97 protein-coding genes and 2 other RNA genes (2 of these 99 running past the window's edge) are annotated in these 115,343 nt (G+C 44.0%); 65 read left to right on the top strand and 34 right to left on the bottom strand.

What is annotated here, in order from left to right; genetic code table 11:
• Both EYW48_RS01545 and ilvN read left to right on the top strand, forming a co-directional pair.
• A protein-coding gene (locus EYW48_RS01545; RefSeq protein WP_277431783.1) for an acetolactate synthase 3 large subunit crosses the window boundary here: on the top strand, positions 1–572 show its 3' end. 1,168 nt of this gene lie to the left of the window's left edge; the window shows 572 of its 1,740 coding nt (coding positions 1,169–1,740); its start codon lies off the left edge, out of view; it ends in the stop codon at positions 570–572.
• A gap of 1 nt (position 573) precedes the next feature.
• On the top strand, positions 574–1,068 hold the full coding sequence (gene ilvN, locus EYW48_RS01540) for an acetolactate synthase small subunit (protein ID WP_053310713.1): 495 nt from the start codon (positions 574–576) through the stop codon (positions 1,066–1,068).
• A gap of 103 nt (positions 1,069–1,171) precedes the next feature.
• Here the strand turns inward: ilvN and serA are convergent, their stop codons facing one another.
• From serA to EYW48_RS01515, 5 genes are all read right to left on the bottom strand, one after another.
• A complete protein-coding gene (gene serA / locus EYW48_RS01535; protein ID WP_053310714.1) occupies positions 1,172–2,401 on the bottom strand; it encodes a phosphoglycerate dehydrogenase in 1,230 nt (409 codons plus the stop codon).
• 260 nt (positions 2,402–2,661) lie between these two features.
• A complete protein-coding gene (rpiA, locus tag EYW48_RS01530) occupies positions 2,662–3,318 on the bottom strand; it encodes a ribose-5-phosphate isomerase RpiA (protein WP_261917364.1) in 657 nt (218 codons plus the stop codon).
• 66 nt (positions 3,319–3,384) lie between these two features.
• Complete coding sequence (locus EYW48_RS01525) at positions 3,385–3,975, bottom strand: 5-formyltetrahydrofolate cyclo-ligase (RefSeq protein ID WP_261917365.1); 591 nt, start codon at positions 3,973–3,975, stop codon at positions 3,385–3,387.
• 2 nt (positions 3,976–3,977) lie between these two features.
• Positions 3,978–4,162, bottom strand: a non-coding RNA gene (gene ssrS / locus EYW48_RS01520) — 6S RNA.
• Between the two features lie 19 nt (positions 4,163–4,181).
• Positions 4,182–4,490 carry a cell division protein ZapA gene (locus EYW48_RS01515; RefSeq protein ID WP_053310717.1) on the bottom strand — a complete coding sequence of 103 codons (309 nt, stop codon included), beginning with the start codon at positions 4,488–4,490 and terminating at the stop codon, positions 4,182–4,184.
• Between the two features lie 243 nt (positions 4,491–4,733).
• Between EYW48_RS01515 and EYW48_RS01510 the strand changes: the two genes are divergently transcribed.
• The 3 genes from EYW48_RS01510 to EYW48_RS01500 are packed head-to-tail and all read left to right on the top strand — an operon-like array spanning position 4,734 to position 7,742.
• Positions 4,734–5,309, top strand: a complete 576-nt coding sequence (locus EYW48_RS01510; RefSeq protein WP_176245425.1) for a YecA family protein — start codon at positions 4,734–4,736, stop codon at positions 5,307–5,309.
• 12 nt (positions 5,310–5,321) lie between these two features.
• The gene (ubiH, locus tag EYW48_RS01505) at positions 5,322–6,500 is read left to right on the top strand and encodes a 2-octaprenyl-6-methoxyphenyl hydroxylase (RefSeq protein ID WP_274673954.1); all 1,179 of its coding nucleotides are present in this window, start codon (positions 5,322–5,324) and stop codon (positions 6,498–6,500) included.
• A gap of 12 nt (positions 6,501–6,512) precedes the next feature.
• Entirely contained in the window at positions 6,513–7,742 is a 1,230-nt protein-coding gene (locus EYW48_RS01500; RefSeq protein ID WP_053310720.1) for an FAD-dependent 2-octaprenylphenol hydroxylase, read from the top strand.
• Positions 7,743–7,814: 72 nt separating this feature from the next.
• Here EYW48_RS01500 and EYW48_RS01495 read toward each other — a convergent pair whose 3' ends face one another.
• The 3 genes from EYW48_RS01495 to ygfZ all read right to left on the bottom strand — a co-directional run bounded on the left by EYW48_RS01495 (position 7,815) and on the right by ygfZ (position 10,023).
• The gene (locus EYW48_RS01495) at positions 7,815–8,021 is read right to left on the bottom strand and encodes a DUF1107 domain-containing protein (RefSeq protein ID WP_053310721.1); all 207 of its coding nucleotides are present in this window, start codon (positions 8,019–8,021) and stop codon (positions 7,815–7,817) included.
• Between the two features lie 564 nt (positions 8,022–8,585).
• On the bottom strand, positions 8,586–9,059 hold the full coding sequence (locus tag EYW48_RS01490; RefSeq protein ID WP_171979746.1) for a YbaK/EbsC family protein: 474 nt from the start codon (positions 9,057–9,059) through the stop codon (positions 8,586–8,588).
• On the bottom strand, positions 9,052–10,023 hold the full coding sequence (gene ygfZ, locus EYW48_RS01485; RefSeq protein ID WP_261917369.1) for a tRNA-modifying protein YgfZ: 972 nt from the start codon (positions 10,021–10,023) through the stop codon (positions 9,052–9,054). Before ygfZ ends, EYW48_RS01490 begins: the two co-directional genes overlap by 8 nt.
• A gap of 150 nt (positions 10,024–10,173) precedes the next feature.
• Here ygfZ and EYW48_RS01480 point away from each other — a divergent pair, with 150 nt between their 5' ends.
• Together EYW48_RS01480 and EYW48_RS01475 are read left to right on the top strand one after the other, a co-directional pair.
• Positions 10,174–10,434, top strand: coding sequence for a succinate dehydrogenase assembly factor 2 (locus EYW48_RS01480; protein WP_168521031.1), 261 nt, complete (start codon positions 10,174–10,176; stop codon positions 10,432–10,434).
• Positions 10,403–10,819, top strand: a complete 417-nt coding sequence (locus EYW48_RS01475) for a protein YgfX (RefSeq protein WP_277431782.1) — start codon at positions 10,403–10,405, stop codon at positions 10,817–10,819. Before EYW48_RS01480 ends, EYW48_RS01475 begins: the two co-directional genes overlap by 32 nt.
• Positions 10,820–10,850: 31 nt before the next feature.
• On the opposite strand, the gene nadB is transcribed toward EYW48_RS01475, so the two are convergent.
• A complete protein-coding gene (gene nadB, locus EYW48_RS01470) occupies positions 10,851–12,458 on the bottom strand; it encodes an L-aspartate oxidase (RefSeq protein ID WP_053310726.1) in 1,608 nt (535 codons plus the stop codon).
• Between the two features lie 545 nt (positions 12,459–13,003).
• Between nadB and rpoE the strand changes: the two genes are divergently transcribed.
• From rpoE to acpS, 11 genes are all read left to right on the top strand, one after another.
• Complete coding sequence (gene rpoE, locus EYW48_RS01465; protein ID WP_053310727.1) at positions 13,004–13,576, top strand: RNA polymerase sigma factor RpoE; 573 nt, start codon at positions 13,004–13,006, stop codon at positions 13,574–13,576.
• Positions 13,577–13,610: 34 nt separating this feature from the next.
• Positions 13,611–14,234: a sigma-E factor negative regulatory protein gene (locus EYW48_RS01460; RefSeq protein ID WP_053310728.1), complete on the top strand. Its 624-nt coding sequence runs from the start codon at positions 13,611–13,613 to the stop codon at positions 14,232–14,234.
• Positions 14,231–15,208 (top strand): sigma-E factor regulatory protein RseB, encoded by a 978-nt coding sequence (gene rseB, locus EYW48_RS01455; RefSeq protein ID WP_053310729.1) that lies wholly within the window; start codon positions 14,231–14,233, stop codon positions 15,206–15,208. Before EYW48_RS01460 ends, rseB begins: the two co-directional genes overlap by 4 nt.
• Positions 15,205–15,675, top strand: coding sequence for a SoxR reducing system RseC family protein (locus EYW48_RS01450; protein WP_053310730.1), 471 nt, complete (start codon positions 15,205–15,207; stop codon positions 15,673–15,675). Before rseB ends, EYW48_RS01450 begins: the two co-directional genes overlap by 4 nt.
• A 112-nt stretch (positions 15,676–15,787) precedes the next feature.
• The gene (gene lepA / locus EYW48_RS01445) at positions 15,788–17,581 is read left to right on the top strand and encodes a translation elongation factor 4 (protein ID WP_053310991.1); all 1,794 of its coding nucleotides are present in this window, start codon (positions 15,788–15,790) and stop codon (positions 17,579–17,581) included.
• A 92-nt stretch (positions 17,582–17,673) separates the two neighbouring features.
• Entirely contained in the window at positions 17,674–18,570 is an 897-nt protein-coding gene (gene lepB / locus EYW48_RS01440; RefSeq protein WP_171979744.1) for a signal peptidase I, read from the top strand.
• 36 nt (positions 18,571–18,606) lie between these two features.
• A complete protein-coding gene (rnc, locus tag EYW48_RS01435) occupies positions 18,607–19,284 on the top strand; it encodes a ribonuclease III (protein WP_053310732.1) in 678 nt (225 codons plus the stop codon).
• Positions 19,277–20,248, top strand: a complete 972-nt coding sequence (gene era / locus EYW48_RS01430) for a GTPase Era (RefSeq protein WP_053310733.1) — start codon at positions 19,277–19,279, stop codon at positions 20,246–20,248. Before rnc ends, era begins: the two co-directional genes overlap by 8 nt.
• A 50-nt stretch (positions 20,249–20,298) precedes the next feature.
• Positions 20,299–21,027: a DNA repair protein RecO gene (recO, locus tag EYW48_RS01425; protein ID WP_053310734.1), complete on the top strand. Its 729-nt coding sequence runs from the start codon at positions 20,299–20,301 to the stop codon at positions 21,025–21,027.
• On the top strand, positions 21,024–21,755 hold the full coding sequence (pdxJ, locus tag EYW48_RS01420; protein ID WP_053310735.1) for a pyridoxine 5'-phosphate synthase: 732 nt from the start codon (positions 21,024–21,026) through the stop codon (positions 21,753–21,755). Before recO ends, pdxJ begins: the two co-directional genes overlap by 4 nt.
• 9 nt (positions 21,756–21,764) lie before the next feature.
• Positions 21,765–22,145 carry a holo-ACP synthase gene (gene acpS / locus EYW48_RS01415; protein ID WP_171979743.1) on the top strand — a complete coding sequence of 127 codons (381 nt, stop codon included), beginning with the start codon at positions 21,765–21,767 and terminating at the stop codon, positions 22,143–22,145.
• Positions 22,146–22,220: 75 nt separating this feature from the next.
• Here acpS and barA read toward each other — a convergent pair whose 3' ends face one another.
• Positions 22,221–24,998 carry a two-component sensor histidine kinase BarA gene (barA, locus tag EYW48_RS01410; RefSeq protein ID WP_277431781.1) on the bottom strand — a complete coding sequence of 926 codons (2,778 nt, stop codon included), beginning with the start codon at positions 24,996–24,998 and terminating at the stop codon, positions 22,221–22,223.
• A gap of 185 nt (positions 24,999–25,183) precedes the next feature.
• Here barA and rlmD point away from each other — a divergent pair, with 185 nt between their 5' ends.
• From rlmD to eno, 5 genes are all read left to right on the top strand, one after another.
• Complete coding sequence (rlmD, locus tag EYW48_RS01405; protein ID WP_277431780.1) at positions 25,184–26,506, top strand: 23S rRNA (uracil(1939)-C(5))-methyltransferase RlmD; 1,323 nt, start codon at positions 25,184–25,186, stop codon at positions 26,504–26,506.
• A 63-nt stretch (positions 26,507–26,569) separates the two neighbouring features.
• Positions 26,570–28,792 (top strand): GTP diphosphokinase, encoded by a 2,223-nt coding sequence (gene relA, locus EYW48_RS01400; RefSeq protein WP_053310739.1) that lies wholly within the window; start codon positions 26,570–26,572, stop codon positions 28,790–28,792.
• 88 nt (positions 28,793–28,880) lie between these two features.
• Positions 28,881–29,690 (top strand): nucleoside triphosphate pyrophosphohydrolase, encoded by an 810-nt coding sequence (gene mazG / locus EYW48_RS01395; protein WP_053310740.1) that lies wholly within the window; start codon positions 28,881–28,883, stop codon positions 29,688–29,690.
• Positions 29,691–29,893: 203 nt separating this feature from the next.
• Entirely contained in the window at positions 29,894–31,534 is a 1,641-nt protein-coding gene (locus EYW48_RS01390) for a CTP synthase (protein WP_053310741.1), read from the top strand.
• A 79-nt stretch (positions 31,535–31,613) separates the two neighbouring features.
• On the top strand, positions 31,614–32,915 hold the full coding sequence (eno, locus tag EYW48_RS01385) for a phosphopyruvate hydratase (RefSeq protein WP_053310742.1): 1,302 nt from the start codon (positions 31,614–31,616) through the stop codon (positions 32,913–32,915).
• A 76-nt stretch (positions 32,916–32,991) separates the two neighbouring features.
• Here the strand turns inward: eno and EYW48_RS01380 are convergent, their stop codons facing one another.
• Positions 32,992–34,218, bottom strand: a complete 1,227-nt coding sequence (locus EYW48_RS01380) for a multifunctional CCA addition/repair protein (RefSeq protein ID WP_277431779.1) — start codon at positions 34,216–34,218, stop codon at positions 32,992–32,994.
• A gap of 88 nt (positions 34,219–34,306) precedes the next feature.
• Here EYW48_RS01380 and EYW48_RS01375 point away from each other — a divergent pair, with 88 nt between their 5' ends.
• Positions 34,307–35,905 carry an ExeA family protein gene (locus EYW48_RS01375; RefSeq protein ID WP_176245434.1) on the top strand — a complete coding sequence of 533 codons (1,599 nt, stop codon included), beginning with the start codon at positions 34,307–34,309 and terminating at the stop codon, positions 35,903–35,905.
• Positions 35,905–36,684, top strand: coding sequence for a general secretion pathway protein GspB (locus EYW48_RS01370; RefSeq protein ID WP_176245435.1), 780 nt, complete (start codon positions 35,905–35,907; stop codon positions 36,682–36,684). The genes EYW48_RS01375 and EYW48_RS01370 overlap by 1 nt, the downstream gene beginning before the upstream one ends.
• Positions 36,685–36,725: 41 nt before the next feature.
• Here the strand turns inward: EYW48_RS01370 and EYW48_RS01365 are convergent, their stop codons facing one another.
• The 3 genes from EYW48_RS01365 to EYW48_RS01355 all read right to left on the bottom strand — a co-directional run bounded on the left by EYW48_RS01365 (position 36,726) and on the right by EYW48_RS01355 (position 39,576).
• Positions 36,726–37,334 carry a TIGR04211 family SH3 domain-containing protein gene (locus EYW48_RS01365; RefSeq protein ID WP_053310745.1) on the bottom strand — a complete coding sequence of 203 codons (609 nt, stop codon included), beginning with the start codon at positions 37,332–37,334 and terminating at the stop codon, positions 36,726–36,728.
• A gap of 159 nt (positions 37,335–37,493) precedes the next feature.
• The gene (locus EYW48_RS01360; protein ID WP_053310746.1) at positions 37,494–38,753 is read right to left on the bottom strand and encodes an inorganic phosphate transporter; all 1,260 of its coding nucleotides are present in this window, start codon (positions 38,751–38,753) and stop codon (positions 37,494–37,496) included.
• A gap of 142 nt (positions 38,754–38,895) precedes the next feature.
• Positions 38,896–39,576: a TIGR00153 family protein gene (locus tag EYW48_RS01355; RefSeq protein ID WP_053310747.1), complete on the bottom strand. Its 681-nt coding sequence runs from the start codon at positions 39,574–39,576 to the stop codon at positions 38,896–38,898.
• 204 nt (positions 39,577–39,780) lie between these two features.
• Between EYW48_RS01355 and EYW48_RS01350 the strand changes: the two genes are divergently transcribed.
• Entirely contained in the window at positions 39,781–41,304 is a 1,524-nt protein-coding gene (locus tag EYW48_RS01350; protein ID WP_277431778.1) for an inorganic triphosphatase, read from the top strand.
• 31 nt (positions 41,305–41,335) lie between these two features.
• Here EYW48_RS01350 and EYW48_RS01345 read toward each other — a convergent pair whose 3' ends face one another.
• Positions 41,336–42,127, bottom strand: coding sequence for a potassium channel family protein (locus tag EYW48_RS01345; protein WP_274671572.1), 792 nt, complete (start codon positions 42,125–42,127; stop codon positions 41,336–41,338).
• Between the two features lie 89 nt (positions 42,128–42,216).
• Between EYW48_RS01345 and EYW48_RS01340 the strand changes: the two genes are divergently transcribed.
• The 3 genes from EYW48_RS01340 (at position 42,217) to hldE (ending at position 48,008) form a co-directional block, all read left to right on the top strand.
• Complete coding sequence (locus EYW48_RS01340) at positions 42,217–43,473, top strand: methyl-accepting chemotaxis protein (RefSeq protein WP_053310750.1); 1,257 nt, start codon at positions 42,217–42,219, stop codon at positions 43,471–43,473.
• Between the two features lie 161 nt (positions 43,474–43,634).
• Positions 43,635–46,514 (top strand): bifunctional [glutamate--ammonia ligase]-adenylyl-L-tyrosine phosphorylase/[glutamate--ammonia-ligase] adenylyltransferase, encoded by a 2,880-nt coding sequence (gene glnE, locus EYW48_RS01335; protein WP_277431777.1) that lies wholly within the window; start codon positions 43,635–43,637, stop codon positions 46,512–46,514.
• Positions 46,515–46,577: 63 nt separating this feature from the next.
• Positions 46,578–48,008, top strand: coding sequence for a bifunctional D-glycero-beta-D-manno-heptose-7-phosphate kinase/D-glycero-beta-D-manno-heptose 1-phosphate adenylyltransferase HldE (gene hldE, locus EYW48_RS01330; RefSeq protein WP_171979732.1), 1,431 nt, complete (start codon positions 46,578–46,580; stop codon positions 48,006–48,008).
• 112 nt (positions 48,009–48,120) lie between these two features.
• On the opposite strand, the gene tolC is transcribed toward hldE, so the two are convergent.
• Complete coding sequence (tolC, locus tag EYW48_RS01325; protein WP_172532220.1) at positions 48,121–49,434, bottom strand: outer membrane channel protein TolC; 1,314 nt, start codon at positions 49,432–49,434, stop codon at positions 48,121–48,123.
• A gap of 235 nt (positions 49,435–49,669) precedes the next feature.
• Here tolC and nudF point away from each other — a divergent pair, with 235 nt between their 5' ends.
• From nudF to parC, 6 genes are all read left to right on the top strand, one after another.
• Complete coding sequence (nudF, locus tag EYW48_RS01320) at positions 49,670–50,299, top strand: ADP-ribose diphosphatase (protein ID WP_053310754.1); 630 nt, start codon at positions 49,670–49,672, stop codon at positions 50,297–50,299.
• Positions 50,287–50,736 carry a DUF1249 family protein gene (locus tag EYW48_RS01315; protein WP_053310755.1) on the top strand — a complete coding sequence of 150 codons (450 nt, stop codon included), beginning with the start codon at positions 50,287–50,289 and terminating at the stop codon, positions 50,734–50,736. The genes nudF and EYW48_RS01315 overlap by 13 nt, the downstream gene beginning before the upstream one ends.
• A 70-nt stretch (positions 50,737–50,806) precedes the next feature.
• Complete coding sequence (gene cpdA / locus EYW48_RS01310) at positions 50,807–51,628, top strand: 3',5'-cyclic-AMP phosphodiesterase (RefSeq protein ID WP_171979729.1); 822 nt, start codon at positions 50,807–50,809, stop codon at positions 51,626–51,628.
• A gap of 1 nt (position 51,629) precedes the next feature.
• Positions 51,630–52,214, top strand: a complete 585-nt coding sequence (yqiA, locus tag EYW48_RS01305; protein WP_053310757.1) for an esterase YqiA — start codon at positions 51,630–51,632, stop codon at positions 52,212–52,214.
• A 212-nt stretch (positions 52,215–52,426) separates the two neighbouring features.
• Complete coding sequence (gene parE / locus EYW48_RS01300) at positions 52,427–54,307, top strand: DNA topoisomerase IV subunit B (RefSeq protein ID WP_053310758.1); 1,881 nt, start codon at positions 52,427–52,429, stop codon at positions 54,305–54,307.
• 3 nt (positions 54,308–54,310) lie between these two features.
• Positions 54,311–56,587, top strand: a complete 2,277-nt coding sequence (parC, locus tag EYW48_RS01295; RefSeq protein ID WP_277431776.1) for a DNA topoisomerase IV subunit A — start codon at positions 54,311–54,313, stop codon at positions 56,585–56,587.
• Between the two features lie 94 nt (positions 56,588–56,681).
• Here parC and degS read toward each other — a convergent pair whose 3' ends face one another.
• From degS to zapG, 3 genes are all read right to left on the bottom strand, one after another.
• The gene (gene degS / locus EYW48_RS01290; protein WP_168786540.1) at positions 56,682–57,746 is read right to left on the bottom strand and encodes an outer membrane-stress sensor serine endopeptidase DegS; all 1,065 of its coding nucleotides are present in this window, start codon (positions 57,744–57,746) and stop codon (positions 56,682–56,684) included.
• Between the two features lie 141 nt (positions 57,747–57,887).
• Positions 57,888–59,252, bottom strand: coding sequence for a DegQ family serine endoprotease (locus tag EYW48_RS01285; RefSeq protein ID WP_053310761.1), 1,365 nt, complete (start codon positions 59,250–59,252; stop codon positions 57,888–57,890).
• A 116-nt stretch (positions 59,253–59,368) separates the two neighbouring features.
• Positions 59,369–59,812, bottom strand: a complete 444-nt coding sequence (gene zapG / locus EYW48_RS01280) for a Z-ring associated protein ZapG (RefSeq protein ID WP_053310762.1) — start codon at positions 59,810–59,812, stop codon at positions 59,369–59,371.
• Positions 59,813–59,956: 144 nt separating this feature from the next.
• Here zapG and zapE point away from each other — a divergent pair, with 144 nt between their 5' ends.
• The 8 genes from zapE to sspB all read left to right on the top strand — a co-directional run bounded on the left by zapE (position 59,957) and on the right by sspB (position 66,278).
• Entirely contained in the window at positions 59,957–61,060 is a 1,104-nt protein-coding gene (gene zapE / locus EYW48_RS01275) for a cell division protein ZapE (RefSeq protein WP_168521076.1), read from the top strand.
• A gap of 234 nt (positions 61,061–61,294) precedes the next feature.
• Positions 61,295–61,723, top strand: coding sequence for a 50S ribosomal protein L13 (gene rplM, locus EYW48_RS01270; protein WP_053310764.1), 429 nt, complete (start codon positions 61,295–61,297; stop codon positions 61,721–61,723).
• A 15-nt stretch (positions 61,724–61,738) separates the two neighbouring features.
• Positions 61,739–62,131 carry a 30S ribosomal protein S9 gene (rpsI, locus tag EYW48_RS01265; RefSeq protein WP_010318040.1) on the top strand — a complete coding sequence of 131 codons (393 nt, stop codon included), beginning with the start codon at positions 61,739–61,741 and terminating at the stop codon, positions 62,129–62,131.
• A 333-nt stretch (positions 62,132–62,464) separates the two neighbouring features.
• The gene (gene petA, locus EYW48_RS01260) at positions 62,465–63,058 is read left to right on the top strand and encodes a ubiquinol-cytochrome c reductase iron-sulfur subunit (RefSeq protein WP_053310765.1); all 594 of its coding nucleotides are present in this window, start codon (positions 62,465–62,467) and stop codon (positions 63,056–63,058) included.
• Positions 63,059–63,060: 2 nt separating this feature from the next.
• Positions 63,061–64,326, top strand: coding sequence for a cytochrome bc complex cytochrome b subunit (locus tag EYW48_RS01255; protein WP_053310766.1), 1,266 nt, complete (start codon positions 63,061–63,063; stop codon positions 64,324–64,326).
• Positions 64,323–65,060 carry a cytochrome c1 gene (locus EYW48_RS01250; RefSeq protein WP_053310767.1) on the top strand — a complete coding sequence of 246 codons (738 nt, stop codon included), beginning with the start codon at positions 64,323–64,325 and terminating at the stop codon, positions 65,058–65,060. Before EYW48_RS01255 ends, EYW48_RS01250 begins: the two co-directional genes overlap by 4 nt.
• A gap of 99 nt (positions 65,061–65,159) precedes the next feature.
• Positions 65,160–65,795, top strand: coding sequence for a stringent starvation protein SspA (sspA, locus tag EYW48_RS01245; RefSeq protein WP_053310768.1), 636 nt, complete (start codon positions 65,160–65,162; stop codon positions 65,793–65,795).
• A gap of 9 nt (positions 65,796–65,804) precedes the next feature.
• Positions 65,805–66,278 carry a ClpXP protease specificity-enhancing factor gene (gene sspB, locus EYW48_RS01240; RefSeq protein WP_053310769.1) on the top strand — a complete coding sequence of 158 codons (474 nt, stop codon included), beginning with the start codon at positions 65,805–65,807 and terminating at the stop codon, positions 66,276–66,278.
• Between the two features lie 80 nt (positions 66,279–66,358).
• Here the strand turns inward: sspB and EYW48_RS01235 are convergent, their stop codons facing one another.
• Genes EYW48_RS01235 through EYW48_RS01220 form a run of 4 tightly spaced genes read right to left on the bottom strand, consistent with a single transcriptional unit; the run spans position 66,359 to position 69,686 of the window.
• On the bottom strand, positions 66,359–66,928 hold the full coding sequence (locus EYW48_RS01235; RefSeq protein WP_168521080.1) for a BON domain-containing protein: 570 nt from the start codon (positions 66,926–66,928) through the stop codon (positions 66,359–66,361).
• A gap of 3 nt (positions 66,929–66,931) precedes the next feature.
• Complete coding sequence (locus EYW48_RS01230; protein WP_053310771.1) at positions 66,932–67,522, bottom strand: phosphoheptose isomerase; 591 nt, start codon at positions 67,520–67,522, stop codon at positions 66,932–66,934.
• 3 nt (positions 67,523–67,525) lie between these two features.
• Positions 67,526–67,936 (bottom strand): YraN family protein, encoded by a 411-nt coding sequence (locus tag EYW48_RS01225; RefSeq protein WP_053310772.1) that lies wholly within the window; start codon positions 67,934–67,936, stop codon positions 67,526–67,528.
• The gene (locus EYW48_RS01220) at positions 67,881–69,686 is read right to left on the bottom strand and encodes a penicillin-binding protein activator (RefSeq protein WP_277431795.1); all 1,806 of its coding nucleotides are present in this window, start codon (positions 69,684–69,686) and stop codon (positions 67,881–67,883) included. The genes EYW48_RS01225 and EYW48_RS01220 overlap by 56 nt, the downstream gene beginning before the upstream one ends.
• A gap of 69 nt (positions 69,687–69,755) precedes the next feature.
• On the opposite strand from EYW48_RS01220, the gene rsmI reads away from it, so the two are divergent.
• From rsmI to lpxC, 16 genes are all read left to right on the top strand, one after another.
• Positions 69,756–70,622 carry a 16S rRNA (cytidine(1402)-2'-O)-methyltransferase gene (gene rsmI, locus EYW48_RS01215; protein WP_053310773.1) on the top strand — a complete coding sequence of 289 codons (867 nt, stop codon included), beginning with the start codon at positions 69,756–69,758 and terminating at the stop codon, positions 70,620–70,622.
• Between the two features lie 106 nt (positions 70,623–70,728).
• An RNA gene (gene rnpB, locus EYW48_RS01210) (RNase P RNA component class A) lies at positions 70,729–71,132 on the top strand.
• 251 nt (positions 71,133–71,383) lie between these two features.
• Positions 71,384–72,334, top strand: coding sequence for a 16S rRNA (cytosine(1402)-N(4))-methyltransferase RsmH (rsmH, locus tag EYW48_RS01205; protein WP_053310774.1), 951 nt, complete (start codon positions 71,384–71,386; stop codon positions 72,332–72,334).
• A gap of 3 nt (positions 72,335–72,337) precedes the next feature.
• Positions 72,338–72,655, top strand: coding sequence for a cell division protein FtsL (ftsL, locus tag EYW48_RS01200; RefSeq protein ID WP_053310775.1), 318 nt, complete (start codon positions 72,338–72,340; stop codon positions 72,653–72,655).
• A complete protein-coding gene (locus tag EYW48_RS01195) occupies positions 72,652–74,382 on the top strand; it encodes a penicillin-binding transpeptidase domain-containing protein (RefSeq protein ID WP_168521084.1) in 1,731 nt (576 codons plus the stop codon). Before ftsL ends, EYW48_RS01195 begins: the two co-directional genes overlap by 4 nt.
• 15 nt (positions 74,383–74,397) lie before the next feature.
• The gene (murE, locus tag EYW48_RS01190) at positions 74,398–75,885 is read left to right on the top strand and encodes a UDP-N-acetylmuramoyl-L-alanyl-D-glutamate--2,6-diaminopimelate ligase (protein WP_277431775.1); all 1,488 of its coding nucleotides are present in this window, start codon (positions 74,398–74,400) and stop codon (positions 75,883–75,885) included.
• Positions 75,882–77,243 (top strand): UDP-N-acetylmuramoyl-tripeptide--D-alanyl-D-alanine ligase, encoded by a 1,362-nt coding sequence (murF, locus tag EYW48_RS01185; RefSeq protein ID WP_171979723.1) that lies wholly within the window; start codon positions 75,882–75,884, stop codon positions 77,241–77,243. The genes murE and murF overlap by 4 nt, the downstream gene beginning before the upstream one ends.
• Positions 77,240–78,322 (top strand): phospho-N-acetylmuramoyl-pentapeptide-transferase, encoded by a 1,083-nt coding sequence (gene mraY, locus EYW48_RS01180; protein WP_053310779.1) that lies wholly within the window; start codon positions 77,240–77,242, stop codon positions 78,320–78,322. Before murF ends, mraY begins: the two co-directional genes overlap by 4 nt.
• Positions 78,323–78,357: 35 nt before the next feature.
• Positions 78,358–79,677 carry a UDP-N-acetylmuramoyl-L-alanine--D-glutamate ligase gene (gene murD, locus EYW48_RS01175; RefSeq protein WP_171979722.1) on the top strand — a complete coding sequence of 440 codons (1,320 nt, stop codon included), beginning with the start codon at positions 78,358–78,360 and terminating at the stop codon, positions 79,675–79,677.
• Between the two features lie 30 nt (positions 79,678–79,707).
• Positions 79,708–80,892: a cell division protein FtsW gene (ftsW, locus tag EYW48_RS01170; RefSeq protein ID WP_168523931.1), complete on the top strand. Its 1,185-nt coding sequence runs from the start codon at positions 79,708–79,710 to the stop codon at positions 80,890–80,892.
• Positions 80,879–81,940, top strand: coding sequence for an undecaprenyldiphospho-muramoylpentapeptide beta-N-acetylglucosaminyltransferase (gene murG / locus EYW48_RS01165; protein WP_277431774.1), 1,062 nt, complete (start codon positions 80,879–80,881; stop codon positions 81,938–81,940). The genes ftsW and murG overlap by 14 nt, the downstream gene beginning before the upstream one ends.
• A 12-nt stretch (positions 81,941–81,952) precedes the next feature.
• On the top strand, positions 81,953–83,413 hold the full coding sequence (gene murC / locus EYW48_RS01160) for a UDP-N-acetylmuramate--L-alanine ligase (protein WP_277431773.1): 1,461 nt from the start codon (positions 81,953–81,955) through the stop codon (positions 83,411–83,413).
• A 183-nt stretch (positions 83,414–83,596) separates the two neighbouring features.
• Positions 83,597–84,379, top strand: a complete 783-nt coding sequence (locus EYW48_RS01155; protein WP_053310783.1) for a cell division protein FtsQ/DivIB — start codon at positions 83,597–83,599, stop codon at positions 84,377–84,379.
• Entirely contained in the window at positions 84,372–85,634 is a 1,263-nt protein-coding gene (ftsA, locus tag EYW48_RS01150) for a cell division protein FtsA (protein WP_053310784.1), read from the top strand. The genes EYW48_RS01155 and ftsA overlap by 8 nt, the downstream gene beginning before the upstream one ends.
• A 30-nt stretch (positions 85,635–85,664) precedes the next feature.
• A complete protein-coding gene (gene ftsZ, locus EYW48_RS01145; protein ID WP_053310785.1) occupies positions 85,665–86,888 on the top strand; it encodes a cell division protein FtsZ in 1,224 nt (407 codons plus the stop codon).
• 97 nt (positions 86,889–86,985) lie between these two features.
• Entirely contained in the window at positions 86,986–87,903 is a 918-nt protein-coding gene (gene lpxC / locus EYW48_RS01140) for a UDP-3-O-acyl-N-acetylglucosamine deacetylase (RefSeq protein ID WP_171979717.1), read from the top strand.
• A gap of 57 nt (positions 87,904–87,960) precedes the next feature.
• Here the strand turns inward: lpxC and EYW48_RS01135 are convergent, their stop codons facing one another.
• Positions 87,961–88,425 (bottom strand): DciA family protein, encoded by a 465-nt coding sequence (locus tag EYW48_RS01135; RefSeq protein WP_053310787.1) that lies wholly within the window; start codon positions 88,423–88,425, stop codon positions 87,961–87,963.
• A gap of 324 nt (positions 88,426–88,749) precedes the next feature.
• Here EYW48_RS01135 and secA point away from each other — a divergent pair, with 324 nt between their 5' ends.
• The 6 genes from secA (at position 88,750) to EYW48_RS01105 (ending at position 98,846) form a co-directional block, all read left to right on the top strand.
• Positions 88,750–91,482 carry a preprotein translocase subunit SecA gene (gene secA / locus EYW48_RS01130; RefSeq protein WP_277431772.1) on the top strand — a complete coding sequence of 911 codons (2,733 nt, stop codon included), beginning with the start codon at positions 88,750–88,752 and terminating at the stop codon, positions 91,480–91,482.
• Positions 91,483–91,577: 95 nt separating this feature from the next.
• The gene (mutT, locus tag EYW48_RS01125; protein ID WP_168521099.1) at positions 91,578–91,976 is read left to right on the top strand and encodes an 8-oxo-dGTP diphosphatase MutT; all 399 of its coding nucleotides are present in this window, start codon (positions 91,578–91,580) and stop codon (positions 91,974–91,976) included.
• A 124-nt stretch (positions 91,977–92,100) separates the two neighbouring features.
• Positions 92,101–92,925 (top strand): 4-hydroxy-tetrahydrodipicolinate reductase, encoded by an 825-nt coding sequence (gene dapB / locus EYW48_RS01120; protein ID WP_171375415.1) that lies wholly within the window; start codon positions 92,101–92,103, stop codon positions 92,923–92,925.
• Between the two features lie 483 nt (positions 92,926–93,408).
• Positions 93,409–94,548 carry a glutamine-hydrolyzing carbamoyl-phosphate synthase small subunit gene (gene carA, locus EYW48_RS01115; protein ID WP_168521101.1) on the top strand — a complete coding sequence of 380 codons (1,140 nt, stop codon included), beginning with the start codon at positions 93,409–93,411 and terminating at the stop codon, positions 94,546–94,548.
• Positions 94,549–94,565: 17 nt separating this feature from the next.
• A complete protein-coding gene (gene carB / locus EYW48_RS01110) occupies positions 94,566–97,796 on the top strand; it encodes a carbamoyl-phosphate synthase large subunit (protein WP_053310792.1) in 3,231 nt (1,076 codons plus the stop codon).
• A 270-nt stretch (positions 97,797–98,066) separates the two neighbouring features.
• Positions 98,067–98,846: a TSUP family transporter gene (locus tag EYW48_RS01105; RefSeq protein ID WP_171979519.1), complete on the top strand. Its 780-nt coding sequence runs from the start codon at positions 98,067–98,069 to the stop codon at positions 98,844–98,846.
• Here EYW48_RS01105 and EYW48_RS01100 read toward each other — a convergent pair.
• The 10 genes from EYW48_RS01100 to gltB (EYW48_RS01055) form a co-directional block, all read right to left on the bottom strand.
• Positions 98,776–99,642 (bottom strand): LysR family transcriptional regulator, encoded by an 867-nt coding sequence (locus tag EYW48_RS01100; RefSeq protein ID WP_168521105.1) that lies wholly within the window; start codon positions 99,640–99,642, stop codon positions 98,776–98,778. The genes EYW48_RS01105 and EYW48_RS01100 overlap by 71 nt on opposite strands.
• 57 nt (positions 99,643–99,699) lie before the next feature.
• Positions 99,700–100,320, bottom strand: a complete 621-nt coding sequence (locus EYW48_RS01095) for a TRIC cation channel family protein (RefSeq protein WP_277431771.1) — start codon at positions 100,318–100,320, stop codon at positions 99,700–99,702.
• Positions 100,321–100,393: 73 nt separating this feature from the next.
• Complete coding sequence (gene btuF, locus EYW48_RS01090; RefSeq protein ID WP_274671654.1) at positions 100,394–101,212, bottom strand: vitamin B12 ABC transporter substrate-binding protein BtuF; 819 nt, start codon at positions 101,210–101,212, stop codon at positions 100,394–100,396.
• Positions 101,213–101,219: 7 nt separating this feature from the next.
• Positions 101,220–102,173 (bottom strand): cobalamin biosynthesis family protein, encoded by a 954-nt coding sequence (locus EYW48_RS01085; protein WP_053310796.1) that lies wholly within the window; start codon positions 102,171–102,173, stop codon positions 101,220–101,222.
• A 17-nt stretch (positions 102,174–102,190) separates the two neighbouring features.
• Positions 102,191–102,886 (bottom strand): 5'-methylthioadenosine/S-adenosylhomocysteine nucleosidase, encoded by a 696-nt coding sequence (mtnN, locus tag EYW48_RS01080; RefSeq protein WP_176312796.1) that lies wholly within the window; start codon positions 102,884–102,886, stop codon positions 102,191–102,193.
• Positions 102,887–102,966: 80 nt separating this feature from the next.
• Positions 102,967–103,392: a DUF1499 domain-containing protein gene (locus EYW48_RS01075; protein ID WP_080996360.1), complete on the bottom strand. Its 426-nt coding sequence runs from the start codon at positions 103,390–103,392 to the stop codon at positions 102,967–102,969.
• 128 nt (positions 103,393–103,520) lie between these two features.
• Entirely contained in the window at positions 103,521–104,933 is a 1,413-nt protein-coding gene (locus EYW48_RS01070; protein ID WP_053310799.1) for an FAD-dependent oxidoreductase, read from the bottom strand.
• Between the two features lie 18 nt (positions 104,934–104,951).
• Complete coding sequence (gltB, locus tag EYW48_RS01065; RefSeq protein ID WP_171979515.1) at positions 104,952–109,415, bottom strand: glutamate synthase large subunit; 4,464 nt, start codon at positions 109,413–109,415, stop codon at positions 104,952–104,954.
• A 408-nt stretch (positions 109,416–109,823) separates the two neighbouring features.
• Entirely contained in the window at positions 109,824–111,293 is a 1,470-nt protein-coding gene (locus EYW48_RS01060) for a glutamate synthase subunit beta (RefSeq protein WP_176245463.1), read from the bottom strand.
• Positions 111,293–115,343, bottom strand: partial view of a glutamate synthase large subunit gene (gltB, locus tag EYW48_RS01055; protein ID WP_277431770.1) — the 3' portion only. It continues 497 nt past the right edge of the window; 4,051 of the gene's 4,548 nt are visible here — the last part of the coding sequence; its start codon lies off the right edge, out of view; its stop codon occupies positions 111,293–111,295. Before gltB (EYW48_RS01055) ends, EYW48_RS01060 begins: the two co-directional genes overlap by 1 nt.

Below are 115,343 nucleotides of genomic sequence, written 5' to 3'. Positions count from 1 at the left end.
AACTAACTAATGGTGATGCGTATGTCGCATCGGATGTCGGTCAGCACCAGATGTTTGCGGCACTGTATTATCCATTCAATAAGCCGCGCCGATGGATAAATTCTGGTGGTTTAGGCACGATGGGTTTTGGTTTACCTGCGGGCATGGGTGTTAAATTCGCTATGCCAGAGGAAGAGGTCGTTGTTGTTACCGGTGATGGCAGTATTCAGATGAACATTCAAGAGCTGTCGACAGCATTGCAATACGATATCCCAGTTAAAATTATCAACCTCAACAACCGTTTTCTTGGCATGGTAAAACAGTGGCAAGACATCATTTATCAAGGCCGTCACTCTAATTCTTATATGAGTTCTGTACCGGATTTTGCTGCCATTGCGGAAGCCTATGGACACGTCGGAATTCGCATTTCAACACCAGATGAACTGGAAGCGGGCCTCAAAAAAGCGCTCGATATGAAAGATCGATTGGTGTTTGTTGATATCAATGTGGATGAAACTGAGCACGTGTACCCAATGCAAATTAAAGGCGAAGGGATGGATAAAATGTGGTTAAGCAAAACGGAGAGAACCTAATATGAGACATATTATTTCACTATTATTGGAAAACCAACCAGGAGCGTTGTCTCGTGTTGTTGGTCTATTCTCTCAACGTGGCTATAACATTGAATCACTTACCGTATCGCCAACGGATGATGAAACGCTATCGCGCTTAAATATCACAACCAAGAGCACTGAAATGCAACTTGAGCAGATCCAAAAGCAACTGCATAAGTTGATTGATGTGCTTAAAGTGCAAGAGGTTTCTGAGCTCGAGCATATTGAACGTGAGTTAATGATGGTTAAAGTGAAAGCGAGTGGTTTTGCTCGTGCCGAAGTGAAACGTACCGCTGATATTTTCCGTGGTCAGATTATTGATGTCACAGCATCACAATATACCGTTCAATTGACTGGAACGAGCGAGAAATTAGACGCTTTTATTCAGGCCTTATCTGAAGTAACTGATGTTATCGAAGTAGCGCGTAGTGGCGTGGTTGGCATTGCTCGCGGAGAGCGAGCACTTAAAGCGTGATTGATTAACAATCGGCAATGAAAGAGGCCACAATTGTGGCCTCTTTACTTTTACCCACATTCGCCATCCTCTTTAAAGGTAGCGAATGTTGTCAACGTGCGGATTAGTGAAGAATACGCGCGCGAATTGTTCCTGCAATGCTTTTTAGTTTCGCTAATGCTTCTTCTGAGCGTGCCGTTTCTACATCGATAACCACATAACCGATCTCTGCAGATGTTTGTAGATATTGACCAGCAATGTTAATCCCTTCTTCGGCAAAGATGGTGTTAATTTGTGTCAGAATACCAGGGCGGTTTTCATGGATGTGCAGTAAGCGTGAACTGTTACGATGAATTGGCAATGATACTTCAGGGAAGTTAACGCTCGACAGTGTTGAACCGTTATCTGAATATTTCGCTAACTTGCCAGCAACTTCAATACCGATGTTTTCTTGTGCTTCTTGTGTTGAGCCACCAACATGAGGAGTCAGAATAACATTATCAAATTTCATCAATGGTGTTTCAAACGGATCTGAATTGGTTCCCGGCTCTTCTGGGAATACGTCAACCGCCGCACCAGACAAATGACCAGACTCTAAAGATTCGCATAATGCTGGAATATCAACCACAGTTCCACGAGCCGCATTGATAAAAATGGCTCCAGGCTTCATGCGTGCAAACTCCTCTTTGCCCATCATGTTTTTGGTGTCCGGAGTCTCTGGTACATGCAATGAAATGACATCACATTTATTCAATAGCTCACTCATGGTGTGAACTTGTGTCGCATTGCCGAGTGATAGCTTATTTTCGATGTCGTAGAAATAGACTCGCATCCCCAAGTTCTCAGCAATGATACCCAGTTGGGTACCGATATGGCCGTAACCGATGATGCCCAAGCGTTTACCACGTGCTTCGTAAGAATTATCGGCACTTTTTTTCCAGATACCACGGTGAGCCAGCGCATTTTTTTCAGGAATGCCACGCAACAGAAGTAATACTTGGCCGAGAACAAGTTCTGCGACACTGCGCGTGTTTGAGAATGGTGCGTTGAATACTGGAATACCGCGTTTTGCTGCTGCGTCAAGATTTACTTGGTTAGTACCAATACAAAAACAGCCAATAGCCACCAATTTCTCTGCGGCATTAATGACTTTTTCCGTCAAATTTGTGCGGGAACGAATACCGATGAAATGCGCATCTTTTACCGCTTCCAGCAGTTCAGCATCATCCAGAGAGCCTTTATGGTATTCGATATTGGTGTAGCCGGCTGATTGCAGTACTTCAACTGAAGAAGGGTGAAGTCCTTCAAGAAGTAGAATCTTAATTTTTTCTTTTTCCAGTGAAACTTTGGCCATTATTCTCGTCCTTAAAATGGAAAGGTGGGCAAATGCGGCGCACATAGAGCAAAAAAGTTAAATAAAGAGGATGATTAACCATTTTGTTGGAAGACAAACGTTTCCCTGTGCGTCTTCTGAACAATAAAGTAACAAACTTTTTTTGTTTTGGGTAAGAAAATTACGGAATAAGGAATAATTTTCTGCAAGATAGCCACGAAAAACGGCACCTAATGGTGCCGTTTGTAATCAAATAACGGAAAGTTTCGCTATTATGTGCGTTACTCCTCGATTTTTGCACCTTCTGCAGTACCGGTAATGACCACATCTGCACCTCGGTGAGCAAATAAACCAACGGTGACTACTCCAGCAATGCCGTTGATTTTATCTTCCAGTGCTTTTGCATCAGTAATTTTTAGGCCATGCACATCTAAAATAACGTTGCCGTTATCGGTGACGACACCGTGGCGATATTCTGGGTCACCACCAAGCTTGACGAGCTCACGAGCAACATAAGAACGAGCCATTGGGATCACTTCGACAGGTAATGGAAATTTGCCTAAGAAATCGACCGCTTTTGTACCATCAACAATACAAATGAATTTATCGGCAATTGCCGCAACGATTTTTTCACGAGTCAGTGCTGCGCCACCACCTTTGATCATATCGCGGGTTGGGTTGATTTCATCAGCACCATCGACATAAACATCAAGTTTAATTACATCATTGCAGTCAAATACTTCAATACCTAAGCCTTTCAGTTTTTCTGTTGAGGCGATAGAGCTTGATACGGCACCTTTAATATTATCTTTAATTGAGCCTAATGCATCGATGAAGTGATTCACAGTTGAGCCTGTACCGACACCAACAATGCTGCCTTTTTCTACGTATTTTAGAGCAGCCCAGCCGGCGGCTTTTTTCATTTCATCTTGAGTCATGCCAATCTCCTGATATCGATTAATGGGGTAACGTGTCTTAGCGGGCGCGATTATAGCCTCAATAATTTACGATTCCCATTGCCAGATTCGGCTCGGGGTCACTATTTTAGGTAAAGGGATATCCCACGCTTGGCTTGGGAGGCTTTCAACATATTGACAATCGTGGGCCAGTCCAATCGGTTGTGCTCCTATTCCAGTTTTAAACCACGTCTCTAGAGTTCGATCATAATATCCACCGCCCATACCGAGTCGCTGACCTTGTTTATCAAAAGCGACCAGTGGTGTACAGATGATATCGAGTTGATTTACTGGAAGGACCAAAGTCTGATTGAGTCTGGGTTCGGCGATACCGTACTTATTGGTTGCCATTGGTGTATTGGCGTCATAATGAAGAAACAGTAAGTGGCCGGCAGAGAACGGGTGTAAAACGGGAAGGTAAGTGTATTTGCCTTGTTGCCATAGCCATTCTATGAGTGGTTGAGTGTCTAACTCACCATCGCTTGCTAGATATAAGGCAATATGTTGGCTAGTCGATAGTTCATCTAACGCAGAAAATTGAGTAACAAGATCAAGCCCAGCGTTATGCTGTTGAGTCGATGATAATTGGTTACGTTGTTGGCGAATGTTTTTTCTAATGGTTTGACGAGAAAGTTGCATAGGAATACCCCGGAGTGCCGTTGAGGATTTTGGCCCTTGAACCAGCTGGTTCAAGGCGGATCAGCAATGATAACCGTAGGCTTCTCGGTACGAGCCGAGCTTGCTCAATAGTTACCAAATACTAACCCTTTGGTGTTGCTTATCGGCTCAGGGACTTAAATCCGCCTGACGAACACTCTAGGGTAAATTTGGTTTTTACTGTAATGCTACTGCTGTCCGTGCTTTACTTTACTAAGTACATCATCTAATGATGCGGCGAGCTTTTCCATACGCTCGGTTAATTGATTCTGTTTGCCTGCACTTTCATTTTGCTTGGTTTGTAGCTCATAGCAAATATTCAATGCAGCAATGGTCAGTAGTTTTACTTCATTAGTAACCTTAGTACGCTCTGCCATCTCTTTCAATCGATTATCAAGATCTTGAGCCGCTTGGATCAATGACTGCTCTTGTCCTGATGGACAATTAACACGAGTCAATTTTCCTAAAATTTCTACGTCTACCGCTTGATTACTCATGATGGATGAACTCTTTTCGCGCTGTCTAAGATGGTGCTACTCACATGACCATCGAGGTGGAAACTATAGGTAAAGCGTCACTAAGATTCAAGCTTTTCAGACAAGAGCGATAAAAATGAGGGACTAAAAACACAGTAATTGGACAAATTGAACAAAAGCTACTCACAATTGGTGCTTTGAGCATTTTCGCAGTTGGAGCGAAGTGGTAGGATCAAGTTTATTTGATTTTAGAATGAGTCACTCATGAGCGAAAAAACACTGCCAACTTATCTTTCCTTTGCCACTGAACTTCAATCGGCGGCACTTGCAGTAAACCCAGCTGAATTACACGGGTTACTCGCTGGTATGCTTGCGGGTGGCTTAAGCCTCAGTGACAAAAGCTGGCAGCCTTTGATTTTTGATTATACCAATGATGGTATGGGTTGGCCGGATCGCGCATTGACACTTGCTGAGCAAACGCTTGAAATCACCAAAAATGAAATCACAGGTTCAGATATCGAACTCTCTTTGTTGCTACCAGATGATGAGGCAGGGGCTAGCTTATTTGATTTAGCCGATGGCGTCGCAGATTGGGTGAACCACTTCATCTCTGGGTTAGGATTGGTGGGCACGGCGTTAAAAAAAGCATCTGTAGAATCTAAAGAAGCATTAGCGGATTTAGAAGAAATCGCCAAGTTGGGCATTGATGAAGATGACGATTTAAATGAGCAAGCCCAGCTATTGGAACAAGTGATCGAACACATCAAAGCTTGCGTACTGATCATTCATGCGGAATTTGGCATTAAACCAGTACAAGAAACTAAGCCAACTATTCATTAATGTGAGGTTGTTGTGAAGCAATTTGATGTGATTATTGCGGGTGGCGCAATGGCTGGTGCAACACTTGCTTTGGCGCTAGATCGCCTGTCTCAAGGTCAGTTAACCATTGCTGTAGTTGAAGCGTATCAAGCCGATAGTGAAGCTCACCCAGGCTTTGATTCTCGTTGCATTGCTTTGTCGTATGGTACGGTGCAAATTCTACAGCGCCTAAGTTTATGGAATTCGCTACAAAAGGTAGCAACCGCCATTGAACACATTCACGTGTCAGATCGTACTCATGCGGGAATGACGGATATAACTCATCATCAATTGGGTTTAGATGCGTTGGGTTATGTGGTTGAATTAGCTGATGTCGGGCTGATTTATGCCCAGCAAATAGCGCAATGTTCAAACATTGAATTGTTTTGTCCCCAATCAGTTCTGCAAGTTGAACGCAGTGAGAAAAGCGTAGTAGTAACATTGTCTGATGGGCAAAACATAGCGGCGAAATTACTGGTTGCGGCAGACGGCGCTATTTCCACTTGTTGTGAACAGGTGGGGGTAGCTCTACGTGAGCATGATTTTGAGCAAGTTGCTGTTATTGCCAATGTACTGACTCAGCAACCGCATCAGGGACGAGCTTTCGAACGTTTTACAGCAGATGGCCCTGTTGCACTGTTACCCATGAGTGATAATCGCCTCTCTTTAGTGTGGTGTTTACCACCAGAAAAAGCACAACAGATACTCAGCTTAAGCGATGACGCTTTTTTATTGCAGCTTCAACAAGCGTTTGGTTGGCGTTTAGGTAAAATGAATAAAGTGGGTGCTCGTGCCAGTTACCCATTAATATTACGCTACCGAGAGCAAAATATATCGCATCGTTTTGCTATTGTTGGTAATGCGGCTCAAACCTTACATCCTATCGCAGGGCAAGGTTTTAATTTAGGCATTCGAGATGTAGTCAGTTTGGCCGATGAACTGGTCAAGCAATTGAGTGATGTGGGGGAGTATAGTGGTTTACATGCTTTTAAACAGCGCCGCGAGCAAGACAGATTAGTGACGATTACCTTGACCTCATCACTGGTGCATCTGTTTTCTAATGATTGGTTAGCGACTCGCATTGGTCGAAATGTAGGACTGGCGCTGATGGATAATTTACCGTGGCTAAAAATGCCTCTGCTGCGTCGTACACTCGGCGTGGTTAATCGATAAAAAGGTTTGAATATGATGCAAAGCGTTGATATTGCGATTGTTGGTGGTGGAATGGTCGGCTTAGCATTAGCGGCCGCCTTTAAGCATAGCGATCTTCGTATTGCCGTGATCGAGGGTAATGTCCCCAATGGTGAGCTTAACGAACTACCCGATGTACGAGTGTCAGCTTTAAGTCGTTCTAGCGAAATGATTTTGCGTAATCTTGATGCATGGTCGGGTATTTTGCAGCGCCGTGCTGCTCCTTATTCTGCGATGGAAGTATGGGAGCGTGACAGTTTTGCACGCATTGAATTTAGTGCTAACCAACTGACTCAACCAGACTTAGGACATATTGTCGAAAACAGAGTGATTCAGTTAGCGCTGCTAGAGCAAGTGAAAAAGCAGGCTAATGTGACGCTATACATGCCAACAAAATGTCAATCTTTGGCTGTCGGTGAAAGTGAGGCTTGGTTGACATTAGATAATGGGCAATCATTGACGGCGAAGCTGGTTGTCGGAGCTGATGGTGCGAATTCTTGGGTTCGTCAGCAGCAGGATATTCCTCTGACTCACTGGGATTATGGGCATAGTGCGGTTGTTGCTAACATTCGCACAAGTGAGCCTCACCAATCAACGGCAAGACAAATCTTTACACCGCAAGGTCCTTTGGCATTCTTACCGATGAATGATCCTCACATGAGCTCTATTGTTTGGTCAACGGAACCAAGTCGCGCAGAACGCTTGGTACATCTGTCGGAGCATGAGTTCAATAAGATGCTAACTGCAGAGTTTGATCACCGTTTAGGTCTATGTGAAGTGGTTGGAGAGCGAGCGGCGTTCCCACTAAAAATGCGTTATGCAAGAGACTTTGCTCTTGAGCGTATTGCGTTGGTTGGTGATGCTGCACATACCATTCACCCACTTGCGGGGCAGGGCGTTAACCTCGGATTATTAGATGCCGCCAGTTTAGCTCAAGAAGTGCTTGCACTTTGGTCTAAAGGTGAAGATGTGGGGACTAAGAGTAATCTACGTAGCTATGAGCGTTGGCGTAAAGCGGAAGCGGCGAAAATGATAGCAGCGATGCAAGGTTTTAAAGATTTGTTCGAAGGTGACAACCCAGCGAAGAAATTGATTCGAGGTATTGGGATGCGTTTAGCTGGCCAACTTCCCGGAGCAAAAGACGAGATTATGAAGAGAGCATTAGGCTTAAAAGGCCACCTACCTGATTTGGCAAAAAGCAAAATGGTGTTGTTGGAACCTTAAAGTTATTACTTGCTACAAAGCAAAAGGGTTGGCAAATCGCCAACCCTTGTAAATTCTGTCGTTAAAACTGCATCAAGCGTAAGCGCAACGTAATCTCATTATTTCCTGATTCACTTCTTTTACTGTTTGGAAATGGCGTTTCTCTGCACGCTCAGGCAAGACTAATTTGCCATTATTAAATTCAAATTTCCCCACACCGTAAATGTAAATTCTTCCTTTAAAAAGACGACTTACGTGTTTTGCAATCATCCCCGGTGTATAGCGCTTAAACAGTCTCATACTACGATCCTTCTATTGTTCTTGCACTGCAAATTATATTAAACCCCCGTTAAAAATAGTGTGATATTAATAGGGGATTATGCAGTAAAGCCTAACCTGTTTGGATATTTGTGCTGCTGTTGGCAAAATGTTGGATAAATATCCAAGTTCGTGTGATGCTTTCCTCAAAACAGGGTTTGCTAATGAACTTGCCCTTGTTTTACTCGGTGCTTATTAAGCCCGAACAATATGACATTTTTAATAATAGTTGCATTTTATTTAAATGTGATAATTTTTGGTGAATTTTCTGACAAAAAAATGCCCGCTAAATGTGCGGGCGAATAGTCACAGATGCATTACACAAAAAGTGGATGTCCTGAAACAATCAGTGGATTCACTTTTTTGTTGGTGAAGGATACAAAAGAATGTTCATTCTGATTATGCTTTAACCAACGTCTGCAAGAGTACGTTAAAAAAGTCGCAATGACTATTTATGTTTTACTTTTGACTAAAAATTCACCGTCGATTTTGGTGTATTTCAGAGTTGCTCACGAAATAATGTAATGGATTACATTGTTTCATTGTTCAACGGACGATGTCTGCGATAATTGGATGGCAAAGCGCGACTAAATCTTGACAGCGAAGTGCGATTCCTGCCATTTGGGTACCACTACTGATAGTCACTTGTTGCTCATTCAGTAGTTGCCTATCAAATATGATAGGCATTGATGTGAGTAGCAGTAATGGTGTGACAGTGCCTACTTGGTAGCCTGTAATGAGTGCAACGTCTTCGATATTCACACAGGTCATACGACGTCCCTGAAATATGGCGCGTACTTTTTTGGGATCAACAGCTTTATTTCCCGGAACGCAGGCGAGCGCATATCGGCCACCTAACTCTTTTAAAACTATCGACTTTACCATCTGCTTTGGGTGAATGCCGCGCTGCTTGGCGGCATCTTCAATCGTTTTCGCTGGAGTTTGATGGGGCATTAGGCGATAAGAGACCCCTTGCTCCGTTAAATAACGAGTGATGTGTGTATCGAATTCGTTATTCATCTTCAAGAGAATAAGGTAACGTTTGGATCAACCAACGAGTGCCAGGTTGATTAGCTAGACGAAATTGAGTGTCGGCCTCTAAATTATTAGGTAGCACAATCAAGCCAATTGCTGTTTGATCGGCAAAAGTATAATGAGCGAGTAAGTGTCCAACACTACGCCAATTTTCACCGACCGAACGCTCCAATACAATGAGTTCATCACTGACCAATACTTGTTCGCTATTGCCTTTCACAAGGTACATAGCCCGTTTGTTGATACCACGGTATTTAGCGCGAGCTACTGTTTCTTGACCAGTATAACAACCTTTACTAAAGCTAATTCCATTCAGCGCTTGCAAGTTCAACGCTTGAGGAATATGTTCTCTTTGATCGACTTGAGTGATAAGCGGAATACCTTCTTCGATATCAAAACGTGTCCAAAGTGCTTCGCTGACTTTAGTGGCATCACTGCTGCTGATGAGCTTTTGTGCGATAGGTTCAGTTATCAGTAATAGCCAACGTTGTGGTGATATTTTTACAGCGCTACCACCTTCAATACTGCGAACATCACCTCTGTCTTCTGTTAATGCATCAATGTATTGTTCAGCGTTGTCACCGAATACACCTAAAGCAACATCCTGACTTTGGCTTATCTCTACTTTTGAAAAAATCGCGTACTTTTTCAGTTCGTTGAGCTCTGCTTCTATCGCTGATAATGGCTGGAACATCGCATAACCATTATTGTGGTGAAAAAGGCGAAACACTGACCAAACCTTACCTTTGGCGTCACAATGCGCACCGAATGTGGATTGTGTCTTCTCAAGGCTAACAACGTTACAGGTCACTTGACCTTGCAAATAAGCTTTTTTGTCATCTCCATCCATAGTGATTGCTCCCCATGAATCGAGATGAGCCATCATTAAAGGGGGAAGCGTGTCATTGGCGGTCACTGAGAGAGGTGTAAATGCGTTTTGCCAGTCCATGTTTGTCTACCTAAAAAGTAAAATGTAGACACTATGTTAGTCTGGTTCAGTTTTTTTGTCAGCTTGAACAGGGACTGTGACTCATCTACTAGTTGAATTACCATCCGCTTGATACACTCTGCGCAAATAAACATAAGGTGAGGAAAACCGATGTACACCACTGAAGAAAAAGCAAGAATTAAGTGGGCCTGCCGTCGAGGAATGCTAGAGCTAGATGTGGTTGTAATGCCATTTTTTGAAGAATGCTTCGACTCGCTTGGTGAAACTGAACAACGAGATTTTGTTTCCCTACTGGAGTGTGATGATCCAGATCTATTCACGTGGATTATGGGGCACGGTCGCAGTGAAAATTTAGGGCATGCCGCTATGGTGGACAAGATTGTCGCTCATAACCTCAGCAAAGTACGTTAAGTTTACACTTCAAGCTTCTTATTTCGCCTGTTTGGCTCATATCATATTGTTGATGTTGGTCATATGGGCGTTGTTGATTTCTCCTCTTCCTCTTGTTTCGACCCTCTTCTTTATCATCTTCTTATTGTCGGCGGGTTACCAATTCGATCTATTGCCTCCATGTGTTAGTGGAGATGTTACCTTGCATAAGGATGGCGGATGTCAATGGCTTGAAGAGACATTTATTATTAAAAAAGTCTCATTGCAATTTTCGTTTATGGTGCTTATTTTGTACTCAGAATGTGGGCAGCGCTACCTATTGTGGCGAGACAATTGTAGTGATGAACTGTATCGGCAGCTATTGGTTCGATTAGCGCAAATCAATAAACAACAAAAGGAGCCATAAAGACTCCTTTTGTTTAACTACATATTTATTCCTAGCCTTGCGGTGTCAGAATTGTAGGCCCGCTATCTTCGGCCAATTGTGGGTAGTCCAATGTGTAATGCAAACCACGGCTTTCTTTGCGTTGCATTGCACAGCGAACCATCAGCTCGGCGACTTGCAATAAATTTCGCAGTTCCAATAAATTGTTCGAAACACGGAAATGACTGTAGTACTCATGAGTTTCTTGTTGCAGCAATTGGATGCGACGTAATGCACGCTCCAAACGCTTGTCAGTACGTACGATGCCCATGTAATCCCACATGAATAGACGCAGCTCGTGCCAGTTATGTTGAATAACAACTTCTTCATCTGAGTTATTCACTTTACTTTCATCCCAAGCTGGTAAACTTGGAGGAAGTTGTGCTTCAGGCAGTGCTTTCAGAATATGTTGTGCCGCAGACCATGCATAGACAACACACTCAAGTAACGAGTTTGAAGCCATACGGTTAGCACCATGTAGCCCGGTATAGCTGACTTCACCGATTGCATAAAGGTGTTTGATGTCGGTCTGACCTTGCTTGTTGACCATTACCCCCCCGCAAGTATAGTGCGCAGCAGGTACTATCGGGATCGGCTCTTTGGTCATATCAATCCCCAATTCCATTAGACGAGAATGGATGGTGGGGAAGTGTTTTTCGATAAAATCGGCAGGCTTATGGCTGATGTCTAGGTACATACAATCAGCACCTAGGCGTTTCATCTCAAAATCTATCGCTCGGGCAACCACATCACGCGGTGCCAGTTCTCCACGTTCATCAAAATCAGGCATAAAGCGTGATCCATCAGGGCGTCTTAAAAATGCTCCTTCACCACGTAATGCTTCTGTCAAAAGAAAGTTACGAGCCTCAGGATGGAACAAGCAGGTTGGGTGGAATTGATTAAACTCCAAATTTGCAACGCGGCATCCTGCGCGCCAAGCCATGGCAATGCCATCACCAGAAGAGACATCGGGATTGGATGTATATTGATATACCTTCGATGCGCCCCCTGTGGCTAAGACCACGAATTTTGCACGAATAGTTTCAACGTGTTCTTGATTACGGTTCCAAACATAAGCGCCAATGACTTTTTGTTTGTCACCACCAACTTTGTCTTCAGTGATCAAATCTAATGCATTATGACGTTCAAGAATGGTGATGTTTGGGTGGTTATGAACATTATCTTGAAGGGAGGTTTGCATCGCCATGCCAGTTGCATCGGCAGCATGAAGGATACGTCGATGGCTATGACCACCCTCGCGAGTTAAATGATAACGAGGAGCTTCATCACTGTCATTTTCTTCTCTGTCGAAAGGAACACCGCCATCAATTAGCCACTGAACACTCTCTTTCGCGTGTTCTGCGATAAAGCGCACGGTATCTTCTTCACAAATACCAGCCCCTGCGATTTGTGTATCTTCAACGTGTGATTCAATACTGTCTGATTCGTCAAAAACAGCCGCAATTCCTCCTTGAGCGTAATAGGTGGCCCCCTCACTGCGAGGTCCTTTGCTTAGAACAATGACTTTTCCATGTTTTGCTACACGCAGAGCTAACGACAAGCCTGCTGCACCACTACCTACCACTAATACATCACATTGATGTTCACGGTTTGCGTTCATAAAACTTTTAAATTCCCGAACTATAGTAGAGTTATCCAACTCTTATTTAAAAAAATGTACTGCATGTATCTATACTCTTGAAGTGCTTAAGTCGCAAGGTTTTATCCCTTCCTACTTGAAGATGCTGCGGTGTTGGCGGCGTTCGTTTACCCCAATCACATAGCCTGTCTATGCTTATGGGGTAAACTCACTTGCCGCCTACCTGTAACTCCAAGTCGTTTTTGGTATATCCATTAGCTGCGTAAGCGTGACTTCGATCATCTAGATAAAATAAAGGTAAATTATCTCGTTAAAATGCAATACTTTGGTCAATGCCATTGTCTTTCGTATTATCGACCCTCACTATGTTGTAAGGTTTGTCGAATTGAAGTTACGTCACACTTATCGATTGTGAATGGCAAATATTTTTAGACAGAATGGAACTTCCCATTCTTCCTTGAGTCACAATAGTGCTCATGTAAGCGGTGGTGTCAATACTACACTTTGCATAATGAATGCCCATATCTGAGAAGGTAAGGGGAATAACAATAGGAGTACACGCTCGAATGAACGAGCAGTTGACCGATCAGGTATTGATTGAGCGAGTTCAGAGTGGGGATAAGCAAGCGTTTAACCTTTTGGTCTTAAGATACCAAAATAAAGTCTGCAACCTTATTTCTCGGTATGTGAGCAATTCTGGAGATGTAGCGGATGTCGCCCAAGAGGCATTCATCAAGGCGTATCGTGCTATCCCAACTTTTCGTGGAGAAAGCGCGTTTTACACTTGGCTATACCGTATTGCTGTCAATACTGCTAAAAATCACATTGTTGCGCAGAGCCGCAGGCCACCCGCAAATGATGTTGATGCTGAAGATGCTGAATATTATGAAAATGGTAATGCGCTAAAAGAAATATCGAACCCTGAGAACATTACGTTGTCCAAAGAATTGCAACAGGTAGTGTTCAGTGCGATAGAAGCGTTACCTGAAGATTTAAAAACGGCGATGACGTTGCGTGAGCTTGAAGGCTTAAGTTACGAGGAAATCGCAGAAGTTATGGATTGTCCTGTAGGAACGGTGCGTTCGCGTATCTTCCGTGCTCGTGAAGCGGTAGAAAAGAAGATAAAACCTCTTTTATAGCGCTCAAACCAGTAATGAATATGGTGAATAAATAATGGCTGACAAAGAAAAACTTTCAGCACTCATGGATGGGGAAATGGTCGATAAGGCACTAATCCAAGAATTAGAGCTTGACCAAGAAAGTTTACAAACGTGGAAAAATTACCATGTAATTGGTGATGTGATGCGTGGTGATGCCCCAGTGCGAGCTGAATGGAATATTGCAGAAAGTGTGGCGTTAGCATTGGAAAGTGAGCCTACGCACAGTCGTTTACATTCGGCCTCTGTTGTTGATATTCAGCATGGAAATCGTGAGTCTCAACCTACGCCATCGCAAGCCCGTAGACAATTACCAGCATGGCTTTCTCAGTTTGGACAAGTCGCTGTGGCTGCTTGTGTCTCGCTTGTGGTTGTTTTGGGTGTGCAGCAATACAGTGGTAGTGATCCAACCTCCACTCAAGGTGATCAATTACCTGTATTACAAACAGTACCGTTCACTGGTAGTGTTGAACCGGTTAGCTTGACTCGTGATTCTGTCGAGCGACACAACAATGACACTAATATGCAAGAGCAACGCCGCCGCGTTAACGCGCTATTACAAGATTACGAGCTGCAACTTCGCTTAAATAGCGAAAGTGCTAGCTTGCACAACGATGTACATCAATCGGTAGCTGAATGAATAAATACCTGATCAGTGCGTTGGCGCTGTTCAGTTTGAACTCTACATTAGCCTTTGCAGATGACCAACCTGCAGAGGCTTTGTTGCTTCAAATGAACGAAGCCAGTCAGCACTTAAATTATGAGCTGTCTTACATTCTTATTAAGAAAAGCAGTATCGAACCTTTACTGTATCGTCATGCGAGTAAAAGTGACCAACAATTTGCTCATCTCGTCTATCTCAGTGGGCCGGTCAGAGAAGTTATTCGTCGTGGTGATGAAGTCAGTTACATTGAGCCAGGCGTAGATCCGTTCACCATCGAATCTAGCTCTATGGTCGCACCAACGATTCCTATGCTCGATAGCGATGTTGGCGCATTAAGCCAATATTACGACTTTGTTAAAGTCGGTCGTGCTCGTGAAGCGGGTACTGCCTGTCAGGTTGTGCGTATTGTGCCTAAAGATGGGTTGCGTTATTCCTATGTTTTATGGGTTGATGAAGCCAGTCATTTGCCACTACGAGCAGATTTAGTTGATAGAGATGGTGAAGTATTAGAGCAATATCGCACCATATCTTATGCGATCAGCGACAAACTCGCCGATGCGATGGAGGGGCTCAATGCCGTCAAACTTCCAGAAGTATTGTCTTTACCAAAGGGTAACCTTAACGAAAGTTTTTGGAATGTAGGTTGGACTCCTGATGGTTTCGAGCCCAAAGAACTGAACCGTTACCGTATGGCCATTACTGAACGTTTAGTTGAAAGCCAAATGTTTAGCGATGGTTTGTTCAGTTTCTCTGTGTACATTTCAGATAGCGACAATCATTCGTTAAAAGGTCAATTGGTTCGCCAAGGTCGCCGTACTTTACATAGTTTTGTGAAAGGCAATAATGAGATCTCGGTGGTGGGTGATATTCCACCAGAAACCGCCAAGCGTATTGCTCAGTCAATTACGTTTAAAGCGATGAACAAAACCAATGAGGTGACGGCACCATGATGACGGCGTTGGCGACAGTGACTTCTGTTCAATTAAAGCAACAAGGGTTTCATGTTGAACTCAGTTGTGAACAGCAGACCAGTTGCAGCAGTTGTTCTTCATCAAAAAGTTGTGGGACGGGGATTGTTTCTAAAGCTGTGGGCAACAAAACACTGCACTGGCAACTCAATACGGACAAAACAGTCAAGCCTGGCCAGGTGATTGAAATTGGTTTTCCTGAAAAAAGCTTACTTCAATCGGCGGCTTTGGTTTACCTAGTGCCGTTATTTATGATGATGCTTGGAGCTTGGCTCGGTGATGCTGTTATTGCCCCTATGTTTAATGGTGGCGAAGGTTTGGTGATTATGAGCGCGGCACTTTTTATCGCCGTTGGGATCATCATTGCCAAACGATTCTCCACCGTTCTTGAAAAACGTTCACAGCTTGAGGTGGTTTTGGTTCGAGTCCTCGGTGAGCCCATTGCCTAATTTATGATGCGATCCCTATCGAAATTGGGTAGAATCTGCCAACTTTATGGAAACGCCACTTGATGTCGCGTTCTTATGTTCCTTTTTGCAAGAGTTTAGTCATCCCAAACCTATGAAGCACATTCGTAACTTTTCGATTATCGCCCACATCGACCATGGTAAGTCGACCCTCTCTGACCGTTTAATCCAAGTTTGTGGTGGATTGAGTAATCGTGAAATGGCAGCTCAAGTCCTCGATTCTATGGATCTTGAACGTGAGCGTGGCATCACCATCAAAGCGCAGAGTGTGACGCTCGACTACCAAGCAAAAGATGGCGAGACATACCAGCTCAACTTTATCGATACTCCTGGACACGTTGACTTCTCTTATGAAGTTTCCCGTTCTCTTGCCGCCTGTGAAGGTGCATTATTAGTAGTGGATGCAGGTCAAGGTGTTGAAGCTCAAACCTTGGCTAACTGTTACACTGCGATTGAAATGGAACTGGAAGTTGTTCCTATCCTTAACAAAATCGATTTGCCAGCCGCAGAACCAGAGCGTGTAGCGGAAGAGATTGAAGATATCGTTGGTATTGATGCGATTGATGCTGTCCGTTGTTCGGCTAAAACTGGTCTTGGGGTTGATGATGTACTCGAAAAGATCGTTTCTGGTATTCCGGCGCCAGAAGGTGATCCTGACGCGCCACTGCAAGCTTTGATCATTGACTCTTGGTTTGATAACTACTTAGGTGTGGTTTCTCTTGTACGCGTGAAAAACGGCGTATTGAAGAAGAATGACAAGATTAAAGTGATGAGTACCGGGCAAATTTGGGGGGTTGATCGTTTGGGGATTTTTACGCCAAAACAAGTCGACCAAACTGAATTAAATACTGGTGAAGTTGGCTGGGTTGTTTGTGGTATTAAAGACATCCTTGGCGCGCCAGTTGGCGATACGTTGACTTCAGCAAAAACACCATGTGAAAAAGCGTTACCAGGATTTAAAAAGGTGAAACCTCAGGTTTATGCTGGTCTTTTCCCGGTTTCTTCTGATGATTATGAAAATTTCCGCGATGCATTAGGTAAACTTAGTCTTAACGATGCGTCACTGTTTTATGAGCCAGAAAGCTCGGCAGCACTAGGTTTTGGTTTCCGTTGTGGCTTCTTGGGTATGCTCCATATGGAGATTATTCAAGAACGTCTAGAGCGTGAATACGACCTTGATCTTATCACCACCGCACCAACGGTAGTGTATGAAGTTGAAAAAACTGACGGTACGGTACTTTATGTTGATAGCCCTGCTAAATTGCCAGCGGTTAATGATATTGAAGAGATTCGTGAGCCGATTGCTCGTTGTAACATTCTGGTACCGTCTGAATACCTAGGTAATGTGATTACCTTGTGTATTGAAAAGCGTGGTGTGCAGGTTGATATGGTTTACCACGGCAACCAAGTAGCACTGACTTACGACGTTCCTATGGCTGAAGTGGTACTCGATTTCTTTGACCGTTTGAAGTCGACATCACGTGGTTACGCATCATTGGATTACGGTTTCCAACGTTTTGAAGCATCAAGCATGGTTCGTGTTGATATTTTGCTTAATGGTGACAAAGTGGATGCTTTGGCTATCATCACGCATAAAGACAACTCGCAAACACGTGGTCGTCAAGTTGTTGAGAAGATGAAAGAATTCATCCCTCGTCAAATGTTTGATATTGCGATTCAAGCCGCGATTGGCAACCATATTATTGCTCGTTCAACCGTCAAACAGCTACGTAAAAACGTACTAGCAAAATGTTACGGTGGTGATGTGAGTCGTAAGAAGAAACTGTTGAAGAAACAGAAAGAAGGTAAGAAACGCATGAAGCAAATTGGTAACGTAGAGTTACCACAAGAAGCGTTCCTTGCGATTCTTCATGTTGGTAAAGATTAACCATTGCGTTGAATGTACCGTTCATCATGCAGTAATCATAAGTGAAAGAGTTTCGGCTCTTTCACTTTCGTATTTTTAGATAAGGGAAGTCCATGGCAAATACATTCTCACTCATCTTGGTGATCGTGACCTTAGTGACCGGAGTGGTCTGGGTGCTAGAAAAGTTGGTTTGGGCAAAGAAACGCCAGCACAAAGTGGCCGGTATTGAAGCGCAAACCAACGGATTAGATGCCAGTGTGACGGCTAAAGTCGCCGCTCAACCATGGTGGGTAGAAAATAGTGTCTCTATTTTCCCTGTGATTGCTTTGGTGCTGGTGCTGCGTTCTTTTATCTATGAACCGTTTCAAATTCCATCAGGTTCGATGATGCCAACATTATTGGTTGGTGATTTTATCCTGGTTGAGAAATATGCTTATGGTTTGAAAGACCCAGTATGGCGTACTCAATTGGTTGAAACGGGTAAGCCTGAGCGTGGAGATATTGTAGTTTTTAAATATCCACCACAGCCAAGTATTGACTACATCAAGCGTGTAGTGGGTATGCCAGGCGATACGGTTCGCTATAGTAGTAACAAGGAAGTTTGTATCCAAGCTCAAGGTTCAACAGAATGTAAACAGGTCAAACTGTCCAATGTTGAAGAGAGTGAATTCAACCAAAATGGCATTCCCTTAATCCAAGTGAATGAAAAGCTAGGCCAGGTTGAACACCAGATTTTGATCAATCCATTGCGTCGTGATCGCGTTGATGCGTATCAACCTCGTCATGGTGTTAACGAGTGGGTTGTTCCACAAGGTCAGTATTTTGTGATGGGTGATAACCGTGACAACAGTGCTGATAGTCGCTACTGGGGTTTTGTCCCAGAAGCAAACTTAGTCGGTAAAGCCGTTGCTATTTGGATCAGCTTCGAATTTGAGCGTGATGCCGATAGCGCTTTACCTTCATGGATTCCAACTGGTGTGCGTTTTAACCGCATTGGTGGTATTAACTAGGCTAGCCTTGGCTAGCCATCATTACATCGAGAGAGCATGAATTCTCCAATTAGCAAATTAGAAACTAAACTCGGCTATCAATTTAATGATCCCGAGTTTATTTCCTTAGCACTGACACATCGCAGTGCAAATGGTAAGCACAATGAACGTCTTGAGTTTCTGGGCGATTCAATTTTAAGTTTTGTCATCGCCGATGAGCTATACCATCGTTTCCCTAAAGTGAATGAAGGGGATATGAGTCGTATGCGCGCTACGTTAGTTCGTGGTCATACTCTGGCGGAACTAGGTCGAGAATTTTGCCTAGGAGATTACTTAAAATTAGGTCCAGGTGAGTTGAAAAGTGGCGGTTTTCGTCGTGATTCAATCCTTGCTGATGCCGTAGAAGCCATCATTGGTGCTATTTACTTAGACAGCGATGTTGAAGTGATACGCGGTATTATTTTGAGTTGGTATCAAGATCGTTTAGATGCCATCGAGCCCGGCGTTTCACAAAAAGATCCAAAAACTCGCCTTCAAGAGTTTCTGCAAGGCAGAAGAAAACAGCTGCCAATCTATACAGTGACTAATATTAAAGGTGAAGCACACAACCAAGAGTTTACGGTGTCGTGTGATGTCGCAGGAGTAGGAACCCCTGTAATTGGTAAAGGCACTAGCCGTCGCAAAGCTGAACAAGCGGCTGCTGAAATTGCACTAGAGCAACTAACAAATGGCTGATAACGAATTCGACTTGGATGCATACTTTGCATCAAATACTAGCGCTAATGAAGCAACGGCACCCGATGATCAACACTGTGGTTTTGTCGCCATTGTTGGTCGTCCTAATGTTGGTAAATCAACGTTGCTAAATAACCTACTTGGGCAAAAAATTTCGATCACATCGCGCAAGCCGCAAACTACTCGCCATCGTATTATGGGCGTGGAAACTGACGGTCAATACCAAGCGATTTATGTCGACACTCCAGGGCTACACATTGAAGAAAAACGTGCCATCAACCGCTTAATGAACCGAGCGGCGAGCAGTTCTTTAAGTGATGTCAACTTGGTGCTGTTTCTTGTCGATGGCACTCAGTGGACTGCTGATGATGAAATGGTGCTTAACAAACTACGTAACGCTAATTTCCCTGTTGTTCTGTGTGTGAATAAAGTTGATAACGTGAAAGATCGTAATGACGTTATGCTGCACATGTCTGAACTATCTAAGAAAATGGAGTTTGTCGATATCGTACCGATTGCCGCTAAACACGGTAAAAATGTCGATGTATTACGTAAACACGTGCGTGAGCATTTGCCGAAAGCGACACACCATTTCCCTGAAGAGTATGTGACTGACCGTTCTCAGCGTTTTATGGCATCTGAAATTGTACGTGAAAAATTGATGCGCTTTACCGGTGAAGAACTACCTTATTCTGTTACGGTTGAAATTGAACGCTTCGACTACAATCCTGAAACGGATGGTTTTCATATCAATGCGTTGATCCTAGTCGAACGCAGTGGTCAGAAGAAAATGGTGATTGGTAAAGGTGGTGAGAAAATTAAAACCATCGGTCGCGAAGCCCGTTTAGATATGGAAGAGCTGTTTGGTCGCAAGGTTTACCTCGAAACTTGGGTGAAAGTGAAGTCAGGGTGGGCAGATGATGAACGCGCCCTTCGTAGCCTAGGTTATATTGACGATCTATAACCCATATTAGAGATGAGTAGTCATAGTGCTGCTCATCTCTGAGTTACTTTATGTCTGAAGGTTTACAACGTTGTTTTGTCCTCCATCGACGTCCTTATAGCGAGTCGAGTTTGATCCTTGATGTTTTTAGCGAGGAGTATGGTCGTGTTACTTTGATGTCTAAAGGTGCGCGCAGCAAACGTTCGAATCTCAAAGGTGCTTTACAACCTTTTACCCCCTTATTACTCAAATGGTCGGGCAATAGCTCGATGAAAACCCTTCGCCAAGCAGAACCAATCAGTTTAGGGTTACCTCTTTATGGTATTACTCTCTACTCTGCGATGTACGTGAATGAATTGATTGGGCGAGTGTTAGCACAAGAAGTGCCTGCTCCCGGTCTGTTTCATGACTACTTGCATGCCCTTACCGAACTTGCTCAATGTGATAATCCAGAGCCTGCACTGAGACGTTTTGAACTCGCCCTGCTCGCAGCAATGGGTTATGGCGTCGATTTTTTACATTGCGCAGGAACAGGCGAAGCGATTGACCCAGAGATGACGTATCGTTATCGCGAACAGAAAGGCTTTATTGCGTCAGTGCGCCGAGATAACTTAACCTTTATGGGGAATGAGTTGATCGCAATTAGTGAACGTCGCTTCGTGACCAAAGAGCAACTTCAAGCGGCAAAACGCTTTACACGTATAGCCTTAAAGCCGTATCTTGGCGGTAAACCTTTAAAGAGCAGGGAACTTTTCCTGCCAATGACCAGTTTTTCCAAAGTACGGAGTATAGGAAAATGAGCGCAATTTATTTAGGCGTTAATATCGATCATATCGCAACTTTACGTAATGCACGTGGTACCAAATATCCAGACCCAGTTCACGCTGCTGAAATCGCTGAACGCGCGGGTGCTGATGGCATCACAATCCATTTGCGTGAAGACCGACGCCATATTAAAGATCGAGATGTTCGTATTTTGCGTGAAACGCTGCAAACTCGTATGAACCTTGAAATGGCCGTGACTGATGAAATGGTCGATATTGCTCTAAAAACACAGCCTGAATTTGTTTGTTTAGTGCCTGAAAAGCGTGAAGAACTGACCACTGAAGGTGGTTTGGACGTTCTTGGTCAGCTTGAAAAAGTCAAAGCTGCAACCGAAAAGCTGACGGAGGCAGGGATTAAAGTCTCGCTCTTTATTGATGCTGACCGTGAACAAATTGACGCCGCTAAAGCATGCGGTGCACCATTTATCGAGCTGCATACTGGTCATTACGCTGACGCTGAAACGGAAACTGATCAACAAGATGAGTTGAAGAAAATTGCAGCAGCTGCAAGTTATGCCAGTGACCTTGGCATCACCGTTAACGCTGGTCATGGTTTGACTTACCATAACGTAGCGGCTATCGCGGCATTGCCTGAAATCTATGAATTGAATATTGGCCACTCTATCATTGGTCGCGCCGTGTTTGACGGTTTAGATAAAGCTGTTGCTGACATGAGAGCAATCATGCAAGCGGCGCGTAAATAAGGTTAACGAGTGGCTATTGTTGGTCTGGGTAGTGATATCGCAGAAATCGAACGTATAGAAAAAGCATTATCACGCAGTGGTGATGCTTTTGCCGAGCGTATTTTGACACCGCAAGAGCTCGCTGTATTTACTTCATTGAAGCAAAAGGGCCGCTATCTTGCTAAGCGCTTTGCAGCCAAAGAAGCAGCATCGAAAGCATTGGGTACTGGTATCGCACATGGCGTCAGTTTTCAAGACTTCACAATTAGCAATGATCAAAATGGTAAACCACTGCTGACGCTCTCTGGCAAGGCGGCGCAATTGGCTGAAGTTGCTGGTGTGCAACATATCCACTTAACGATATCGGATGAACGTCACTATGCGGTCGCAACGGTGATATTCGAATCGTAGTTAGTAGTTATGCTCATTGGAGTTGCGGCATATATGGCGCAACTCCAACCTATTCTTATTGTTCAGGTTTAATGGCTAAACCAGATAAGGTTTTGCCGTTACGACTACTTTTTCCATCTCATCTTGCAGCTCAAATAGCTCTGGCTCAATATCACTGATCAATTGTCCTGCTCGTAGAGCTTGCTCAATAGTGGCACACACTTTTTTCAAGCGCGGAACGCCACTGTACGAGCAGCTACCATGCAGTTTGTGTACATGATGGAGCAGATCTTGCGTTGAATATTCATCATCTTCTAATGCCATTGCAACGACTTGATTAATTTCAGGGATCGACTCTACCAACATTTTCAGTAGATCTTTTGCTAAGTCTTCCTTGTTGGCTGACTGTTTGAGGGCCGTTTGCCAGTCAATGATGATGGTGTCGGCATGTGCGACTTCTTGAGCCTCTATTATCGGTTCCAAGTGCTCAGTGAGCTCTAGCTTTTCAACTTCATGGCTAGTCGTGTGCGGATTCCAGTGAACCAATACCTGCTGCAAAATATGTTCTTCGATAGGTTTGGTTAGGTAATCGTCCATACCAGCTTTCAAGAGACGATCTCGCTCCCCAACCATGGCATGAGCGGTAACAGCGATAACGGGGGTTTGAGCATTAAGCTGGGTCTTTTTGATTTCCTGGCATGCGGTAACGCCATCCATATGCGGCATTTGGATGTCCATCAAAATAATATCGAACTTATGATCTTTCGCCTGTTCGATGGCATCTTGGCCATTGGTACAAGAAACAATGGTTTCTACGCGCTCTTGCAGCAGTGCCATGATCAATTTTAGGTTGGCTGGGTTATCATCAACCGCCATGACTTTCAGTGGTAGTTTATCAAACTCGCTAGGTGATTCAGGTACCTCTTGAATGGCGGGTTGGTGGGCAATCAATATTTGCAGCAGTTTTTTCCGCGATAGCGGCTTGGTGATGCACTGTACTGGATATTGCTGCATCAGATGATCGGATAGCGCAAGCTCAGTACTTGGCGTACCAATAATGACATTATCTGCCATATTAACGGCGTTGTTGACCCATTGTTCGACCAAGTTAATGTCAGTTTCTTTACTCGGCGCTAAATTAAGTAGCACATAATCAAAATGTTCTGACTCTTCAGGCATCACTGAACGATAAGTAACATGTAGCCCCGCCTGAACCAACATCTGCTGTGTAATCGAGGCTGCTTGCATATTGGGCTCAATTAGTAACAATTGTTTACTGCTGAGTATCTGAGGGTCCAGCCAATCACTCATTGGCATTTCTGTGATGTGCAATCTCAGAGTAAACCAGAAGGTTGAACCTTGGTGTAGGCGGCTGGTTAAGCTGATTTCTCCCCCCATTTGGCTGACCAGTTTCTGAGTAATAACCAGTCCCAAGCCTGTGCCACCATAGCGACGCGAAATACTAGCGTCGGCTTGACTAAATGCTTGAAATAGTTGAGCTTGTTGTCGCTCGGAAATGCCGATCCCCGTATCGCGAACCATGAACTGTAGCTCTACCACATCATCGCGCTGCGAGCGCATTTCGACACTAATATCGATATTGCCGCGTTCAGTAAATTTAATCGAGTTACCCACAAGGTTGGTCAGTACTTGCTGAATTCGTAGTGGGTCGCCAACTAATCCTGCTGGGATTTTTTGGTCAACTTTAAGCGTGATTTCCAGCCCTTTTTCATGAGCGCTGGTGGCTTGCAAATTCACCACTTCTTCGAGGCTTTCTTGGAACTCAAATGGAATGTTTTCTAATGCCAATTTACCTGCTTCAAGCTTAGAGAAATCTAAGATGTCATTGATGATATTCAATAAGTTGTTTGCTGATTTTTCGATGGTTTGGAGGTAATCCATTTGACTGTTGCTGAGCTGTGTTTTCAGCATTTGACGGGTAAAACCGATCACACCGTTAAGTGGGGTGCGCAGTTCATGTGACATATTGGCAAGAAACTCTGATTTCACGCGTGCTGCTTCTTGGGCGCGTTTTTTAGCAATATCGAGTTCGACGTTTTGAATCTCTAATTGTTCTAAGGTTTCACGTAAGTCAGAGGTCGCTTGATCAATGCTGTGCTGCATCTCAACATGATATTCCGATAGCGAAACTGCCATCGCATTGATGCCTTTTTTGAGCGAATCCAATTCGCCGTGCATTTTACCTTCAATGCGCACATCCAAATGACCACGGCGAATTCTGTCCACCATATTTTTCATATGGGTAATAGGACGTGTGACGTCGTGCAATAGTCGAAATGCAAAGGCTCCTGATAACCCTAACCCAAGCGCTAGCACTAAAAAGGCTGAAAAAATTTCTTGATACTGCTGTAAGCGCAAAGATGAAAGATCCAACTCTATCGCAATATAACCTAACGCTGGCGTAGTGGCTTCAGAGCCCCCACCTTCAATTAGACGACTTTCTTCGAGGATGGGAGTACGTAAAATTAGCGTATTCTCGGTCAGGTGTGAGCTACTAAGGATCGGTATCGGTTTATCTTTTGGGTAAGTCAGGCTTTCAAAATTGGGGTGAAAGTTAGACGTTACAAATAATTCGTGGTTGGCGTCAAATACAGCAATACTGCGAACTAACTTCGAATTTTTGCGGTGTGCATAACTGATAATACGTCGTACTGATTCACGGCTTTGATTCTTTAACGCCTCTTCGCTAGCAATCGCTAAGGGTTCAATGATGCTCGCCCCTGCATTAATCACCTGATTTTCAAGATCGTGGTAGCGATTAAAGGAAAAAAAAGCACTCAGCAATAAGCCGATAATCAAGGTTGGAGCTAGGGTTAAGGTAATAACGCGCGCGCGTAAGCCATATCTGGTCATTATTGTCTAAACATCGTGGTGTGGATATGGGAAAATAGCCCGCAGTTTGACAAGCGAAGCTAGTACGAAAATCGTTTAATTAGCGGTTAGCTTAATCAAGTCGAGTAAATTCGACAATCATCCCCGCACTAAATAGTGACGCTAGGGCAGAAAAACACCGATTAAATCTTACGTAGGCATAAAGCATGGCACGTTTTTTCCAACCGAAAAAGAAAACGCAACTAGAGACCAAACATCAAACGGTATTGATTGAGCGGCTTGATCACCAAGGGGCAGGCATTGCTTATCAGCAAAAGAAACCGATCTTTATCGATGGTGCTCTGCCGGGCGAACAAGTGCTTATACAGCTTAGTGAGAGTAAAAGTAAATTTTCTCGTGGCCAATTGATCAAAGTGTTAAAGCCAAGTGAGCAGCGTATTGATGCGTTTTGTCCGCATTACTCACAATGTGGCGGCTGTGATCTACAGCATCTGACCCATGAGGCTCAAATCGAGCATAAACAGCAAACGCTCAGTCAATTAATGGCCAAATTTGCAGGCCAAACGTTGACATTGTCTGAACCGGTTTCAGGCCCCGATAAAGGTTATCGTCGTCGGGCACGTATCAGTTTACTGTGGGATAAAAAACAGCAGCAGCTGCTATTTGGTTTTCGAAAAAAACAGAGCAAGCAGATAGTTAACATCACAGACTGCTCGGTATTAGAGCCGCAGTTAAACCAGTTACTTGCCCCTTTAAAGGCGTTATTAACCACGTTTAAACAGCAAGAACAGCTCGGCCATGTAGAACTGGTGTTAGGTGAACAAGGTGCAGTTATTGTGCTAAGGCACCTCAAAGCATTAGCTCCAGAAGATAAACAAGCCTTACTTGAATTCGCTGCGCAGCATCAGGCAACGCTGTACGTTGTCCCGCAAAGTGAGCAACTTGAAATTCTCTCAGGAAAAGAAGCCACTTACAGTGAGGGTGGGGTGATAATTCCATTTTTGCCGTCGAACTTCATTCAGGTCAATCGGTACGTGAACCAGAAAATGGTTGAGCAAGCGATGGACTGGTTACAGATTTCTCCAGAGGATCGGGTACTCGATTTATTCTGCGGTTTGGGTAATTTTAGTTTGCCGATAGCTAAGCGTGCACAATTTGTGGTTGGTGTTGAAGGCGTTGACGAGATGGTCACACAAGCACAACAGAATGCAACGCACAACAATATAAACAATATCGCGTTCTACCAAGCAAATTTGGAACAAGATTTGTCGAGCCAAGAGTGGGCAAAGGAAAAATTTGCTAAAGTATTGCTCGACCCAGCACGTGCAGGAGCTGTTGGTATTGTTGATCAACTTTCTCGTTTAGGCGCAAAAAGTGTCGTTTATGTCTCTTGTAACCCAGCGACGCTTGCTCGAGATAGTCAAAGCTTGATAAGCCAAGGTTATAAATTAGCAAAATTAGGCATGTTGGATATGTTTCCGCATACGAGTCATTTAGAATCTATGGCGCTATTTGTAAAAAATCGGTAAAGAGAGAACTAATCCTTAGACGGTTAGTCGAATAACACAAACTATAAAACTAGGACGAATTAGATGGTTGCGGTTCGAAGCGCACACTTAAATCCAGACGAACAGTTTGAGCTAGAAAAATGGATTACGAGCTTAAAGCAAGAGAAAAATACCTCCGCTAAACTGACGGAAGTATACCGCCAATGCGAAACCTTATTGGCTGGTCACTCAAAATCGACCCTATTGCTTTGGCGTGGCAGAGAGATGATCGAAATACTGGTCACGCTTTCTATGGACCGAGCCACCTTGGTTGCCGCCCAACTGTTTCCTATTGCGACCAGCGGTATTGTTGAGCGTGAAGTGCTAGAAGAAACCTACGGCAAAGAGGTCGTTAAACTGATTGATGGCGTGGAAGAAATGGCCGCGATTGGTCAGCTTAATGTGACGATGCAAGGTAGTGAAGCATCAGAACAAGTCGACAATGTACGTCGTATGTTACTGGCGATGGTTGATGATTTTCGCAGCGTGGTGATTAAACTGGCTGAACGTATTTGTAATTTACGTGAAGTGAAAGATGAGCCAGATGAAGTGCGTCGCCTCGCCGCTAAAGAGTGCGCTAATATTTACGCGCCATTAGCTAACCGTTTAGGCATTGGTCAACTTAAATGGGAAATTGAAGATTACGCGTTTCGTTATCAGCAGTCAGAGACCTACAAACAGATAGCAAAACAACTGTCAGAACGGCGTATTGTCCGGGAACATTACATTCGCGATTTTGTCGATGATTTACGCTCTGAAATGAAAGTATGTAATATCAATGCTGAAGTGAGTGGTCGTCCTAAGCACATCTACAGTATCTGGCGAAAAATGCAAAAGAAAAACCTCGCTTTTGATGAGCTATTTGATGTGCGTGCCGTACGGATTATTGCTGATAAACTGCAAGACTGCTATGCCGCATTAGGGGTTGTACATACTAAATATAAACATCTTCCTAGCGAGTTTGATGACTATGTCGCTAACCCTAAACCCAACGGTTATCAATCCATCCATACTGTGATTTTAGGGCCGGAAGGCAAAACCATCGAGATCCAAATTCGAACCAAACAGATGCACGAAGAATCTGAACTTGGGGTTGCTGCGCACTGGAAATACAAAGAAGGTGCATCAAACGCCCGAAGTGGCTATGACGAGAAAATTACGTGGTTACGTAAGCTACTGGATTGGCAAGAAGAGATGTCTGATTCTGGCGAAATGTTAGATGAACTTCGAAGCCAAGTATTTGATGACCGCGTATATGCGTTTACCCCTCGTGGTGATGTCGTCGATTTGCCAATGGGCGCGACACCACTCGACTTTGCTTACCATATTCACTCTGAAGTTGGGCACCGTTGTATCGGGGCTAAAGTGGCTGGACGTATCGTGCCTTTTACCCATAAATTATCAATGGGTGATCAAGTTGAAATTATCACACAGAAAGAGCCCAACCCATCGCGTGATTGGCTAAACCCATCGACAGGTTTTGTTCATTCTGGTCGTGCGCGCGCGAAGATTAACGCATGGTTCCGTAAGCAGAGTCGTGAAAAGAACCTAGAAGCTGGGCGTGAAATTCTCGACGATGAATTAGCTAAAATTGGCGCGACATTAAAAGATGCCGAAAAATACGCTCTAAAACGCTTTAACGTAAATACACCGGATGAGCTATTTGTCGGTATTGGTAGCGGTGATTTACGCATTAACCAAATCGTTAATCACATTAATGCCTTAGTCAATAAGCCAACGGCTGAACAAGAAGATCGACAGGCGCTCGAAAAGCTTCAAGAGTCAGAAGCTCGAACACCACAACAAAGCAGGCCACATAAAGATGCAGTTGTAGTGGAAGGGGTTGACAACTTAATGACCCATTTAGCGCGTTGCTGTCAGCCCATTCCTGGTGATCTCATCAAGGGCTACATTACTCAAGGGCGAGGTATTTCAGTGCATCGCAGTGATTGTGAGCAGCTCGAAGAACTTAGTCATCATGCTCCAGAGCGTATCATTGATACCGTATGGGGCGGGGGTTCTGTTGGTTTGTACATTCTAACGCTGCGCATTGAGGCAATGGAACGTAGTGGATTAATCAAAGACATTACCACCTTGTTAGCCAACGAAAAAATCAAAGTGCCGAGTATGAAAAGCCGAGTGGATTACAAGCGCCAATTGTTGATCATGGACTTTGATCTTGAACTCAATAATATTGAAGTATTATCACGAGTGATTAAACGACTTGAACAGTTGAAAGATGTGATGTTAGTGAAACGTCTTGGCTGATTTAATTAGTGAATACAAAATGCGATTAAAAGGTGAGTGGCTTTAGCTGCTCACCTTTTTCTTTAAAAATTGATGTTAAGGACAAAAAATGAGTCATCCAATTGAACAACTTGAACAGATCATGGCGCAATTGCGTGACCCAGAAAATGGTTGCCCTTGGGATAATAAGCAGACTTTTGAAAGTGTGGTTCCTTATACTATTGAAGAAACCTACGAAGTGGTCGATGCCATTCATAATCAAGACTGGCCAAACCTAAAAGAAGAATTAGGTGACTTACTTTTCCAAGTGATTTTTTATAGCCAAATGGCCAAAGAACAAGGTTTGTTTGATTTTTCAGAAGTTGTGGCTGCGGTCAATGAAAAGCTAACGCGCCGCCATCCGCATGTTTTTTCTGATACTAAGTTTGAGAATGAAGCCCAAATAAACGCCAACTGGGAAGCAGAAAAAGCCAAAGAGAAAGCGCAAGCAGGCAAAAAACAACAAAGTATTCTAGACTCAATACCACAATCATTCCCTTCACTTTTACGTGCTACAAAAATCCAAAAAAAGTGTGCTAAATATGGTTTTGATTGGAATTCACTTGGGCCTGTTGTTGATAAGGTTCATGAGGAAATCGACGAGGTCATGGAAGAAGCTTTGCAAGTCAATCCTGACTTTGCACGAGTGGAAGACGAAATGGGGGATTTGCTATTCGCTACGGTTAATTTGGCTAGGCATTTAAAAACCGACCCAGAAGTGGCGTTGAATAAAGCAAATCGCAAGTTTTCTCGCCGATTTCAAGCGATTGAAGCTATGGTGGCAGAAAATGAAAAACAGCTAACGGACTTTTCATTGGATGAGTTAGATGCGATGTGGAATGAAGTGAAAAGATTAGAAACAGCAAAAAATAAATATTGAAGGCTATGTTGGCTTTTTGAGGCTAATTTTCTGCTTTTGCGTGGTGCAATAAGTCATATCGAGTGGTGCACTTTGATTTGAAGCAAAAAATAAAAAACAACAGTGTGATAGATTTCACGTTGTAGCGGATAAGGGCTTCTGGTATATTTTCATCCCGTCCAGAAGAAATCCATTTCCCTCATTCAACCAATTTCAGGTTAAACATGACGACAAATTACATTTTTGTTACTGGCGGGGTTGTATCCTCTCTAGGTAAAGGTATTGCGGCAGCATCTCTTGCGGCGATTTTAGAAGCTCGTGGTCTTAAAGTGACTATGATGAAGCTTGACCCTTACATCAACGTTGACCCGGGCACAATGAGCCCAACTCAACATGGTGAAGTGTTTGTCACGGAAGATGGCGCTGAAACTGACCTTGACCTTGGTCACTACGAACGTTTCATTCGTACCAAAATGACTAAGCGCAATAACTTTACTGCTGGTCGTGTTTATGCCGATGTATTGCGTAAAGAGCGCCGTGGTGATTACCTAGGTGCAACGATTCAGGTTATCCCTCATATTACTAACGCTATCAAAGACCGCGTTATCGCAGGCTCCGAAGGTCACGATGTGGCTATCGTTGAGGTTGGCGGTACAGTGGGTGATATCGAATCACTACCGTTCATGGAAGCTATTCGTCAGCTAGCGATTGAAGTTGGCCGCGAACACGCAATGTTCATGCACCTTACTTTAGTGCCTTATCTTGCTGCTGCTGGTGAAGTGAAAACTAAACCAACACAACACTCAGTGAAAGAACTGCTTTCTATTGGTATTCAACCTGATATTCTGGTTTGCCGTAGCGATCGTATGATCCCAGCGAACGAGCGTAAGAAAATTGCCCTGTTCTGTAACGTGCCAGAAAAAGCAGTTATCTCAATGAAGGATGTGGATTCAATCTACAAAATCCCTCAGTTGATCAAAGCTCAAGGTCTTGATGATATTGTTTGTAACCGTTTTGGTATTAACGCGCCAGAAGCGAACCTTGCTGAATGGGAACAAGTGATTTACGAAGAAGCGAACCCTACTGCTGAAGTCGTTATCGGTATGGTTGGTAAATACATTGAATTACCAGATGCCTATAAATCAGTTAACGAAGCATTGAAACATGCAGGCCTGAAGAATCGTCTAAGTGTTAAAATCAAATATATTGATTCACAAGATGTTGAGACGAAAGGTACGGAAGTGCTCGCTGACTTGGACGCTATTTTAGTTCCTGGTGGTTTCGGTGACCGTGGTATTGAAGGCAAAATCCTTGCCGCACAGTATGCACGTGAAAATAAAGTACCTTACTTAGGTATTTGTCTTGGTATGCAAGTAGCGCTAATTGAATTCGCGCGTAATGTTGCGGGCCTAAAAGGTGCACATTCAACAGAATTTAACAAAGAAACAAAATACCCTGTGGTAGGCTTAATTACCGAATGGGTAGATGGTGAAGGTAACGTAGAAGAACGTACTGAAAAATCTGATCTTGGTGGTACTATGCGTTTAGGTTCGCAGCTTTGCCACTTAGAAAAAGGCACCAAAGCGTACGAGCTTTACGGGAGTGCGACAATTCATGAACGCCACCGTCACCGTTATGAAGTCAACAATAATCTTCGTCCGCAGATCGAGAAAGCTGGCCTAAAAGTATCAGGTCTGTCTGCTGACAAGAAATTGGTTGAAGTGATAGAGAACCCTGCTCACCCATGGTTTGTAGCAGCTCAGTTCCACCCAGAATTCACATCAACCCCTCGTGATGGTCACCCACTATTTGCAGGCTTTATTAAAGCAGCAGGTGAGTTCCAACGCGGTGAATCAGAGAAGTAACAAGGATACGGGCAGTTGCAATTGTTGTGCTGCTGCCCTTTATAGTTTTGACATTTAAATTCAACGAGAGGAAACATTAATGTCTAAGATCGTTAAAGTTCTAGGTCGCGAAATCATCGACTCACGTGGTAACCCAACAGTAGAAGCTGAAGTTCACCTAGAAGGCGGTTTCGTAGGTATGGCTGCTGCTCCATCTGGCGCATCTACAGGTTCTCGCGAAGCTCTTGAGCTACGTGACGGTGACAAATCACGTTTCCTAGGTAAAGGTGTTCTTAAAGCTATTGCTGCTGTAAACGGCCCAATCGCTGACGCTCTAGTTGGTAAAGATGCTAAAGATCAAGCGGCTATCGACCAAGTGATGATCGACCTAGATGGTACTGAGAACAAATCTAACTTCGGTGCTAACGCAATTCTTGCTGTTTCTCTAGCAAACGCTAAAGCAGCAGCTGCAGCTAAAGGCATGCCTCTATACGAGCACATCGCTGAGCTAAACGGTACTGCTGGTCAGTTCTCTATGCCTCTACCAATGATGAACATCATCAACGGTGGTGAGCACGCAGACAACAACGTAGATATTCAAGAGTTCATGATCCAACCAGTTGGCGCTAAGACTCTTAAAGAAGCTCTACGTATCGGTGCAGAAGTATTCCACAACCTAGCTAAAGTTCTTAAAGCTAAAGGCCTAAGCACTGCAGTTGGTGATGAAGGTGGTTTCGCTCCTAACCTAGAATCTAACGCTGCTGCACTAGCTGCAATCAAAGAAGCGGTAGAATCTGCAGGTTACGTACTAGGTAAAGACGTTACTCTAGCGATGGACTGTGCTGCATCTGAGTTCTACGACAAAGAAGCTGGCAACTACAACATGAAAGGCGAAGGTAAAATCTTCACTTCTGAAGAGTTCAACCACTACCTAGCTGACCTAGCTAACCAATACCCAATCGTATCTATCGAAGACGGTCTTGACGAATCAGATTGGGATGGCTTCAAGCACCAAACTGAACTACTAGGTGACAAACTTCAACTAGTAGGTGACGATCTATTCGTTACTAACACTAAGATTCTTGCTCAAGGTATCGAGAAAGGCGTAGCTAACTCTATCCTTATCAAGTTCAACCAAATCGGTTCTCTAACTGAGACTCTAGCTGCAATCAAGATGGCTAAAGACGCAGGTTACACAGCAGTAATCTCTCACCGTTCTGGCGAAACTGAAGATGCAACTATCGCTGACCTAGCGGTAGGTACAGCTGCAGGTCAAATCAAGACTGGTTCTATGAGCCGTTCTGACCGTGTTGCTAAGTACAACCAACTAATCCGTATCGAGGAAGCTCTAGGTGAGCGCGCTCCTTTCAACGGCCTTAAAGAAGTGAAAGGTCAAGCTTAATTCCCCTTGTGGAAATTAACTTAGCTTTACTACTTTAGAGAACGCCCTGCATTGCAGGGCGTTTTTTTATGCCGGGCTAAGCTTTTCTTGCATTCAAAGCTGCAATAGCGGCGATACGTCTTTTTTCCATCTCTTCTCTGATCGCTTTTCCTTGTAACCCGCTGGCAACGATATCTTTCACCGCGACTGATTGAGTCGCTTGATATGCCGCCTCAAAGATTGCTTTTTGAGGATAGGGGGTATTCTCGCACCCTAATCGCCCGGCGTGATCGGCTTGGCAACAGAGTAATACGTCGTTCAAACGCTCTGGTTTACGCCATACATCGAGTTTATCGAGTATTTTGAGCTTGGTGCTTGCTTTCAGCTCGGCCGCTCTGTGTATATTTGAGTGCTGCTCACACACTAATAGTGCTAATTCTTTGAATTCATTTGGAACACGTATGCGTTCGCACAATTTTTTAATTATTTTCACCCCAGTATGACAGTGCATTTTATGGCTTGGCCATTCACTTTCTGGCGTTACACCTTTACCTAAGTCGTGGACTTGGGCTGCGAAACGGATTGTAAGAGAAGACGAGAGCCTAGCCGCTTGTGCGGCCACTAACAGCGTGTGAATACCACTATCAATTTCAGGGTGCCATTTTTCCGGCTGTGGGACACCAAATAGACGATCTAACTCTGGTAGAATCACTTTTAATGCCCCACATTCATGCAAAACAGAAAGAAAGATTTCGGGATTGTGTGTGGAGAGAGACTTGTGCCATTCTTGCCAGACGCGCTCTGGAGTTAAATGTGCCAGTTCCCCTGATAGCGCAATGGTTTGCATCAGTTGCTTGGTTTCATCGGCGATGGTAAAACCCAAATGGTTCAACTTGGCTGCAAAACGAGCAACGCGTAAAACCCGCAAAGGATCTTCAACAAACGCGTCGGATACATGACGCAAAATACGTAATTGAAGATCGCGCTGCCCACCATAAGGGTCGATAATGTGCCCATGTGGATCTTGCGCCATGGCATTGATGGTCAAATCACGCCTCATAAGATCTTCTTCGAGGCTAACATCTGGTGCGTAATAGCAGGCAAAACCAGTATATCCAGAGCCGGTTTTACGCTCTGTTCGTGCCAGAGCATGTTCCTGTTTGGTTTTGGGATGCAGAAATACAGGAAAATCTTTACCAACGGGAGTGAAGCCAGCCTCCAACATTTGCTCTGGGCTGGCGCCAACCACGACCCAATCTTGGTCATAGACATTAATATTGAGTAACTGATCGCGCACCGCGCCCCCAACTAAGTATACTTGCACCGGATTACCTCGAATATACAGAAATGCCATTGGCGATTGATGTTAGCAATGGTACTTTTCCTAACACTGAAATGATAGAGACGAGAGAATGTATAAGGAATATTTTGCTTTCAATGAGCACCCGTTTTCAATTGTGCCGAGCTCTCGTTACCTGTTTTTGAGTCAGCGTCATCGTGAAGCGATACAGCATTTACAGGCAGGGCTGGGTGAGGGGGGAGGCTTTGCTTTATTAACTGGTGAAGTGGGCACGGGGAAAACGACGGTGGCTCGCGCCATGTTGGCGGCTTTAGATGACAAGACGCGGGCTGGGTGTATTTTAAATCCGACATTTTCAGATATTGAGTTGCTCGAAGCGATATGTGATGAGTTTGCGATTCAATATCAGCAGCCTGCGAGTTTAAAACAGTTAAGCCAGGCTATTTATCAATTTCTGCTAAACAACCATGCACAAGGTGTGAATACACTGCTTGTGATTGATGAAGCACAGCATCTCGCGGCGGATGTGCTAGAGCAACTACGGCTATTGACTAACCTTGAGACAGACAGTCGAAAATTATTCAAAGTGTTGCTGATTGGACAGCCTGAATTGCAGCAAAAACTGCAATTACCGCAACTACGCCAGTTGGCACAACGTATCACTGGGCGTTACCACTTACTGCCATTAAATGAAGAAGAAACCGCGCACTATATTCATTTTCGCCTGCAATTAGCCGGTGGTAATCCGGAGCTGTTTAATCTCAAGAGTAGCAAATGGATTGCCGCGCAAACTCACGGTATCCCTAGGCTTATCAATTTAGTCTGTGATGCGTGCTTAAAATTGGCTTACCAGCAGGGAGTGCGCGAAATCTCTTTCGATATCGTCCGTTCTGCTTGCCAAGATATTATGAAATTTCAGTCATCGGTTTATCAACCTCCTCAAAGCATTGCGACCAAGAAACCCTATCTAAACTTAACCGTTATTGCTGCTGGAGCGTTAATTGCTATCGCAGCCGGCTGGTTTAGCCCACATTTAATTGATCGTGTTATCGCTCAACAGATTCCATTGCCTGCATTACCCAAGCCGATCACTATGCAGGTCACTAGCCCTCAGTTAGAAAGTGATGTACGGGCTTCAAGCCAGCTAGAGGACGCGGTTAGTGATTTGTATAAGGTTTGGGGATACCAAGCTGCTTTAGTTGATAGCTTTTGCAGTAACGAAATCGAGAGCCTTTTCCGTTGTCAACGAGAGCTTGGCAACCTTGATGATATTGAAAAAATTGGCCTACCGGTTGTACTGACGTTGAATATCGGTCAGACAACTGGCTATGCGGTGTTATACGGTCTGGTGGCAGACCAAGTGCAGCTCATTTTAGCGGATAAGAGAGTTCAAATAGATAGAGCGCAGCTTCTCGATTTGTGGTCTGGAGAATATCGTTATATTTGGCAGCGTCAATTGACTCGCACGCTGAAGCTAGGTATGCAGGGGAGAGATGTGCAAATACTGAATCAAAAATTATCTCAGGTGTTGGGTGAGCCAGTTTCTGAGTCAGTTCAGTTTAATGGTTCATTAAAGCGTCAGGTAGAGCTTTTCCAACGTTGGCAGAATATGGATGTCGATGGCATTGCCGGGAGCCGTACTTTAAGGCAGCTTGAGCTACTGACTCAGCAAGATGCGCCAGCGTTAATGATGACAGAGGAGAAAATATAATGTCGCAAGTTCTTAAAGCATTGGAACAATCAGAAATCAGTCATCAGCAAAATGCACCTGTAGTGTTTACCTCGACTTCTCCGAAAATGGCGATTCGACCACATAAATTAGTGTCGTTGAAAAATTCGCTGCTACTGTGTATGCCGACGCTAGTTTGTCTTGGCTACTTGTTGTATCAAAGCTATCAAGCTCGATTATATGAAATAGATCAACTTATTCAAAATGGTCCCAGTGTGGTGACTGAAAGTGCGCCCTACCAGTTATTAGACTATCCTGACTTTGTTGAGTTAAAAGCGATTCCTCGTTTGACTTCACAACCATCGGATAGCGTTCTGCTTTCTAATCAGAGCGAGCAGAAGGCTGTAGATCTAACCATAGTTTCACAGAACAGTTCGGCAGCAGTTTCAAGTAGTGAAAAATCCGAATTTGGTCTTGGGGATGTGGATCTCAGTCAGTTATCACCACTGTTGGTGCAAAGAGTTGAACTTGCCTTACAAGACAAGGGGCAGCAACCCACATCAAAGTCATCGGGTGAAAATGTGTTATTAACAGAGCACGCCGACGAGTTTTCCGGGCGTTTGCCGGCATTGAACTTTCAGACACATGTTTATTCTAGCCGTGCAGATAAGCGCTGGGTCAAGATTAATGGCGTCGAAAGGGTAGAAGGGGATGTGGTGACTAGTGATGTTAATTTGGTTGCGATAGAGCCTCAATCAACCGTCATACTATTTAACAACCAACGGATTGAAATTCCCGCATTGTATGATTGGCAGGGATAAAAAATGGTCACTGAAGAGTGACCATTTTTACATCGAATCGATTAAGCCCAGCCAGAAGGGTGCTTTTTACGACGCGGAATAATATGTGGCAAAATTAAGCCAAGCAAAAGACCAATACCGGCAACACCACCACCATAAGTGAAATATTTAAGCAGTAAGTCTTCTTTTTGAGTATCTAGTCTTGCGCGAAGCTCACGAGTTTCTGTTTGAGCTGCAGTGAGCTGTTTACTGATGTCACTGTAGTTTTGTTCTAGTTCAGCAATTTGTTGATTACGAACCTCGAGTGAATCAACAAGACCTGCTTTTTCACTGTCTGCATTTTTTTGTGCATTAGCCAATTTACCTTTGACTTCTGCAAGTTCGCTTTCCAGTTTAGGAAGACGCATTGCCATGCTTTCTTGGCGAGTAACGAAACGGCTTTCAACCCAACCGGTACGACCTTTCTCATCGACAATTTGGCTGTAACCTGACTCTTTGTTTACATCAAGCAATTTTACTTTATCACCGGCATCAATGCTGCCAAGAATTCGGAACTGGTTGCTCGGCCCTGAATGCATGTAAGTAAAGAGTTTGTCCGCAATATAGCGGTCTTGCGCAAAAGTTGGCGCAGCCAACATGGTGAATAGAACCATGCAGATCAGTTTTTTCACGATAAGTCCTTTAACAATCAGATGAGGTATCAAAAAATGCTTTTGGCAAATATTAAGAAGTTTCGTTAGTTGGTGCAACAAAGAAGGGAGGCTAAGCCTCCCTTTCTGTGCGTTTGAGTCAATAATGACATTGTATTTACAATATATTGACGCGCTTAGTTAGCCGAATACGGCTTGGATTGCATAGAAGAACACAACTGCAAGCAGTGCACCTGCTGGTAATGTTACGATCCAAGAAGCAACAATATTACGCACAACGCCCAAGTTAAGCGCTGCGATACCACGAGCAAAACCAACACCCAAAACCGCACCGACGAGTGTCTGTGTAGTGGAGATTGGAAGGCCAGTACCTGAAGCCAATACCACCGTAGAAGCGGTTGCTAGCTGGGCTGCAAAACCACGACTAGGTGTAAGTTCAGTAATTCCGGTACCTACAGTTGCCATTACTTTGTGACCTAATGTTGCCAGGCCGACTACAATACCAAAGCCACCGAGTGGAAGAATCCACCATGCAATTGTACTTTTGGTTGTAATTTCACCCATATGTTCGATAGTGGAAACAACGGCAGATAGTGGACCAATTGCGTTTGCTACATCGTTTGAGCCGTGAGCAAAAGCCATCGCACATGCGGTAATGACCATTAACACACTGAAGATACTTTCAACGCCAGCAAAGCCATGGTCTTCTTCGCGGTTGGCAAATTTCTTTTTAATGTATAGGTAGCCGCCTAGCATAACCAAACCAGAAACAATGGCTGACCACATCCAAGCTTCACCGCCACTTAGATGTAAGCCAACGTGTTTCAGGCCTTTCTTGATGGTTACTAAAGCGATAACCATGGTGGTGATAAACATATAAATTGGCACAAAGCGTTTCGCATTCATCAGCGGATTTTCAGTATCAAAAATCAGTCGCTGTGCACTGACGAAAATCAAGTACGCAAAGAAACCAGAAATGACGGGAGTCACAATCCAGCTCCCTACAATGCCTTGTACACTGCCCCAATCGACGGCTTCTGTACCGACTGATACGCACGCAAAACCGATGATTGCACCGATAATTGAGTGAGTAGTCGAAACAGGCCAGCCCATGTAAGAAGCCAACAATAACCATGTGCCTGCGGCAAGTAGCGCAGACATCATGCCATAGACAAGAACATCAGGTTGGTGTGCAAATAGAGATGTTTCGATAACACCTTTACGGATAGTGTCGGTTACTTCACCACCAGCGAGATATGCGCCCGCAAATTCAAAGATCATCGCAATAAGGATGGCTTGTTTTACGGTAAGTGCTTTCGAGCCTACAGAGGTGCCCATTGCATTCGCAACGTCATTTGCACCAATACCAATAGCCATCAGAAAACCGAAAGCGGCTGCAACAATAATCAGGACAGTGCCGTAGTTCGCAAGGATATCCATCGTAATACCTAGTTGTTTGATAACAAGCGGAGCAATATTGTTTACGTTTTAATGACGCAAAAAACCGTCAGCGATGAGTAATAATCAACGCTTAATTGATGGTATCAAATAGTGCTCTTCGTTATTTGGTTAACTTATTGATTTAAGAACGAGAAAGCATAACTTCAAGACGAGCGCCTACACGCTGTGCTTGATCGGCAATGCCACCCACCCACTCTAGAATTTTATATAAGAACATGACGTCGATCGGATTCATTTTTGATTCAATCGCCATCAATTGTTGGCGTAGTTGAACCTGCATCGTGTCAGTGTCATCTTCAATCACATCCAGTTGATTGATCATTTCAGCTACTAACGTAACTTCACGACCTTTAAATCCAGTTTCCAATAACTCATCGAGCTCATTGATCACTTTCTGTGCTTGGCCCGCTGCGTCTAAGCAACGTTTTACGTAAGCAATGAAGTTTTCTTGAAGAGGCTCTGGGATGATTAATTGACGACCGTAAACACGGCCTGAAATATCTTTGGCAAGGTTTGCGAGTTTATCTTGCTGAGTTAATAGTTCCAACATGTCGGTACGATCAACAGGCATAAATAAACCGCGAGGCAGTTTAAGACGAATTTCACGCTTAAGTACGTCTGCTTCTTTCTCTAGATGAGAAATTTGAGCACGAATTTCAGCTGCTTTTTCCCAATCACCCTTTGAAGCGACTTCAAAGAAGTTGACTAGATGTGAACAGCATTCATTCACACATACCACGTGGCGTTGCAAAGGCTTTATAGGGGACTTTGCAAATAACCCCATAATTGTATTTACTGGCATGGTCATTCAACCTAAAAAATATAACCTTAAAAGAACATACACCATTCTTGATGAAATGTTGAGCGATGGCTATAAAGGCGCGCATGTTAACCCATTCAATCTCTCATTTAAACTGTTTTAGATCATCATTCTGGTGATATTTGTCACTTGCCCCACTGTGCATTAGGCAATATTCTTTCACCATCTGCTTTGAAAGGGTTAGTTATGGAAACCGAGATAGAACTGAAGTTTTTTGTTTCTCCACAATTTTCGGAAATTTTACGATACAAAATTTCTGAACTCAAAGTACTTCAGCACAGTTGTCGAGAGTTGGGTAACATTTACTTTGATACGCCTGATAATTGGCTACGTCAGCATGATACTGGGCTTCGTATTCGCCGTTTTGATGATGTGTATGTTCAAACCGTGAAAACAGCCGGGCGAGTCGTAGCGGGCTTACACCAAAGACCAGAATATAACGCAGAGCACAATAGTGATGAACCTAAACTGGCCCTGCATCCCGAAGATATATGGCCAACGGGTAAAAGTGTTGAAGCGCTTCAATCAGAATTGATCCCCTTATTTTCTACCAATTTCACTCGCGAACAGTGGTTGATCGGCATGGCTGATGGTAGCCAGGTTGAAGTTGCTTTTGATCAAGGTTTTGTTGTCGCTGGTGATCAGCAAGAACCGATTTGTGAAGTGGAGCTTGAGCTCAAGTCGGGACAAACCGATGCTCTGTTTACGCTAGCACGTCAATTTTGCGAACATGGCGGTATGCGCCTTGGTAATTTGAGCAAAGCGGCAAGAGGTTATCGTCTATTTTCAGCCTACCTTGGCGATGAAGTAAAACCATTGGCTTTGGTTAACACTGACAGCTGTGATAGTGTTGAATCTTGCTTTATCCATTCTTTAGAGCATGGTTTGTCTCATTGGCACAATCATGAGCAGATTTATACTGAACGAGATTCGGTTCCAGCACTGCACGAAATTAAACATGCGATTAGCTTTTTACGTCAAACACTCACTGTTTATGGTGGGATTGTGCCGCGTCGAGCTAGTGCGATTCTGCGTCAAGAATTGAAGTGGTTAGAGAAAGAGTTATCTTGGTTAAAAACGTATGACTATTTAGCTGACTTACTTGAGGATAAAGGCCATGCGTTACGTAAGCTTGATGCACGCAAATTTTTAATCGCAGAATTAAAAGAGCAACAAGAAGCATTGCCAAGCCGTGATGATGTGCTCAAGTTACTCAATTCTGCGCGTTATACCGGTTTACTGCTTGACCTTAGTCGTTGGATTCTTAGTCGTGGATGGCAGCCATTTTTGGATGATAAGGCAAGAGATAAAATGGCGGGTAATATACGAGCCTTTTCAGTGAAGCAGTTGGATCGAACGTGGGCTGAGTTAATGGAGGTATTTCCTCCCAAAGTTGAACTGAACCCTCAAGAGTATATTGATCAGCAATATCGTTTAATGCGTAATTTATATACCGGTGTTGGGTTTGCAAGCTTGTACGATGCCGAAGAGCGTCAGAACTTTCGTCTACCTTGGGCAGATTTATTGCAAGGCATCGACGATTTATTGATGCTCAAACCATTAGAAAACCTGATCGATAAACTGCAAGATGATGAACAAGATCAATTGAAGCGTTGGCTGGTTCGTCAAGAAAATTCAATTGTCCATGCGATGGAGCAAACTCGTCATATTGGTATTGAAGCTGAGCCTTATTGGCGTAGTCACCGTTAATCTGGCCTTCTAATTCGTTCAAAAAGAGATGTTATGGCATCTCTTTTTTGTTTTTAGCATGCTCAGTTTTCTGCTCTGCCAATTGTGTTTCCATTTTGTCGATTCGATCTAGGAGCTGTTTTTGTTGATCAACCAATTGGATCAGCAGTTTTTCTTTATTTTCTGAACGGCGAGTTTGATGTTTATCTGGTGAGGTAATTAACGAGGTAATCAAACCTGAAATCATACCGAAGAGCCCTACTCCTGACATAATAATTGTTGCGGCCAACACTTTTCCCCCATCTGTCACGGGATAATGATCACCATAACCGACTGTTGAAATTGTCACTAACGCCCACCAAAGTGCATCTCCTCCTGAGTGGATATTGGAATCCGGTGCTTTACCTTCAAGGAAAAGCATAAAACTTGACCCTATAGTCAGCAGTACTACCATTAATAGCAAAATAGAGGCTAAGGTAGTTTCTCTTCGATTTGCCATTAATTGTTTGAGAATGGCTCTGCCTGAACGGATAACGAGCAGTACGCGCAAAATATGGAAAATACGCGCGTAGCGTAATTGTTCAATAACTGGAATGCTTGCGACAAAGTCGATCCAATGCAATTTCATATATTGCACTCGATCTGTGGAACGGATCAAATCTACAGTCAGTTGTAGTATGAAAATGCTACAGATCAACAAATCCAAGCCGATAAGAACCTGACGGGTATCATGATCAATTGGAACAAATAATAAGCCTGAGATCACAAATAGTGCCATCACTGACAAGATCAGTGACAATAAACTCATCGGCTTTGTTTCATCTTTGGTATTATCTTCTTTCATACGAAGCTCAAAATAAATAGCGCATCTCTTTTCAGAGTGAGCAAAATTATAAACAATTTCAATGTCTAAGACTTAGTGGAGAACTAACAATGGCTACGATGGCGTTTAAACCATGGGAGCGAGTGATTACCGATATTCGCCTTGTTCCTAAAATGGTGATGCTGATGGTGTTCAGTACAGTATTAATTATCGCCAAACAGCTTTGGGATGCGCACACTTTTTACCAATCACTACTAGCCGTAACCCAGAATCTCGATATTGCCCAACAACACTATGATGCTTATATTACACAAGTTATTTGGCAAACGGCGTTAATCATCATTATTTTTGTTGTGTTGCTTTTAGCGGCAGCCAAGATCATGTTGCGTCAAACTCAATATTTGAGTGATTCAATCAAACTGATGGCAAGCCGTGATCTTTCCACTCCGATTAATATGGAGTGTAAAGATGAATACGGTGATGTGGCTCGCGAACTCGATAAAACCCGTCGTCAACTGCAAGATGTGATCAGAGTGCAGATTGAATCCTCCCAAGAATTAGCCGCTTTAACGGAAGTTATGACAATCAGCATGTCAGAAACGAAAGAGTCGGCACAAGAAGAATTTAACGAAATTGATCAACTGGCTACCGCCATGAGTGAAATGACTTCTACGGTACAAACGGTTGCTGAACACGCGCAAACGGCGTCATCTTTAACCGAAGAGGCATCAGGGCAGGCGCAGACAGGGCAGCGTTTCGTTAAAGGTACCATCACCAAAATGAGTGAGTTGTCGCAAGATATCTCAGCGTCAGCGCAAGCGGTCAACCAAGTTGAGGAACGTGTTGTCGCCATTGGCAGTGTGGTTGGAACCATTCAAAGTATTTCAGAGCAAACCAACTTATTGGCATTGAATGCCGCGATTGAAGCGGCGCGCGCAGGTGAAGCTGGGCGTGGTTTTGCGGTTGTTGCGGACGAGGTTAGGAACCTAGCTCAGCGTACTCAACAGGCAACCATTGAAATTCAAGAGATGATTTCGCAATTACAAAGTAGCGCAAATTCAGCAGTTGATCTGATGGAAAAAAGCGTAGTAGAAGCTGCTGAAGGGGTTGAACTAGTGACTAATGCCGGTAGTGAATTAGATGGTATTGTCAACCAAGTGCGACGCATTAATGACATGAACATTCAAATAGCGACGGCTGCAGGTCAGCAAACGAGTGTGGCTCAAGAGATGGATCAAAACTTGACCAATGTTCGTGAGTTGGTTGAAGCGTCGGTAACCGTGGTGGGAGAATTGCTCGAAACCTCGGAAATCATGCAAAACAATGCTGAAGAGCTTGACCGTAAAATTACCCTCTTCAAAGTGTAAACCGATACTGTAATAACCTTGAATCAACGCCCACAATTCTTGTTGTTGGGCGTTTTTTATTGCAGCAAGTTTGGTATAAATATCGTCTCAACAAAAATTCGTCGCAAAATATTAACTGATGCTAGTGCTTAAGCATTGATATCAAAATACAAGGATGCCTCATGCGATTGCCTTCTGTACTTAACTCTTCCGCTCAAGCTGCTTATCAGCTGCTTCTAGAACAACAACCTTGTATTGAGCAGTGGCCTGAATTACTCAAATCTGAACTAATTTACGTACTGGGGTTGAGTCAATTTATTGGAGAAGCACTGCAGCGTGATGAGGTGCTGTGTCAGCAATTACCTCATATGCTAGAAGATGCGGCACAAACAGAATCATTATCACACCAAAGTAAGTCACGTTTTGATGGCTACCGCAGTGAGCTAGCCAAGCAACTGGCAGCCTGTAACGATGAAATGAGTTTTCATCGCAGATTACGCCAATTCCGTAATCGAGAAATGGTCTATATTGCATGGCGTGATTTTACCGCCTCTTGGCCGCTAGAAGAGAGTTTAGAGCACCTATCGGCTTTGGCTGAAGCGCTGATCTTTGAAACTTATCAATGGCAGTATCAAGTGTGCTGCTCAGAATGGGGAACCCCCACTAATGCCGATGGTGAGGCCCAACCAATGTTGATTATTGGTATGGGGAAATTGGGTGGCGGTGAGCTTAACTTTTCTTCAGATATCGACCTCATTTTTACTTACCCAGAAAATGGTGAAACTCAAGGTGCGCGTCGTAGCATCGCCAATGCTCAGTTCTTTACTCGTTTAGGTCAGAGAATCATTAAAGCACTGGATCAGCACACTTTTGATGGCTTCTGTTACCGAGTTGATATGCGTCTGCGTCCGTTTGGTGAGAGTGGTCCTCTGGTGATGAGCTATGCCGCTCTGGAAGATTACTACCAAGAGCAAGGGCGTGACTGGGAGCGTTATGCCATGATTAAAGCTCGGGTCATGGGGCGTGAAATGTACCCGCAGTATCAAGAGTTGCGCCAAATGCTGCGCCCATTTGTTTTTCGACGCTACATTGACTTTAGTGCAATCCAATCATTGCGCCGTATGAAATCGATGATCAGCAGCGAAGTACGTCGCCGTGGGTTGCAAAACAATATTAAATTAGGCGCTGGTGGTATTCGGGAAATTGAATTTATTGCTCAGGTTTTCCAATTGATCCGTGGAGGTCGTGAACCGAGCCTGCGACAACGTGGATTACTCGAAACGTTAACCGCTATTGAAGAGCTAGCCTTGTTACAGACAGAAGAGGTCGAGCATCTACGCAAGGCTTACCATTTCTTGCGTCGTTTAGAAAATTTATTGCAAGCGATGGCTGATAAACAGACTCAAACTCTGCCCGATAATGATATTGACCAACTTCGTTTAGCGACCGCAATGCAGTGTGCGAGTTGGCGAATATTACTGACGGATATCCAACAGCACATGGCTAATGTCCACCAAGTGTTTGCAGCCCTGATTGGCGATGATGAAGAGGAAGAAGAGAATACGATAGCCAAGCATTTCCATGAATTGTGGGATATGGCGCATAAGCCAGATGTTATCGATAGCATTCTTCAGCAAGATCTTGCTTGCGCTCAGTCATCTGATATTGCGAAGGTATTGATTCAGTTTAAAGACGATTTAGCGAAAAAAACGCTAGGCCCTCGTGGACGTGATGTACTCAATCGTTTAATGCCTAAGGTTTTTCAGGCTATTTTCCAACATCCAGATGCCGAGTTTGGTTTATCACGCGTGTTGCATTTGATGTATAAAATCGTCACGCGAACGACTTATCTAGAGTTGCTTGATGAACATCCCGCCGCTTTGACCCAATTGGTCCGTTTGTGTACCGCTAGCCCAATGATCTCTGAACAATTGAGTCGTTATCCTATTTTGCTAGATGAGCTGATAGACCCTCAGCATCTGTATAATCCCATTTCACTTTCGGCTTACAAAACTGAATTGCGCGATTTTTTAGCTCGTATTCCTGAAGATGATATGGAACAGCAAATGGAAGCGCTGCGCCAGTTTAAACAGATTTGCATTTTACGTATTGCCGCTGCTGATATTGCAGGTGCTTTGCCTGTCATGAAAGTGAGTGACCACTTAACCTATCTTGCCGAAGCCATTGTAGAAGCGGTCATTCACCAGGCTTGGTTGCAAGTCAGTGCCAAATATGGACAACCTAGGCATTTAAAAGACCGTGATGGAAAAGGGTTTGCTGTGATTGGTTATGGCAAAGTGGGGGGATGGGAGCTAGGTTATAACTCAGATCTCGACATCGTATTTATGCACGATTGCCCTATCGATTCGTATACTGATGGCCAAAAAGAGATCGATGGACGTCAGTTTTACTTACGCTTAGCACAGCGCATCATCCATATTTTTTCTATACGCACCGCATCAGGTATTCTCTATGAGGTCGATACACGTTTACGCCCTTCGGGAGTCTCCGGGTTACTGGTGAGCCCTGCTCAGGCATTTGATGAGTATCAGCGCAATGATGCTTGGACCTGGGAGCATCAGGCTCTGGTGCGGGCGAGAGTCATTTATGGCGACGAACCCTTACAACACGCTTTTAATCAAACGCGTCATGAAATCTTATCCCTACCAAGAGAAGAAACTAAGCTTAAACAAGACGTTGTCGAGATGCGACTTAAAATGCGTGAGCACTTGGGTGGCAAAAAAGCCGGACGTTTTATGCTTAAGCAAGACATTGGTGGGATTACCGATATCGAATTTTTAGCTCAATATCTCATTTTACGTTTTAGTTATGACAAGCCAAAATTAACCTATTGGTCGGATAATGTGCGTATTTTTGAATCTTTACTGGTTCAAGGTGTAATGGAAGAGCAGCAGGCGGCAGCACTGACGAAGGCTTATACATCGATGCGCAACCAAATCCATCATCGCAATTTACTCAACTTAGATGCCGATGTGGACGAAAGTAAGTTTACTGAAGAAAGGAAACTGGTCACTGAGGTTTGGAATCAGTGGTTAGGTTGAGAGTTTTAGGCGCTCTATTAGCTGTGTTACACTCAGCATAATAACGAAAATTGGAGATCCACAATGAAACCAATCCTACCTGACTACAGCGATGCAGGTGTACTTATTATTGGCGATGTAATGCTCGATCGCTACTGGTATGGCCCTACTGGGCGCATTTCACCAGAAGCTCCGGTTCCTGTAGTAAAAGTAGAGAATAACGAAGAGCGCCCAGGTGGAGCGGCGAACGTGGCAATGAATATTGCTTCGCTTGGTGGCCACGCGCATATCGTAGGTTTGACAGGAATAGATGAACCAGCAAGAGTATTGACCGAAACACTAACTGCATTGAAAGTGAAATGCGATTTTGTTGCGTTGCCAAATTACCCAACTATTACCAAGCTGCGTGTATTAAGCCGTGGTCAACAATTGATCCGTTTAGACTTTGAAGACAAATTTGAAAATACCGATCCACAGTTGATCTTATCTCGCATGGATCAAGCGTTACCGCACGTGAAAGCGGTCATTTTGTCTGATTACGCAAAAGGCGCGCTAGAGCACGTACAGCAACTGATTCAAAAAGCTCGTGCTGCTAAGGTACCAGTATTCATTGACCCTAAAGGTGCTGACTTCGAACGCTATCGTGGTGCTACTTTATTGACTCCTAACATGGCTGAATTTGAGCATGTCGTGGGTAAAGTAAAATCGGATCAAGAATTGGTCGATAAAGGCCTCGCTTTGATCGAAGAGTTTGACCTTGAGGCATTGTTGGTGACTCGCAGTGAACATGGCATGACTCTGCTAAGACGTGGTCAAAAGCCTTTCCATCTGCCAACTTTAGCCAAAGAAGTGTATGACGTAACGGGGGCTGGTGATACCGTCATTTCTGTTTTAGCCGCTTCCGTTTCTGCAGGTAAACCACTGGATGAAGCGTGTGCGTTAGCCAATGCTGCAGCTGGTGTCGTTGTCGGAAAATTGGGGACTTCAACCGTATCAACCATTGAACTTGCTGAAGCCGTTCATGGTAGTAAAGACACCGACTACGGCGTAATTGGTGAGCAAGCACTGATTGAAGCGGTCAAAAAAGCGCAAGCCAAAGGTGAAAAGGTCGTCATGACTAATGGCTGTTTTGATATTTTGCATGCTGGTCATGTTTCTTATCTTAACCATGCGGGGCAATTAGGTGATCGCTTAATTGTTGCAGTCAACACTGATGAGTCAGTGAAACGTCTCAAAGGCCCTGGTCGTCCTGTTAATCCAACAGATCGCCGCATGGCGGTACTGGCTGCGTTAGGTGCGGTTGATTGGGTCGTACCATTTAGCGAAGATACGCCTCAACGTTTAATTGCTGAAGTCTTGCCTGATTTATTGGTGAAGGGTGGTGATTACAAACCTGAAGATATCGCTGGTGGTAAAGAAGTTATCGCAGCAGGTGGTAGTGTTAAAGTGCTCAACTTTGAAGACGGTTGTTCAACTACTGAAATAATTGAAGCGATTAAAGGTGGCCGAGGCTAATCTTTAGTGGTTCTGTTGCTATAGTTCCGTTTTCAACTGCGTCGTAAAAACACGTAAACTACAAAAAAGCCGCTGAAAATCAGCGGCTTTTCTTTCTTAGTTAAGTTTTGAATTAACCAGCGGCTTTTAGGCCAGCGTTAATATCTAAGATATCTTGTTCACTAAGAGTACCCACCGCTTGGCGCAGTTGAAGGACGCTTAGCAGGTAGTCGTAGCGAGCGTTAGATAAGCTTTTGTTTGCATCGTATAGTCGACGCGTTGAGTCCAGTACATCAACGATAGTACGAGTACCTACGTCAAAACCGGCCTCTGTTGCTTCTAATGCTGATTTCGCTGAAATGACTGATTGTTCATAAGCACGTAATGCGCCAATCGATGCACTGATATTGTTGTTATAAGCACGAACATCTTTGACAACGCTACGGTAAGTTTTCTCAAGATCTTGGCTTGCTGCAACGTATGCAAATTCAGCTTGCTTGGTTTGAGAGCTGATATTGCCACCGGTGTACAGAGGGACAACCAAGTTCACACCAATATTGAAGTCATTATAAGCATCAAGATTCGAACTTGCGTTATGGTCGTTACTTTCATCACCATAGTTATAGCCAGCATCTAATGTCAGTGATGGTAAATGCCCTGAGCTGGCGAGTGAAATGTTATCTTTAGCAACGTCTTGAGCAATACGAGCGGTTAAGAGGTTGAGGTTTTTCTGCTGTGCTTCTTCCAACAGCGTATTCATTGAAGTCGCTGTTTTGCTGGCTGAAAAACGATCTGTGTCTAACACATTTAAATTGGTGTGCTCTTGCCCTGTTATTTCACGCAATGCTTCATAGCTGTTAACTAAGCTGTTTTCAGCTAAAACTTCGTCGGCTAATACAGCATCGTACTGAGCTTGTGCATCATGTACATCAGTAATCGCGGAAAGACCAACTTCAAAGCGTTGTTTGGTTTGTTCTAACTGGCGAGCGACAGCGGCTTTTTCAGCACGGACAAACTCAAGGTTATCCTGGGCGCGCAGCACTTCAAAGTAAGATTGAGCAACGCGCAAGATAAGGCTCTGCTGTGTTGCTGCATAGGTTGAGTCAGCCTGACGAGCGCTTTTCTCCGCTGTATCCAAGGTTATCCAGCTAGAACGATTGTAAAGCTCTTGGGAGAAATTGATGCCAGCGGTTAACTTATCACTTTCCCGAGGATCAATATTACTACGGTTAATGTTGTAACCCGCAGTTAAGTTGATTTGTGGTAATAAGCTACTGCGGCTAGAAGTAATCGCTTCAAAAGCGGCATCACGACGAGCTGCTGCACTCAATAATTGCGGGTCATTCTCTTTTGCTTGATTATAGATATCAGCCAGAGTGTCTGCCCATACTGAAGTACTCAGGCTGCCTAATGCCGCGCTGATGAATAGAGGAAGCAGTTTTTTCATTAGTCCTATTCCCTGCCTTAATTATGTAAGAAGGTTATTTACCAAGAGTTTAACTTAAATTGGTGGTAATTCACTCGAAACTTTGCACTTTTTTACATATAACTGTCCACTTGTGCAATAAATTTTGCGTTTAACTTAAATAAAAATACAATTTTTATATAAAAAGTTGAGCAATATCCTTGGTAGTCGATGAATTCCATGATTAAACTATGAGATTCACCGAGTGAGGTTTCAAATGCAACAGTCTGATAAGCAGCACATCAATTTTTCACCTGCGGATGTGGAAGTGCTCTCAAAAGAATCACTATTTCAAGGTTTCTTCCGAATGGTGAAATACCGTTTTAAGCACAAGTTGTTTGAAGGGGGGTGGAGTGCACCTATCGAAAGAGAAATGTTCGAAAGAGGCCATGCCGCGGCGATGCTTGCTTATGATCCCACTCGAGATGAAGTGGTGATCATTGAGCAGATCCGTGTCGGTGCACTAGAACATGCACAGCCTTGGCAGTTAGAGATTGTCGCTGGCATTATTGATACCGATGAAAGTGCCGAACAAGTGGTGCGCCGAGAGTCGCTAGAAGAAGCGGGAGTGGAAGTTGGCCGAATCGAAAAAATCACCTCTTATTATCCATCAGCAGGAGGCTGTTCTGAAAGGTTAGATGTGTTTGTCGGCGAAGTGGATACGACTAAAGCGCAAGGTGTGCATGGGTTAGACTATGAAGGTGAAGACATTAAAGTGCATGTTATGAGCCGCGATGAAGCTTACCAATTGGTGAAAAGCGGACAAATTGAGAACGGTGCCTCAATAATTGCATTGCAATGGTTAGAGCTTAATTATCAGCATTTACAATCACTATGGCAGAGTTAGCATTGAAAAAAACGTATCACGTTGATTTACCAGAGTTAATGCGCGTGTACGAAACCAATTACGCTAAGCTTAACGCTTTGTTGCCCCAGCAGCCGAGCGTCGGTGATTTGCGCTGCTATCAAGCTGCGAAAATGACATATCAATTACAAGTGCTAGAGGTCACAAAGTACACAACTTTAGTGGAGATTTGTCAGAGTGATGACGTTTCGGTGTTTCCATTGCCATCAATGTCTGTCAGGCTTTACCATGATGCGCGTATGTCGGAAGTTTGCTCAAGTGAGCAGTTAAATCAAGTGCAAGCGCGTTATGATTATCCCAATCGCAAAATGCTTCAAAAAGATGAGAAAGCACAGCTCAATCGTTTCTTGGGAGATTGGCTAACCTTTTGCTTGAAGCACGGTATCAGCCGTGCACCTATTAGTATTCCTAAGAACTGATAGTATTCGCATAGACTAACAATATTCGTAAAAACTAAACCATTAGTCATTCAATTTGGATTAATAGATTTTGAACGTGTCGCCCACTTTAGACAATACAGACAGCATAAAACTGCTACAAATCACCGATACGCATCTTTTTGCTCCGGAAGATGGCAGTTTGCTAAGCGTCAATACCGTCGATAGCTTTAATGCTGTCGTTGCGGAGATCTGCGCGCAAAACGTGGTTTATGATGCAGTTGTGGCGACTGGAGATATTTCTCAAGACCACAGTGCAGAATCTTACCTGCGTTTTGCTGATGGCATTGCTGCGTTAGATAAAACGTGTTTTTGGTTGCCTGGTAATCACGATTTTAAACCCAATATGGGAAGCGTATTTCCTTCGGCGCAAATCCAGCAGCCAGAACATGTTTTACTCGGTAAGCATTGGCAAATGATCTTGCTTGACTCTCAGGTAGTGGGCGTCCCCCATGGCCGATTGAGTGATCAACAACTCGCACTGCTGGATGAACAATTATCAGCATACCCACAACGGCATACCTTAGTTTTGCTTCATCATCATCCGTTATTGGTTGGTAGTGCTTGGCTTGATCAGCATACTTTGAAAGACAGTGATGCATTTTGGAATGTGGTTACCCAGCATCACAATGTGAAAGCGGTTGTGTGTGGTCATGTTCATCAAAACATGGATAAACTGCACCACGGTGTTAGAGTCATGGCTACGCCGTCCACTTGCATTCAATTTAAGCCTAATTCGGATGATTTTGCCTTAGATCGCACTTCACCAGGATGGCGAGAAATAGAGCTACTGTCTGATGGTCAAATCAAGACTCAAGTAAAGCGTTTGGCCAACGGTGTATTTCAACCCGATTTTAATGCCAATGGATACTAATATGACAAAACGTCAGCCAATGCTTCTTTATATCCATGGCTTTAACAGTTCACCGTTATCGCATAAAGCACAAGTGATGCTTAATTATTGCAATGAGCATCGCCCAGACATCAAAGTGGTTGTGCCTAAGCTTCCTTCTTTTCCTGCCCAAGCAGCAGAGCACCTACTTGATATCGTTGAACAATATCAAGAGCATTATCAGATTGCCTTAGTTGGTAGTTCACTTGGCGGCTATCTGTCTATTTGGTTGAACCACCTATTTGATTTTAGAGCTGTGCTGATAAACCCAGCTATTAAGCCCTATGAGTTGTTGGCTGACTTTCTGGGAGAGCAAGTTAATCCATACACTCAAGAGCGTTATGTGTTGCAAGCTAAGCACATTGAAGAGCTTAAGGCGCTAGAAGTTTCGATTAATAATGTCAACTCATTGTGGTTGCTACAGCAAATGGGCGATGAGGTTTTGGATTACCGCCAAGCCGTTAATAAACTGGTTGGTTCGAAACAGACTGTTGAATTGGGGGGAGATCATAGCTTTGTTAATTTTGAGCGCTACCCACAACAAATCATCGATTTCCTCAAACTCTGAGAGCTTCATTGAGGGAGGAGTCATAATTTTACCTGTTACTTACTCATCTCACTTGACATAAGCAAGCCTCTTCCAGACTATGTTCCACCTATACTTTTGCAGTTTGTAACGTTGAAAGATTCAGCGTTGTTGTCACTAATTAATCAAAATCACACAATTCATAGACTGCTGAAAAAGTAACGAATCATTTATCTATAAAAGCATTCCGTATTATGACTGAACAATATAATGCTGGAGCCATTGAGGTTCTTAATGGCTTAGAACCAGTACGTCGCCGACCAGGGATGTATACGGATACAGCGCGCCCGAACCATTTGGGCCAAGAAGTTATCGATAACAGTGTCGATGAAGCGCTAGCCGGACATGCCTCCAAGGTGCAAGTTATTCTCCACGCTGACCAATCACTAGAGGTGATTGATGATGGGCGTGGTATGCCTGTTGATATTCACCCTGAAGAGAAAATTTCAGGCGTAGAGCTTATTTTCTGTAAATTGCATGCAGGTGGTAAGTTTTCCAATAAAAACTACCAGTTCTCTGGTGGTCTGCATGGCGTTGGCATATCTGTCGTGAACGCCTTGTCTAAACGAGTCGAAGTCAGCGTTCGCCGTGATGGACAAGTGTATGAAATGGCATTCGAACATGGCAATAAAGTTGAAGAGTTGACCGTAACCGGTACTTGTGGGCGTCGCAATAAAGGGACTAGCGTCCACTTTTGGCCAGATACCAGCTACTTTGATTCCCCCAATTTTTCGGTGACTCGCCTAATCAACAACTTGCGTGCCAAAGCAGTGCTTTGTCCTGGTCTGGAGATTACCTTTAGCGACAAAGTGAACAACAACGAATATCGTTGGTACTACGAAGATGGGTTAAAAGATTACCTCGCCGAAGGCGTCAAGGGTTACACCTTATTGCCTGAAGAGCCATTTACTGGTGAGTTTGTTGCTGATACTGAAGCGGCAAACTGGGCGGTGATATGGCTACCAGAAGGCGGTGAGATGATCACCGAAAGCTATGTCAACCTGATCCCAACCGCTCAAGGTGGTACGCACGTTAATGGTTTACGTCAAGGTTTGCTCGATGCAATGCGCGAATTCTGCGAGTTTCGCAACTTGTTGCCACGTGGCGTTAAATTAACGGGTGAAGATGTCTTTGACCGCTGTTCTTATGTGCTGTCGGTTAAGATGCAAGACCCGCAGTTTGCCGGCCAAACCAAAGAGCGTCTCTCTTCACGTCAAACCGCTGCATTTGTTTCTGGCGTGCTTAAAGACTCTTTCAGCTTATGGTTAAATGAAAAACCTCAATTGGCCGAGCAATTGGCTGAAGTCTGTATTGCAAATGCTCATCGCCGCATGCGCGCCAGTAAGAAAGTGGTACGTAAGAAAATAGCGTCAGGGCCTGCTTTGCCGGGTAAATTGACCGATTGTTCAGTACAAGATCTTAGCCGCACCGAAATATTCTTCGTCGAAGGAGACTCGGCAGGAGGTTCTGCCAAGCAAGCTCGTGACCGTGAATTCCAAGCGGTAATGCCGTTGCGCGGTAAAATATTGAACACATGGGAAGTCTCTGCTGATCAAGTTCTTGCTTCCCAAGAAGTTCACGACATATCCGTGGCGTTAGGAATTGACCCAGATAACGATGACCTAGATGGTTTACGTTACGGCAAAGTGTGTATTCTTGCCGATGCAGATTCTGATGGACTACACATCGCGACATTATTGTGCGCCTTATTCACCAAGCATTTTAAAGCACTTGTACAAGCGGGGCATATCTTTGTGGCTATGCCACCTTTGTATCGTATCGACTGTGGTAAAGAAGTGTTTTATGCCTTAGATGATGCTGAAAAAGATGGCATTTTAGAGCGTCTAAGTAAGAAAAAAGCAAAAATCAACGTGCAACGATTCAAAGGTCTGGGTGAGATGAACCCGCTTCAGCTACGCGAAACGACGATGGATCCGAATACGCGTCGTTTGGTTCAATTGACGATTGATGATGCTGCCGCAACTGATGAAATGATGGATATGTTGCTGGGTAAGAAGCGAGCGGATGATCGCCGTGCGTGGCTGCAACGTTATGGCGATATGGCTGAGGTGTAATAGATGTCAACAGAAATAACCTATGATGGCGTTGAACAACTGCCGCTGCGCAAGTTTACCGAAGACGCTTATCTTAACTATTCGATGTACGTCATTATGGACCGTGCATTACCGTATATTGGTGATGGTTTAAAACCGGTTCAACGACGTATTATTTATGCCATGTCAGAGCTTGGTCTCTCTGCTGCGGCAAAATATAAGAAATCAGCCCGTACTGTTGGTGACGTGTTGGGTAAATACCACCCACATGGCGACTCAGCATGTTATGAAGCTATGGTATTGATGGCGCAACCTTTCTCTTATCGCTACCCATTAGTGGACGGTCAAGGGAACTGGGGGGCACCAGATGACCCGAAATCATTCGCGGCAATGCGTTATACCGAAGCGAAATTGTCTAAGTTTGCTGAGGTATTACTCGGAGAGCTTGGTCAGGGTAATGTGGATTGGCAGCCTAACTTTGATGGCACTATGAAAGAGCCACAAATGCTACCAGCACGCCTGCCTCATATTCTGCTCAATGGGGTAACTGGTATTGCAGTCGGTATGGCAACGGATATTCCGCCACATAACGTGCGTGAAATTGCCGAGGCCACTATTCACTTAATTGATCACCCTGGTGCTGATCTGCCTGATGTAATGCAGTATGTTCAAGGTCCAGATTATCCAACCGAAGCTGAAATAATTTCACCGAAGGCCGATCTCGAGAAAATTTACCGCTCTGGTCGCGGTAGTGTGAAAATGCGTGCGGTTTGGCACAAAGAAGGTGCTGATATCGTCATTACAGCGCTCCCTCATCAAGTATCTGGCGCTAAGTTACTAGAGCAAATTGCCAATCAAATGCGTGCGAAAAAGCTGCCGATGGTTGAAGATTTACGTGACGAATCGGATCATGAAAATCCGACCCGTATCGTAATCGTGCCACGTTCAAATCGTGTCGATTGTGATTTATTAATGAGTCATCTATTCGCATCGACAGATTTAGAGAAAAGCTTTCGCGTTAACTTGAATATGATCGGCTTAGACAACCGTCCGCAAGTGAAAGGCTTAGTACAAGTACTGTCGGAATGGATTGAATTTCGTCGCACAACGGTACGTCGTCGTTTGCAATATCGTCTTGATAAAGTGATGGCTCGCTTGCACATTTTAGAAGGTTTGTTAGCGGCGTATTTGAATATCGATGAAGTCATCGAAATTATTCGAACCGAAGATGAACCACGACCTGTTTTAATGAGTCGTTTTAATATTTCAGAAATTCAAGCTGATGCGATTCTGGATATTAAACTGCGTAATCTTGCTAAATTAGAAGAGTTCAAAATTCGAGCTGAGCAAGATGAGCTAGAAAAAGAGCGTGAAAAACTAGAGCAACTATTAGGCTCAGAACGTCGTCTGAATACGCTATTGAAAAAAGAGATTAAAGCAGACGCTGATAAGTACGGTGATGATCGTCGTTCTCCATTAGTTGAGCGTGCTGAAGCTAAAGCATTAACAGAGCGTGATCTGGTACCAAGTGAAGCGATTACTGTTGTGCTTTCAGAAAAAGGCTGGGTGCGTCACGCCAAAGGGCATGATGTCGATTGCCAAGGTTTAAACTATAAATCGGGTGATCAATACCTTGCTCATGCCTGTGGTAAGAGTAACCAGCAGGCGGTGTTCTTAGGTAGTGATGGGCGAAGTTATTCATTGGAGTCACATTCTCTACCATCTGCACGTAGCCAAGGTGAACCGATTACTGGGCGCTTAAATATCACCGAGGGATCGTCAATTCGCCAAGTTGTGATGGGTGAAGATGACCAGTTGTGGCTAGTCGGCTCTGATGCTGGTTATGGGTTTGTATGCAAAGGTAGTGAGTTACTGTCGAAGAACCGCAGCGGTAAAGCTTTGGTCAACTTGCCTGAAAATTCAGAAATCATGCCACCACAAGCGATTGGTAACCTTGATGCGGATGAGATTCTGGCGATTACTAACCAAGGGCGAATGCTCCTTTTCCCTATCAAAGATTTACCTCAGTTAAGCAAAGGTAAAGGGAATAAGATCATCAATATTCCTGCGGCGAAGTCGAAAGATCGTGAAGAGTTTGTTTCTCACTTAATGTCTTTACCACAAGGTGTTTCCATTACACTTTATGCGGGCAAACGTAAGCTTGGATTGAAAGCGAGCGATTTAGATAACTTCCGTGGTGAACGAGGACGCAGAGGTTGCTTATTACCACGAGGTTTACAGCGCGTCACCAGTATTGAGATTGAAGCAGAACCTGCGACATCCTTAGCTGAAGAAGAGTAATTGAACCAACAAAAAGCCCCGAATGTCGGGGCTTTTTGTTAATCATTTATAAATCACCACTCTAGGCGGTGATGATTGTTTTTAACTATTAAATCTATTCACGTAAATCTTCGGCAATCGTCACTGGCAAGGTAACTTCCTCACCCTTGCGAAGAATTAATATTTCAACGGTTCTGCCTGGTCGCAGATCGGTTACGATATCCATAACATTTTGCCGGCCATTAATTTTCTTACCATCAATTTTTAGAATAATATCACGCTCTGCAAATCCAGCTTCCGCCGCCGGGCCATTAGGATCTATGCCTAGTACGACAATGCCGCCCATATGTTCACTGCCAAGCAGCCGTGAAGTGACTGGTGTAATGTCTTGTCCATCAACACCGATGTAACCGCGGATAACACGTCCATCAGCGATGATTTTTTCCATGATGGTATTAGCAAGCTTGTATGGAATGGCGAAGGAGATCCCATAGGTTTCCATATTCGTTGCCTGTTGGAACGATGCTGTATTAATTCCTACTAGTTCACCTTGCGTATTAACTAATGCCCCGCCAGAGTTCCCTTCATTAATTGCCGCATCCGTTTGAATGAAGGCTTGTCGACCATCGGCACTGATAGAAGATCGTCCGGTTGCTGAAATGATTCCAAATGTAGTGGTTTGCCCTAGGTTGTAAGGGTTACCGATGGCTAAAACTACATCACCAACCTTAGCTGAATAGTCCGAGTTAAGCGGAATTACTGGTAAGTTTGTTCCTTCAATTCGTAAAATGGCAATATCTGTTCGACGATCTTTACCCACCAATTGTGCCGCTGCAATTCGACCGTCTTGCAGTGCGGCAACAATTTGATCGGCCTGCGCCACCACGTGATAATTGGTGATGATATAGCCTTTCTCGCTAACAATAACACCAGAGCCTAAGCCTTGAATTGATAACTTTTTCGAGCCATTTTCTGTATATTTCTGGTTGTAGATATTGACCACGGCCGGTGCTGCACGACGAACCGCTTGATTGAAGGATAGTTGCAGTGAACCGATATCGGCAGGTTCGGCATTATTCGGTGTGGTTAGAACATTTGAGCGTAGGGAAGGAATAGCCAGTAATAGAATCACTCCGATAATTAATCCAATTCCAACGGAACGGGCTAGAAAACTAAGCATACTTTCCCCAAATAAAACTTATGATTTACTCAGGATATTTTTCTGAGTCTGAAAGGGGAAGAATAGCACTACCTGCTTAAATAAGGAAAGGGCAGCATTCAATATGCTGCCCCACTGAACAAATGTACCTAATGATATGTGTTAACGAACAACCAAATAAATTGTTCTATCTCCACGTTGAATATTCAGTGCAAGCACACTTGATTTCTTCTCTAACAGAGCTCGCAAGTCTGCTAGGTTTTTTACTCGCTTACGATTGACGCCAATAATGATGTCATCTTTCTGTAATTGATAGGCTTCAGCGGCCGATCCTTTTTCTATATTGGTGACTTTCACTCCAGCGATAGGATCACTGTCTGTTGTATTGGTTAACTCCGCCCCAGTTAAGCCTTCATGTAGTTGTTCAGCTTTGGTTTTGGTGTTGTTTTCACCCAATGTGACTTTAAATGTCTCAGATTTACCGTCGCGCATAACGCCTAAAGTGATTTCTTTACCAGCGCCTAAGGTTGCCACTTTTGCTCTTAATTCACTGAATGTGTCAATTTTCTTTCCATTAAGGGTAGTAATGACATCACCTGCTTTTAGCCCTGCGTTGTCTGCGGCGCTACCTTCAATCACCTGACTGACAAACGCTCCTTTGCTTGACTCATAACCTAAAGCATCAGCAAGTTCAGAGGTAATTTCTCCACCTTGGACACCAAGCATGCCACGTTTTACTTCACCAAATTCTAGAATTTGTTCTGTGAGGTTTTTCATCATATTTGATGGGATAGCAAAGCCGATCCCCACGTTGCCGCCATTAGGCCCTAAAATAGCAGTATTGATACCAATCAATTCACCATTGAGGTTGACCAGAGCACCCCCGGAATTACCGCTGTTAATTGCTGCGTCGGTTTGGATAAAGTTTTCAAAATTTTCAATATTCAAACCACTACGGCCAAGTGCTGACACAATACCAGAGGTAACGGTTTGTCCAAGACCAAATGGATTGCCGATAGCGACAGTGAAATCTCCAACACGTAATTGATCGGAATCTGCAATTTTAATTTGCGTTAAGTTTTTCGCTTTTTCTAATTTAAGCAAAGCGATATCGGACATTTTGTCGCCACCAACCAGTTCTGCATCGTATTCTCGACCATCATGAAGAGTGACTAATATTTTATCGGCCCCATTAATTACGTGGTAGTTAGTGACGACATAACCTTTATCGGCATCGGTGACCACGCCAGAACCTAACCCTCTAAACGGTCGTTCTTGAAGTTGATCGATTGGAAAGTCAGGGCCAAAGAAAAATTTGAACTGTTCTGGAATTCGCTGCTGAGATACCTGCGTTCCTTCAACAGAAATACTGACCACGGCGGGGGTCACACGTTCTAGCATTGGTGCCAAGCTAGGGAGTTGCTCGCCATCTACGGAGAAGGGAAGTGCAGCAATAGCTGGCAGTGGGGTGATGATTGAACTTAAACTTAAAGACAGTGCTGTTAGGACGAGTAAAGGTTTTTTCATCATTAGCTCCTTTGGATTAATGCCTTCGAAGTTTAATATTTGTACTAAATATTAAACTTCAACACTCTTCGTGAGGATTATGACTCAAAAACCTTTATAAAGTTCATGATAGACAATTAAGAAGCATTCACCTTAACGACGTCTGCAGATCGAATGATTTCTTTTTCAGGGGTGTTAAAAAGCCCCGTTGCGCCATTGGCGTAATCTTTAGGTGCTTGCTCTAAAATACTGCTATCAACTTTGTCTGACTCATTATGTTGGGCAATTTTTTTGATAAACGGATTATCTTGTTCTGGCATGTTGGGTAAAAGATCGGCAGAGGTTTTCGCCATATGCTGATACAGCTTTGTGTAATCCTTGCCTAACGTGTCTAACATTTCTGCTGTTTGCGCAAAATGGTCAGACAGCTCTTGCTTTTGTTGCTCTAGGTTAAATTTCGCGTTATCTAATTCTTTTTGTAGAGACTTTTGATTCTTATACTGAGGCGTAGTGAGTCGAGAAATAATCACTCCTAGCACCGCCCCTACCAGTAAGCCTACAACGGCATATATCCAAGGCATAACAGCTCCTTATTGTTGTTATTTAACATGTTTTTTACCTGTTGGTTACACATGTCGTTTGGACATGTTACTATGACTCTTCTAGTCGATAAAGCGAAATACGCCAAATATCAGTACCCATTTCATTCGATGCAGTAGGCGGTTATGACACCTAAACAGAAATACAGACAAGATATAGAAAAGTTTGGTTTTCAGCACGATGACGCGCAAGCGCAAGCCGTCGATGCTTTAGATTTACTGTATCACCAGTTACAAGATTATCTTAACCAACCAGTGGTGACATTTTCAGCATTTCAAAAGTTGTTAGGTCGTAAAGCACCTCAAGTCATACCGCCAAAAGGTTTGTATTTTTGGGGCGGTGTTGGAAGGGGTAAAACTTATCTGATGGATACGTTTTTTGAGTCATTGCCAACTACTAAGAAAATGCGTGTTCACTTTCACCGTTTCATGCACCGTGTTCATGATGAACTAAAGCTGCTAGACGGTGTTGAAGAGCCTCTTGATAAAGTGGCTGACAAATTTAAGTCTGAAGTTGAAATTATCTGTTTTGATGAGTTTTTTGTTTCTGATATCACCGACGCAATGATACTCGGCACACTTTTCCAGGCTCTATTTAAAAGAGGGATGGTTTTGGTCGCTACGTCCAATATTCCTCCGCATGATTTATATCGTAATGGATTACAGCGAGCTCGCTTTTTACCTGCGATTCATTTAATTGAATCCAACTGTCTAGTGCTTAATGTAGATAGTGGTATCGATTATCGCTTGAGGACTTTAAAACAAGCTGAGATCTACCATTTCCCTTTAGATGCTAAAGCGGATAACAATTTGCAGACTTACTATTCACAGCTGACTGGTGAGGGGAAGGCTGTTATTAATCAAATCGAAATAAACCACCGTGTTTTATCCGTAGTTAAAGCGAGTGATGGCGTACTTCACGCCACTTTTGAGCAACTTTGTCAAAGTGCTCGCAGTCAAAATGACTATATAGAACTATCGAAAATTTATCACACTGTGCTTTTAGCGAATGTAAAACAGATGGATAGCACCATTGATGATGCTACAAGACGATTTATTGCCTTGGTTGATGAATTTTATGAGCGTCAAGTGAAGTTGATTATTTCCGCAGAGGTTGACTTAAAAAACCTTTATCTTGGTGGATTACTCGAATTTGAGTTTAAACGTTGTCAATCACGTCTTATTGAAATGCAAAGCCATGAGTATTTAGCTAAACCGCACCTTGCGTAGCGGATTTTGCACTTACACTTAAGTTGAAATAAAAATCGTGATTTTGTTCAAAAAGGGGTGATTTTTTCAACTGACTTCTCTATAATCCTGCGACCCACCGTTACTGCAGGTCAGTTTCTTTGAAACATAAGACCGAGAGCACCAAGCGCTCGAAGGGGTGATGACTGGACTCTTAGACAGTGGGAGCAATATGCTCCTTTTAGTGTAAATTTTATTTAACGGGTTATTATTAGCATGAAAACTTTCGTTGCTAAACCAGAAACTGTAAAACGCGACTGGTATATCGTAGACGCAGAGGGTAAAACCCTTGGCCGTCTAGCAAGTGAAATTGCATCTCGCCTACGTGGCAAACATAAAGCTGAATACACTCCTCACGTAGACACTGGTGATTACATCATCGTTGTTAACGCTGAGAAAGTTACTGTAACTGGTAACAAAGCAGCAGCTAAAACTTACTACCGTCACACTGAATTTCCAGGCGGCTTAAAATCAATCACTTTTGATAAGTTGATTGTTCGTAAGCCTGAAATGGCGATTGAGCTAGCGGTTAAAGGTATGCTACCACGTGGTCCTCTAGGCCGTGCTATGTACCGTAAGCTGAAAGTTTACGCTGGCGCTGAGCACAACCATGCTGCTCAACAACCAAAAGTACTAGACATCTAATTGGGGATTTCGAAAATGGCAGAGAATCAATACTACGGCACTGGCCGTCGCAAAAGCTCAGCTGCACGCGTTTTTATTAAACCAGGCAGCGGCAACATCGTAATCAACAAGCGTAGCCTTGATGTTTACTTTGGTCGTCCAACTTCTCGTATGGTTGTTAAACAACCTCTTGAGCTAGTTGAACTAACAGAGAAACTAGATCTATACATCACTGTTAAAGGTGGTGGTATTTCTGGTCAAGCAGGTGCTATCCGTCACGGTATCACTCGCGCTCTAATGGAATACGATGAATCACTACGTCCTGTTCTACGTGCAGCTGGCTACGTTACTCGCGACGCTCGTTGCGTTGAACGTAAGAAAGTTGGTCTACGTAAAGCACGTCGTAAACCACAATTCTCTAAGCGTTAATCTTTTATATCAGAAGATATACGCTTCCAGTTTTACTGGGAATTGCGATTCAAAAAGCTCGGTATTTATACCGAGCTTTTTTGTTTTTTAGCGTAAACAAAAATTCACTTCTCTAATCACATCATTTAGTTATTAATCTTTAATGCCCCTTTTGTGACGTCACGTGCGATTTACTTCACGAATGTTACAAAAAAGTAGCTTTATCTTGTCAAAAAGTAGGGTTTTATTTATCATTTGCCATCAAATAAATACAACTAGATTCGTATTTTGTTAGCCATGCTCTTATAAGCGGAATAACAATAATCCACAAGGAGCAAATGGGAGAATGTTTGGATGAGCAATGCGCCTTTAAATAACGGCCGCAGACGTTTCTTAACCGCAACAACAGCTGTTGTTGGTGGTTTAGGTGCAGCTGCTGTCGCCGTTCCTTTTATTAAATCTTGGAACCCAAGTGCAAGAGCAAAAGCCGCGGGTGCCCCTGTTGAAGTTGAAATCGGAAAGCTTGAAGAAGGGCAAATGGTCCGTGTCGAGTGGCGTGGCAAGCCTGTATGGGTTGTTCGTCGATCTCAATCTGTTGTTGATGGGTTGAAAGAGATTGAAAATCAACTTCGAGATCCTCAATCGGGAGAGCAACAACAACCAGATTATGCTCAAAATGCTTACCGCTCAATAAAGCCTGAGTATTTTGTTGCTGTTGGTATTTGTACCCACCTTGGTTGTTCACCAAGCTATTTACCTGACTCTTTTAGTGAACAAGTTCAAGGCGTGAAATCAGGTTTCTTCTGTCCTTGTCATGGTTCTAAATTTGATATGGCTGGCCGGGTTTTTCAAGGCGTTCCAGCGCCATTAAACCTCGTTATCCCTAAATATATGTACCTCAGCGATACTCGCATTGTCATTGGTATTGACGAAACAGGGGAGGCCTAATAATGCAAGTCTTACTTGATTGGGTAGAAAAGCGTTTACCTGCAATGAACGCGTATAAAAAACACCTTTCTGAATACCCAATGCCGAAAAACTTCAATTTTTGGTATTTGTTTGGTTCATTAGCTATGTTGGTGCTGGTTAACCAGTTGGTTACTGGTGTTTGGTTGACCATGAACTATGTGCCATCGGGTGAAGGTGCTTTTGCTTCTGTTGAATACATCATGCGTGATGTCGAATACGGTTGGTTACTGCGTTATATGCACTCTACTGGTGCTTCTGCATTCTTCGTGGTGGTTTATCTGCACATGTTCCGTGGCTTAATTTATGGTTCTTACCAAAAGCCTCGTGAATTATTGTGGATCTTTGGCATGCTGATTTTCCTTGTACTGATGGCTGAAGCTTTCATGGGGTATCTACTGCCATGGGGTCAAATGTCGTATTGGGGGGCTCAGGTTATCATTTCTTTGTTTGGTGCCATCCCTGTTATTGGTGATGACCTAACATTGTGGATCCGTGGTGACTATGTTATCTCTGGTGCAACGCTGAACCGTTTCTTCGCATTACACGTTATTGCGTTGCCTATCGTGCTACTACTATTGATTGTCTTGCATATTCTTGCTCTTCATGAGGTGGGGTCAAATAACCCTGATGGTATTGAAACCAAGTTGCCAAAAGGCAAAATGGGCGATGGTTACCAAACACAATTTAAATTCCATGAATACTATACGAAGAAATACGACATCATTGACTCAGTGCCTTTCCATCCTTACGGCACGGTGAAAGATCTTATTGGTGTCGCAGGCTTCTTATTCCTTTTCTGCTATGTACTGTTCTTTAACCCAGAAATGGGTGGTTATTTCCTTGAGCCGCCAAACTTTGAGGCTGCTAACCCGCTAAAAACACCGGCACATATTGCCCCTGTATGGTATTTCACCCCGTTCTATGCCATTTTGCGTGCAGTACCAGATAAGCTAATTGGTGTGGTTGCCATGGGCGCTTCTATTGTTGTGCTTTTCCTATTGCCTTGGCTTGACCGTTGTAAAGTTCGCTCTTACCGCTACCGTAGTAAGATCCACTTAATCAATATTATTCAGTTCACTATCTGCTTTATTGCGTTAGGTGTTTTAGGTGCGTTGCCTGCGACAGCAACTTATACATTGCTTGCACGTATATTCAGCGTTGGTTACTTCATGTTCTTCGTTCTGTTGTTCTTCTACAGTAAAAATGAAGCAACGAAACCATTACCAGAGAGGGTGACATTTAAATGAAAAAGTGGATTGTAATTTTGTTTGCAATGCTGCCATCTCTAGCTTTGGCTGCAGGAGCTAACGTACATCTTGATAAAGCAAATAATGACTTAACCGACCAAGCATCGCTGCAAAATGGTGCCAAGCTGTTTATGAATTACTGCTTTGGTTGTCACTCGACGCAATACCAGCGTTATGAGCGAGTGGCAACAGATTTGGGTATTCCAGCGGATCTGATGAAAGAAAGTTTAATCTTTGATCCGAATGCGAAAATTGGCCAACTGATGGAGAATGCGATACCTGACAAATCTGCGGCAAAATGGTTTGGTGCTGCACCACCTGATTTGACCTTGGTTGCTCGAGTTCGTGGAACAGATTGGTTATACACTTATCTTCGTTCTTTCTATGCTGATCCTAGCCGTCCATTTGGTGTGAACAATATTGTGTTCCCAAGCGTGGGTATGCCACATGTGCTTGAAGAACTGCAAGGCATACCTCAGCCAGTCTACGGGACGCACCAAGTTGATGGTGAAGAAGTTGAAGTGGTTGTCGGGACTCAGTCTGATGGTACAGGTGAACTGAGCCAAAGCGAGTATGATCAGGCGGTTCGTGATCTGGTTAATTTCTTGGACTATTCAGCGGAGCCCGTTAAGTTAGAGCGTCAATCACTTGGTTGGTGGGTAATGGCATTCTTAGTGCTATTTACCATTGTCGTTGTAATGCTTAAGAAAGAATATTGGCGCGATGTGCACTAATTGTGCTATTATGCGGCGCTAATTTCTGATTTTTATTGAATCATCAATGGAGGCTTAGCCTCCATTGTTTTTATTTCTGTAAGTGTGCTGGAGGGCTCCATGGCTGTAGCTGCCAATAAACGTTCTGTGATGACGCTATTTTCGAGTGCATCTGATATGTATAGTCATCAGGTTCGTATTGTTCTAGCGGAAAAAGGTGTCAGTGTTGAGGTTGAATTAGTGGATGAAGCTAATTTACCTGCTGAGCTTATCGAGCTAAACCCATATAAGACAGTACCAACTCTTGTTGATCGTGAGCTCGCGCTTTATGACTCAAAGATCATCATGGAATATTTAGATGAGCGTTTTCCTCATCCACCATTGATGCCTGTTTACCCGGTTGCTCGTGGTAATAGCCGTTTGATGATCTACCGTATCGAGAGAAACTGGTACTCACTTGCTGAGAAAGTAGTTAAAGGCAATGCTGAAGAGTCAGAAGCTGCACGTAATAAGTTGCGCAATGATCTACTAACTCTTGGTCCTGTATTTGCTGAATATGAATACTTCATGAGCGAAGAGTTCAGCTTAATTGACTGTTATCTCGCACCTTTATTGTGGCGTTTACCTGAATTAGGTATTGAGTTGATCGGTCCTGGTTCTAAAGAGCTGAAAATCTACATGAATCGTGTATTTGAACGTGATTCATTCTTGGCTTCTTTGACGGAAGCTGAACGTGAGATGCGTTTGGTTCGTTAAGGTAGTTTGATGGATATCGCCCAAATGACCCCTCGCCGACCATACATGCTGCGCGCATTCTATGATTGGTTGCTAGAAAATGAGCTGACTCCTCATGTGGTTGTTGATGCAACCCTTGATGGTGTACGTGTTCCTATGGAATTTGTACAAGATGGACAAATCATCCTAAATCTAGCACCAAGAGCGATTGGTAACCTTGAGCTGGGTAATGATGCGATTACCTTTAATGCTCGCTTCGGTGGACGACCACATTCGGTAATTGTTCCTTTGTATGCGGTACAAGCAATTTATGCTCGTGAAAACGGTGCAGGGACCATGTTTGAACCAGAAGATGCGTACATAAATGCTATTGAGTCTGGTATGTCAGAGGTTTCTGAAGATGAAGAATTAACGTTTGACGTTATTTCTGATTCAGGTGAATCAATGACAACCGAAGAAGCTTCTCGTCCAAGAGGCAAGCCTAGTCTTCGTGTTATTAAGTAAGCTAATTTCTAGGTTATCAATACAAAAAAGCAGCGATTTTCGCTGCTTTTTTTCATCCTAATATTTGCTTTAAATGCGGGTTATTCACTGTATTGAAAAGCCTTTATTACTTGTTTTACCCCAGAGATATTTCGGGCAATGTCTGTGGCAAGCTCAGCGTGTTCTGCCGATACGTAACCGAGCAAAAATACTTCTCTGTTTTCTGTGATTACTTTTATTTTAATGGTGTTCAGTTCAGAATTTGCCAATAAGGAAGATTTTACTTTGGTGGTGATCCAACTATCGTTACTGATTTCCCCAAGCGACAAAGGCGCTTTTATCCGAACTTGGTTGTGAATGACTTTAACGCCTTTTGTTTCACGCGCTTTCTTTTCAAAATCACTCAATAATTCAGACGTTTCTGATTGCCCCATCAATACCACTGTGCCTTGATACGAGCTTGCAGTGATGCGAGTTTTTCCCTTGAATGGCGCTTTATTGGCAATGCCTGCGACTTCAAATTCGATATTGTTATCATTCCAAATTTCTTGAGTGGTACGTGGGTCGGTTACTATATTTGCTGTTGTTGCTGCGCCTGCAATAATAACGCCAGCACAACCAGATACAGCAAAGCTCAGTAGTAGCATGAGTGAAAATTTTAATGTTTTCATTGTCTATTCCTCGTGAGCAGGGAAGAGCACTTGATCAATTAAATCACACAAACAGTGTAGAGTGACCATATGAACTTCGTGAATGCGAGCTGTACGTTGCGATGGAATACGAATTTCGACATCATTTTCGCCTAATAGTCCTGCCATTTCACCACCATCCTTACCAGTTAGTGCAATGATAGTCATGTCTCGTGTAACGGCGGCTTCCATCGCCTTGATGATGTTTTTGCTGTTACCGCTGGTGGATATTGCCAACAAAATATCACCAGGTTGTCCAAATGCGCGAACCTGTTTAGAAAATATTTCTTGGTAATGGTAGTCATTAGCGACAGCGGTCAGCGTGGTATTGTCAGCCGTTAAAGCGATAGCGGGTAAACTTGGACGTTCGGTTTCAAAACGGTTGAGTAAACACGAAGCAAAAAGTTGCGCGTTTGCAGAAGAGCCTCCGTTACCACAGCATAAAATTTTATGACCATTGAGCAGTGTCGCCACCATTGCTTGCGCTGCATGGGTAATGGCATCCGGTAGTGCTTCCGCTGCCGCAATTTGAATTTGAATGCTTTCTGTAAAACTATCTTTAATGCTGTCTAGCATCGATTATCCTTGAGTAATTGCGTTTTTAATCCACTCGATATGCTGATCATTATGATGAATCGCTATCACATCGAACCGAAAATCTGTGTCATAAGGCGAGAGCCCATGTTTGAGCAACCATAAGTTTGCTGTTTTTACTAACTTGGTCATTTTTGCTGCAGTCACCATTTCAGCGGCATGTCCGTGGTTCTGGTTCTTTCGATACTTCACTTCGACGAATATGAGCGTCTCTTTTTCGCGCATAATAAGGTCAATTTCCCCCGTTTTGGTCGTGAAGTTTTGTTCTATAAAACTCAAACCACAGCGCTGCAAATATTGCTTTGCTGTGGTTTCATAGTGTTGGCCTAATGCTCGACGGCTAAAGAGCACTACGCTCAGCCCAACTGATTTCTCTTTGCACAATGCATTGGTCATTGATGCTCAGTGTGCCGGTCTTTCCTTGAATGCTATATCCTTCGACCACTTTCATTTGCGGTAATTCTACCATTAATTGATAAGCGTCCATTCCTAGCGCCTGTAGGCGTCGCTCAGTGTTAGAATTTTTTGGCCACAATTGATTCATTTGGCTATCTAGCTGAGGATTTGGATGGATCAGTAATGGAATGTCACTGTAAGTGACACCACTTAGATCTTCATATTGTTTGTTGCCACTGTTACTACGGGAATTAGAAAATAACTTCGGTGGCGTTGCATCTGGGTTAATTGCCACTTCGATAAACGGCTTGATTAAAGTAAGTTCAGCACTGTTAGCAACGATATAAACAGAATCAATGTCACGACGGCTACGAGGTTGACTTTCTAGGTCGATCCCCATCAGAGCATCCATTTGTGCAATGTTTTGTTGGCTATCTTGCAACCCAAAAACAGTATTGATATTACGTTGCAGTTGTCGCTTATCACCAAATAGATTGACCGCTACTTTGTTTTTACTGTATTTGCGCCACTCGCTATTGAATGCCTCGACTACGCGTTGCCCATAATTACCTTGAGGCGCCAGAATAAGTGGGTATTGATAGCCTTGGCTAAAGAGGTATTTAGCGGCTTGTTCCACTTCTTGTTCAGGTGATAGAGCTAGATAGCATGTATTTACGCCTTCTTCCACTTGATCCGGTATATTCAATGCAAGTGTTGGAATGGATGCTAAACGTGCTTGCTGCAACTTATGCAGATTTTCAATATTGGCTTTGATCAATGGCCCTACGACAAAGTCGATATTCTTTTCAATCAGTTGAGCATCAATATCTGCCGCATCTTCAGCATGGGTATCAATCACAGTTAACGTGGCGTTGGTATCACGATCTTTGTCATTCATCATCGCCATAATAAAGCCATCGCGGATCAGTTGCGCTTGCTTAGCAAACTTACCCGATAGCGGCAGTAATAATGCGGTGTTGGTTGGTTTTATGATCTCTAAAGACAAAATATCTTGAATGGCCTTAGGAGTGTAAATTGCTGCTGGATGCGCACTATTTTCTGCCAACCATTGTTCTAACGTATTCTTTAATTGAGGAATATTGCCGTTCAATGTTTTCATATACACAGCAAGTTGCAACCAACCATCTAGGATATTTTCACTCACATCGGTAGTGAGTGTTGTGATGGTATGGGTGTTGTAATGATTGAGATTAAGCCAGATCTGATCGGCTATCGCTTCTTGCTGAGCATTATCAACATAGTCTGCGAGAGCGACCAGTTCGCGGCTGGAATCAAAAGGACGCCCAAGGGCGGTAAAAATATCGGCACGTGTTTGGTGATATTGTGCCCAGGTCTCTGGTGTTAGTTTCCACCATGCTTGGAAATTAAGTTGCGACAGAGCTTGCTCTAATTGTTCATCATTAATGAATAGTTGTGCTCGTGCTAATTGCCATTCTGCTTGCTGCGCTTCGGACAACGACTGCTTTGATATACGCTTGATTAAAAGTTGAGCCTGCTCATTATTATTTTCGTTGATGGTGGCTTTAAGTGCCATGATCAACAAATCATTTTGCAGTGAACCTTGGCTGCTATCAGCTTGCATCAAGTAGCTTTGCGCTGACTGCATTGGATCTTGAGTGATATCCACAGAAGTCGGTGCTGAAGGATTAGACGAACAAGCCGCCAAAGCCATTGCTAATGCAACGGGAGTGAGTAAGCGTGGTACACTGAGTCTCGGATGGTTCTTCATAGCCATGAGTTCTTTCGTTATTCCGTGTAAAATTGTCTCTATATTAATCGTTGAAGTGATGGTAAACAAATGACAGATAGCAAAACCTTGCCAGCAGAGATCCCAACTCTCTACATTGTTCCTACGCCAATTGGCAATTTGGGCGATATTACCCAGCGTGCCATCGAGGTACTTTCAAGTGTTGATGTTATCGCTGCGGAAGACACACGCCATACAGGCAGACTTCTCGCTCACTTCAATATCCCAACTAAAACCTTTGCCCTGCATGATCACAACGAACAACAAAAAGCACAAGTGTTAGTCGATAAATTATTATCGGGGCAATCCATCGCATTGGTTTCGGATGCGGGAACGCCACTTATCAGTGACCCAGGATACCATCTTGTCAATCAATGTCGTCAAGCAGGTGTTAGAGTTGTGCCATTGCCCGGTGCATGTGCGGTAATAACAGCATTGAGCGCTTCTGGTTTGCCTTCTGACCGCTTTAGTTTTGAAGGTTTCTTACCACCGAAAAGTAAAGGCCGTAAAGACAAGTTTTTAGAGATAGCGAAAGCAGAGCGCACTTGTATTTTCTATGAATCACCGCATCGAATCACTGAATCTTTACAAGATATGTTGGATATTTTAGGCCCAGAGCGTGAAGTGGTGATAGCGCGAGAGCTAACCAAAACATTTGAAACGATCCAAGGGTTACCGTTAGGGGAATTGATCCCGTGGATCAACGAAGATGAAAACCGTAAACGTGGTGAAATGGTGCTGCTTATCCATGGTCACCGAGAAAATGCGAACGACGAATTGCCCGATGAGGCACTAAGAACGCTAACCATTTTGAGCAAAGAGTTGCCTTTAAAGAAAGCAGCAGCTTTGACGGCTGAAATTTATAACTTGAAAAAGAACGCTCTGTATAAATGGGGGCTTGAGAATTTTCAGTCATAACGTTTATTACAGTCGATGATGAATATTTGAACATTTAAACTCAAATTAATGGCTTAAATCGTTTCAGCCTAGACACTGCATACCTTTCTCTATACAATCCGCCCTCGGAGTTGACTGGGTAGTCGCTGCTTCATTGATGTCCCTTAGCCTTGTGCTGGGGAGACTGATGGAGGGGAGGAAAGTCCGGGCTCCATAGAGCAGGGTGCCAGGTAACGCCTGGGGGGCGCAAGCCTACGACAAGTGCAGCAGAGAGAAGACCGCCGATGGCCCAATTTCTTCGGAATGGGAACAGGTAAGGGTGAAAGGGTGCGGTAAGAGCGCACCGTGCGTCTGGCAACAGTTCGTAGCAAGGTAAACTCCACCCGGAGCAAGACCAAATAGGCTTCCACGTTGCGTTGCTCGCGTAAGGAAGCGGGTAGGTTGCTTGAGCCAGTGAGCGATTGCTGGCCTAGACGAATGGCTACTGCCGCGCAAGCGGAACAGAACCCGGCTTATACGTCAACTCCACCTATTCGAGACCCATCATAACACTTGTGGTTATGATGGGTTTTTTGCTTTTTATTGACGAAAATTATTTCGTAAGCAATAAACTTAGCGCAATATCACGTGATTCCTAGCGCAAGTGGTAGCGATAGCGCGTGAAATCAGTACACTGATATCATGCGTTTTCGTAAATAACTTACGGTGAGTAAAATTACGCGTTAGCAGAATTTACCTGTTAGTAGATTGCTATATTCCAGCTTTAGCTTGATGAGACAACGATGACTGAACCTTTCCAACATATTTCTGTACTACTTAACGAATCCATTGATGGCCTCGCCATTAAACCTGATGGCATATACATTGATGGTACTTTTGGACGCGGTGGTCACAGTCGCACCATTCTGTCTAAATTGGGTGAAAACGGTCGTCTATACAGTATTGACCGTGATCCACAAGCCATTGCTGAAGCTGGTAAAATTAATGATCCGCGCTTTACCATTATTCACGGGCCATTTTCTGGTATCGCAGAGTACGCGGAGCGCTATGATTTAGTGGGTAAAGTTGATGGAGTATTGCTTGATTTAGGCGTTTCCTCACCACAACTTGATGATGCTGAACGTGGTTTTAGCTTCATGAAAGATGGCCCATTAGATATGCGTATGGACCCGACATCAGGTATTCCTGTCTCTCAATGGCTTGCACAAGCTGATTTGGACGACATTACGTGGGTTATTCGTGAGTTTGGTGAAGATAAACATGCTCGTCGTATTGCGAAAGCAATTGTTGCGCACCGTGAAGATGAAGAAAAAGAGCCGCTGACACGAACTGGTCAATTGGCTAAGTTAATTTCTGATGCCGCACCAAAAAGCTTTAAAGAGAAAAAACACCCTGCGACTCGTTCATTCCAAGCTTTTCGTATCTATATCAATAGTGAATTGGAAGAAATCGATACGGCATTAAAAGGCGCGGCCAAAATTTTAGCTCCTCAAGGTCGTTTATCGGTGATCAGTTTCCATTCATTAGAAGATCGCATGGTGAAGCGTTTTATTCGTAAAGAGAGCAAAGGCCCAGAAGTACCGCATGGGCTTCCATTGACTGAGGTGCAAATTCAGGCATTGGGTTCTGCAAACTTGAAAAATGTGGGTAAAGCCATCATGCCGACAAAAGAAGAAGTCGAACTCAACCCACGCTCACGTAGTTCTGTACTTCGAGTCGCAGAAAAATTGTAATTCATGCCTAAGTCGAATCCCAACCTAGCAAAATTGATTGCACTTGACCTATTAACGGTTGGTCGAGTGCCGCTTATTTTGCTTGCTCTGATTTTTAGCAGTGCGATGGGAGTGGTTTTTATCACTCATCATTCGAGACAAGCGATTTCAGAAAAAGATCAGGCTCTGGTCGAAAGGGAGCGACTTGATAGCGAGTGGCGTAATTTGATCATTGAGGAAACGGCCTTGGCTGAGCATAGTCGAGTACAAAGCCTAGCTAAACAAGATCTAGAGATGAAGCGCCCTGACTCGGATAAAGAAGTGGTGATTACGCTCAAATGAAGAAAAGTAAAACCAAGGCTCAACCTGCACCACGTCAAGAAAAACAAGCCTCTCCCATTTTAATCCAATGGCGATTTTACCTGATTTTATTTTTTGTTTTCTGCGCGTTTGCTTTGCTTGTTGGCCGAGTGGCATTCATTCAAGTGATTGAACCTGATAATTTGATCCGCGAAGGGGATATGCGTTCGGTGCGTGCTAAAACGTTACAATCAGCGCGTGGCATTATTTCTGATCGTAATGGTGAGCCATTGGCTGTCAGCGTACCAGTTGAAGCGGTATGGGCAGATCCTGTTGCTATTTTTAAAGCTGGTGGGCTTGTTGAGCGTGATCGTTGGTATGCGCTAGCGGATGTGTTGGGTATTAAGCGTGATGAATTACTGGAAAAAATTGAAAGTAATCAGTCGCGTCGTTTTATCTATTTACAGCGTCAAGTTAGTCCGGCAATGGCGAAATACATTCGAGAATTAAAGCTGGTAGGAGTGGGCTTAAAGGCTGAATCACGTCGTTACTATCCCGCAGGTGAAGTTAGTGCGCATTTAATTGGTGTAACCGGTATTGACGGGCATGGTTTAGAAGGCGTTGAGCGCAGTTATGACAAATGGTTAACCGGTGAAGCGGGCAAGCAAGTTATTCGTAAAGACCGTTATGGTCGCGTGGTAGAAAATATTTCGCTTGAAGAGCGTGAAGAAGGTAAACCACTTGAATTGACAATCGATCAACGTTTACAAGCGATTGCTTTTCGCGCAGTGAAACAGGCGGTAGCGGATTATCGTGCGACTTCTGCATCTGCGGTTCTATTGGATGTGAAAACAGGGGCGGTATTGGCGATGGTTAATGCGCCTTCTTACAACCCGAATAATCGTTCTGATTTGCAAAGTTTTAAGATGCGTAACCGCGTTATTACCGATGCTTTTGAGCCAGGTTCAACCGTCAAACCGTTCGTGGTATTAGCCGCATTAGAAAACGGAACTGCGGATGAAAATACCATCATCGATACCGGTGACGGTATTTTGCAAATTGGTGGTAGCCGAGTTCGCGACACTTCAAAGGTGGGTAAAGCAAACTTAGCGACCATTTTGAAAAAGTCGAGTAACGTGGGTGTCACTAAACTGGCTTTGGATATGCCGTTAGAAGCACTGCTTGGCATGTATAATTCAGTCGGGTTAGGTGAAGTCTCTGGCCTGAATTTAGTGGGTGAAACGACAGGTATATTTCCGAACCGTCGTCGTTGGTCAAAATTTGAAATTGCGACCTTAGCGTTTGGTTACGGCTTATCCATTACGCCAATTCAGCTTGCTCATGCTTACGCCACGTTAGGCAATTACGGCAAATATCAACCGATCCACATTATTGAAAATAACCAGCAAGATTTATCTCACCAAGTGGTTGAGCACGACAATGCTAAAAAAGTATTAGCGATGCTGGAAATGGTGACTCAACCCGGTGGAACCGCGACACAAGCAGCCGTTCCTGGATACAGGATTGCAGCCAAAACGGGTACATCTCGTAAAGCCATTTCCGGTGGCTATGGCGATGAATATTTCGCCTATACCGCAGGTGTTGCACCGGTTAGTGACCCACGGGTGTCATTAGTGGTGATGGTTAATGAACCACAAGGTGATCAATATTACGGTGGTTCGGTCGCTGGCCCTGTATTTGCTGAAATAATGAAGGGAGCGTTGCAGATTCTCAATGTTGCTCCTGATGAAAACCGATTCCAAAAATAATAAGAGAGAAGCACAATGACGCCGAGTATGTGTTTACAAGATCTCATTTCACCTTGGATTGACCTTAATGGTCATTCTATTTCAACGCTGACGGTGACTCACTTAGAGCTAGATAGTCGCAAAATCGCTTCGGGTGATACTTTTGTCGCCATTATTGGCCACGCTAGTGATGGCCGTCAGTTTATTACTAAAGCCATCCGCAATGGTGTAAATCTCGTGTTGGCACAAGCCTGCGCGCAACATCACCATGCGACGATCGAGGTGGTTGATAGCGTTCCAGTTCTTTACCTTTCTGATTTAAATCAGCATCTATCGCAATTAGCTGGGCGTCTCTTTACTCATTCAACCAATACCTTGATTGGTGTGACGGGTACTAATGGAAAAACCACCATTACTCAATTGATCGCGCAGTGGATTGATTTGCTCGGTAATAAAGCAGCGGTAATGGGCACCACGGGTAATGGTTTTCTTGATAACTTACAACCAGCGGCCAATACCACGGGTAATGCCATTGAAGTGCAGTCGAAAATTTATCAATTGGCTCAGCAAGGGGCACATTACACCGCGTTGGAAGTCTCTTCTCATGGTTTGGCTCAAGGTCGAGTAAAAGATCTAAAATTTGCCGTCGGCGTGTTTTCAAACCTTAGCCGCGATCATTTGGATTACCATGGCACGATGGAAGAATACGCTAAAGCGAAGCTTTCTCTTTTTACTCAACATCAATGCCAATTGGCGGTTATTAATGCTGATGATCCTGTCGGGGCTCAATGGCTTGAAACACTTAGCGACGCGATTGCGGTTTCTTTGCATGGTGCGCCTTGCGCCGATAAAGCGTTATGGGCAACGCATATTCATTACAGCGACAATGGTATTGAGTTGGCGTTTGATGGGGTGTATGGACAAGGTCAATTCTTAGTACCATTAATTGGTGAATTCAACGCTTGTAATGTGCTGTTAGCTTTTGCAACCTTGCTCAGTTTAGGTTTTGACAAGCAAGCACTGATAGATACCGCACCTTTGTTGACTCCGGTTATTGGGCGAATGGAATTATTCCAATCACCTCAAAAAGCTAAAATAGTAGTCGATTACGCTCATACGCCTGATGCCTTAGAAAAAGCACTAAGTGCATTGCGAGTGCATTGCCAAGGCCAACTTTGGGCCATTTTTGGCTGCGGTGGTGATAGAGATAAAGGCAAACGACCGATGATGGCTGAAATCGCCGAACGTTGTGCTGACCGTGTTATTTTGACCGACGATAACCCTCGTAGCGAAGATCCTGCGCAAATTGTGCAAGACATGCTGACGGGGTTAAAGGATCCACAACACGCGCACGTTGAACACAGCCGCTATGCTGCGGTTAGGTTTGCTCTTACGAATGCTAATCAGCAGGATATCATTTTGTTAGCAGGCAAAGGGCATGAAGATTATCAAGTGATGGCCAATGAAACCATTCACTATTCAGATCGAGAATCAGCACAAACTTTACTGGAGATAGGCGCATGATCGAAGTATCCCTACAACAGTTAACTTCAGTATTGGATGCTCAGCTTATTGGCGAAAATAAGCTGATTTCATCGATTTCTACCGATACAAGAAAAATTGACCAAGGCGCGTTGTTTATCGCTTTAGTGGGCGAAAAATTTGATGCTCACGATTTTGCTACACAAGCCGTTGATGGTGGTGCTGGTGCTTTATTGGTGCAGCGTGAGTTGAACGTAGCTGCTCCTCAATTGTTGGTTGCCGACACTAAATTAGCGTTAGGCCAACTTGCTGCTTGGGTGCATGACAGTTGTAAAACGCCGACAGTTGCAATTACGGGCAGTTGTGGCAAAACCACCGTCAAAGAGATGGTAGCTAGCATTATGTCAGCCAAAGGGCGAGTTCTTTTCACTGCGGGTAATTTCAACAATGATATTGGTGTACCACTAACGTTATTACGTTCAACTCCAGACGATGATTATGCCGTTGTTGAGTTAGGCGCTAATCATATTGGCGAGATTGCTTACACGACCTCATTAGTTAAGCCGTTGGCGGCAGTGGTGAATAATGTAGCCGCTGCCCATTTAGAAGGGTTTGGCTCAATTGATGGTGTTAAACTGGCAAAAGGCGAAATCTATCAAGGTCTTGCTCCGGGGGCGACAGCCATTGTTAATTTGGATAGCCAAGGAAATGAATTTTGGCATTCTGTATTGGCAGATAAAACGGTAAAAACCTTTTCGGTTGCTAATCAGCAAGCGGACTTTTGGGCGAAAGATATTCGACTGAATGAAAATAGTGAAGCTTGCTTCGAGATGGTTACGCCCGTTGGTAATATTGATATTCAGTTGGGGATTGTAGGCCAACACAATGTATCGAACGCTCTCTCGGCTACGGCCTTAGCCTTAGAGTTAGGGGCAACGTTAAGTGAAATACAGCATGGTTTGGCACATTTAGTCAAAGTGCAAGGGCGGGTGGATGTATCGCAGTTAACACCGAATATAAAACTGATTGATGATAGCTATAACGCTAGCGTACCAGCGATGAAAGCCGCTATTGATCTACTTAGCAGTTTTTCTGCAAAGCGTTGGTTAATTTTAGGTAATATGGCGGAGTTAGGCGAGGAAAGCCTTGCACTTCACCGTCAAGTCGGTGAACATGCTGCCCCATTCCAGTTTGAAAATGTCCTTACTTATGGTCACGACACAAAAGCGATCAGTGAGGTATGTCATGGTAGACATTTTGAAAACCATGCGGACATGATTGCGTATATCGAGCAGCAGTTATCACAATCAGATCAAGACTCTCATATCTTATTAGTAAAAGGCGCAAATAGCGCTGGTATGGGGAAAGTCGCAGCTGCTCTTAAGGAGAAATACTCATGATTATTTGGCTTGCGGACCTGCTCCAGCCATACTTCTCATTTTTTCGTTTGTTCGAATATCTCTCATTTCGAGCCATTGTCAGTATCTTAACGGCGCTTAGCTTGTCGTTATGGATGGGACCTCGCTTAATTAAGCGTTTGCAACTGTTGCAAATTGGTCAGGTCGTACGAAATGACGGCCCAGAATCCCATTTCAGCAAACGCGGAACACCGACCATGGGCGGTGTTATGATCCTCGCCTCCATTGTTATTACCGTGCTGTTATGGACTGATCTATCCAACCCTTATGTTTGGGCTGTATTGGCGGTGTTGCTTGGATATGGTGCTGTTGGTTTTGTTGATGATTACCGTAAAGTAGTGCGCAAAAATACCGATGGTTTGATCGCTCGTTGGAAGTATTTTTGGCAGTCAGCGATTGCTTTAGTGGTTGCTTTTGCCTTGTATGCTCATGGTAGTGATACGGCAGCAACTCAACTGGTAGTTCCCTTTTTTAAAGACGTAATGCCACAGTTGGGTTTGCTCTACATTGTGCTTACTTACTTTGTGATTGTTGGAACCAGTAATGCGGTAAACTTAACCGATGGCTTAGATGGTTTGGCTATTATGCCGACTGTACTGGTAGCAGCAGGTTTTGGGGTTATCGCTTGGGCAACAGGTAATGTTAACTTTGCCAATTATTTACATATTCCTTATATCCCTTACACGTCAGAGCTTGTGGTGGTTTGCACCGCGATTGTCGGCGCAGGTTTAGGCTTTCTGTGGTTTAACACTTATCCTGCACAAGTATTTATGGGGGACGTGGGTTCACTCGCTTTAGGCGGTGCGCTTGGAACTATTGCTGTATTAGTTCGTCAAGAATTTGTGCTAGTGATCATGGGCGGTGTTTTTGTTATGGAAACATTATCGGTGATTTTGCAGGTCGGTTCTTACAAATTACGTGGACAACGAATTTTCCGTATGGCACCTATCCACCATCACTATGAACTGAAAGGTTGGCCAGAACCTAGAGTGATCGTGCGTTTTTGGATTATCTCTATCGTATTGGTTTTAGTCGGTTTAGCGACACTTAAAGTGCGTTAATAACTCTTCGTCGACAGCGTTAAATGGATGGAAAGATGGATCGTTGGCAAGGTATTAAAAATGTTGTGGTAGTTGGGCTCGGTATGACCGGGCTCTCTGTTGTTAATTATCTGCGTCATTTAGACCGTTCATTATCGATTAAAGTGATCGATACTCGAGATAATCCACCAAGCCAAGATCAACTAACTTCTGAGGTTGCTCTACATCATGGCAGTTGGAATCTATCATGGTTACTAGAGGCAGACTTAATTGTTGCAAATCCTGGAATTGCCTTGGCGACTCCAGAGATCCAGCAAGCCATCGCAGCCAATATTCCTGTGATTGGCGATATTGAACTTTTCGCTTGGCAGGTAGATAAACCGGTCATTGCTATCACTGGTTCAAATGGTAAGAGTACCGTGACTGACTTGACTGGAGTGCTGGCTAAAGCGGCTGGAGTTAAAGTTGCTGTTGGCGGTAATATCGGAGTACCGGCTTTAGATCTACTGCAAGAAGAGGCAGACCTTTATGTACTGGAACTGTCGAGCTTTCAACTAGAGACCACATCCAACCTCAAGCTAGTGTCCGCTGCATTTCTGAACCTGACTGAAGATCATATGGATCGCTATGAGGGTATGGAGACGTATCGTGATGCGAAACTACGCATTTTTAAACATGCGCAAGCAGCAGTAGTTAATCGGGATGATAGCTCCACTGAACCTGAAAATTTCTCTGGTAATATCGTTTATTTTTCGGTGAATCAAAATGTCGATTACTGCACTAGGGTCATTGATGGGCAAGAGTTTCTTATTGCCAATGGGCAGCCTGTGTTAGCCAGTAATGAGCTGAGTCTTGTTGGCCGTCATAATATAGCCAACGTGCTGACGGTGATGGCTTTGCTTGACTTGGCGGGTGTTGATTATGCTAATGCGCTCACAGCGTTGAAATCTTACAATGGGTTAACACATCGCTGTCAAGTCGTTGCCGAAAAGGATGGCGTCAAATGGGTCAATGACTCTAAAGCGACTAACGTGGCCAGTACGCTTGCCGCCTTGTCAGGCTTGGACTGCTCTGGATGCCTGTATCTACTCGTGGGTGGAGTTGGGAAAGGCGCAGATTTTTCACCGTTAGCGCCAATACTAGAAACGTTAAATGTTCAACTTTGTTGCTTTGGGGTTGATGGGCAACAGTTTATGTCGCTACATCCTTCGGCAAAGTTTTATGACTCAATGCAAGATATTGTGACCACGATTAAACCTCAGCTATGCCATGGTGATATGGTGATGTTGTCTCCAGCATGCGCAAGCTTCGATCAATTCAAAAACTTCATGGCAAGAGGCGATGCGTTTGCTGCTCTTGCTCAGCGTTATGCGTAAGTAAGGGCTTGCATTTTGGCTTTTTCAACCATGTTCACGACGACTCGCCATTGGTTCAGGAGCAGTTCTCCTGAAGCTTTGTTCGACCGTCAGTTGGTGTGGATTGCTTTAGGCTTAATGTTAACTGGCCTTGTAATGGTCACGTCCGCGTCTTTTCCAATTAGTTCACGTCTTACCGAACAACCTTTTCACTTTATGTTTCGGCATGCCATTTTCCTAATGTTGGCGCTTTTAACCTCTTCGGTTGTGTTACAAATACCGATGAAACGTTGGATGCAATACAGCTCTGTCCTGCTTGGCCTCTCTTTTTTGCTGCTTATCGTGGTGTTGCTCGCGGGTAAATCGGTTAACGGAGCATCTCGTTGGATACCACTTGGGCTATTCAATCTACAGCCTGCCGAGGTCGCCAAATTATCATTGTTTATTTTCATGTCCGGGTACTTGGTTCGTAAACACGATGAGGTAAGGCAGACCTTTTTTGGTGGGTTTATGAAACCAATCATGGTGTTTGGTACGTTAGCCGCTTTGTTACTTGGCCAGCCAGATTTAGGTACCGTTGTCGTCATGTTGGTGACCTTATTCGGTATGTTGTTTATTGCTGGTGCCAAATTATCGCAATTCATTGCGTTAATGGTGGCGGGGGTTATGGCGGTGATCGGGTTGATTGCCGCAGAGCCTTACCGTATTCGTCGCGTCACCTCTTTTTTGGACCCATGGGAAGACCCATTCGGCAGTGGTTATCAGCTAACGCAATCTTTGATGGCATTCGGCCGTGGAGAATGGTTTGGTCAGGGGCTTGGTAACTCCATTCAAAAACTAGAGTATCTACCAGAAGCACACACTGACTTCGTTTTTGCGGTACTGGCTGAAGAGCTTGGCTTTGTTGGCGTTGTTTTGGTGCTATTACTGATTTTCAGTCTGGTATTAAAAGCGGTGCTTATTGGTAAGAAAGCTTTTGAGCATGATCAGCAATTTGGTGGCTATTTAGCCTTTGGTATCGGCATTTGGTTTGCCTTTCAAACCCTAGTCAATGTCGGTGCTGCTGCGGGTATGGTACCCACTAAAGGATTAACTCTACCTTTGATCAGTTATGGTGGTTCAAGTTTAATTATTATGTCGGTTGCCGTCGCAATCTTGCTTAGAATCGATCATGAATGTCGACTTAAAGATCACAATTTAGTCTCTACAGATAAAGAATCCAATGACAAACAATAAACGTTTAATGGTGATGGCTGGTGGAACGGGAGGGCATGTATTCCCCGGGCTGGCTGTAGCCAAACAACTTCAACAGCAAGGTTGGGAAATTCGTTGGTTAGGTACAGCAGATCGTATGGAAGCGGATCTCGTACCTAAGCATGGTATTGAAATTGATTTTATCAAAGTGAAAGGGTTACGTGGGCAAGGTGTACTGCGTTTACTAAAAGCACCTTTTCAAATCATCAATGCGATTTTTCAGGCACGTAGTTACATCAAAAAATGGCAACCGGATGCAGTACTTGGAATGGGTGGATATGTCAGTGGCCCTGGCGGTGTTGCTGCGTGGTCACTGGGGGTTCCTGTTGTACTACATGAACAAAATGCGGTAGCTGGTTTAACCAACCAATGGCTGTCTAAAATTGCCAAACGAGTTTTTCAAGCCTTTCCCGGTGCATTTGCTAATGCCGAAGTTGTCGGTAACCCAGTAAGAGGAGATGTTGCAAACCTTCCTGCTCCAGAAACGCGTTTCTTAAATAGAGATGAGCCGATTCGAATTTTAGTGATGGGTGGTAGTCAAGGTGCGCAGATACTGAATCGCTCGATGCCTGAAGTCATGGCTAAGCTTGGTGATGGCTATCAAATATGCCACCAAGCTGGCAAGAATAATCAACAAGCTGTTGAGCAAGTTTATCGTGAACTGCAAGTCAACAATGCCCATGTCACCGAGTTTATTGATGACGTTGCTGGTGCCTATGAATGGGCTGATCTGCTAGTCTGTCGTTCAGGGGCATTAACCGTTTCTGAAGTATCTGCAGCCGGTGTTGGCGCTATTTTTATTCCATTCATGCATAAAGATAGACAACAAGCACTCAATGCTGATCACCTAGTGGCTTGTGGTGCAGCAAAAATGATCGAGCAGCCTCAACTAACTATTGATGGCCTTACTGCTCAAATTGCCGAGTTAGATCGCAACCAATTATTGGCTATGGCGATACAAGCACGCGCAGCTGCACAGCTTAATGCTGATAAAGTCGTCGCAGACGCCATCATTGCACTTACCCAATAACGAGACCTTTTCATGACCATTAAACATACTCAAGATTTAGCTCAAATCCGCGCTATGGTGCCAGAGATGCGCCGTGTTAAGTGTATCCATTTTGTTGGTATTGGCGGTGCTGGCATGAGTGGTATTGCTGAAGTACTACTTAACGAAGGTTATCAAATTACCGGTTCTGACATGGCGTCTAATCCAGTGACGGAACGGTTAGAGAGTAAGGGGGCAACGATTTTTTTCGGCCACCAAGCCAGTAATATTGAACAGGCGAGCGTTGTTGTGGTGTCTACGGCGATCAATGAGCAAAATCCTGAACTCAAAGCTGCTCGAGAATTGCGTATTCCTGTGGTCCGTCGAGCTGAAATGCTCGCTGAATTGATGCGTTTTCGTCATGGTATTGCCGTGGCGGGTACGCATGGTAAAACCACGACCACAGCATTAGTAACTCAAATTTATTCTGAAGCAGGGCTTGACCCAACGTTCGTTAATGGCGGGCTGGTGAAAAGTGCAGGTACCAATGCTCGTTTAGGCTCTAGCCGTATTTTGATTGCAGAAGCTGATGAAAGTGATGCTTCATTTCTTCATTTGCAACCCATGGTGAGCATTGTTACCAACATTGAAGCTGACCATATGGACACTTATGGTGGTGATTTCGAGACACTGAAGCAAACCTTTATCGATTTTCTACACAACTTACCGTTTTATGGCCAGGCTATTGTGTGTATCGATGATCCGGTCGTTCGTGAACTTATCCCTAGAATCAGCCGCCAAGTGATTACGTACGGTTTTTCTGAAGATGCTGATGTGCGCATTGAAAACTATCATCAAAAAGGTCAACAAGGTAAGTTTACGGTAGTGCGTAAAGGCAAGGCCAATCTTGATATCACCCTTAATATACCAGGTCGACACAACGCCTTGAATGCGGCTGCAGCTATTGCGGTTGCAACCGAAGATGATATCAGTGATGGTGCGATTTTAACCGCCATGGCGAACACCGAAGGTACTGGTCGTCGATTTGATCATTTGGGCGAATTTGAAACCGGTAATGGTTGCGCGATGTTAGTCGATGATTATGGCCATCACCCAACGGAAGTAGACGTTACCATTAAGGCTGCGCGCAGTGGTTGGCAAGATAAGCGCTTAGTGATGATCTTCCAACCGCATCGCTATAGTCGTACCCGAGATTTATACGATGATTTTGCCAATGTCCTTGAGCAGGTAGATGTGTTGCTGATGTTGGATGTTTACTCTGCAGGTGAAAAACCAATCGCAGGCGCTGATGGTCGATCATTATGTCGAACTATCCGTAGTCGAGGCAAAATTGACCCAATTTTTGTACCTGACAGCAAAACCTTACCATCGGTTCTCGCTAATGTATTGCAAGATGGTGACTTGGTATTGACTCAAGGGGCTGGCGATGTCGGCAAAGTAGCTAAACAGCTAGCTACACTTGAGCTAAATATCAATAAAATGCAGAAACTTTAATTTATACAGCTTATTGGTGTATCAATATTGACTAAGATGGTATCAAGTCCAGATTTCTTGCTTTCAATGTTTGATACTTTTAGCTACCTCAGTATAATCCGAAGGTTAAAGTCAGTGCTTTTTACCTCTATTGCTAACTAAATAGGGCATGAGATTGCGATTTGAAAACAGGAACATCAGGCTTTGTTAATCAGTATATTCAATGAAAGCCAGCGTGTATCCCGTTCATCACTAGTGAAACAACATGCATTGGGCGGTGTTTTTTTTCTAGTGGTGTTGTTGTTGATTGGTTCTCTTATCTATTCAACATTAAGTTGGATGTGGGATGGCCAGCGATTACCGCTATCAAAAATTGTCTTACAAGGTGAGTTGCAATACGTATCTTCACTAGATGTTCAGCGTGCTCTTGCTAAGTTAGATCATATCGGTACTTTCATGTCACAAGATATTGATGTGCTGCAGTCGAGTGTTAAGGCAATCCCTTGGGTCGCCCATGCCTCAATCCGCAAGCAATGGCCTGATACCGTTAAGGTGTTTTTAACTGAATATCAAGCAACGGCGATCTGGAATGGTAATTCCTTATTAGACGAGCAGGGCACTGTATTCAATGGTGATATTGGTCAACTTAAAGGCGATAGAGTTAAGCTTTATGGCCCTGAAGGAAGTAACCAAGAAGTCTTGGATGTATGGAATAAAACGAACCCTAAATTTCAATCATTAGGGTTAAATATATCTTCACTGGTTCTTAATGAACGCCGAGCTTGGCAAATCATTTTAGATAATGGTATTCGTTTAGAGCTAGGTAAAGAGTCATTAGATGAGCGTATCGCTCGTTTTGTTTCTCTGTATAAGAATTTAGGTAGAAAAGCTGACCAAGTCAGCTATATCGACCTCAGGTATGATACGGGAGCCGCTGTAGGCTGGTTCCCTGAACAAGCGTTAGCACAAGAGAGTACAGATGACTAAGACCGCTGATGACAACATTATTGTTGGTCTTGATATAGGCACTGCAACCGTATCAGCTCTAGTCGGTGAAATACTGCCTGACGGTCAAATTAATATTATTGGCGCTGGAACGAGCCCATCTCGCGGGATGGATAAAGGCGGAGTTAACGATCTTGAATCGGTGGTTAAATCTGTCCAAAGAGCGGTTGATCAAGCTGAATTAATGGCCGAATGCCAAATTAGCACTGTGTTTTTATCTTTATCAGGGAAACATATTGCGAGCCGTATTGAAAAAGGCATGGGAACTATTTCTGATGAAGAAGTTTCTCAAGAAGACATGGATCGAGCGATTCATACGGCAAAGTCTATAAAAATTGGGGAAGAGCAAAGAATATTGCACGTGATTCCTCAAGAATTTACGATTGATTACCAAGAGGGGATTAAAAACCCGCTTGGTTTATCTGGTGTACGCATGGAAGTGAGCGTCCATCTTATTTCTTGCCACAATGATATGGCGAGAAATATTATTAAAGCGGTAGAACGTTGTGGCTTGAAAGTTGAGCAACTTGTTTATTCCGGTTTAGCGGCAAGTAATGCTGTGATCACTGAAGATGAACGAGAACTTGGTGTTTGCGTGGTCGATATTGGCGCAGGGACTATGGATATTGCCATCTGGACAGGTGGAGCTTTGCGACATACTGAAGTGTTTTCATACGCAGGAAACGCAGTAACCAGTGATATTGCTTTTGCTTTTGGCACGCCAGTCAGTGATGCTGAAGAAATTAAAGTGAAATATGGCTGTGCGCTGAGTGAGCTGGTGAGCAAGGATGATACGGTTAACGTCCCGAGTGTTGGTGGCAGACCGTCAAGAAGTTTGCAAAGGCAAACCTTGTCGGAAGTGATAGAGCCCCGCTACACTGAATTAATGGGGTTAGTTAACCAAACTATCGATACCGTCCAAGATAATTTGCGTAAAAATGGTATAAAACATCATTTAGCTGCTGGTGTGGTTTTAACTGGTGGTGCAGCACAAATTGAAGGATTGGTAGAATGTGCGGAACGTGTTTTCCGCAACCAAGTTCGAGTAGGCAAACCTCTAGAGGTTAGTGGCCTCACTGATTACGTAAAAGAGCCGTATCATTCTACGGCAGTTGGTTTACTTCATTACGCAAAAGATAGTCAAATTAATGATGACACTGAATACAGCGAACCTAAACGCCAATCAATGTCGGGCTTAATTGGTCGTTTGCGTAACTGGATACAAAAAGAGTTTTAACCTTAGTTGCAGGGAAAACGGAGATAACACATGTTTGAACCGATGATGGAAATGTCTGACGATGCTGTAATTAAAGTCGTTGGAGTTGGTGGTGGTGGCGGTAACGCTGTTGAACACATGGTGCGTGAGTCCATCGAAGGCGTGGAATTCATCAGTGTCAATACCGATGCGCAAGCACTTCGTAAAACAAGCGTAAGCAGTGTCATTCAAATTGGTGGTGATATCACTAAAGGTTTGGGTGCTGGTGCGAATCCGCAAGTTGGACGTGATGCAGCTCTTGAAGACCGAGAAAGAATTAAAGAAGTTCTGACTGGTGCCGATATGGTGTTTATCGCAGCTGGTATGGGCGGTGGTACCGGTACTGGTGCAGCTCCTGTTATTGCAGAAGTAGCAAAAGAACTTGGTATTCTTACGGTTGCTGTTGTGACTAAACCTTTTAGCTTTGAAGGGAAAAAACGCTTAGCTTTTGCTGAGCAAGGAATTGAAGAGTTATCTAAGCATGTTGATTCTCTGATTACCATTCCCAATGAAAAGCTACTTAAAGTATTAGGTCGTGGCATCACCTTACTTGAAGCTTTTGCTAGCGCGAACGACGTACTTAAAAATGCCGTCCAAGGTATTGCTGAGCTAATTACTCGCCCTGGTATGATTAACGTCGACTTTGCTGATGTACGCACAGTGATGTCTGAAATGGGTCATGCCATGATGGGTAGCGGAGTGGCAAAAGGTGAAGACCGCGCAGAAGAAGCGGCAGAGATGGCAATTTCTAGCCCTCTTTTGGAAGATATTGACCTTGCTGGTGCTCGTGGTGTGCTTGTTAACATTACTGCTGGTTTGGATATGCGCCTAGATGAATTCGAAACAGTGGGTAATACTGTTAAAGCATTCGCTTCTGATAACGCTACGGTTGTTATAGGCACATCATTAGATCCTGATATGGCGGATGAAATTCGCGTGACCGTTGTCGCAACTGGTATTGGTACTGAGAAAAAACCAGATATTACGCTTGTGGCTGGCGGTAAAGCGAAAGTGGCACCAACGGTTCAGACGCAACAAATGGCTCAGCAACCAGCGGCCAAAGTTGAAGAAAAAGCGGCACAGCCTTTGCAAGAAAAAGTTGAGGTAAAACCGCAATCAGCATCGTCGTCAACGGTTTCATCTTCTTCTGGTGCAGGACAAAGTACAGCACCAAAAGCAGAGAAAGAAAGTGGGTACCTAGATATCCCAGCATTTTTACGTCGTCAGGCTGATTAAAAATTAGACATAATTTGACACTGTTCAAAATTATGGTAGCATTCGCGGTCGGTACTTAACTGACCGTGTTTTGTAGCACTGACATAGAGGCAAGTAGATGATCAGACAACGTACTCTGAAAGAAATAGTGAAAACAACTGGGGTGGGCCTTCACTCTGGTCGTAAAGTCACATTAACGCTTCGACCTGCCGCTGCAAATACGGGAATTATTTACCGCCGTACTGACGTAAATCCTCCTGTTGATTTCCCTGCTGACCCTGAATCTGTTCGTGACACTATGCTGTGTACAGCATTGGTTAATGATCAAGGTATCCGTATTTCTACTGTTGAGCACCTAAATGCGGCGCTTGCAGGCATGGGTATTGATAATGTCATTATCGAAGTTGATGCGCCTGAAATTCCGATCATGGATGGCAGTGCAAGTCCATTTGTGTACTTGTTGCAGCAAGCTGGTATTGAAACGTTAAATGCGCCGAAGCGTTTTATTCGTATTAAAAAGCCTGTGCGATTTGAAGACGGAGATAAGTGGGCAGAGTTAGTGCCTCACAACGGCTTCAGAATGGATTTTGAAATTGAATTCCAACACCCAGCGATTGATTCTGATGAACAACGCATGGTGTTTGATTTTTCTTCACAAGGTTTTGTGAAAGAGATTTCAAGAGCCCGTACTTTTGGCTTTATGCGTGATATCGAATATTTGCAATCACAAAACCTTTGTTTAGGTGGTAGTTTTGATTGCGCGATCGTGTTGGATGAGTACCGAATCCTTAATGAAGAAGGTCTTCGTTTTGCAAATGAATTCGTTACGCATAAAGTACTTGATGCTATCGGTGACCTTTATATGTGTGGTCATGCAATCATTGGTGAATTCCGTGCCTATAAATCAGGTCATGGGCTCAATAACCAATTACTGCGCGCCGTTCTGGCTGACCAAGAAGCGTGGGAATGGGCGACTTTCGAAGAAGAAGTTGGCTCTCCAGTAGCTTTCGCGGAACCAAATATGGTTCTTGCGTAATAGAACGAATCAATAAAAAGCCAGACAGATGTCTGGCTTTTTTTGTATCCATTGCTTCTACTTATTATTTTTTTGTTTAGCCAACTTAGCGATATTTTCTAAACGTTTTTTGATTTTTGGTGGTGCATGGTCAGCAACCATCAACAACACTTGAGCTGCATTTTCAGAAAGTGGTGGTCTGGCAATGACCTCTTTCTCATCTTTTTTTCCTCGATTACGATATAACCCAGGATTAATCTTTAGCTCAATGCTGACTAACTTTGCAAAACCTTGAGAGCGTAATTGATTAAGCAAGTATAGGCGGTCATATTCCAATTTCATTTTAATTGCTGCACTCGCCACTTCCACAATCAGATGTCCACCACGTACATTTGCCGCACGTACATGATCTGCAGTGCCTTTAGGTAATAAAGTTTGCAATACTTTATTTAAGGCAATGATCTCGCTGGCATGTTCTTGAATTTTACGCAGTGATGAATCGCTGATCAGCTCTTTTGTTAAAGTGGGGCGATGATCGCGCATAGTCTCTACCTCTTAATACAACTCTTTCATTCTATGGCTATGGGCTAGAAGTGTATAGCAACAACGCCATTTTGTTGTTCAAGTACTGTTCAAAACTCGATAAAAATTATGTGCGCTTCAAACAAATAGTTTTGATATTGGTTGTTGTGACAAAAAATCCTTAAACTATGCGCCACATAATCATTTAATGCCTTGAAAATATACCTTACCGCCACAATGTCTGTGATACATGATTTATCTCAGTATCCTTAGTTCAAAACTGGTAGAGACTGACGGCATTAAGAGTAGATCGAAAGCGATCTAAGAAAGAGAGATTCCTAACACATGATAACTAAGCTACTGACAAAGGTAATTGGCAGTCGCAATGACCGAACACTGCGCCGCCTTAGAAAAATTGTAAAAGAGATCAACAGCTACGAACCGACTTTTGAAACACTGACCGATGAAGAATTAAAAGCTAAAACGGTTGAGTTTCGTCAGCGCTTGGAACAGGGTGAAACCCTAGACCAATTGCTTCCTGAGGCATTTGCCACAGTACGTGAAGCTTCTAAGCGTGTATATGGTATGCGCCATTTCGACGTTCAGTTAATTGGTGGCATGGTATTGAATGCTGGCCAAATCGCAGAAATGCGTACGGGTGAAGGTAAAACATTAACCGCAACTTTACCTGCTTATCTAAATGCATTGCCAAGTAAAGGTGTGCATATCGTAACGGTCAATGATTACTTAGCCAAACGTGACGCAGAAACCAACCGTCCGTTATTTGAATTTCTTGGCATGACAGTTGGCATTAATGTGCCGAACATGCCACCTCAAGAAAAGAAAGTCGCTTACCAAGCTGATATTCTTTACGGAACCAATAATGAATTTGGTTTCGATTATCTGCGTGACAACATGGCATTTCGTAAAGAAGACCGTGTACAACGTGAGCGCTTCTTTGCTGTTGTCGATGAAGTGGACTCGATTCTTATTGATGAAGCTCGTACACCGCTAATAATTTCAGGCCCTGCAGAAGATAGCTCTGAACTCTATATCCGTATTAACACGCTCATCCCGTTACTACAGAAGCAGGATAAAGAAGATTCTGAAGAATATCGTGGTGACGGTCACTACACCGTTGATGAAAAATCTAAGCAGGTACACCTAACCGAAACAGGCCAAGAATTCGTAGAAGAATTGATGGTTAAAAATGGTTTGATGGAAGAGGGAGACACGCTTTACTCACCAACTAACATCAGTTTGTTGCATCACGTCAACGCGGCGCTACGTGCCCATGTGCTATTTGAAAAGAATGTCGACTACATCGTCAATGACGATGGTGAAGTGGTCATCGTTGATGAGCATACTGGCCGTACTATGCCTGGGCGTCGTTGGTCTGAAGGTTTACACCAAGCAGTAGAAGCAAAAGAAGGCGTTAAAATCCAAAACGAGAACCAAACTCTCGCATCGATTACCTTCCAGAACTTCTTCCGCCTATACAACAAATTGTCAGGTATGACGGGTACTGCGGATACTGAAGCATTCGAATTCCAATCGATTTATGGTTTAGAAACGGTTGTTATCCCGACCAATAAACCTATGGTGCGTAATGACATGCCCGATGTGGTGTATCGTACTGAAGCTGAGAAATTTGCTGCGATCATTGAAGATATCAAAGACCGCGTCGAAAAAGGTCAACCAACCTTGGTGGGTACCGTTTCGATTGAAAAATCAGAGTTGCTCTCTAATGCTCTGAAAAAAGCCAAAGTTAAACATAATGTATTGAATGCTAAATTCCACGAGAAAGAAGCGGAAATTGTCGCGCAAGCGGGTACACCAAGTGCTGTGACCATTGCTACAAACATGGCTGGTCGTGGTACGGATATTGTTCTGGGTGGCAGTTGGCAGGCTCAAATAGAGCAGTTAGATAACCCAACACAAGAACAAATTGATGCTATTAAAGCAGAATGGAAAATCGTTCACGATCAAGTATTAGCGTCGGGTGGTTTACATATTATTGGTACTGAACGTCATGAATCTCGCCGTATTGATAACCAGTTACGTGGCCGTTCTGGTCGTCAGGGGGATGCGGGTTCATCGCGTTTCTACCTTTCAATGGAAGACTCTCTACTGAGAATTTTCACCTCAGATCGCATGGCAAGTTTGATCCAAAGTGGTATGGATGAAGGTGAAGCGATTGAAAGTAAGATGCTGTCGCGCTCCATTGAAAAAGCACAACGAAAAGTGGAAGGTCGTAACTTTGATATTCGTAAACAGCTTCTTGAATACGATGATGTTGCGAACGACCAACGTAAAGTGGTTTACGAGTTACGTGATGAACTGATGGATGCTGATGATATCAGTGACATGATTGAGTTAAACCGCCAAGACGTCTTTACTTCAGTGATCAGCGAATACATTCCACCTCAATCTTTAGAAGATATGTGGGATATTACCGGATTAGAAGAGCGTCTGAAAAACGACTTTGATTTAACGCTTCCAATTCAAGCTTGGCTCGATGCCGACGACAAATTGTATGAAGAAGCGCTACGCGAGCGAATTCTTGAAGAAGCCGTTAATGTTTATCGTGCTAAAGAAGAAACCGTTGGTGCGTCAGTACTTCGTAATTTCGAAAAATCCGTAATGCTGCAAACGCTCGATACCTTGTGGAAAGAGCACTTAGCTGCAATGGATCACTTGCGTCAAGGTATTCATTTACGCGGTTATGCACAAAAGAACCCGAAACAAGAGTACAAGCGTGAGTCATTTGAACTGTTTGAAGATATGTTGGACTCTTTGAAGACTGATGTGATCACTATTTTGTCGAAAGTACGTGTGCAGCAGCAAGAAGAAGTTGAACGTATGGAAGCTCAGCGTCAAGCGCAAGCTGAAGAAGCCGCGCGTCGCCAGCAGTTTCAGCATCAAAATGCTGAAAATCCATTAGCCGAAGGTAGTGATGAAACGGATGAGCATGCTCACCAACCTATGGTGCGCGAAGAGCGCAAAGTTGGTCGTAATGAACCTTGCCCTTGTGGTAGCGGTAAAAAGTACAAACAGTGCCATGGGCAAATAGGTTAATCACTATTTATTGAGTAAAGAGTCGCTTAAGCGGCTCTTTTTTTAACTAAATATTCTTTAACCTACTGTGAGGTTAGAGCTAAATTGGAGTTAATATGAAACGTGTGCATATTGTTGCTGCTATTATTTTTAATGCCGATAAATCAGAAGTTTATATTACAAAGCGACCAGAACATTTACATAAAGGTGGGTACTGGGAATTCCCAGGAGGCAAGCTGGAAGTTGGTGAAACGGTAGAGCAAGCGATTACTCGTGAGCTCAATGAGGAGATCGGTATTGATGTTACCGAACAATCACCTTACCAATACTTAGAGTTTGACTATGCAGATAAAGCCTTAAAGTTTGATTTTATATGTGTGACTCAATTTAACCATCAACCCTATGGCAAAGAAGGTCAGCAAGGTCAGTGGGTACCTGTTGCACACCTGACTGACTACGCTTTTCCTGAGGCGAATCGACCGATATTGGAGCGAGTGGTAAAAGAGTTTGCCTAAGTATTTTGAACAAAATTTATCGTCCAACGGTCAACACGCCCTAGCCACCGCGATTAATTGTTGATAGTTTAAAGAAACACCTTGAATGTATAAAACGATATCAGTTTAGGTTGATAGCGTAACAATGGAGAAAAACGCAATGGTGAGAATTGCGATTGCAGGAGCTGCGGGCAGAATGGGCCGCAACCTAGTTAAAGCCACTTATCAAAACCCAAATGCTCAAGTGGGGGCTGGTTCTGAACGTCCAGAATCGTCGCTGGTCGGTGTCGATATCGGTGAATTATGTGGTGAAGGTCGATTTGATATCGCTTTAGTCGATAATCTACAAAATGCGATTGATCACTTTGATGTGATTATCGATTTTACTGCTCCTGTAAGCACATTAGCGAATATTGAACTGTGTAAAAAACACGGTAAAAAATTGGTGATTGGCACGACTGGTTTTTCTGAAGCAGAAAAAGCGATCATCGAGTCAGCAGCGCAACAGATCTCAATTGTTATGGCTCCCAACTACAGTGTTGGCGTGAACCTCGTCTTTAAGTTGCTTGAAAAGGCCGCGAGAGTGATGGGTGATTACTGTGACATTGAGATTGTCGAAGCTCACCATCGCCATAAAGTGGATGCCCCTTCAGGAACCGCAATCGGTATGGGAGAAGCAATTGCTGGAGCGATGGGTAATAAATTAAGTGATGTCGCCGTGTATGCTCGTGAAGGCATTACTGGTGAGCGAAGTAAAGATGAAATTGGCTTTGCCACGATTCGCGCTGGTGACATTGTTGGTGAACATACGGCAATGTTTGCCGATATTGGTGAGCGTGTTGAGATTACTCACAAAGCGACAGATCGCATGACATTTGCCAATGGTGCCGTTAAAGCTGCTGTTTGGTTAAATGATAAACCAGCTGGCTTTTATAGCATGACGGATGTATTGGGTTTGAACGATCTTTAATTACATAATTATGCGCCAGTAAATACTGGCGCATCTGTTTTTCTCACTAATCTCCCTCTTTAGTTATCTTCCTGTATATCTTCGTTAATTCACACTTTAATGTACTATTTCTCTTTGTTTGGGTTGTTTTCTGTCTTAACCTTCCAAAAGTTTACTGCTTTTTGCTTTAAGTAACGTTTGCGTCTGTTTGTTTTGAATGGCTTGCTTTGAAATTACGTTGTCGATTGATATAGTGGTGTTTATTGAAACCTTTTTTGCGTTTTGATGAGTTAAATGTGCTTTTTTAATGGTTTGATGGCTCTTTTGGTGTGTAAGGCTTTAAATGTAAGTTTTATTTGTTATCAAATGTTGACAGGAATCACAGCGATCTTTAGAATACCGCCAATTTGTCTAAATCACCCTATAGCGCTACCTTATGGCGAAAAGGAAGGCAGATTTGCAGTTTAATTTATTTTTTTTGCATTTTTATTCCTGGAGGTTGTCTTGAGTAAATCAGCACTGTTAGTCCTAGAAGATGGGACGGTGTTCCACGGTGTATCCATTGGAGCTGATGGAACGTCTGTCGGTGAAGTTGTTTTTAATACCTCGATGACGGGGTACCAAGAAATCCTCACTGATCCTTCTTATTCTCAACAAATCGTTACTCTCACTTATCCTCACATAGGCAATACCGGAACCAATTCCGAAGACGAAGAATCTTCTTCCATTCATGCACAAGGCCTTGTGATTCGCGATCTCCCTCTTATCGCTTCTAACTTCCGTAATGAAAAATCCCTTTCCGATTACCTGAAATCACAAAATATCGTCGGCATTGCTGATATCGATACTCGTAAGCTAACTCGTATTTTGCGTGAGAAAGGTGCACAGAATGGCTGCATTATGGCAGGTGATCGCTTAGATCAAGCATTGGCGCTAACGAAAGCGAAAGAATTCCCTGGCTTAAAAGGAATGGATCTTGCGAAAGAGGTTACAACAAAAGAAGCGTATCAATGGAAACAAGGTTCGTGGACGCTTGAAGGTGGGCTTCCAGAAGCGAAAGATGACAGTGAATTGCCATATCACGTTGTTGCCTACGATTTCGGAGCAAAGCGCAACATCTTACGCATGTTGGTTGACCGAGGCTGCCGCTTAACTGTTGTACCAGCTCAAACTTCAGCTGAAGAAGTTCTTGCGCTAAAACCAGATGGTGTCTTTTTATCAAACGGCCCTGGTGACCCAGAACCATGTACTTATGCGATTGAAGCGACCAAAGTATTCTTAGACAAAGAATTACCGGTCTTTGGTATTTGTCTAGGACACCAAATTTTGGCATTAGCTTCTGGTGCAAAAACAGTAAAAATGAAGTTCGGCCATCATGGTGCGAACCACCCGGTCAAAGATTTAGATCGCAATGTAGTGATGATTACATCACAAAACCACGGTTTTGCTGCGGACGAAGCGACGTTGCCTGAAAACCTTCGAGCGACACATAAGTCACTCTTTGATGGCTCATTACAAGGCATTCATCGCACGGATAAACCAGCATTTAGCTTTCAAGGTCACCCTGAAGCAAGTCCTGGCCCACATGATGCAGCCCCGCTTTTCGATCACTTTATCGAACTAATCAAAAAACACAGCGCTTAATTTCGGAGTAGTAGACAATGCCAAAACGTACTGACATTAAAAGTATTCTAATTCTAGGTGCTGGCCCGATTGTTATCGGTCAGGCATGTGAATTTGACTACTCAGGCGCTCAAGCCTGTAAAGCGCTGCGCGAAGAGGGTTATCGAGTTATTTTGGTTAACTCAAACCCTGCCACTATTATGACTGACCCAGAGATGGCCGATGCAACTTACATCGAGCCAATTCATTGGGAAGTGGTACGCAAGATTATTGAAAAAGAACGTCCAGATGCTGTATTGCCAACTATGGGTGGTCAAACGGCGCTTAACTGTGCACTTGATTTAGAAAAGCACGGTGTGCTTGCTGAGTTCGGTGTTGAAATGATTGGCGCAACGGCTGATGCGATTGATAAAGCAGAAGACCGTTCACGTTTTGATAAGGCAATGAAATCTATCGGTTTAGCCTGTCCTCGTGCCGATACAGCAAAAACGATGGAAGAAGCTTATCGCGTTCAAGAAATGGTCGGCTTCCCTTGTATCATTCGTCCATCTTTTACTATGGGTGGTACCGGTGGTGGTATTGCGTATAACAAAGAAGAGTTCGAAGAAATTTGTCGTCGTGGTCTTGATCTTTCTCCAACCAATGAACTCCTTATTGATGAGTCTTTGATTGGTTGGAAAGAATATGAAATGGAAGTCGTTCGCGATAAAGCGGACAACTGTATCATTGTTTGTGCGATTGAAAACTTTGACCCAATGGGCATCCATACGGGTGATTCAATCACAGTGGCACCGGCGCAAACGCTAACCGACAAAGAATATCAATTGATGCGTAATGCATCGCTAGCAGTATTGCGTGAAATCGGCGTTGAAACGGGCGGTTCAAACGTACAGTTTGGTATCAATCCGAAAGATGGCCGTATGGTCATCATCGAAATGAACCCGCGTGTATCTCGCTCTTCTGCTCTAGCGTCTAAAGCAACAGGTTTCCCTATTGCTAAAGTCGCAGCGAAACTGGCGGTTGGTTTTACCTTAGATGAGCTAATGAACGACATCACAGGTGGCGCGACTCCGGCTTCGTTTGAACCAACGATTGACTACGTTGTTACCAAGATCCCTCGTTTTAACTTCGAGAAATTTGCTGGTGCTAATGACCGCTTGACGACACAGATGAAGTCGGTGGGTGAGGTTATGGCCATTGGTCGTAACCAACAAGAGTCATTACAAAAAGCATTGCGTGGTTTAGAAATCGGTGTAAACGGTTTAGATGAAATGGTTGATCTAGACGCACCAGATGCGCTGACTACTATTCGTCATGAGCTAAAAGAAGCGGGCGCAGAACGTATTTGGTACATTGCTGATGCATTCCGCGCCGGTTTGTCAGTCGATGGTGTATTTAACCTAACCAACATCGACCGTTGGTTCCTTGTGCAAATCGAAGAATTAGTCAAGATGGAACAAGAGGTTAAAGCGGGTGGTTTTGCGGGCTTGAACGCTGATGTTCTTCGCAAAATGAAACGCAAAGGCTTCTCTGACGCGCGTCTTTCAACCTTACTTGGTGTTTCGGAAAGCGAAATTCGTCGTATGCGTGACCAACATGATATTCATCCAGTTTACAAACGTGTGGATACTTGTGCGGCAGAATTCTCATCTGACACGGCTTATATGTATTCTTCTTATGATGAAGAGTGTGAAGCACAACCAACCGATAAAGACAAAATCATGGTACTTGGTGGTGGTCCTAACCGTATTGGCCAAGGCATTGAATTTGACTACTGTTGTGTACACGCTTCTCTTGCACTGCGTGAAGACGGTTACGAAACCATTATGGTTAACTGTAACCCTGAAACGGTTTCAACGGATTACGACACATCGGATCGTCTCTACTTTGAACCAGTAACATTAGAAGATGTACTTTCTATCGTACGCGTAGAAAAACCAAAAGGCGTGATTGTGCAATACGGTGGTCAAACACCATTGAAATTGGCTCGCGCACTTGAAGCTGCTGGTGTGCCTATCATTGGTACAAGCCCTGACGCTATTGACCGCGCAGAAGACCGTGAGCGTTTTCAACAAGCTGTTGACCGTTTAGGTTTGCTTCAGCCAGAAAACGCAACCGTAACGACTATGGAGCAAGCGATTGAAAAATCGAAAGATATCGGTTTCCCTCTCGTGGTTCGCCCCTCTTATGTTCTCGGTGGTCGTGCGATGGAAATCGTCTATGACGAACAAGATTTACGTCGCTACTTCAACGAAGCGGTTAGCGTTTCGAATGAATCACCAGTACTGCTTGACCGTTTCCTAGATGATGCAGTGGAAGTCGATATCGATGCTATCTGTGATGGTGAGCGCGTTGTGATTGGCGGTATCATGGAGCACATCGAACAAGCGGGTGTTCACTCTGGTGACTCAGCATGTTCTCTTCCAGCTTACACGTTAAGCCAAGAAATCCAAGATGTGATGCGCGAGCAAGTTGAAAAACTGGCGTTTGAATTGGGTGTTCGTGGCCTAATGAATACACAGTTTGCGGTTAAAGATAACGAAGTTTACTTAATTGAAGTTAACCCTCGTGCTGCTCGTACTGTACCGTTTGTTTCAAAAGCAACGGGCGCCCCACTGGCAAAAATTGCAGCGCGTGTAATGGCTGGCCAATCTCTAGAGTCGCAAGGCTTCACCAAAGAGATTATCCCACCTTACTACTCGGTAAAAGAAGTGGTACTACCGTTTAATAAATTCCCAGGTGTTGACCCACTGTTAGGCCCAGAAATGCGCTCAACAGGTGAAGTGATGGGTGTTGGTGCAACGTTTGCTGAAGCATACGCTAAAGCAGAGCTTGGTTGTGGGAATGTTTACCCTGAAGGTGGTCGCGCATTGCTATCGGTTCGTGAAGGTGACAAACAACGAGTAGTTGATTTGGCTTCTAAGCTGGTTAAATTGGGTTACCAACTCGATGCAACTCATGGTACTGCGGTCATTTTGGGCGAAGCTGGTATTAATCCACGCTTAGTCAACAAGGTTCATGAAGGTCGCCCTCATATTCTTGACCGAATCAAGAATAATGAATACACCTATATCATCAATACCGCCGCAGGTCGCCAAGCAATTGAAGACTCTAAAGTTCTACGTCGTGGCGCATTGGCTGAGAAAGTGAACTACACCACAACTCTGAACGCTGCTTTTGCAACCTGTATGTCTCATACGGCAGATGCAAAATCATCAGTGACATCAGTTCAAGAGTTGCACGCACAAGTTAAAGCTAACTTAGCTTAAGCTAGCTAAAAAAATAATAAATCAGTAGTTCTCAGAGCTACATGACAACCTCATTGCCCGCTAAATTAAGCGGGCTTTTTTTGTTTAAGAGAACTCCCCCAAAACAACTTCAAGGAGGAAGGGCATATCACTTTAGTTAGGTTGTTTAGTACATTGTGAGTATTAATTTAATTGATGAATATTTGGAATGAATTGAAGGCGTGAGTTTCTCTTTTAGCAACGATTGTTCAGTGTTAGCGTGAGCAAAATAACGCAGCGATTAAGGATTAAATGGATATTTCAATTGAGGTTTTAGGACTGCTTTTTTTGGTTGCCAGCGCTGCTGGTTTCATTGATGCAATGGCGGGAGGTGGTGGGTTATTAACGCTACCTGCTTTATTGGCGGCGGGTGTGCCTCCAGCTCAAGCTCTTGCAACCAATAAACTACAAAGCTCCTTTGGTAGTTTTTCAGCAACTTGGTATTTTGTGCGTAATGGCATGGTAAGCCTGAAAGAGATGAAACTTGCAATAGCTTGCACTTTTATTGGTTCAGCTTGTGGTGCAGAGTTGGTTCAGCATATTGATGCTAGTTTACTAACCAGTTTAATTCCTATTCTTCTTATTAGCATTTCGCTGTATTTTTTGTTGGCTCCACAAACGAAAGCGGTTCAGGGTAATCCCCGGCTGTCAGAAGGGCTTTTTGCTTTTTTTATCGGTGGTGGTGTAGGCTTTTATGATGGTTTTTTTGGCCCCGGTACCGGTTCTATTTTCACGGTTTGTTTTGTTGTGCTTGGTCACTTTTCATTAGTTGAAGCGACGGCAAGAACTAAGGTACTAAACTTCACCTCTAACATCGCGGCGTTACTATTCTTCTTGATTGCGGGATTACCTATTTGGGAAATTGGTTTAGTGATGGCTGTCGGTGGTTTTATCGGTGCGAGAATGGGAGCTAAAGTGGTTGTCACAAAAGGGCAGAAATGGATTCGTCCGTTGGTTATTGTTATGTCAATGCTGATGGCAGCGAAACTTCTTTGGCAACAGCATCCGCAATGGTTTCAATCAATTTTTTAATCCTTGGTGAGCGATAACTACTGCTACGCAAACAAATATGGATGGGGCGGACAAGCGCCTGTAATTGGTCGAAATCAAAACAATATTGTGGCTTGATATTGAGTGTTTTAATTACGGATAAGGGGACTAGTGCTGGCGTCATTCCCCCTAATGCTAATTGTGCTGAAGCCGTGTATGAGTCCATTTCCATCAAGGGCGTGATTGACAATTTGGCTAGTATATCAAGCTGATAAGTATTTGCAGGGTTTGACAAATCATTAGTGACTAATTGTGTTGGTAAGCTCGTTAGTGGCGTTTGGCTGACGATATAAAAGGGCTCATCGGCTAGGTGGAAAGCCATTAATCCATGATTAGCTGGTAAGTAACCTGCACAGAACCCAAGTGTTGCTTTTCCTGATTGAACATGTTGCACAATTCTCGGTGTGTGGTTGGTCGTGATAGTTATGAATTTATCTTGCTGTAGATAGCGGCCCATTGCCACATTTAGGTAACCAGCGACCAAGGTTTCTGAACAGTCGAGTTTGATTAAGGTATCATCAGTCAGTGCTTGCTGATCGAAGATTAAACCACATAACTCATTGAAGCTTGGACCAATACTCTCAACTAGAGCCAGTGCGTCGGTGGTCAGTTTTATCTGCCGCCCATCAGGCTCAATAAGTTTCTTCCCAAGCCTCTTTTCTAAATTAGCAATACGCTTACTCACCGCAGATTGGCTAATATAGAGCAAACTGCCGGTTCGGCTCATGGTTTTTTCTTTGCTTAACATAAGCAAGGTTTCGATACCTTCAAGCAGCATAATTAAAGAGCATTGGGAATAGGTGAGCCTACTCTACACTATTATTTCGAGCTGAGGTTACTTATTAAGCGCAAATGTGGGCAGTGACAAATGCCAACGAATTGCACCTAATCGAATGATGAGCGTTGAAAATACTCCAGCGATAAAAGCGCTTGAATTATCATAGCCCATCGCCAGTGCAGTTGTATGAAATAGGCCGCCAATAATGCATGCTGTGGCGTATACTTCACTGCGTAATACCATCGGGATTTCGCGAGCTAATACATCGCGAATAATGCCACCACCACAACCAGTAATGACTCCCATGATGACAGCAACGATGGCTGAATCTTGATAAAGCATTGCTTTTTCTACACCGATCCCAACAAAGACCGCCAAACCAATAGCATCACAGACAGGTAATATCCACCAAGCAACTCGCTTAGGTCGACGAACTAACAACATGGTGAGTACGCAGGTGATAAAAATAACCCAAAGGTAAGTGGTGTCTTTTATCCAAAAAACGGGAGTAGCCCCGAGCGCCATATCACGGATAGTGCCGCCACCAATGGCGGTAACACTGGCTAATACAACGACACCAAAGGGATCCATTTTTAGTCGGCCAGCAAGTAATACACCTGAAATGGCAAAGATAGCCGTACCAAATAAATCAATCAAGTAGAGCAACACGGAGTCCATTTTACTAGGTTCTCTTTATAGTTAATGGAACAGAATTTGGGCTCGAATTGTACGAGATTTTAGCGTGTTAGTGCTAGCGTTTTTGCCGGATGTGTGCGAAGTGATCACATACTTCTTCAATTGCATTCAATGTGCGAGGAGTTGGCCGATTTAACCAATCTGAAGTTAAAGACCAAACAAAGTCATGTTGAACGGCGAATAATTGTTGCTGCCATTTTGACCACATATGACCGTTTTTGATCGCATGTTCAGAAGTAAATATAGCGTCGGGGTTAGCGAGTAATACTTGTTCAATGCCCACTTGAGGATAGGGCGATGGACTATCGGCAAAAATATTCTCACCACCGCAGAAACGAAAGACTTCGCTAGGCCAGCTGTCTTGCGCCAGTGTGATGATCGGTTTTTCACTGAGTTGATAAAAATAACGAACTTTAGAACCAGTATGGTAGCGTTGTTTGAATATCGCTAAGGATTGTCGAAAGTTGTGCGCCGCATTTTTCCCTATTTGTGGATTATCGGCGTATTGACTGAGTTGCTCGATATTAGTGGCGATATCTTCTAAGGTTTTGGTTTCTGTTGAGTAAATGGTTAGCCCTAGCTGTTTCAGTTTTGCTATCTCTTTAGCGGGGTTGCCAGAAGGCCAAACGATCACTAAATCTGGTTGTAGTTTTAGAATGCGTTCTAGATTAATACCTTGATAATTTGCTACTTTTTCTAATTTTTTCGCTTGAGGTGGATAGTCGCTGTATTCACTAACAGCAACCAGTTTATCACCAAGGCCAGCGGCAAAAGCTAGCTCTGTCGCGTGAGGTGCTAAGCTGATAATGCGTTCTACTTGAGCTTGAACTGGGTTGATAATCCCAGCGAATAGAAGACAAAGGAAGGTCAATATGCGCAATTTATAGCCCTTGATTAATCATGAGGAGTAGAGCGCTTTCTAGCACCAGCCAAGCAAAAATTCGCCACGCGAGCAGTTTTTGTAATTGAGATAAATGAATAGCAGCAGGTGCGACGCGCCCCCCAATTTTAACTCGGATAGCTTTTTTCTCACCGTAAATGGCTGGCCCACCAAGTGACAATTCTAATTTGTTGCCGACGGCGGTTAATAGCCATCCTGGACCCGGCAAAGGCCAGACTTTACTTTGCTGTATCATGGCCGTAAACGTGGTCAATGCTTTATCACCGATGACGATCAACACACTAAATAAGCGCAAAGGAATGAAATCTAGCATAGCGAGCAAGCGTATTACCGGTAAACCAAATGGGTGAAACCTTTGGCGAGAAGGCGACCATGCTCTCGCGAGTTCAGCCACTAGGCGATACATTAATGCTCCAGTTGCGCCTAAGCATGCATACCAAAATAGAACACCGATAACATTGCGGCCATAGCCCATGATGATCGTCTCTGCCCCCGCTTTTCCTAATCCTAGCGGTGATAAACTTTCTGTCGTTCTATTAACAAAAGGTGCGAGTAAGCGTCGTGCTAGTTTTTTATCTTCTTTGGCTAAAGCGTTAATCAGTTGGTTCGCAAGTTGTTCTTGGCTGCGCCAATCAAAAGCCAACAGAAGAATGGCTAAATCAAAAAGTTGAGGTTGCCAAACCAGAGGTTTGAGGGCAATCAGAATGGCCAGTGCTGGCAAGCACATCAGCAGCAAGGCTAGCGTACCGGAGATTACACTTTGCGAGTAACTGTTATTGGTATTGACTTTATCGGCGAGTATTTCAGCAAATTTGTGCCATAAAGTTACTGGGTGCGCGTTACGAGGGATGGGCAAAATGAGATGAAATACAATCGCTCCCCACATAACGAGGAGCGAACCATTGGCATAAAACGGCTTCAACATCTCTTCCATGATGATCGTCGCTTGGCTTACTTAAGAAGCTCAACCATTTTGATCACCATTTCAGAGGAGCTTTGCGCTGCAAGTGGCAAGAACTCATCAAATGACATTGGCGATGCTTTATCTGCTACGTCTGAAATCGCGCGAACGACGACAAAAGGAACATTGAACTGATGACAGGTTTGAGCGACCGCTGATGCTTCCATTTCGACCGCGATGACACTTGGGAAATGTTGGCGGATAAAGGCTTGGCGTTCAGCAGTACAGACAAAAGCATCTCCGGTACAAATAAGACCACGCACCGCGTGTTTATCTTCCATTTGGGTCAGTGCTTTTTCAGCAATGTTCATCAGCGTTTCATCGGCTTTAAAAGCGGCAGGTTGCCCAGCCATTTGGCCCATCTCATAGCCAAAAGCGGTGACATCTGCATCGTGGTGGCGAACTTCGCTAGAAATAACCACATCACCCATTGTTAAGCTCGCATCAAAGCCACCCGCAGAGCCGGTATTAATCACAACATCTGGTTGGTATTCTTCAAGTAAAATCGTTGTGCCAATAGCTGCCGCTACTTTACCAATTCCAGATTGAAGAAGTACGACATCCACCCCATGGATTTGACCGATAAAGTAAGTGCAACCAGCTTTACTTACTTGTTGCACATTGTTAATTGCGTTTTTTAAAATCGCGACTTCTTGTTCCATCGCGCCAATGATGCCGATTTTCATGAGGATTCTCTTATTCGGTTAATAATAAAAATTGGCTGAAGTTTAACATGAAACTTTCCACTAGAGCGATAAGGTACTTTTTATTCGAGTAGTCCGGCTTTGGTTAAGTTTTCTCTGAGTAGTTCAACTCGCTTGCGGTTAACGCCCATATCCGAATAGCCAATGCGTGATTCAGAACGAACGATTAATCGTCGCTTATCAATTTTTAATTCAAGATCATCAACAAAGCGCATTATACGGCTAGTATATTCAATGCGTAGATAGTTATCTTCTTTGCTTGCGGTTTTAGAACGTGGAATAGAAAGGGCAACAGCTTCAATTTGATCTAAAGAAACGCCAGCTTTGAGGATGAAGGGCGAAACCGAGAAAGCATTGCGATCATCTTGAGTGGATACACAATTGGGTTTATCGCCGCAAGGTGTTGCTGTGCGGTCGGTCATGGTGGTAACTCCTTGACTGCATGCTGTTAATGTTGAAAACAGTAATAGACTAAATAGTAAACGCATCTTTTTCCCTATGGTATTTATTTTATAGGTTAAGCAAAAGGATTCACTTTTGTGTGAATCCTTTATTTACTTGAAACGGTATAATTGTTGATTGTGCTTTTTTGTATTGGGTTTTTAGTAGTTAAGACTTAAAGCTCTAAGTAATCAAGTATTCCTTCAGCAGCTTTACGGCCTTCATCAATGGCGGTGACGACTAAATCAGAGCCGCGAACCGCATCACCACCAGCGAAGATTTTTTCATTGCTAGTTTGGTATTGGAAGGACTGCACTGAAGGCGCTTTAATTCTTCCCCACTGATCAAGATCAACACCAAATGGTTCAAGCCAAGGCATAGCATGAGGTTGGAAGCCAAAAGCCATGATTACCGCATCGGCAGCGAGTACGTGTTCACTACCTGCTACTGGTTCTGGGCGACAACGTCCTGCTTCATCAGCTGCTCCTAAAGCTGTTTTAACCACTTTTACCCCGGTCACTTGACCAGTGGCATTGGTTTCAATGCCCAGCGGTTGAAGGTTGAACATAAATTCAACGCCTTCTTCTTTCGCATTTTTTACTTCACGGCGAGAGCCTGGCATGTTCTCTTCATCTCGGCGATAAGCACAAATGACTTGATCCGCATTTTGGCGAATTGAGGTTCGAACACAGTCCATAGCCGTATCACCACCGCCTAAAACGACGACTTTTTTATGGGCCATATCAATGAAAGGTTGCTCGGATTCCAGTCCCATCACTTTATATGTATTAGACACTAAAAAGGGGAGAGCATCGTAAACGCCTTCGGCTTCTTCGTTGGCAAGGCCTGCGCGCATATTTTGATAAGTGCCAACGCCAAGAAATACCGCGTCGTAATCATCAACTAAGCTTTGCAGCTCAATATCTTTGCCTACTTCAACATTGAGTTGGAATTCAACGCCCATTTCACTAAAGATGCGACGGCGATTTTCCATTACGCCTTTTTCCAATTTAAAAGATGGAATACCGAAGGTGAGCAAGCCGCCGATCTCTGGATATCGATCGAACACAACGGGTTTGACTCCATTGCGCACTAAAACATCCGCCGCTGCCAAACCGGCTGGTCCTGCACCAATAATCGCGACTTTTTTATCTGTCCACTCGACATTTGACATGTCAGGTTTCCAGCCCATTTCAAAGGCTTTATCGGTAATGTATTTTTCAATATTACCAATCGTTACTGCGCCAAAGTCATTGTTGAGTGTACAAGAACCTTCACATAAACGATCTTGAGGGCATACTCGGCCACACACTTCTGGCAAGCTGTTGGTTTGATGAGAAAGCTCTGCCGCTTCAATAATTCGCCCTTCATTGGCGAGTTTTAACCACTGTGGAATATAGTTATGTACTGGGCATTTCCACTCACAGTACGGGTTACCACAATCTAAACAGCGGTCAGCTTGGGCGGTTGCTTGCTGCTTAGTGAATGGTTCGTAGATCTCGACAAACTCAATTTTACGAATAGTGATCGGCTTCTTTGCCGGGTCAACTCGACTCACATCAATAAATTGGTATACGTTCTGGCTCATAAATCTGGCTCCTTCCAATTATTGTGCTTGAACGCGCAGCTCTGCGGCACTACGGCTTTGATGGCCTAGTAGTGTGCTGAGATCGGCAGCTTGTGGTTTAACGAGATAGAACTTTGGTATCCATTCATCAAAGTTTGCGAGAATATGTTCGGCATGAACTGAACCTGTTTCTTCCAAATGCTCAGCGATTAAACCACGTAAATGCTCTTGGTGGATGTATAAATCTTGCAATGAAACGGCCTCGACAGATTCACCGTTAACACGACCTTGGAAATCCCCATTTTCATCCATCACGTACGCAAACCCACCAGTCATGCCTGCGCCAAAGTTCACTCCTGTTGCCCCAAGAATGGCAACAATACCGCCAGTCATGTACTCACAAGCGTTATCACCAGCACCTTCGATGACGGTGATGGTACCTGAATTACGCACGCCAAAACGTTCGCCAGCTTTACCTGCTGCAAACAGTTTTCCACCAGTTGCGCCATATAAACAAGTATTGCCGACAATAGTGGCTTCATGGCAATTAAAGGTTGTGCCAAGGTGTGGTTTGATCACTAACTTACCCCCAGCCATGCCTTTACCGACATAGTCGTTTGCATCACCAGTTAGATATAATTCAACACCACCAGCATTCCATACCCCGAAAGATTGGCCTGCGGTACCGTCAAGGTGAATTTTAATCGGTGAGGCTGCCACGCCTTGGTTCCCATAGCGCTTAGCGATTTCACCCGATAAGCGTGCACCAATAGAGCGGTCCGTATTTCGCACGTTGTAATACAGGTTGAGCGATTGTTGAGATTCGACGGCGCTTAGCGCATCGTCAACGATCTGTTGGTTAAGTTGAGCTTTATCAAACGGTGTGTTTGGTTCAGTCCAATATAGCGGATGATGCTGTTGAGATACCGGTGCTTCTAACAAGCCAGATAGATCAAGCTTGCTTTGTTTTGCAGTCATCCCAGCGACGACTTCCAGTAAGTCTGTACGGCCAATCAAGTCGGTGAGCTTTTCAACGCCCAACTCTGCTAGGTATTCGCGCACTTCATCAGCAAGGCCGATGAAATAGTTCATCACCATTTCAGGTAGGCCTTTGAAATACTCTTTACGCAGCGTTTCATCTTGTGTTGCGACACCCGTTGCGCAGTTATTTAAATGGCAAATGCGTAAGAATTTACAGCCCATTGCGACCATAGGTGCAGTACCAAACCCAAAGCTTTCTGCACCGAGAATAGCGCCTTTAACCACATCCAGGCCGGTCTTTAATCCGCCATCTACTTGTAAACGAATTTTATGACGCAAGCCATTAGCGACTAATGCTTGTTGGGTTTCGGCCAAACCAAGTTCCCACGGGCTGCCTGCGTATTTAACTGATGTGAGTGGACTTGCTGCTGTACCGCCGTCGTAACCTGAAATGGTGATAAGGTCAGCGTAGGCTTTAGCCACACCGGTTGCAATAGTGCCAACGCCCGGTTCTGAAACGAGTTTGACCGAAATCAGCGCTTTGGGGTTTACCTGTTTAAGGTCGAAAATAAGCTGCGCTAAATCTTCAATTGAATAGATATCATGGTGCGGTGGTGGGGAAATTAAGGTTACCCCTTGCACTGAATAACGCAACTTGGCAATTTCCGCGGTCACTTTATGGCCGGGAAGTTGTCCGCCTTCCCCTGGTTTTGCACCTTGGGCAACTTTAATTTGTAATACATCAGCATTGGTTAAGTAATGCGGTGTCACACCAAAGCGCCCCGAGGCAACCTGCTTGATACGAGAGTTTCGCTCGGTACCAAAGCGGCGTGGATCTTCACCACCTTCGCCAGAGTTCGAATAGCCGCCTAAACGGTTCATGGCCGTCGCGAGCGCTTCATGTGCTTCTGGGCTTAATGCTCCAATGGACATTGCGGCAGAATCGAAGCGTTTAAATAGCTCGGTATTCGGCTCGATTTGATCTAGCGTTAAAGGTGTGGCTGATTTTTTTAGCTTGAGTAGGTCACGCAACATTGCCGCTGGGCGAGCGTTGACCTGCTGAGCAAAAGCCTTGTAATCAGATGTTTCACCTGATTTTACGGCTTGTTGTAATGTGCCAACCACATCAGGGTTGTAAGCATGATACTCACCACCGTGTACATATTTCAGCAGTCCGCCATGTTCCAGAGTTTTACGTTTGGTCCAAGCTTTGCGCGCAAGGTTATAAAGATCTTGTTGAAAATCATCAAAATTAGCACCTTGAATGCGAGTTGTGACTCCTTTAAAACACAAATTGACGACGTCACTATGCAAACCTACCGCTTCAAATAATTGTGAACAACGGTAAGAGGCGATGGTCGAAATGCCCATTTTGGACATGATCTTCAATAAGCCTTTATCAATACCGTAGCGATAGTTTTGCATCACTTCGCGATAGCTTTTTTCTAAGGTACCGTCATCTATCATCTTGCTTAATGTTTCGTAAGCAAGGTAGGGGTAAACGGCTGTGGCACCAAAGCCAAGTAGGACTGCAAACTGATGAGGATCGCGCGCGGTGGCGGTTTCAACGATAATATTGGCATCACAGCGTAGGTTCGCTTCTACTAAGCGAGTTTGTACTGCGCCTACCGCCATGGCTGCTGGAATAGGTAGCGTCTCTTTGGTTAATGCTCTATCTGACAATACGATCAGTACTGATCCTTGGCGAACTTCTTGTTCTGCTTGTGTACATATATCGAGCAGTGCTTGTTGGAGATCTTTTTGTTTGGGATCGTAATTGATATCCAACCGGCTATGTCGATAGTGTTTATCACTTAGATTAAGCAGTTGTTGCATATCTGAATAAAGTAAAACTGGAGAGTCAAACGTCACACGATACGCATGGCCATCGGTTTCGCAAAAGACGTTCATCTCTTGACCGACGCTAGTGGCAAGAGACATCACATGTTTTTCACGCAGTGGATCGATAGGTGGGTTGGTGACTTGTGCAAATTTCTGGCGGAAATAGTCGGTTACCAAGCGTTCTTTTGATGAAAGTACCGCCATCGGCGTATCGTCACCCATCGAACCTACGGCTTCTTGTCCCACATCACCCAGCACGCGCAGCACTTGATCGATCTCTTCGTTGCTCATCGCAAACTGTTTTTGATAGGTTTTTAGCTCGTCATTACCGAAGCTGCGTTCGCCCACCAAATCGTCACTGAGTTCAGAAAATGGCGTTAATCGATGGACGTTATTTTTCATCCATTCGCCATAAGGGTGGCGGTTTTTTAGATCATTATCGATTTCACTGGATTGCCAAAGTTTGCCTTGGCGAGTATCGATTACCAACAGTTCACCAGGTCCAACACGCCCTTTTTCTGCCACTTCATCGGGGGCGTAATCCCAAATGCCAACTTCAGAGGCGAGGGTAATGAGCTTATCTTTGGTTATGACATAACGGGCAGGGCGCAGGCCGTTGCGATCCAAGTTACAGGCGGCGTAACGTCCATCAGACAAGACGATGCCAGCTGGACCATCCCATGGTTCCATGTGTTTTGAGTTAAAGTCATAGAAAGCACGAAGATCTGGGTCCATATCGGGGTGGTTTTGCCATGCTGGCGGTACCAACATGCGCATTGCTCGGAAGATATCCATGCCGCCAGCTAAAAAGAGGTCAAGCATATTGTCGAGACTGGAAGAGTCCGAACCTGTCTCATTAACGAACGGAGCCGCTGTTTGTAGATCGGGCAATAGCGGTGAAGCAAATTTATAAGCACGGGCTCTTGCCCATTGACGATTACCTTCAATAGTGTTGATTTCACCATTGTGCGCTAAGTAGCGGAACGGTTGAGCAAGCGGCCAACGGGGTTGGGTATTGGTTGAGAAACGCTGGTGGAACAAGCAAATGGCAGATTCCATGCGTAAGTCGGCAAGATCGAGATAAAAGCGTGGTAGATCCGCAGGCATACACAAGCCTTTATAAACAATAACTTGTGTTGATAGTGAGCAGATATAGAAATCGCGATCATCGGTGATCTGCTTTTCAATACGGCGGCGAGCAATGTATAAGCGTCGTTCAACATCTCTTTCACGCCAGCCGGCAGGCGCTGAAATAAAGACCTGCTGAATATCAGGGACGGAGTCTGCCGCGATAGGTCCAAGAACACTTTTATTGGTTGGCACAGTGCGCCAGCCCGTAACAGTGAGCGTTTCTTGTGCTAATTGTTGGTTGATAATATCGCGCGCGGCTTGCGCTTTAGTTGGGTCTTGGCTGAGGAAAATCATGCCGATAGCGTATTGCTTACTGAGCTTCCACCCTTTTTCTTCGGCGATAAGTTTGAGGTATGAATCTGGCTTTTGAAGCAATAAGCCACAGCCATCACCGGTTTTACCATCGGCTGCGATGCCGCCTCGGTGAGTCATGCGATCTAATGCTGCAATCGCCGTTCTTACTAATTTATGACTAGTTTGACCTTCCATATGCGCGATCAAACCAAATCCACAGTTGTCTTTCTCCAAACTTGGATCATATAGAGCCATTGCAATTCTCCCTTTGCTTCTCTGTCATCCAGACAGTAAATGACTAACTATTCTATTTTTATTATTTTTAGTGCGTATTCATGTGCCATTTTTGATTTTAATTTTAACAAAAATGGTCAATTTAATTTTCACTGACTTCACAAGCTATAGCTTATTATGGATAAGGTCAAGTTCTTGGTGAAAAATCACGCTGGAATGCGATTTACCATGTAATTGTCTGAATTAAACTAATGGATTCAATGTGATAGTGTTTTTGTTGTTACCATTTATTAACAATTAAGATTTCATCTAATAAGAAAAACAACAAAAAAGGCCAGCAGGGAGTGCTGGCCAAAAAGTAAAAATTGGAAGGAATCGTTTGATTCAGACACTCTCCTGCGTCGATAAACGCAGGAGAGTATTGAGCCGTTAGGCTGAAAGCATCAGCGAACTTGCTTTTGCTTCGAGGTTAGTACCACCCATCAAGTAGGCATCAATTTCACGAGCACACTCGCGACCTTCATTGATGCAGCGGACAACCAAAGATTGGCCAGTACGCATATCACCCGCTGCGAACACGCCTTTTTGGTTGGTTGCAAAACCTTGCGTAGCAACGTTACCGCGCTCATCAAGTTTAATATCGAGCTGAGCAAGCACTCCATGCGGTTCCGGATGCAAAAAGCCCATCGCCAAGAAAGCCATATCACAAGCAATAACGCGTTCAGTGCCTGCAACTTCTTCAAACGTTGGACGTTCACCGGGGGCTGCATCTTGCCAAACGATGTCGGCAAGGCGTAGACCCGTGACTTGACCTTGCTCATTACCAATGAATTCTTTGGTTAAGATGTTCCAGTGACGTTCACAACCTTCTTCATGAGAAGTTGAGGTACGCAAGATCATTGGATACTGAGGCCAAGGCATATTTTCCGGGCGTTTATCTGCAGGCATTGGCATGATTTCAACTTGGGTAATGCTCGCTGCGCCATGGCGATTTGATGTACCGACACAGTCAGAACCAGTATCACCACCACCAATCACCACTACGTGTTTGCCTTTCGCATGGATCTCTTCAGTTTTAAGATCCATGTTATTGGCGCGACGGTTGTTTTGGCCGAGGAATTCCATGGCGAAGTGTACGCCTTTGAGTTCACGACCTGGGATTGGTAGGTTACGTGGCACGGTTGAACCACCAGTGAGCAATACGACATCAAATTCTTGGCGTAGCTGCTGTGCGTTAACATCGACACCAATGTGCTGGTTGACTTTAAACTCAACCCCAGCTTCTGCCATCAGGTTAATTTTGCGATCAATTATATCCATACCGAGTTTGAAATCAGGAATACCAAAGCGCAGTAATCCTCCCACTTTTTCATCGCGTTCAAACACGGTTACGGAGTGACCTGCGCTGTTGAGCTGCTCTGCGGCAGCTAGACCAGCGGGACCCGAGCCGATAATGGCAACCGTTTTCCCGGTGCGTGAGCGAGGCGTTTTAGGCTTCGCATAGCCTTCACGGTAAGCGGTCTCAACAATGGTTTTTTCGATATTACAGATGGTGATTGGATCTTGGTTAATCCCAAGTACACAAGCACTTTCACAAGGTGCAGGGCAAACACGTCCTGTAAATTCAGGGAAGTTATTGGTTGAGCTTAAGATTTTCCAAGCTTCTTCCCAACTGTCGCGATACACCGCGTCATTGAATTCAGGAATAATGTTACCGATTGGGCAGCCGTTATGACAAAACGGCACGCCACAGTCCATACAGCGAGAAGCTTGAGTGTTAATCTTGCTGCCAAATTCTTCATTGAGAACAAATTCTTTGTTGTCTTGAATACGAACTGAAGGGTCGAGCTTCTGCGGAAGCTCGCGACCATGTTCTAAAAATCCAGTAGGCTTACCCATTATACGGCCTCCACTTCTTCCGTTTGTACTTGCTCAGCTTCAGCCTTACGCTTTTGAAGTACTGCTTTGTAATCACGCGGCATTACTTTGACCATATCAGTCAAACTTGCTTCAAAATTGTCGAGGAATGACTGAGCGACTTCACTTCCTGTGAATTGAACATGCTTGGACAGCATTTCACGCAGCAGATCTTTATCTTCTTGCTCTAGTGGATCCAGATCAACCAGTTCAGGGTTGAGTTTGGACTCGAAGTCACCGGCTTTGTTCCAAACGTATGCAACACCGCCACTCATACCAGCCGCAAAGTTGCGACCTGTTGAACCTAGCACAACCGCAACGCCGCCAGTCATGTATTCACAACCGTGATCACCAACCCCTTCGACAACCACTTTCGCTCCAGAGTTACGAACACAGAAACGCTCACCAGCTAAGCCGCGAATGTAGGATTCACCAGAAGTCGCGCCGTAGAAACAAACGTTACCGACAACGATGTTATCTTCAGCAATAATTGTTGAACGTGCGTCAGGGTAGAGCACCAACGTACCGCCAGATAAACCTTTACCCCAGTAATCGTTCGCATCACCTTCTACTTCAAATTTGACGCCTTTAGCTAAGAAAGCCCCAAAAGATTGACCCGCAGAGCCGTTAAACTTGACGTTCATCGGTTGTGGTAAGCCTTGGTCTTTGTACACTTTCGAAATTTCATTCGAGAGCATTGTTCCAGTGCTGCGGTCTGTATTGACGATAGGGAACGTCGCATTAACCGCTTCACCTTTCTCTAACGCTGGAATCGCTGCTTGAATCAACTGACGGTCCAGTACATTTTCAAGTTGGTGATTTTGCTTGGTTTGGCAATAGATACCATCTTCTGCGCGTGGCTGTTCAATATAAAGCACCGGTGACAAGTCAAGGTTCTTATATTTCCAGTGGTTGATGTCTTCGCGAACTTTCAATTTATGTGACTGACCAACCATTTCATCAATGGTGCGGAAGCCAAGTTCAGCCATTACTTCACGCAGACCCTCAGCCATGTAATGGAAGAAGGTAACGACATCTTCTACACGACCATCGAAACGTTCACGTAGTGTTTTGTTTTGAGTTGCAATGCCGACAGGACAGGTATTTTTATGACACTTACGCATCATGATACAGCCTTCAACGACAAGTGCAGCCGTTGCGATCCCCCACTCTTCTGCACCAAGCAAGGTTGCTACAGCTAAGTCACGAGGTGTCTTCATCTGGCCATCGCTTTGTACAACAATACGGTTGCGTAGACCATTTTTAAGCAACGTCTGGTGAGTTTCAGCCAGACCAAGTTCCCATGGCAAACCAGTATGGCGGATTGATGACATTGGCGATGCGCCTGTACCACCATCAAAACCGGCGATAAGTACCACATCTGCTTTTGCTTTTGCTACGCCTGAAGCAATAGTACCGACACCCGCTTCCGACACGAGCTTCACATTGACACGGCCCGAACGGTTAGCGTTTTTCAAGTCGTAGATAAGCTGAGCCAAATCTTCGATTGAGTAAATATCATGGTGTGGTGGTGGTGAAATCAGGCCGACTCCAGGAGTAGAGTGACGAGTTGCACCGATCCAATCATCGACTTTATCACCTGGAAGTTGTCCACCTTCACCTGGTTTAGCACCTTGAGCCATTTTGATTTGTAGCTCATCAGCATTAGTGAGGTAGTAAGACGTCACACCAAAGCGACCAGAAGCAACTTGTTTAATCGCTGAGCGTTCCCAGTCACCGTTTTCTTTACGCTCGAAACGAGTGGGGTCTTCGCCACCTTCACCAGAGTTCGATTTCGCACCGATACGGTTCATCGCAACCGCTAAGGTTGAGTGAGCTTCGTAAGAGATTGAACCAAAAGACATCGCACCGGTTGCAAAACGCTTTAAGATATTTTCCACAGGCTCGACTTCAGCAAGCGGAATAGAGCCAGCTGGATTTTTTACAAAGTCAAGTTGGCTACGCAGCGTTGCAGCGTTGTCACCTTGAGAATCAACAGCTTGAGCATATTGCTTGAACTGATCGTAATCTTTATTGCGAGTCGATTGTTGCAGTAGCGAGATAGTTTCTGGGTTAAATAGGTGTTTTTCACCTCGTTGTTTCCACTGATAAACACCACCCACATCCAATACTTGTACTGGTACTTCACGAGTTGGGTAACCAACACGGTGACGAACCAATACTTCTTTTGCGATGTCATCAATGGTTAAACCTTGAATACGAGAAACCGTGCCAGTGAAGTATTTATCGACCACCGATTTGCTGATCCCCAGAGCTTCAAAGATCTGTGCACCGTGGTAAGACTGCAGCGTTGAGATACCCATTTTAGAGAAGATTTTCAGCAGACCGCCATTGATCCCTTTACGGTAATTAGCAAACAGCTCTTTAGCCGATGTATTTGGATCCAGTTTTTTGGTGCGTTGCAGTTCAATAATGGTTTCAATAACCAAGTAAGGGTTAACCGCGTTTGCACCATAGCCAATTAAGGTCGCGAAGTGGTGCGTTTCACGCGCATCACCTGTTTCAACCACAATGGCACACTTCGCACGCAAACCTTTACGGATTAAGTGGTGATGAACCGCGCCTACTGCCAACATAGCAGGGATAGCTGCATGGTTGGAGTTTACCGCTCGGTCAGTCAGTAAGATGATTGAATAACCGTCAATGACAGCATCTTCAGCATATTGGCAAATACGTTTAAGAGCACGTTCTAGCTTGCCCTGATCCTCATTTGCTTGGAATACGATATCTAATGTCTTCGCTTGAAGGTGTTCGTTATCAATCGCACGTAATTTTTCAAGTTCAGAGTTAGAAAGAACAGGAGATTCCAATTCTACTTTTTGGCAGTGAAGGGCCGTTTCAGTCAGTAGATTTTGATCTTTACCTAAATAGGTGTTTAGAGACATCACCATACGCTCACGGATCGGGTCGATCGGTGGGTTGGTTACCTGAGCAAATAACTGCTTGAAGTAGTTAGAAAGGTGCTGAGATTGATGTGATAACACCGCCAATGGCCAGTCAGCACCCATGGCAGAAAGTGGCTCGTAACCCGTTTTGGCCAATGGAAGAATGATTTCATTCACTTCTTCAGAGCTGACACCGAATGACTGTTGACGAGACATTAAGCGTTCTGGCGTTGGTTGGCTATATTGGTTGCTTGCCTCTGGTAACTTATTCAAGCTCAGTAGGTTGTCTTCAACCCACTTTGCATAAGGCTGGGCGCTGGCAATGGTATCTTTTACTTCTTCATCAGAGATGATACGGCCTTGTTCAAGGTCGGCAACAAAGATACGGCCAGGCTGCAAACGACCACGATATTCAACGTTTTCTGGAGCAATTTCAACCACACCAGACTCAGATGCCATGACCAAGAAATCATCTTTAGTGACGGTATAGCGAGAAGGACGTAAACCATTTCGGTCTAGTGTGGCACCCACTTGAACTCCGTCGGTGAAACAAACAGAGGCTGGGCCATCCCATGGTTCCATAAGGTTTGCGTGGTATTGATAGAATGCACGACGCGTTGGATCCATGTTTTTATTTTCTTGCCACGCTTCTGGGATCATCATCATTAACGCGTGTGGCAAGCTGCGACCTGAAAGCACGAGAAGTTCCAGTGCCATATCGAAGTTTGATGAGTCTGAGCTGCCTTCCTGACAAATAGGAAGTAGCATATCAATTTCGGCTTGACTAAAGAGATCCGACTCAAGGATCGCTTCACGCGCTTTCATCCAGTTCAAGTTTCCGCGAACGGTATTGATCTCACCATTGTGAGCAATATAACGGAAAGGTTGCGCCAAACGCCATTTCGGGAATGTATTGGTAGAGAAGCGAGAGTGTACTAGTGCAAGCGCTGTCACCATGGTTGGATTTTGTAGGTCAAGGAAGTACTGCGGTACTTGCTCTGTCGTTAGCTGACCTTTATAAACCAAGGTTTTGTATGACATTGAGTTGATGTAAAAATCATCCCCAATGTTTGAAATACTTTCTAAGCAAACACGAACGGTGTAGTTGCGTAATACATAAAGTTTA

This window comes from Vibrio sp. 1180_3, assembly GCF_029478545.1.
Lineage (GTDB): Bacteria > Pseudomonadota > Gammaproteobacteria > Enterobacterales > Vibrionaceae > Vibrio > Vibrio aestuarianus.
Note: the sequence above shows the minus strand (reverse complement) of the source record. Positions and strands in the feature narration are given on the sequence as shown.

Bases quoted from the DNA above. Each gene is read 5' to 3' on its own strand.
- ilvN (WP_053310713.1), top strand. From the start codon at position 574: ATGAGACATATTATTTCACTATTATTGGAAAACCAACCAGGAGCGTTG.
- serA (WP_053310714.1), bottom strand. From the start codon at position 2,401: ATGGCCAAAGTTTCACTGGAAAAAGAAAAAATTAAGATTCTACTTCTT.
- rpiA (WP_261917364.1), bottom strand. From the start codon at position 3,318: ATGACTCAAGATGAAATGAAAAAAGCCGCCGGCTGGGCTGCTCTAAAA.
- EYW48_RS01525 (WP_261917365.1), bottom strand. From the start codon at position 3,975: ATGCAACTTTCTCGTCAAACCATTAGAAAAAACATTCGCCAACAACGT.
- EYW48_RS01515 (WP_053310717.1), bottom strand. From the start codon at position 4,490: ATGAGTAATCAAGCGGTAGACGTAGAAATTTTAGGAAAATTGACTCGT.
- EYW48_RS01510 (WP_176245425.1), top strand. From the start codon at position 4,734: ATGAGCGAAAAAACACTGCCAACTTATCTTTCCTTTGCCACTGAACTT.
- EYW48_RS01500 (WP_053310720.1), top strand. From the start codon at position 6,513: ATGATGCAAAGCGTTGATATTGCGATTGTTGGTGGTGGAATGGTCGGC.
- EYW48_RS01495 (WP_053310721.1), bottom strand. From the start codon at position 8,021: ATGAGACTGTTTAAGCGCTATACACCGGGGATGATTGCAAAACACGTA.
- EYW48_RS01490 (WP_171979746.1), bottom strand. From the start codon at position 9,059: ATGAATAACGAATTCGATACACACATCACTCGTTATTTAACGGAGCAA.
- ygfZ (WP_261917369.1), bottom strand. From the start codon at position 10,023: ATGGACTGGCAAAACGCATTTACACCTCTCTCAGTGACCGCCAATGAC.
- EYW48_RS01480 (WP_168521031.1), top strand. From the start codon at position 10,174: ATGTACACCACTGAAGAAAAAGCAAGAATTAAGTGGGCCTGCCGTCGA.
- nadB (WP_053310726.1), bottom strand. From the start codon at position 12,458: ATGAACGCAAACCGTGAACATCAATGTGATGTATTAGTGGTAGGTAGT.
- rpoE (WP_053310727.1), top strand. From the start codon at position 13,004: ATGAACGAGCAGTTGACCGATCAGGTATTGATTGAGCGAGTTCAGAGT.
- EYW48_RS01460 (WP_053310728.1), top strand. From the start codon at position 13,611: ATGGCTGACAAAGAAAAACTTTCAGCACTCATGGATGGGGAAATGGTC.
- rseB (WP_053310729.1), top strand. From the start codon at position 14,231: ATGAATAAATACCTGATCAGTGCGTTGGCGCTGTTCAGTTTGAACTCT.
- EYW48_RS01450 (WP_053310730.1), top strand. From the start codon at position 15,205: ATGATGACGGCGTTGGCGACAGTGACTTCTGTTCAATTAAAGCAACAA.
- lepA (WP_053310991.1), top strand. From the start codon at position 15,788: ATGAAGCACATTCGTAACTTTTCGATTATCGCCCACATCGACCATGGT.
- lepB (WP_171979744.1), top strand. From the start codon at position 17,674: ATGGCAAATACATTCTCACTCATCTTGGTGATCGTGACCTTAGTGACC.
- rnc (WP_053310732.1), top strand. From the start codon at position 18,607: ATGAATTCTCCAATTAGCAAATTAGAAACTAAACTCGGCTATCAATTT.
- era (WP_053310733.1), top strand. From the start codon at position 19,277: ATGGCTGATAACGAATTCGACTTGGATGCATACTTTGCATCAAATACT.
- recO (WP_053310734.1), top strand. From the start codon at position 20,299: ATGTCTGAAGGTTTACAACGTTGTTTTGTCCTCCATCGACGTCCTTAT.
- pdxJ (WP_053310735.1), top strand. From the start codon at position 21,024: ATGAGCGCAATTTATTTAGGCGTTAATATCGATCATATCGCAACTTTA.
- barA (WP_277431781.1), bottom strand. From the start codon at position 24,998: ATGACCAGATATGGCTTACGCGCGCGCGTTATTACCTTAACCCTAGCT.
- rlmD (WP_277431780.1), top strand. From the start codon at position 25,184: ATGGCACGTTTTTTCCAACCGAAAAAGAAAACGCAACTAGAGACCAAA.
- relA (WP_053310739.1), top strand. From the start codon at position 26,570: ATGGTTGCGGTTCGAAGCGCACACTTAAATCCAGACGAACAGTTTGAG.
- mazG (WP_053310740.1), top strand. From the start codon at position 28,881: ATGAGTCATCCAATTGAACAACTTGAACAGATCATGGCGCAATTGCGT.
- EYW48_RS01390 (WP_053310741.1), top strand. From the start codon at position 29,894: ATGACGACAAATTACATTTTTGTTACTGGCGGGGTTGTATCCTCTCTA.
- eno (WP_053310742.1), top strand. From the start codon at position 31,614: ATGTCTAAGATCGTTAAAGTTCTAGGTCGCGAAATCATCGACTCACGT.
- EYW48_RS01375 (WP_176245434.1), top strand. From the start codon at position 34,307: ATGTATAAGGAATATTTTGCTTTCAATGAGCACCCGTTTTCAATTGTG.
- EYW48_RS01370 (WP_176245435.1), top strand. From the start codon at position 35,905: ATGTCGCAAGTTCTTAAAGCATTGGAACAATCAGAAATCAGTCATCAG.
- EYW48_RS01360 (WP_053310746.1), bottom strand. From the start codon at position 38,753: ATGGATATCCTTGCGAACTACGGCACTGTCCTGATTATTGTTGCAGCC.
- EYW48_RS01355 (WP_053310747.1), bottom strand. From the start codon at position 39,576: ATGCCAGTAAATACAATTATGGGGTTATTTGCAAAGTCCCCTATAAAG.
- EYW48_RS01350 (WP_277431778.1), top strand. From the start codon at position 39,781: ATGGAAACCGAGATAGAACTGAAGTTTTTTGTTTCTCCACAATTTTCG.
- EYW48_RS01345 (WP_274671572.1), bottom strand. From the start codon at position 42,127: ATGAAAGAAGATAATACCAAAGATGAAACAAAGCCGATGAGTTTATTG.
- EYW48_RS01340 (WP_053310750.1), top strand. From the start codon at position 42,217: ATGGCTACGATGGCGTTTAAACCATGGGAGCGAGTGATTACCGATATT.
- glnE (WP_277431777.1), top strand. From the start codon at position 43,635: ATGCGATTGCCTTCTGTACTTAACTCTTCCGCTCAAGCTGCTTATCAG.
- hldE (WP_171979732.1), top strand. From the start codon at position 46,578: ATGAAACCAATCCTACCTGACTACAGCGATGCAGGTGTACTTATTATT.
- tolC (WP_172532220.1), bottom strand. From the start codon at position 49,434: ATGAAAAAACTGCTTCCTCTATTCATCAGCGCGGCATTAGGCAGCCTG.
- nudF (WP_053310754.1), top strand. From the start codon at position 49,670: ATGCAACAGTCTGATAAGCAGCACATCAATTTTTCACCTGCGGATGTG.
- EYW48_RS01315 (WP_053310755.1), top strand. From the start codon at position 50,287: ATGGCAGAGTTAGCATTGAAAAAAACGTATCACGTTGATTTACCAGAG.
- yqiA (WP_053310757.1), top strand. From the start codon at position 51,630: ATGACAAAACGTCAGCCAATGCTTCTTTATATCCATGGCTTTAACAGT.
- parE (WP_053310758.1), top strand. From the start codon at position 52,427: ATGACTGAACAATATAATGCTGGAGCCATTGAGGTTCTTAATGGCTTA.
- parC (WP_277431776.1), top strand. From the start codon at position 54,311: ATGTCAACAGAAATAACCTATGATGGCGTTGAACAACTGCCGCTGCGC.
- degS (WP_168786540.1), bottom strand. From the start codon at position 57,746: ATGCTTAGTTTTCTAGCCCGTTCCGTTGGAATTGGATTAATTATCGGA.
- EYW48_RS01285 (WP_053310761.1), bottom strand. From the start codon at position 59,252: ATGAAAAAACCTTTACTCGTCCTAACAGCACTGTCTTTAAGTTTAAGT.
- zapG (WP_053310762.1), bottom strand. From the start codon at position 59,812: ATGCCTTGGATATATGCCGTTGTAGGCTTACTGGTAGGGGCGGTGCTA.
- zapE (WP_168521076.1), top strand. From the start codon at position 59,957: ATGACACCTAAACAGAAATACAGACAAGATATAGAAAAGTTTGGTTTT.
- rplM (WP_053310764.1), top strand. From the start codon at position 61,295: ATGAAAACTTTCGTTGCTAAACCAGAAACTGTAAAACGCGACTGGTAT.
- rpsI (WP_010318040.1), top strand. From the start codon at position 61,739: ATGGCAGAGAATCAATACTACGGCACTGGCCGTCGCAAAAGCTCAGCT.
- petA (WP_053310765.1), top strand. From the start codon at position 62,465: ATGAGCAATGCGCCTTTAAATAACGGCCGCAGACGTTTCTTAACCGCA.
- EYW48_RS01255 (WP_053310766.1), top strand. From the start codon at position 63,061: ATGCAAGTCTTACTTGATTGGGTAGAAAAGCGTTTACCTGCAATGAAC.
- EYW48_RS01250 (WP_053310767.1), top strand. From the start codon at position 64,323: ATGAAAAAGTGGATTGTAATTTTGTTTGCAATGCTGCCATCTCTAGCT.
- sspA (WP_053310768.1), top strand. From the start codon at position 65,160: ATGGCTGTAGCTGCCAATAAACGTTCTGTGATGACGCTATTTTCGAGT.
- sspB (WP_053310769.1), top strand. From the start codon at position 65,805: ATGGATATCGCCCAAATGACCCCTCGCCGACCATACATGCTGCGCGCA.
- EYW48_RS01235 (WP_168521080.1), bottom strand. From the start codon at position 66,928: ATGAAAACATTAAAATTTTCACTCATGCTACTACTGAGCTTTGCTGTA.
- EYW48_RS01230 (WP_053310771.1), bottom strand. From the start codon at position 67,522: ATGCTAGACAGCATTAAAGATAGTTTTACAGAAAGCATTCAAATTCAA.
- EYW48_RS01225 (WP_053310772.1), bottom strand. From the start codon at position 67,936: ATGACCAATGCATTGTGCAAAGAGAAATCAGTTGGGCTGAGCGTAGTG.
- EYW48_RS01220 (WP_277431795.1), bottom strand. From the start codon at position 69,686: ATGAAGAACCATCCGAGACTCAGTGTACCACGCTTACTCACTCCCGTT.
- rsmI (WP_053310773.1), top strand. From the start codon at position 69,756: ATGACAGATAGCAAAACCTTGCCAGCAGAGATCCCAACTCTCTACATT.
- rsmH (WP_053310774.1), top strand. From the start codon at position 71,384: ATGACTGAACCTTTCCAACATATTTCTGTACTACTTAACGAATCCATT.
- ftsL (WP_053310775.1), top strand. From the start codon at position 72,338: ATGCCTAAGTCGAATCCCAACCTAGCAAAATTGATTGCACTTGACCTA.
- EYW48_RS01195 (WP_168521084.1), top strand. From the start codon at position 72,652: ATGAAGAAAAGTAAAACCAAGGCTCAACCTGCACCACGTCAAGAAAAA.
- murE (WP_277431775.1), top strand. From the start codon at position 74,398: ATGACGCCGAGTATGTGTTTACAAGATCTCATTTCACCTTGGATTGAC.
- murF (WP_171979723.1), top strand. From the start codon at position 75,882: ATGATCGAAGTATCCCTACAACAGTTAACTTCAGTATTGGATGCTCAG.
- mraY (WP_053310779.1), top strand. From the start codon at position 77,240: ATGATTATTTGGCTTGCGGACCTGCTCCAGCCATACTTCTCATTTTTT.
- murD (WP_171979722.1), top strand. From the start codon at position 78,358: ATGGATCGTTGGCAAGGTATTAAAAATGTTGTGGTAGTTGGGCTCGGT.
- ftsW (WP_168523931.1), top strand. From the start codon at position 79,708: ATGTTCACGACGACTCGCCATTGGTTCAGGAGCAGTTCTCCTGAAGCT.
- murG (WP_277431774.1), top strand. From the start codon at position 80,879: ATGACAAACAATAAACGTTTAATGGTGATGGCTGGTGGAACGGGAGGG.
- murC (WP_277431773.1), top strand. From the start codon at position 81,953: ATGACCATTAAACATACTCAAGATTTAGCTCAAATCCGCGCTATGGTG.
- ftsA (WP_053310784.1), top strand. From the start codon at position 84,372: ATGACTAAGACCGCTGATGACAACATTATTGTTGGTCTTGATATAGGC.
- ftsZ (WP_053310785.1), top strand. From the start codon at position 85,665: ATGTTTGAACCGATGATGGAAATGTCTGACGATGCTGTAATTAAAGTC.
- lpxC (WP_171979717.1), top strand. From the start codon at position 86,986: ATGATCAGACAACGTACTCTGAAAGAAATAGTGAAAACAACTGGGGTG.
- EYW48_RS01135 (WP_053310787.1), bottom strand. From the start codon at position 88,425: ATGCGCGATCATCGCCCCACTTTAACAAAAGAGCTGATCAGCGATTCA.
- secA (WP_277431772.1), top strand. From the start codon at position 88,750: ATGATAACTAAGCTACTGACAAAGGTAATTGGCAGTCGCAATGACCGA.
- mutT (WP_168521099.1), top strand. From the start codon at position 91,578: ATGAAACGTGTGCATATTGTTGCTGCTATTATTTTTAATGCCGATAAA.
- dapB (WP_171375415.1), top strand. From the start codon at position 92,101: ATGGAGAAAAACGCAATGGTGAGAATTGCGATTGCAGGAGCTGCGGGC.
- carB (WP_053310792.1), top strand. From the start codon at position 94,566: ATGCCAAAACGTACTGACATTAAAAGTATTCTAATTCTAGGTGCTGGC.
- EYW48_RS01105 (WP_171979519.1), top strand. From the start codon at position 98,067: ATGGATATTTCAATTGAGGTTTTAGGACTGCTTTTTTTGGTTGCCAGC.
- EYW48_RS01100 (WP_168521105.1), bottom strand. From the start codon at position 99,642: ATGCTGCTTGAAGGTATCGAAACCTTGCTTATGTTAAGCAAAGAAAAA.
- EYW48_RS01095 (WP_277431771.1), bottom strand. From the start codon at position 100,320: ATGGACTCCGTGTTGCTCTACTTGATTGATTTATTTGGTACGGCTATC.
- EYW48_RS01085 (WP_053310796.1), bottom strand. From the start codon at position 102,173: ATGGAAGAGATGTTGAAGCCGTTTTATGCCAATGGTTCGCTCCTCGTT.
- mtnN (WP_176312796.1), bottom strand. From the start codon at position 102,886: ATGAAAATCGGCATCATTGGCGCGATGGAACAAGAAGTCGCGATTTTA.
- EYW48_RS01075 (WP_080996360.1), bottom strand. From the start codon at position 103,392: ATGCGTTTACTATTTAGTCTATTACTGTTTTCAACATTAACAGCATGC.
- EYW48_RS01070 (WP_053310799.1), bottom strand. From the start codon at position 104,933: ATGAGCCAGAACGTATACCAATTTATTGATGTGAGTCGAGTTGACCCG.
- gltB (WP_171979515.1), bottom strand. From the start codon at position 109,415: ATGGCTCTATATGATCCAAGTTTGGAGAAAGACAACTGTGGATTTGGT.
- EYW48_RS01060 (WP_176245463.1), bottom strand. From the start codon at position 111,293: ATGGGTAAGCCTACTGGATTTTTAGAACATGGTCGCGAGCTTCCGCAG.